Source organism: Gluconobacter kondonii, assembly GCF_002723995.1.
Lineage (GTDB): Bacteria > Pseudomonadota > Alphaproteobacteria > Acetobacterales > Acetobacteraceae > Gluconobacter > Gluconobacter kondonii.
The window spans coordinates 342,598-457,940 of the sequence record NZ_BEWP01000001.1; the positions used below are offsets into that span (position 1 = coordinate 342,598).

A 115,343-nucleotide genomic window follows, 5' to 3' on the forward strand; every position below is an offset into this window, starting at 1 on the left:
CAATCTCAACACGGTGTTTCTGGTAGACGGTCCGGTTGGAGCTCTCTGCTGCAAGCAGGCTCTGCCTCATGTCCGCGTGGCGCCGGACTGGCCCATGCCGCTGGAGCGGGCGCTATATGAATCGCGCTATATGCAGACTGTGGCGCCCGCCGCTCCGGGGTTGATGCCGGAATTTTTGGCTTATGATGCAGATCTGTTTCTGATCGTCATGGAATGTCTGACGGCGCATGAAGTCCTGCGATCGGCGCTGATCGCAGATCGTGCGCTTCCGGGATTTTCCGCCGTGATCGGGACCTATATTGCCAGAAGCGTGCAGGCGACAGGATGGGTAAATCAACCGTTTGAGACCGGCGCGCGCCTGCTGGAGCAGTTTTCCGGCAATACCGCCCTCACCCGCATTACGGTCGATCTGATCCTGACAGACCCGTACCGCGTCTGTGATCGCAACCCGGAACCGGAGGCCGGTCTGCGTGAGGATGTAACAGCACTTCAGAACGACCAGAATTTGCATCAGGCTGTCGGTCGGCTTCAGGAGCGTTTCCTGACGGTAAGGCAGGCGCTACTTCATGGCGATTTGCACACCGGCTCCATCATGCTGGACGGTTCGGATGTCCGCGTCATTGACGGCGAGTTCGCCACGATGGGGCCGGTCGGGTTCGACTGCGGGCTTTATCTGGGCAACCTGGCGCTACATCTCTGCGCCGTCCCCCACAAGGCTACGTTCCTTAGAGACGAAATGCTGGCCTTCTGGCAGAGCTTCTCGACGGAACTACGCTCCAGCCTCTCAAAGGAGGGTGGCGATCAGTGGGCTCTGTCCGGACCTGCCTCCCGTCAGGATCTGATCGAGACGTTCCTGAACGGTATTCTGCGTGATACGGCAGGGTTCTGTGGGCTGGAAATGGTCCGGCGTACAGTTGGGTTTGCACAGGTGGCTGATTACGGAGTGTGCAGCACCGAAAAGGACCGGCTTCTGGCACGACAAAAAGCGCTCCAGATCGGACAAACACTGGTTGTGCAGGGCGCGTCGCTACGGAGTTTTTCCGATATTCTGTCCCTGATGGGACTGTAAGAAAAAACCCCGCTCCTTGCAGAGCGGGGTTTTGATTTTCAGGCGGCTGACATGCCGATCTGTTTGATGTCATGAAACGCCAGATCGGGATTCATCTCGATGGTCCGGCGCATCATAAAGGACGACGTCGCGAGGAAAACAGGATCTCCGTCCAGATCGTCGGCCATGGCGGAGCGGTTCATGTCCTGGAACATCTCGATCTTGGCGCGATCACCCGTGATCCAGCGGGCCAGCGAGTAAGGCGTGCTCTCGAAACCGATGGTCACGCCATATTCACCCAGCAGACGCGACTGAAGCACGTCGAGCTGAAGTGTTCCGACCACGCCCACGATCGGCGAAAGGCCATCCTGCGGGCGGAAAAGCTGAACCACGCCTTCCTCGGCCAGTTCCACGAGAGCCTGACGCAGCTTCTTGGCTTTCATGGCGTCATCGAGACGGACACGACGCAGAATTTCAGGCGCGAAGTGCGGCACGCCGGTGAAACGCAGGTCTTCGCTCTCGCTCAGCGTATCGCCGATCCGCAAGGTGCCGTGATTGGGAATGCCTACGACGTCACCGCCAAAAGCTTCTTCGGCAAGCTGGCGGTCGCGGGCGAAGAAGAACTGCGGCGTGTGCAGGGCGAACTGCTTGCCGGTCCGAACATGCTTCAGCCGCATCCCGCGGGTCAGACGACCAGAACAGACGCGGGCGAAGGCCATACGGTCGCGATGGTTCGGGTCCATATTGGCCTGAATCTTGAAAATCAGCGCCGTGACCTGATCTTCGGAAGCCTTGACCTCGCGGGTTTCGGTCTGCTGCGCGCGGGGTGCCGGACCATAAGCCACAAGCGCGTCGAGCAGATCCGTGACGCCGATTTCCTTCATAGCCGAGCCGAAGAAGACCGGAGACAGATGGCCCGCATCGAAGGACTCCCGATCAAACAGGGGCAGTGCGGCCTCGGCAAGCTCGACTTCCTCGCGCATCTGGATGATGCGGGGGTCGTCTTCGCCAACGGGCTCTTTCGTATGCACTGTCTGCGTCCGCAGATCGTATGTGCCGATGAACTTGGCAGCACGTCCGATCGGCCATGTGGCCGGAGACGTGTCCAGCGCAAGCGTGTTGGCAATTTCGTCGAGCAGCGCAAAGCAGTCCTGTGCCTCACGGTCCATCTTGTTGATGAAGGTGACGATGGGAATGTCGCGCAGGCGGCAGATTTCGAAGAGTTTGCGGGTCCGGTCTTCGATGCCTTTGGCGGCGTCGATGACCATGACCGCGCAATCCACGGCCGTCAGGGTCCGGTAGGTGTCTTCGGAGAAGTCTTCATGACCCGGAGTGTCGAGCAGGTTGAAAACGCAGTCGCCGTACTCGAACGTCATGACCGAAGTCACGACGGAAATGCCACGGTCGCGCTCGATGCCCATCCAGTCGGACTTCGTGCGGCGGCGTTCGCCCTTGGCGCGGACATTGCCCGCCATCTGGATCGCGCCACCTGCCCGCAGGATACGTTCGGTCAGGGTCGTCTTACCGGCGTCAGGATGGGAAATGATTGCGAACGTACGCCGGCGAGCGATCTCGCGGCTGATTTCAGCGCTCTGCGCCTCTGACATGATGCCTCCGATGACAACAGCAAATCCGGGAGAAGTCCGGGACCGGCTCCCTCGCAGTGTCCGGGGGTCAGATAGCACGTCTGACGACAGCAGAGGACACCCGGAAAATGTGCTTTTCCGTTGGGAGGCGCAATGTGGAGAAAGCGGCTTTTTCCGTCAAGGGAGAAAGGGTTCGTTCCCGCGCTAACTTACCAGCGAAACCCCAGCGTATGCCCTGTGAGGCTGCGTACGACATTGCGTACGGAATCTACTGTCTTTCCTGCCGTCGTACGCTCCATGACAGGAGGAATGATCCGACAGCGTCTGGGTGTCCAGACAATGCTTCCATCCTTACAATGAATGGGATGCGGCCCCGGCGGGGGTGGGTGATAATGCATGTCGGGTGCAATGAATGTATTGATGCCCCGAGCCTGAGCGAAAGCACAGAGACCCGCGAAAATCAGAATGATCCAAAGCCCAGCCCGCATGTACCTCTGCCCCCTATGTGACACAGATCGCATCAATTGGTAACAGAACGATACATCAACACACCTCTAAGCAGCCAGAACAAAAAAAACGCCGGATGGGAAATCCCATCCGGCGTTTTCCGGTCGCATTCCGATCCGGGCCGCAAAACCCGGTTCAGGATCAGCGGGAGTAGAACTCGACGACCAGGTTCGGTTCCATCTGCACCGGATACGGCACGTCCGAGAGAACCGGAACACGCAGGAACGTGCCCTTCATCTGGCGGTGATCGACTTCGACGTATTCCGGCGTGTCGCGCTCACCCGTCTGGACAGCGTCAAGCACGATGGCGAGCTGCTTGGAGGAGGAACGGACTTCGATGACGTCGCCTTCCTTCACGAGGTAGGACGGGATGTTCACCTTCTTGCCGTTGACCGTGACATGGCCGTGGCTGATGAACTGACGCGATGCGAACGGCGTGATCGCGAACTTCAGACGGTACACAACGGCGTCCAGACGACGCTCGAGCAGACCGATCAGGTTCTCGGACGTATCGCCCTTGCGACGAACGGCTTCGTCATAATACTTGCGGAACTGCTTCTCGCTGATGTTGCCGTAGTAGCCCTTGAGCTTCTGTTTGGCCATCAGCTGGATGGAGAAGTCGGACGGCTTCTGCTTGCGGCGCTGACCGTGCTGGCCGGGGCCGTATTCGCGACGGTTGACCGGGGACTTGGCACGGCCCCACAGGTTGACGCCGAGGCGGCGATTGATCTTGTACTTGCTCTCAAGACGCTTTGACATGGGTTGACCCCTGTACTCATCAGAACCACCCCATGCTGCATGGCGGTCCGTTTTGTTGTGCCGGTAGGCCCTCTCCCGGATTGGAAAGAGCGGGCGCGCACCCAGATGCCGGGCCGACGGGATTGCAGACTCCCGCGCTATTGGACCGGCCGGTACGTCCACGTTTCCGGCTGTGCCGTCGCGCCTACAGGAGTCCCCGATCGCGGTCAATCAAAACCTGCTTGCAAGCCATGTCATTTTCTTGCAGTGGGGGCGCGGAAAGTACGCAACCACATCAACTCCGGCTGCGCTAACTGTCCGGAACTCCCCTTCGCTTTTTCCCGAGCACTCCTGAAGGGGAGCAACACGTTTTTTCGAGTTTCCGTATGAAAACCTACCGCTTCAATCCCAAAGCCGGCCGTATCGGCGAAGGTTCCCTCGAAGGACTGGTGCAGTCCCTTGATGCGCCTCTGCCCCCCAAGCCCGGGGAGAGCGTCATCAAGCGTGCCTTCAAAAGATTCGGCCTCGCCCAGATGCACATGTCCCATCTGGTGATCGACGATCGCACGATCTATCTGCGCGGCAAGGCTGACAACGCCAAGGACCGCGACCAGATGATCCTTGCGGCAGGCAATGTTGCAGGCGTCTCGGCTGTTGAAGCCGAAATTGCCGTGCCGGCCGGAACGCCGGAGCCGGAGTTTCTGGAAATCAAGACCAGCAAGACGCTGGACGAAGTGGCGGACAAGCTGCCGCAGGACATCACCGGCGATGAACTGCTTGATGCCAATCAACCGCTTGTCACGGCCAAGGATGACATTTATCCGGGTCAGACCATCCGACTGCCGACCGAGAACTGATCTGTTCGTCGTGGCTCCTCCGAGATGGGGAGCCACGACTGCGTTTCACGATCCGGCACTGGCAGGACGGTCCTGACCTCCATTCCCGGAATTCTCCTTATGGACTCCATCGAACCTCTCGACGTCGAACGGGTGCGCCCACCCCACGGTGTCGAACCGGCCATGCTGTCCCTCATGCTGGCGACATTCACCATCGGCACCGGCGAATTCGCCATGATGGGTCTGCTGCCGGAATTTTCCCACTCCCTGGACATCACCATTCCGCAGGCGAGCTGGGCCATTTCGGCTTATGCGATGGGGGTTGTCGTCGGAGCGCCGCTGATTGCGATCACGGGCGCGCGTCTGCCGCGTCGCACGCTTCTGCTCTGCCTGCTGTGCCTATTTATTGCTGGCAATATTGGTAGCATTCTCATGCCGAACCTTGCCGGCATCGAACTCATGCGGTTCATGACCGGACTGCCTCATGGCGCGTTTTTCGGCGTTTCGGCCCTGATCGGCGCGTCGATGGTCGAGCGCGCCCGACGCGGACGGGCGGTCGGACGTGTGCTGTCCGGCATCATGATCTCGACCGTTATCGGATCGCCACTATCAACATATGCTGCAAGTCATGTCGGCTGGCGCGTCACTTACGGAGTCATCGCGGTACTGGGCGTCGTATGTTTTGTAGGGATCTGGTTCTTCGCCCCGCGTGACAGACCGCATCCGGGCGCAACCGCACTGACCGAACTCGGCGCATTCAAACGGCCTCAGGTTTTGCTGACACTCCTGACCAGCGCGATCGGGTTTGGCGGACTGTTCGGCATTTACACCTTTCTGACCACCGGACTAACGGACATCACGCAGCTTCCGGGCTGGCTCGTGGCTGTCTATCAGGTCGTATGGGGGCTGGGCATGGTGGCGGGCAATGCGTTCGGCGGAGCCATGGCAGACCGGAGTATCGACCGGACGGTAATCGTCTCCCTGACGGTCAGCGTCGTCTTCATGCTGGGGTTCTGGCTGCTGCTGCCCTCACCTTACGCCATGCTGCCCATCACGTTTCTGGTTCCGGCAGGGATCATCATGCTCTCCCCGGCCCTTCAGACACGGCTGATGGAAGTTGCCGGGGATGCACAGACGCTGGCGGCCTCGCTCAACCACTCGGCCTTCAATATGGCCAATGCCTTTGGGGCCTGGTTCGGGGCAGTGCTGGTCAGTTCAGGGTTCGGGTTGGGGGCCGTTGGCTGGGGTGGCGCCATCTTCTCCGCGCTGGGGCTGGTGATTTACGGCCTTACGATGTGGCAGGCACGGGCCTCCGCATCACGCGAAGCAGCCTGATCCCAAAGGCCACGCAGGTCGTGGCCAGCGCCAGCGCCATACCGATCCAGAGACCTTCAACACCGAAATGCTGATGGAAAGCCAGCCAGCCGCCAAACACCAGACCGACCAGACCATAGCTTACCATGGCGATCAGCATGGGCGTCACGGCGTCTCCGCAGCCCCGAAGCGCACCATTGAAGACGCATTGTAGACCATCCGCGATCTGGTAGAGCCCGGCGATCTTGAGAAGAGTCACGACCAGCGCCGTGGTTTCGGGGTCCGGCGCGCGATTCGAGAAATAGAGCGGCAGGATCTTTTCGGGCCAGATCAGCAGCAGCGAGGATGTGGCAAGGCTCCACATCAGAACGATGCCCATTCCGGTCAGAGCCGCGCGACGGCCCTGTTCCACACGCCCCGCACCGCGCCAGTACGCCACGCGGACATTCGTCGCCTGACCGATCGCCAGACACACCATGAACAGCAGCGAACTGACATTAACCGCAACCTGATGCGCCGCAAGACTGGGCGTTCCGAGTTCACCGGCACGCAGACTGGTAATCTGGAACATCAGGATTTCCGCCGCTGCCCCCATCATCATCGGGCCGCCGAGCTTCAGCAGATCCTTCATGACGGCCCATTGCACGGGCGCGGGCTTCAGGACTGCCCTGACGCGCTCATGGGTCAGACAAAGTCCGAACAGGGCAAAGCTTACGACCCAGCCCGTCAGGGTCGTGGCCGTTGCCGAACCATAAAGCCCCATAGCGGGAAGCCCCGCCCAGCCATGAATCAGCGCTGCATTGGTCAGCCCGTTACAGACCGCCATGGCCGGCATGATCCAGAGCAGCAGCGTCTCGGCGCCGAGCGCTGGCAGCGCGACACGCAGAACGCCAATGACAGCCAGATCAGGCAGAAGTGACAGCAGCAGAATATCAATGAAGCGGCTGCCATGTGTGATGACTTCCGCCGGTTCACCGATGGCCGTGAAGATGGTTTTCGAAAAAGCCAGCAGCAAAGCGCACGGAACGAAAACTGCAATGGCGAGCATCAGCGTCGCGCTCATCACACTGCGCCCATCATGAGATTTGCGACCATGATCTTCCGCGCCGCGTCCATGCGACAGAAGCACCCCTGCCCCACCGAGAATGGCCTGAAACGTCACCATTGTCGTGAAGAAGAACGTGCTGGACAGACCACCAATGGCCAGTTCCGTCACACCGAGCCCACCAAGCAGGACCGTATCCGTGACACCCATCGCCATTTCGGAGAGCTGTGACAGGGCCAGCGGCAGCGCAATTCGCACCAGCGTCAGGGCATGATTGCGTGGCGTTGTCGGGTCAGACGGCGGATGACTGGAAAAGGTGCTGCTCATGCTCCCCTAATACAGGCGTCAAACCTGCCGACAAGAGTAACAAGCCTGTTGCACCCGAACCAAGGCTGGCGCATTGATCGGCATATGGCCGATCCTGCTGCACACGTGCTCCGCCTGCACGATACCCATCTTCGCGAAAAGCGACCCTTCACGCCCCTAGATCCTGAGAATGTGCGCGTCTATTTCTGCGGACCGACCGTCTATGACCGCGCGCATCTGGGCAACCTGCGCGCCATGATGTGCGCGGATATCCTCATTCGCCTGCTGCGGACGCTGTATCCGCGCATCACTTACGTCCGCAACGTCACCGACGTGGACGATAAGATCAACGCGCGCGCAAAAGAGAACGGCGAGGACATTTCCGCCCTGACCGAACGCACGACGCAGGCCTTTCATGAAGATCTCGCGTCACTCTTCATTCTGCCGCCCGATATCGAGCCCCGCGCGACCCATCATATCGACGATATGCTGGAGATGATCGCGCAGTTGATCGAGACCGGACATGCCTATGAAGCCGAAGGGCATGTGCTGTTCGCAGTCCGCAGCTTCCCGTCCTATGGTGCGCTGTCAGGCCGCTCGCTCGATGACATGATCGCGGGCGCCCGTGTTGAAGTCGCACCCTATAAGCGTGATCCGGGCGATTTCGTGCTGTGGAAGCCGTCCGAGCCGGACCTGCCGGGCTGGGACAGCCCCTATGGGCGTGGACGACCGGGCTGGCATATCGAATGCTCGGCCATGTCGCACCGTTATCTGGGTGAGAGCTTCGACATTCATGGCGGCGGCGACGACCTGCTGTTTCCGCATCATGAAAACGAACGCGCGCAGTCCATGTGCTGCCATCCGCATGGCAAGTTCGCCACGCACTGGGTCCATAACGGGATGCTGCTGTCGAACGGCGAGAAAATGTCGAAATCGCTCGGCAATTTCTTCACGATCCGCGAAGTGCTGGACCGCTCGCCCGCCGAACCGCTGCGCCTGCTGTATCTGGGGGCGCAGTATCGCTCCACGCTGGATTTCAGCTGGGACAAGCTGGAGGAAGCCCGTCGGGTTCTGGACCGGCTGTACCGGGCACTTGAACGCGGCGATGCACAACTAGGTGCCGCTGTTCCGACAGCGGTCATGGACGCGCTGTGCGACGATCTGAACACGCCGCTGGCCATCGCCGCCCTTCACCCGCTGGCGGATGCCGCCATGCAGGGTGATCAGGACGCGGCCTCCAGCCTGCTGGCTGCTGGAAAGATGCTGGGTCTGTTCAATGTGATGCCCGCCGAGTGGTTCCAATCTGGCGTGGATGCGGGTGCCATCGAAGCCTTGATTGAAGAGCGTCTTGCGGCCCGCAAATCCCGCGATTTCGCCCGAGCTGATGCCATCCGCGCGCAGCTTGCCGCCGATGGCATCACCCTTGAAGACGGCCCCGGTGGCACAACATGGCGGAAGGCGTAACCATGACCGGACGTGACGGCGGGGCGGATATCGGCCCCCTTGGAGATTTTGATCCGGTTGTGATCCTTGTGCGCCCGCAATTGGCCGAAAATATCGGCACGACGGCGCGCGCCATGGCGAATGGCGGCCTGTTCCATCTGCGGATCGTGGCCCCGCGCGACGGCTGGCCGCAGGAACGCGCCTGGTATGCGTCTTCGGGTGCAGACCGGATTCTGGACGCGGCTCAGGTGTTCGAGACGGTGGACGATGCGGTGGCGGACCTGCACCGCATTTTCGCGACCTGCCCGCGCCCGCGGCATGTGGTCAAGCCGGTCATGACGGCTCGCGGAGCCGCTGCCGAACTGCGCGTCGCCTCCACCCGCGGCCTGCGCACCGGCATCCTGTTCGGCCCGGAACGCGCAGGGCTGGACAATGAAGATATGGCCCGCGCCGATACGCTGGTCCGTTATCCGCTCAACCCGAAATTCATGTCCCTCAACCTCGCACAGGCCGTGCTGATCATGGCCTATGAGTGGTTCCTGACCGAGGACATGACGCCACCGCGCGAACTCATGACCAATGAGACACATGTGGCGACGAAGGGGGAGATGGAGAATTTTATGTCCCATCTTATCCGCGATCTGGACGAGACGAATTTCCTTCGAAACGAGCAGAAACGCCCCGGCATGGTGCGGAATCTGCGTCATTTCTTCACCAGAGGCGAAGTCACGGAACAGGAGCTTCGCACCCTTCACGGCGTTGTCAGCGAACTGAGCAGCGCCCGCAGGAACAGGAGCTGACCCCATGATCCACTGGCGCCACCGGAAACGGATGCAAGCCCGACCTGATCCAGGGGCGCCAGAATCACAGCACGGACATCCCACCGTCGTCGAGACGGTCAACAGGATCCGGGCGCATGTTCTCGAAGAGAACGGCCGCAGCGACATCATCCGCACAGGTCTAGATTCCGGCGCTCTTGGAGACCTCTATCATACCCTGATGACCATGAGCTGGTTCATGTTCTTCTGGGCTTCGATCGGACTGTATCTGGTCATCAATATCGGCTTTGCGCTGATGTATTACGTCATCCCGCACAGCGTCAGCGGCGTTCCGGACGGCGATTTTCTCGACGATATTTTCTTTAGCGTTCAAACGATTTCGACCGTCGGTTACGGCACTATGTCGCCTGTCGGACGTCTGACGAACACCATCGTCTCGTTCGAAGTTCTGGCGGGCATGATGCTGAACGCACTCGCCACCGGGCTGGTCTTCGCCCGCTTTTCACGCCCCCGCGCCCGCGTATTGTTCAGTCATGTCGCGGTCGTCTCCTATGACGACGTGATCCCCACGCTCACGATCCGCATCGCCAACCAGCGCCGGACCCTGATCCTGTCCGCCAATATCGAGATGACACTCACCCGCCTGATGCCGGACGAGCGCGGGCGTCTGGTCCGGCGTTTCGACCGCCTGACACTGGTGCAGTCCCACATGCCGATCTTTCGCATCAGCCTGAACGCAACGCATCTGATCGACGGCCAGAGCCCGCTTTATGGCCTCTCAGCCGAGACGCTGATCGATCAGAACGCGGAAATTATCATTACGATGGACGGCACGGACGAAATTTCGTCCCAGACCGTTTTCGCCCGTCATGCCTACGAAATCGGACATGTGAAACACGGCTACCGTTTTTCGGATATGATCGCCAATCGTCCGGACGGGCGCGTGGAGGTCGATTTCCATCGCTTCCATACGACCGAACCGGGCGATACGCCGCAAACGCCTGATCCTACCCCCTGACAGGAGACATCCCATGACGGATATCGTGACGGACGACAGACATGATTTCGGAACCGGGCTGCTGAAGGCCTCGGTCAGAAGCCATGGCGCCGAACTGGTTGCCTTACACAACGGGACGGACGATCTGCTCTGGAACGCAGGACCGGCATGGCCGAGACAGTCGCCGGTCCTGTTTCCGATTATTGGCCGACTCCCAGAATACGAGATCACGCTCGATGGCACGCCCGTCCGGCTGAAACAGCACGGCTTAGCGCGGGACCGGGTCTTCCGCTGGATCGCACGGACACCCGAAGGCTGCACGCTGGAACTGGTGGACGATGCCGAAAGCCGCGCGCTCTTCCCATCCGCATTCAGGCTGCGACTGGTCTATCTGATCGAGAACAACACCCTGCGCGTCTCGTATCATCTGCATAATCCGGACAGCACCAGCACGCTCCATGCCTCACTCGGCGCGCATCCGGCGTTCCGCTGGCCGCTGAAAGAGGGCGTAACAAAAGACAGCTACAGGCTGGTTTTTGAATATGACGAGCCCCTGCCCGTCCGACGCATTGACGCTGACGGACTGCTTTTGCCGGAAAAACAACATACGCCGGTCCGGGACAACGTCCTTGCGCTGACGAATGCGCTTTTTGAAAAAGACGCGCTCATCCTTGAGAAACCTGAAAGCCGGTCCGTCGACATGGTCGGGCCGGACGGAGCGGGCATCCGGTTCGTCTGGGGCGGCTTCAAAGAGCTTGGCCTGTGGACGAAGCCAGGCGCGGACTTTCTGTGCATTGAGCCCTGGTATGGCTATGCGACGCCAGCGGGCTTCAAGGGCGATTTTTCACAGAAACCCGGCCTGTTACATCTGAAGCCGGGCGAAAGCTGGACGGCGTTCTGGTCCGTCAAGGCAATCTGCAAAACAGACCCGTCGCGCTTTTCAACAAGCGCGACGGGGTAACAAGGTCAGGCCTGAATAGCGTCCCGCAGACGGGAAACCGTGCGCTCGCGCCCCATCAGGCCAAGCAGAACATGCAGTTCTGGACCGGCATCCTCACCCGTCAGGGCCAGACGCAGCGGCATGAAAAGGGTGCGCCCCTTGCGGCCCGAAGCTTCTTTGAGCGTGTTGGTCCAGTCCTTCCAGGTGTCCTCGCCCCACGGCTCGGCGGGAAGGGTGTCGAGGGCCTGCTGAAGGAACTCACGGTCTTCAGGCTGTGAGGGCGGGACGATCGTGCCATGCACGACATCCCACCAGTGCGGGATCTCGGCAGACAGATCCACGTTTCCGCGCACGGCGTTCCAGAACGTCTCGTCGGCTTCCGGCGGCAGATGCGCCTTTGCGGCCTCGAACGGCAGGCTGTGCAACGCGCGACGGTTCAGGGCGAGAAGCTGCGTCATGTCGAACCGCGCGGCCGACTTGGAAACATGCGAGATGTCATAGGCCGCGATGGCCTCGTCCATCGTCATGACCTGCGGATCGTCTGACGATCCCACGCGGGCGAGATAGGAGACGATCGACATCGGCTCCAGCCCGTCCTGACGCAGGGATTTCAGCGCAAGCGAGTCGAACCGCTTCGACAGCTTGCCACCATCGGAATCCAGCAACAGCGGCAGATGCGCGAAGGTGAAGCGGTTGGGCTTCGCACCCAGCGCCTCGGCGATATCGATCTGCACGCCGGTGTTCGTCACATGGTCTTCGCCGCGAACAATATGGGTGATGCCCATGTCCAGATCGTCGATCACGGAAGCCAGCGTGTAGAGGATTGTGCCGTCCCCACGCACCAGAACCGGATCGGAAATGGCCGTCAGCTTGACCGAGCACTCGTCCATGACGAGGTCGTTCCACTTGCGGCTGCCATCGCTCAGGCGGAAGCGCCAGTGCGGGGTCTTGCCGTTGGCTTCGGCGCGGGCGCGCTGGTCAGCCGTGAGCTTGAGCATGGCGCGGTCATAGATCGGCGCCTTGCCCGCGCGGATGCGGGCTTCGCGCTTGGCGTTCAGTTCGTATTCCGTCTCGAAGCACGGATAGAGACGACCAGACGCCTTCAGCTTTTCAATGACTTCGGCATAGCGATCCAGCCGTTCGGACTGGCGGACATATTCGTCCCATTTCAGCCCCAGCCAGGACAGATCCTTGCCGATTGCCTCTTCATATTCGGGCTTACCCCGGCTGGTATCGGTATCGTCGATCCGCAGCAGGAATTTTGCGCCGTTATGGCGTGCGAAGAGGAAGTTGGCGACGGCAAGGCGCGCATTGCCAACATGCAGGTAACCGGTCGGGGACGGAGCGAAGCGCAGTTTCATGACGCCTTAATGCCGCATGATGCGCCGCGTTGCCAGAGCGGGTTTTTATGAAGGGCCATGCGAAGGAAGGGGAGAGGCCCCTTCCCTGCATCCGGTGTTCAGTGACGGATCACTTCGTGGCGGTTTTCGTCGTCCTCGTCATCATCATCATCCGGCGGACCGGCAATTTCCTCGTCATCGACGAGGCGACGCGGATCAATGGCGCGCCAGTCACGCTCCATCGGGGTCGCACGGCTAGCCGCGAAGTCTTCGAGTTCCGTGGAGGACTTCCAGCCATCCTCGCCAGCGTCCACGACTTCGGCGTTTTCACCGAAAGCGAACCAGTTCTCGATCACTTCCTTGCTGCTCGCACCCGGAGTGCGGCAGCGCTCGATGCTGTCGCGGACGTAAGCGCGGGCATAGGCGTTGGCGTGCATCAGGTCGATGAAGTCTTTGACCACCTCGACCGTATCATCCTCGCCTTCCGAAGCGCCGGACAGGTCGATGATGCGTACGCTCCACGTTCCCGTCTGCGGGTCGTTTTCCGGGGCGCCTTCGACAGGGTCAATCGTATCGTCGGTCATGAAATGTCCTTGGATGTCTCGTGGCTGTCACGGACCTTCTGGAGCAGGAACTCGCGTCCGAGTTTGACGCGGGGCTGCCCGTCATAGGCCACGATATCAGCCGTTGCATAGGTTTCGGACCAGCGGTCGGGAATGAAAGACCCGCTGCCGATCACGTCGATCGGGGCATGAGCGTCCCGCATCGTCGAACATTTGGCGACGTTGAAGCCGGAAGAGGCAACGATCCTGACATGATGGAACCCTGCATGGTCCAGGGCCTCCCTCATCCGCCAGATCGCCGCCGCCGACACGCCCGTTCCCACCAGATCGCGCAGTTCCTGATCGGAACGATAGCGGCGGATGGTGCCCGGCGTGTGACGCTCAAGCACACCATATGAGGTCTGGGGGTCCAGTCCTTCAAGGAAGCGACCGCCATGCGTGTCCAGACGGACACTCAGATGCCCCTTCGCAGCACGCTCGGGGAAGCGGCGGCAGACGGCGAGCGCGTCCGTGATTTCCTGCCCGAAGTAATCCACCAGCACCGTCAGCGGATCGTTCGGATAGACCTCGTCATACATCTCCGCCGCACGCAGCGTGGAGCCCGCATAGCCGATCAAGGCATGGGGCATGGTGCCCAGACCAGCATCAAGACCGAAGAAACCGGCCGTGGCGTCATTGGCATTGCCGATGAAGCCACGTGCCCCTTCCTTGCGGGCCGCGCGGGAGCCGACGCCCGCCGCATAGGCCATCTGTTCCTGCATCTCGAAGCCCGCGCAGTGGCGGGCGTCCATGGCGAGGAACGGAATGGAGGGGAGCGCCATGGCCATCTGATAGGCGTTATGGGCTGCCACGCAGGTCGAACCGATCCGCTGGAGCACCAGCGTTTCCAGCGGCGCCAGACGACTGAAACTGCCGGTTAGGTACAGCAGTGGCTCGCCCGCCCCGACCCACTCGCCCTCGGCGTACATTTCCCGGCATTGAAGATCGAAGCCCTGCGCTTCCGCCACGTTCTTCAGCCACTGCGAGACCAGACCGCAGGCCGCAATCACCGGACGGCGGATGAACACCGCATAGGTGACGCGGGAATCCCCGAAATGCTCCACGATATGCCGCGTTCGCCCGAAATAGGCGTCCGTCCGCGCTTCGATGGTTGTCTCGTCCAACGGGCCGAGAGTACCAAGCGCGCGCCGGAGCGCGGCTTGTGGAGTGTTCTGGGGATCGGAAACGGTCATTATTTCTTTCCTGCTCGTCCCGTCAATTCCTGAGCAAGAAGGAAGGCCATTTCAAGAGACTGTTCCGCATTAAGGCGCGGATCACAGAATGTTTCATAGCGACCGGCCAGATCGTCTTCGGTGAGACACTGTGCACCACCGATGCATTCCGTGACGTCCTGACCGGTCATTTCAAGATGGATCCCGCCCGGACGACGGCCCGCTGCCTCAAACACGTCGAAGAAGCCGAGCACCTCGCCAAGAATATTGTCGAAAGAGCGCGTCTTGATCTTGCTGGCCGTGGTCGTGGTGTTGCCGTGCATCGGATCGCACAGCCAGGTCACGGTGCGGCCCGTGCGGTTCACGGCATCGAGCAGCGGCGGCAGATGCTCACGCACCTTGTCCTTGCCCATGCGGGAGATCAGCGTAATGCGACCGGCCTCGTCCTGCGGGTTGAGGATTTCGAGCAGCTTTTCGAGATCCGCAACCGTGGTGGTCGGGCCGACCTTGATGCCGATCGGGTTCTGCACGCCGCGCAGGAACTCGACATGCGCGCCGTCGGGCTGACGGGTGCGATCGCCGATCCACAGGAAATGCGCCGAGCAGTCGTAATAGGCACCGCTCGTGCTGTCCACGCGGGTCAGGGCCTGTTCGTACGGCAGGAGCAGGGCTTCGTGAGACGTGTAGAACTCCGTCTCGTCGATCTGCGACGCCGAACCGTCAAAGCCGCAGGCCCGCAGGAAGGACAACGTCTCGTCGATACGGTGGGCCAGATCCTGATAGCGCGCAGCGAGCGGCGAGCGCTCCACGAAGCCCAGATTCCAGCTATGGACCTGATGCAGGTTCGCATAGCCGCCATGCGCGAAAGCCCGGAGCAGGTTCATCACGCCGGCGGACTGGAAATATCCGGTCTCCATGCGGCGCGGATCGGGAATACGGGCTTCGGGTGTGAATTCGGGGCCGTTGATGATGTCACCGCGATAGCACGGCAGCGTCACGCCATTGATCGTCTCGGTATTGGACGAGCGCGGCTTGGCGTACTGTCCGGCCATGCGCCCGATCTTCACGACCGGCACCTTGGCAGCGAATGTCAGGACCACAGCCATCTGGAGCAGGACGCGGAACGTGTCGCGCACGATGTCGGCCGTGAACTCGTCGAAGCTTTCGGCACAGGCGCCGCCCTGAAGGACGAAAGCCTCACCGCGCGAGGCTGCGGCCAGACGGGTCTTGAGGCGACGGGCTTCCCCCGCAAAGACCAGCGGTGGATATCGATGCAGACGAGCTTCGACAGCAGCAAGCGCCGCTTCATCCGCATAGGATGGAGCCTGGACGATGGGGCGGGAACGCCAGCTTGCAGGAGACCATGACATCGTGTTGGTGGACGTCGGGGTCTGGCTCGAGGGGTGCATCAAATGCCCTCCGGAAGGATGTGAATGCAGGAGTTGCGGGGGGCTGGTTATGGCCGAAAAAGCGCGACGTTGATAGCGCGAAACGTCAGATTGTATCGCATGGCACCTGTCTGCGGATGGAATGTTTCGCGAATGCGGGAGACCCCGTGCCATGCAAAGCGAGATGCTCCACCCCAGACCACGACATCCCCATCCAGAAGTTCGATGATGCGCTTGGGCTCATTTCGTGTAAGGCCACCAAACGAAAAGCGCGCCGGGACGCCAAGGGAAACTGACACGATCGGCGCTTCAGGCCTCCCCTCGTCACGGTCCTGATGCAGCCCCATGCCCGCTCCCGGTGCATAGCGATTGATGAGGCAGGACGAGGGATCGAAGCCGTCATATCCCGCTTCCGCTGCTGCCCGGACAGCCAGATGACGAAGTGCGTCCGGCATGGCTGGCCAGAACAGGCCGGTCTGTGGATCAGTTCGGGTGTAGCGATATCCCGATGGATCGGCAGTCCAGCCACAGGCTCCGCAGGAGGTCATGGCGGCGGACATCGGTCCCATGCGCGTGTGAAAATGCCGGAAGGGTGCGATGACGCTCACATCCGTAATGGCCTGATGGAGCGCAGAAGCATCCGGCAACGCAAAGCCGGGCAACCACACCGCGCCTTCCGTCAGAACGGTTCTGGGACGCAGAGACGCGAAAAGATCCTCCATCAACCCCTCTCCGAACGGCGATAAAATTTCCCGAATTTCGGCATGACCCTGCATATGGAAACGTTGCACAGGAAAAGAACTCTTGAACCCGGCTCAAAGCAGGCCGATTATAGAACGATATGCCGCCTTGCCGATGAATGTCAGACCATGACGTTATCAGAACTCTGCAAGGCAGTTTTGTTGTCATGATCGGCCAAGGACTGGATCACATGTTGTCCTCTTCCCGTTTCTTCTGCCACGCCCTGCTGGCGACTGCCCTGGTGGCAGGGGCGGCACAGGCCCAGACCGCGACGTTCGGTCAGCCTTATGCCTCCGGCACGACCCTTCCCGTGCAGCCGAATCAGGGGCAGACGGACGCCAAGCAGCAGGCCACGACAGGCGGCGAGCATTTCCGGGCACGCGGCCATCGCAAACCGCCTCCGGGCTATTCCGATACGCCGTCCAACGATTTCGAGCATGGCCCGGACCCGGATCATGAGGCGGGTGTGGAACGTGATTCCGTAACGGGCGCAAACCTCTCCAAGTTCGGATCGTCCTATCAGGGTAGCAACAACACTCAGTCCGGCCAGCTCGGCGACGCCACTGGCAACGGCTATGTCGCGCCGCGCGGAAACGGCTGGTAAGACACGCAACCAAAACCCCGGCAGCAAGTTCTGATCCCCGTATGACTTCCTTCGAGGATCAGAACCATGCCGTATATCACCGCCACTGATGGAACGAGCCTTCACGTCAAGGATATGGGGGCAGGCAAGCCTGTCGTCCTGATTCATGGCTGGCCCCTCACCGGGGACATGTGGGAAAAACAGACGCTTGCACTGGTGGAGGCGGGTTATCGCGTCATCACCTATGACCGGCGCGGCTTTGGCCAGTCCGGTCACCCGATCGACTGCTACGATTACGATACATTCGCCGACGATCTGGCGGTCATTCTCGAACAGCTCGATCTGTGGGATGCGACGCTGGTCGGCTTCTCCATGGGCGGCGGCGAAGTCGCCCGCTATCTGAGCCGACATGGTCGTTCACGCATTTCCAAAACCGTCCTGCTCTCGTCCGTCGTGCCGTTCCTGCTCAAAACGTCCGATAATCCTAAAGGCGTGGACATTGCCGTGCTCGACGGGATCAAGCAGAAAATCCGTCAGGACCGTTTTGGCTTCCTGAAAGATTTCATTCCAGACTTCTACGGCGTCAGCATGATCCATCACCCCGTCAGTCAGGGCGTGCTGGACTGGTCCTTCCTGCTGGCCAGCATGGCTAGCCCGATGGCCACGCTGGACTGCGTGGATGCTTGGGGCACGACCGATTTCCGTCCGGATCTTCAGGCCTTTACCGTTCCGACGCTGGTGATCCATGGAACAGGTGATTCAACCGTTCCGGCGGAAATTTCTGGCGAGAAGGCCGCGGCGGCCATTCCGGGTTCGACCTGGATTTCCTATGAAGGCGCGCCGCACGGGCTGTTCATGACCCATGCCGAGCGGGTGAACGAGGATCTACTCCGCTTTCTCGCCACACCCTGAGGGCGCTTCAGAACGCGCCTTTGAGAAACGCCCTGCTGACCGGCATTTCAGTCCGCACGATCAGCAGGGACCCGATGGCCAGAACCAGATCATGGCGGATCGACGGGTCCTGTGACTGTCGCTCCAGCGCATAGAGTTCGTCGAGGGTCGGGTCGATGGTCGCGGTTGTGTGCGTCAGAGGCAGCTTACGGCGGGACAGGTTGCGGACCAGCCCGTCCACCGCAGCCACCGCAGTGTCCGGCAGGCTTCCATGCTGCGCGAGCTTACGCAGCATCAGAACGTTTCGCCCGACCGTCAGAACCGAGAGCGTTCCGCGCAGCATGGCCTCTGCCCGGTCGCTGGACAGAGAGCCCGCAAAGCGCACGGCGCGCTCCATGCTCTGCGTGCCTTCGTTGATCCAGACATATTCGTCCATCACGACACCCGGCAGCGCAAGACGCCGCAGACTACGCTTGAGCTGATAACGCAGAACCTCGCCCGCACGAGCGGGCGTAAACGGCAGGATAGCACGGAAGATCACCACACCAGCTCCAAGGCCCAGCAGCAGGGCGATGGTGGTGTTGAACCAGCCGATTTCGTTGATACGTCCCTGATTGTCCATCCCCAGCAGGAATGGAAAAAAGGTCCCATATGACGCCGCCATGACCGCCGTAGAAGGATTGCGAGCGGCCAGGCCGCCGATCATCATGAAGAACCCGACCACGAGGCAGAAGAACGGATAATTTGCCGTAACCGGCATAACGATAAAGACCGGGATGATGCTTCCCAGAGCCGCGAAAACCGCACCGTAGAAAAATGCGGAACTCAGCAGCACGGTGTTTTCGAAGGTTGCAAAACGCGCGCAAACCACGGCGATAAAGGTCAGGAACACGCTGCCCTGCGGCCATGCCGTAACTTCCCAGACATAGGCCCCGAACAGCAGCGCCACGGTCGTGCGGATGCCGTTGCGCATGGACGCGCGCCAGTCCGGATTGCGGGTCAGGCGATGGCGCTCCGACACAGGGGCCCCATCCACGCTGGCCCGATAGGAGCGCAGGGTTTCGCACAGATCGGACAGCATGACTTCCACGCCCGTAAGAATAATGCCTTCGTTGAGGGAATCCTCGTCGTCGCGAGGCAGGACCGTCTGCATGCGCCCGCGACATTCCGCCAGAAGGGCCTCGGCCTGCACCAGAGCACCGATTCCGCGCCGATCCGTCACCAGACGCTCCGGCAAGCCGTCCAGCGCATTGGCCATATTTTCCAGAAACGGCCGCAGGGCTTCGGGCTGGTGCGTCACAGACGTCATACGGGTCCGCAGGCCCAGTCCACGCGACAGAACGCGCGCAACCAGTCCGAGCGTGACATAGGCGTGTTCGACCTCGTTGCCTTCGCTACGGATCTCGATACGGCTGAATTCGATCTGATCGCTGGAGGCCTGAAGAGACCCCAGCAGCGCGGACAGATCATCCGTCGCGCCCGTTTTCTGGCGCAGGACAGCCGTCAGCGCCGGGATGGCGCGGGTCAGAATAGCCTGAAGACGGTTCCGCAGTTCTTCACGTGCACGTCCGGCGACATTGGGAAGCGCCATCATGCCCATCGCCGTCTCGCAGATCACGCCGAGGAAAATATAGGTTCCCCGCGCCATCGCGATGTTGAAGACGTGATCCGGTTCCTTCACCGCGCCCAGCGCGATGATGGTGCAGGTATAGCCCGCAAGCACGAGCGCATATCCGCGGAAATTATGCGTCAGCGTGGCAAGGCCCGCGCACAGCCCGACCCAGATGGCAAGGGCGGGCAGAAACAGCCACGGCGATTGCGGGAAAGCCGCCATGAGCACAATCGCCATCACCATCCCGATGACGGTGCCGACCAGACGCCAGCGCCCTTTGGAAATACTCTCGCCGCGCGAATTTTGGGCGACGATCCAGACGGTCATGGCAGCCCATTGCGGCTCACCGAGTTCCATCCACAGCGCGATCGCCAGCGCCAGAAGCGAGGCGACCGTAGTGCGGAGGGCGAACATGACGGACGTGATGGACGGGGCAAACAGCCAGCCAAACTTCATGCCCGGTCTTGCCCTTCAGAAATTCTGTGACGGCCCGACTGCCGGGCCTCCGTGAGACCAGTACGCGCCGTCATGATGGATCAGCCTGCTTTTCGGGGAACGTGACGTGTGAGGCTTCGCATGGTCACGAATTCCTCCGCGCTGGTGGGGTGCAGGCCGATCGTGCGATCGAAATCCCGCTTCGTCAGCTTTGCCGTAATCGCAATGGCAAGGCCCTGAATGATTTCCGGCGCATCCGGGCCGATCATGTGGGCACCAAGCACGATCTGGCTCTTTGCGTCCACGACGAGCTTCATCAGGGTCTTGCCCTTGCGGCCTGAAAGCGTCTGGCGCATCGGCGTGAAGCTGGATGTGTAGATATCCACGTCATGGCTCTGTACGGCGTCTTCTTCGCTCAGACCCACCGTGGCAAGCGGCTGGGAGAAGAACACAGCCTTGGGCGTCGTGGCGAAAGACCACTCCCGGCCCGGTTCGCCAAACAGCCGCTCGGCGAGGATATGACCTTCGGCAATGGCGGTCGGCGTGAGGTTGTAGGTGTCCGTCACGTCGCCGATGGCATAGATGCCCGGCACATTGGTCGTCGCATCGTCAGGCTGCTTGGCCGGAATACGGCCGTCCCAGGTCGCCACGCCCGCATTGTCGAGCTTCAGCGGGGCCAGATTGGGATGACGGCCGGTCGCCATGAACACGCAGTCGGTCTCAATGACCTCCCCGCCTTCAAGATGCAGACGGAAAATTTCGCCGGCCTTCTCGATCCGCTCCGGCGAGCGGCCGGGATGCGCCTTGATACCGTTCAGCGGCAGCAGTTCGGAGAGATGGGCGCGCAGTTCGTTGTCAAAGCCGCGCAAAGGATTTTGCTGGCGGAAGACCAGATCCACCTTCGAGCCGAGCCCTGCAAAAATCCCGGCAAATTCTAGGCCAATATAGCCGCTGCCGATCACGGCGACGCGCTCGGGGCGGTCCGCCAGATGGAAGGCATCGTCCGAGACAATGGCATGTTCCGCGCCGGGAATGTTCAGGCGCGTGGGCGTAGAGCCCGTAGCGATGACGATATTCTTCGCCCGGACCCTCTGGACGGATGCATCCGGTACGAGTTCAGACGGGCCGATTTCGACCGTATGGGCGTCCACGAAACTGGCATCGCCCGTAAACAGCGTCACGCCCGCCTTTTCCAGCATCGAAACATAGATGCGGTTGAGGCGCTCGATCTCGCGGTCCTTGGCGCTGATCAGTGTGGACCAGTCATGGGCGACCGGCGCGACGTCCCATCCATAGGAGGGGGCATCGGCGATCTCGCGGCCATAATCGGCCGCGTAGACCATCAGTTTCTTGGGCACGCAGCCCAGATTGACGCAGGTTCCACCCCAGTGACGGCGCTCCGCAATCGCGACGCGCGCTCCGTTCTGGGCGGCAATGCGCGCACAGCGCACTCCGCCCGATCCGGCACCAATAACGAACAGATCAAAATCCTGCATCATTCCGGCCTTTCGTACCCTGTTTGAAACCTCAGCGCTCGGCGAAGGCCTTCTCGACGACATACGAGCCCTGATGGCTCATATTGCCTTCCTCAAAGCCCATACGCTCCAGCAGGGCTTCGGTGTCGGCCAGCATTTCCGGCGAACCGCAGATCATGACGCGGTCATGCTCGGGGTCCAGCTTGTCGATGCCCAAATCTTCGAAAATCTTGCCCGTCTCGATCAGCTTGGTGATGCGATCGGTCACGGCGTAATCTTCGCGGGTCACAGCCGGGTAGTAGCGCAGCTTGCCGGCAACGAACTCACCGAGGAACTCATGCTGCGGCAGTTCGTGGCGGATGTGGTTCTCGTAGGCCAGCTCGCCCGAAATGCGGACGGTGTGGCTGAGGATCACGTTCTCATAGCGCTCATAGGCCTCGGGGTCCTTGATGAGGCTCATGAACGGTGCCAGACCCGTGCCCGTGGACAGGAAATACAGGTTGCGGCCCGGCTTGAGGTTGTCGAGCAGCAGCGTGCCAACCGGCTTGCGACCGATCAGAACCGTATCACCGACCTTCACATGGCGCAGACGCGAGGTCAGCGGGCCATCGGGAACGGCAATGGAGAGGAACTCCATGTTGTCTTCGTAATTGGCGGACGCGATCGAATAGGCGCGCAGGAGCGGCTTGCCCTCGACTTCAATGCCGATCATCGCGAACTGGCCGTTCTCGAAGCGCAGACCGGGATCGCGCGTCGTGGTGAAGCTGAACAGGCGGTCCGTCCAGTGATGGACCGTCAGTACCTTGGCCGGATACAGATGCGCATATTCCTTGCTCGGCTCGGCAAGGCGATACTGCTTCGGATGGCCTTCGAACGGCACAAGGCCGGTCAGGGGCTCGTCGATCTCGGGCGTGGGGGCGGCAAAAGTCGGGTTAGACATGTCTGGTTCTGTCTCCGATGCGGAACGGATAACAGGTCTCGGACCTGATAAGGGTCGGGTCTTTTAGCCCAATCGTCACCGCTCGGGAAACCCATGTGCGTTGAAGCGCATGCCGGAATGACGCACAAGACTCTTATGACAGACGACTCCATGCCGGACGCCCCTCTTTCCGACACACTCTCTCCGGCCGAACGCGCCCTTGCGCAGGCCGAGGCTGACTTCGGAAGCCCGCTCGAGATTACATCGCGCGAACGCCCTGCCCTGCTGCGTCAGGTCGCGCGCAGGCTTGAAGGCCCGGAGGCAAGCCTGTCCCATGACGGGTTGATCGAGGCGCTGTGCGTCGTGCGCCGCAAGACATGGGCCTCCCAGCTCATGAATCTGTGCCGCAGGGCCGGTGAAGTCTGGGTCAGTAAAGCCGACACGCAGGACGCGGCGGCCCGCACCCATGACCCGCGCGCCGACATGCCTGCCCTGCGCCGGATACTGGACGATGTCCTGATGACGCGCTGGCAGGAGATGGGCGATTCTCCACGCAGCGTCCTGGAAGATGTTCGAGCCGATCTGGCGGATACCGGGCTGATTCTGTCGAGCGGTCAGCTTGAAAAGCTCTCACAGAGCATTGCCAGCGCCTTCGGCAGCGTCGATCTGGGCTTTGAGGACGATCTGCGGATTGCCGAAGAACGCCGCGCCCGTGAACAGGCCGATATTCAGGCCCGCGCCGAAGAACGCAGGGCACGCGAACTGGAACGCCTGCGGCAATGGGAAGAGGGACTCGTCAGCTTCGACGACCTGCCCGGCGTTCTGCACTGCTCCCGCCGCGAGGCGCTGCGCTGGGTTGCCGAAAACCGGATTCCCGTTGCGCGCCGCGAAACGCGCCCGGACGGAATCGAGCTGTTCTTTTTCGATCCCATTGAACTCAAACGGCTTCGGACCTTCCTCCCGCAGTGGCGCAGCGGAACGAAAGACCGGCCGGAAGTTCTGGATCTGGGCAACAAGGCGGGCAATGCGGCCATTGCCCGTGTCGCGGCACTGGACCGGTTCGCGGCCCATTTCCGCACCGCGCGTGCGCTGAAACGGCGCATCACGCTCGTGACCGGACCGACGAACTCCGGCAAGTCCTATACCGCTCTCAATGCGCTGGCGAATGCCGAAAGCGGGCTGGCACTCGCGCCCCTGCGCCTGCTCGCCCATGAATTCCGCGAGTCCCTGCTTTCGCGCGGCGTTCCGGCATCCCTGTCCACGGGCGAGGAGCGGATCGAAATGCCGGGTGCGCGCCATCTGGCCGCGACGGTCGAGATGTGCCCATTCCACAATCCGGTGGATGTGGCGATCATTGATGAAGCCCAGATGCTCGCCGATCCGGACCGTGGGGCCGCCTGGACGGCTGCCATCATGGGTGTTCCGGCACGGCATGTCTTCATCCTTGGCGCGCCGGACTGCATTCCTCTGGTCAAGCGCATCGCCGAGCTTTGCGATGACCCGGTGGATGAGATCCATCTCGAACGCAAAAGCCCGCTCAAAGCGGGTGAGACGCTGCATCTCGATGAACTCAAGCCCAGCGACGCTGTCATCGCCTTTTCGCGCCGCGAAGTGCTGGATCTGCGCGCCGAACTCATGGCGCGCGGGCGTCGCGTAGCCGTGGTGTATGGCGCTCTCAGCCCGGAAGTCCGTCGTGCCGAAGCCGCCCGGTTCAACAATGGCGAGGCCGATATTCTCATTGCGACGGATGCGATCGGTATGGGGCTGAATCTGTCCATCCGCCGGGTCGTGTTCAGTGCGCTGCGCAAGTTCGACGGACGCCAGACGCGCGATCTGGTCTCGCAGGAAGTCAAACAGATCGGCGGTCGCGCCGGGCGTTACGGCAAGCATGAAAACGGGCTGGTCTGCGTGTTGGCCGGTGCGGGCAGCCCGACCTTCGTCAAGAAGATGCTCAGCGCACCACCTGAAGTCGTGACGGAACTCCGCCCCCTAGTGCAGCCGGATTCGGATATCGTCCGGGCCGTTGCCGAAGAAATTGCCAGCGACAGTCTTTATGGCGTTCTGACACGCATCAAACATGCCGTTCTGCGTGCGGATGACCCGAACTATCGTCTCGCCGACATGGAGCAGGCTCTCGAAATTGCGGCCGCTCTGGAGGGCGTGGAAAACCTCGATCTCTCGACCCGCTGGACCTACGCCATGTGCCCGATCGATGAGCGGGACAACGGTATCCAGCGTCTTGTCCAGTGGGCTGCCGACCATGCAGCCGGACGCCCGGTTCCACCGCCGGGTACGGGGCGGCTGCCGCATCCGGAGCAGGCGGGACGCGAGGAACTGGAGCGGGCCGAGAAGCGGCACAAACGGCTGGTGGCCTGGCGCTGGCTCGCTTTGCGCTTCCCGGACGCTTATCCCGCCCGTCAGGACGCGGAAATCAACACGTCCATTCTCAATGACTGGATCGAACAGGTTCTGCGGACCCAAAGCCGCATGCGCGAAAGCCAGAAGCAGCAGCGTATCGGCGGACGCCCGGGGCGCGGCGGAGAGAGAGCCGGGGGGAGATCGGGAGAGAGGAACTCTTTTTCGGGATCTAAAAAACCGGGGGGACACTCGGGAGGCCGGACGTTCCCTGCGAAAGGCGGAAAGCGCTCAGGGGGACCACGCAGGCGACCGTCGTAATCCGTATAATCAGCTCAGTCGCGGATCAGACTGGTTTGGGTGTGTGGGGCGTTTTTGCATTCTGCCCCTCATTTTCCTTGTGGCGCACACGCCGCTCAATCCATTTCTGGGCCTGAAGTTTAATGAGCGGATCAAGCTGTCGGTAAAGAGCGAGCATCGTACTTTCGTCTGGAGTCAGGGTCGCCTGAATAGCCTTGTAGGCCATTCCCGTCAGCAGGACTTCCGGTTCTACTCCCAGAACTGCGGCGAGTCCTCCCAGATGCTTTCCGACATGGCCTGAACGACCGGTTTCCCAGAATGCCACTGCCGAACGCGAAATTCCTACTTTTTCGGCAAGCTGCTGCTGACTCAGACCTGCCATCTCCCGCAACAGCCGGATACGGCGACCAAGCTCAAGCCCCGGAGAAAGTTGCGCATATGGAAGGGAATCTGTGGTCAACACGGCCTCCGTCTCTCTGATCCAGGCCCTGTACGCCACTTCAGAAACCTCCGTCGGAACGGAGGGCTCCCCTTCGACGCGAAAACCGACGCTCCCTTTGGAAAGCGTTATGATCTCCCTCACTGACCCTGCAGCCTGATCGGGAGCAGCAACAAAGGACGTCCATTTCTGCCCGAGTCCGAGCTGGAGTGTCTTTTTCATGCTTAAACCTCCGACCTAATAAACGCAGTGCATCTCGTCCTGCGACAAACACGCTCCACCCATCAAAGTTCTCTCACCGTAATGGAAGAAATTTTGCCTGCTTGATCTATTCATAACGAGAGCGGTAGCTGGATCAGATTAGTCCTATTTCTCTTTTCAGGGAAAGAGGGATGATACCCCCCCTACCCTTTTAAAAAATATGCAGAACGAAATTTTTACTGGAAATCAGTCTCTTAAAGACTCTGGAAATGATTATTGAGCATCCTGCGGCACCAGCACCATCGTGCCGGACGCCGCATTTCCGTGCAGGATAAGGTGGTTTTCGCCTTCCCGGGACCATGAGGTCACGGTCGACAGAAAGGCTCCGATCTTCTGTTCCTGAGCCATCAGCGGCGGAAGGCAGGCTTTGCGTGTCGTGGCCATTGGCTGGAACTGAAGCGTCTGAGCCTCAAGCCGGAAATGGCCCATAAGACGGTTGCAGCCATCCGTCCCGTAGACCGTGCCATCCTGTTGCAGGGTCAGGCCCGGCGCTTCGGGCGTATTGTCGAAGTTCAGGTTGCCGACACTCTGGATTCGCCATGTTCCGTACGGTGCGCGGACAGTCGTTTCCGCGACACGCCGCAGCAAAAGCTGCGGGTGATCGAGCAGCGTGCCTCCGTCCGGTGTGGCGAACAGTCGCTGCCCCTCGACCGTAATTTCCGCATTCAGCACATAATGACCGCCCGGCGGCAGCGTGGGGTAAGTCAGGGTATAGGGAATTGGCACGCCATGATGGATCTCCGTGCGCTGCTCAGCCATGACAAGAGGGGCGCCATGCGTGGCTCCCGTATCCTCGATCCAGACGCTCAAAACGGCACCCGGTGGCAGGGCCATTCGCTCACGATACAGAGCATGACCCTGCAACGTGTGCATGGTGGCCGCCTGACTCGCTATTTGGCTGGCCGCATAAACCGGTGCAGTGGACAGGATTGAGCCTGCCACCAGCAGGTTCAGAACAAAACAGCGGAGCGTGATCATCATGCGTCAGAGTCCTCAGCCGATGCGGTTCAGCCCGCCCATGTAAGGACGCAGAACCTCGGGGATATCGATGCTGCCGTCTTCGTTCTGATAGGTCTCCATGACCGCGATCATCGTCCGGCCGACAGCAAGACCGGAGCCGTTAAGCGTATTGACGAAGGCCGGTCCATTTTCTGCACGATAGCGCGCATTCATGCGGCGTGCCTGAAAATCGCGCGTGTTGGAGCACGAGGAAATTTCACGCCATGCCTTCTGGCCCGGCAGCCACGCTTCCAGATCGAACGTCTTGGCCGCGCCAAACCCCGTATCGCCCGCACAAAGCAGCATCCGACGGAAGGTGATGCCCAGGCGCTCCAGAACCGTCTCGGCGGCCTGAGTCATGCGCTCGTGCTCGGCCTCGCTGTCTTCGGGACGCACGACGGAGACCAGTTCGCATTTGGTGAACTGGTGCTGACGCAGCATCCCGCGCACGTCGCGCCCGGCGGAACCGGCTTCGGAGCGGAAGCATTGCGAGAGTGCGGTCATGCGGATCGGCAGGGCATCGGCGGAGAGGATGTCCCCCATGACGGACGCTGTGAGCGGGACTTCGGCGGTCGGGATCAGCCAGCGGCCATCTTCCGTCCGAAACGAATCCTCGGCGAATTTGGGCAGCTTGTCGGTACCATACATGGCGTCGTCATTGACCAGAAGCGGCACGCTGGTTTCGCTGTAACCGAACTCGGACGTGTGGATATCGAGCATGAACTGGCCCAGAGCGCGCTCCAGACGGGCGAGTGCGCCACGCAGAACCACAAAACGCGTGCCGGACAGTTTGGCAGCGGTTGGGAAATCCATCAGGCCCAGCGCTTCGCCGAGTTCGAAATGCTGTTTCGGCTCGAAGGTCAGGTCGCGCTTTTCGCCACGGACATGAACGACGACATTGTCATCTTCGCTCCTGCCCTCGGGAACGGACGCATCGAGACAGTTCGGCAGGGCTTTCAGCACATCGTCGATGCGGGTCTGGATCGTGTTTGCGCGCTCTTCCAGCCCGGCGATCTGGTCACGCAGGGCAATGGCCTTTGCCTCGATCTCGGCGGTGTCGAGGTTCTGGCGCTTGAGCAGGCCGATTTCCTTGGCAATCGTTTTGCGGGCGGCCTGTGCGTCCTGAAGCGCGACCAGAGCAGCCCGGCGCTCTTCGTCTTCGCTGACAAGCTGCTGTCCCACGGGTGACAGGCCCCGACGTGCGAGAGCAGCGTCAAAAGCGGCCGGGTCGGCGCGCAGGGCTTTCAGGTCATGCATGGTTCAGGGCTCCGGCAGGTGTCATCAGTCTTCGTCGGCGGCCATCGGTTTCGGTTCCACGAACCGGGCCGTCAGAATGGATATCTCGTACAGTGCGACGAGGGGAATGGCGAGGCTCAGCATCGTAATCGCATCCGGCGGTGCAATGACAGCCGCAACCGCAAACGACGCGACAACGGCATAGCGACGGAAACGCTTGAGTTGCGCCACACTCAGCAGCCCCACACGGACCAGCAGCGTCAGGATGACGGGCAGTTCGAAACAGACCCCAAACGCCAGGATCATTTTCGTCACCAGCGTCAGATATTCCGACACCTTGGCCTGAAGTTCGATCTGCATGCCGCCATCAGTGTTCTGCGGCGTCTGGAAGGACAGGAAGAACTGCCACGCGTAAGGAAACACGACGTAATAGGCCAGTGCCGCGCCGATCAGGAACATGATGGGCGTGGCGATCAGGAACGGGGCAAAGGCCCGTTTCTCGCTGCGGTAAAGGCCAGGTGCGATGAAGATCCACGCCTGAATGGCAATCATGGGAAAGGACAGGCAGGTCGCGCCGAACACGGCCACGCGGATATAGGTAAAAAAGGCCTCATACAGCGCGGTGTAGATCAGGTGCGGCTGTTCGCCGTTTTTGCGCATGATGTTGCCGAGCGGGGCCGCCAGAAAACGGTAAATCTCGCCCGAAAAATGATAGCAGATGGCAAAGGCGATCACGAAGGTCACGATCGACCAGATCAGCCGTTTGCGCAGTTCCACTAGATGTTCGAGGAGCGGCATCGGCGTGTCGTTGATGCTGTCGGTGTCGGTCATTCGCCGTCCTTTCCGCTCGCGATGGGGATGCGCCGACCGGCATGGATGGCCCGGACAGGCGGCAGAATATCAGGCGCGCGCCAGCGGGAGCGCTCATGCTGGAGCCGCCGTGCCGTGCTGGGCGGAAGAATGGACGGAGCGCCAACGACATCTTCGTTGACGTCCGGTTCCTCCTGCGCGGGCAGGTCCACGGCTGGCTCGAACTGCGGACGGGCGTTGTAGGGCACCGTTTCCAGATCGGTCAGGGAAGGCGGCGGCGGAAGCGGCGGGGCGGGCGGAACCTTTGGCAGCGCGGCGGCAGACGCTTTCGTCGGCGCATCCAGTTCCAGACTGCGGCGGATGGAATTGTCGCCGTCGATCGCTTTCGTCACGCGGTCGCGCAGGTTGAAACTTTTCAGATCCCGGAACTGGTCACGCGCCTCGGACAGATCGGCCTCACGGACCATCTCATCCACATGGGACTGGAACTCCGAGGCCATGCGCCGCATCGCCTTCAGCCCGTTGGACAGGGTGCGGATGGCAACCGGCAGGTCCTTCGGGCGGATGAACACCATCGCCACCACCACGAACAGCGCGATTTCCGAGAAACTGAAGTCAAACATGCGACATTCCTAGCCTGTCTGCTCCGTTCCGCCTACGGCAGAACCGTCGGCGGCATCGTCTTCCGCTTCCGTGGAGGCCCGATCCAGCAGGAAATCTTCCCTCCGCGGCAGAGCGGCGAGATCCGGGAGGGCAAAGCTTTCTAGAAAATGGGCCGTAGTGCCCCACAGAACAGGGCGACCGGGCACCTCCTTACGGCCTTTCGGTGCGATCAGGCTGTCTTCCAGCAGGGCGTCAAGAATGGCCTGTCCGAGCGAAACGCCTCGAATAGCTTCGATTTCTGCGCGAGTGCAGGGTTGGTGATAGGCCACGATCGCCAGCGTTTCCATTGCCCCCCGGCTCAGGCGGCGCGGCTTTTCCACGACTTTTGTCAGAGCCGAAGCATATTCGGGGCGGGTGCGGAACTGCCAGCCACCCGCGACCAGCACCATTTCGATGGCATGATCGGCATAGAGTGCGCGGACGGCTTCAATCGCTTCCTCCGTTGCGATGGCAACGGACTGGGCTTTGAGAAGCTCTGCGAGTGCAGACGGTTTGACGGGTTCTGGGCTGGCGAAAACTAGTGCCTCCACAAGGTGGCAGGCCCGATCGAGCATTTCGGAGGCGGTCATGATGCGGGGCGCCATTCGATGATACCGAAAGCCTCGGGCTGACGCAGTTCCAACGCCCCGCCCTTCGCCATTTCCAGCCCTGCGAGCAGCGTCCCGGCCAAAGCTGCGTTGCGTCCATAAGGCCCCTCCTCTCCATCCAGTTCGTTCGGGTCGGGCAAAAGGGAGGTCAGGGTGTGCCAGCCGACCACGCTGTCGGTTCCGAGAAGGCGTTTGAAGCGGGAGAGCGCGTCCTGCACGCTCCAGTAGCGGCGGGCACGGGGAGCATAGACCGTCCGGCGGCCTGTTCTGCGCCGGGCGGACAGATAGGCCGTAATGAGCGCGGGCATCTCCACACGCAGGCCCGAGCGGTCGATTTCGGTATGGTCCTCGCCCTGCCCGCGCCGGAATACGTCCAGACCCAGACGAGGCTGTGCGGCCAGCCACTGGGCGGCGGCACGCATCCGTTCAAGTTCGATCAGGCGTTCCTGAAGAAGCTCAATCGCATCTTCAGCATCCGGGTCTTCATTTTCGGCGGGAAGCAGCAGTTTGGATTTCAGCCATGCGAGCCATGCCGCCATGACGAGCCAGTCGGCCGCCAGTTCCAGCCGCAGGCTCCGCGCTTCCGCACGAGCCTTGTCCACAACGGCCAGATACTGCTCCACCAGTTGCAGGATGGAGATTTTCGCCAGATCCACCTTCTGTTTGCGGGCAAGATCGAGGAGCAGGTCCAGCGGCCCCTCGAACCCGTCAAGCGTCAGATGCAGTGTCTCGCTCAAACGCCAGCGCTCAGAACTGGGCTGGCGTACAGGCGACGGACTGCGCGTGCAGCTTCACACAATAGGCCCGCGCGGCTTTCAGATCCGCAAATCCGCCGATCCGCAGACGCACGAACGTATGGTCGCCACGCGTGGTCTTCTCAAACAGCGGCGTATGCCCGGCGAGCAGGGCCGGAGCCTGATGGCGCAGACTGTCCCACTCCTTGCGGGCTGCGGCCTCACTGTCGAGCGCGCCGAGCTGCACTTCATGCGAACCGGCCGGGGCATCCGCCTTGGAGACCGTTTTTTCGGGAGTAGCGGCCTTTGGTGGCGCGACGCTCTCGGGTTCCGGCACAGGAGCGGGAAGCGGCTTTTCCACGGGGCGGGCCGCGTGATGGACGGGCGCTTCTTCTTTTTTCAGTGCCTCTTTTTGAGCTTCAGCCGGGGCATTGGCAGCAGCGCCCGTCGGGGCAGCAGGCTGAATTTGTGGCTTTTCCGCTGCCGTCGCAGGCGGTACCGCGGGCTGAGGCTGTTCGGGGGCGGCAGATGCGGTTGCGTCAGGACTGTTCGCAGGAGCGGTCGGAGCCGGAGCATTTCCCGGAGTTGCGGGAGGTACGGCTGTGTCCGACGTTGCGTCCGTCTTTGCAGGGTCCTGCGTTGGCGCGCCCGGAGGCACGCCGTACTGACGGGCCAGCGCCTTCGTATCGGGCTGCTCGGGGCCGGGCGCGAGATGTGCTTCGCCATTGCCAGTCATGTCGGTTTCCCCGCCATCACCGCTCATGATCTGCATGCCACCCGGATCGGCGGGACGGTCCTTCACGGGGCCGGGAGGCGGGCCGATAATGGGAATGCCGCCGTGATGGGTTCCCATGAGAGACCAGCCACCGACCGCCAACATCAGCACGACGCCGATACCCACCGCGCCGCCGACCAGCTTGCGCGTTGCGGGATCATTACCTAGCAGGGACGTCAGGCGCCCTGCCCCAGCAGCATTCACAGGCGTAGCCGGACGACGGCGCGGAGCGGGTTCGTCGTCGTAATCGTTGCTCATACGCTCGCGCTCGAAACGCGGCTGCGGACGCGGGCCCGGTGTCGGACCGGAGGGTTGTTTCGGAGGGCGGCCATAATCGCCGGGGTCGGCGTTTCCGCGTCCCTGATCGTTTTCCGGGCTCATCGCATTTCTTCCACTGGCACGACGCCGAGAATGGTGAGGGCACAACGCAGCGTTCCCGCAATCGCCGAGACCAGCGCCAGCTTGGCAAGGCTGGTTGCGCGGTCGTTCTCGTGCAGGAAGCGCAGGGTGGTGTCTTCGCGACCCCGGTTCCACAGGGCATGGAAGTCGGAGGCCAGATCAATGCAATAGGTCGCGATGCGGTGCGGCTCACGGGCCGTAGCTGCGGCTTCGACACTGCGCGGGAAAGCCGCCAGACGACGCAGGACGGCCAGTTCGACGTCCGAAGACAGGTTGGACAAATCGGCTTCGCACAATGCTTCCGGCGTCACAGCATCCGCGCCAAACATCGTCTCGGCCGAACGCAGAACCGAGCGACAGCGGGCATGGGCATACTGGACGTAGAACACCGGGTTATCGCGTGTCTGGGCGACGACAGCATCCAGATCGAACTCCATCTGCGCGTCGGCCTTGCGGGTCAGCATCGTGAAGCGCACGGCGTCCTTGCCCACTTCGTCGAGCAGGTCGCGCAGGGTCACGAACGTACCGGCGCGCTTGGACATCTTCACCGGTTCGCCGTTTTTCACGACGCGGACGATCTGGCACATCACGACTTCAAAGCCGGTCTTGCCATCCGTCAGGGCCGAAATCGCGGCGCGCATGCGGGAAACGTACCCGCCGTGATCGGCGCCGAGGACGTCAATCAGGACGTCAGCATTCTCGGCTTTCTGGGCGTGATAGCCAATATCGTTGGCGAAATAGGTGTTGGTGCCGTCGGATTTGCGGAGTGCGCGGTCCTGATCGTCGCCAAATTCGGTGGAGCGGAAGAGCGTCTGCGGGCGGGCTTCCCAGTCTTCCGGCATCTTGCCCTTCGGCGGCTCCAGCACGCCCTCATAGAGCAGGCCCTTGCTGTCGAGCCTGGCGATCGCGGCATCGACACGACCGCTAGCCAACGTCTCGGCTTCACTGGCGAAGACTTCGTGCGAGATACCGAGGGCTTCCAGATCCTCGCGGATGGCGGCCACCATCTGCGTCAGGGCTTCACGACGCACGGTCTCGAACCACACGGACGGATCCGCAGGACCACCTTCGGCATTGGCGAGCGAACGTCCGTGCGTTGAGGCAATGCTTTGGGCGACCGGGATCAGGTACTCGCCCTGATATTGCAGACCGTTCGGAGTCAGCGGGCCGAAATCATCTGCGGAAATGTCCGTGCCGATGGCCTGAAGGTAGCGCCAGTATGTGGCCCATGTCAGGGCGACGACCTGCGTTCCGGCATCGTTGATATAGTATTCGCGCGTCACCGGGCTGCCTGCGGCTTCGAGCAGGTTGGCCAGCGCATCACCCACCACCGCACCACGGCAATGACCGACATGCATCGGGCCGGTCGGGTTGGCGGAGACGTATTCCACGTTCACGCGCGTTCCCTGCCCCATCGTGGAGCGGCCGTAGCGGTCGCCCGCCTTGAGAACGGAGACGGCCACGCCCTGAAGGACTTCGGGCTTGAGCGTCAGGTTCACAAAGCCCGGACCGGCGGCTTCGGCCTTCGCGATCCCCGGCAGCTCGGAGAGTTTCGCGACCAGTTCGGCAGCAATATCGACGGGTTTGCGGCGCGCGGGCTTGGCGGCCAGCATCGCGGCATTCGTCGCCATATCGCCGTGAGACGGGTCGCGCGTGGGGGTCAGGTCGACGCGCTGCACCACTTCTTCCGGCAGGCCGGGGACGACCGATCGCAGAGCATCGCACACCTGAACTCGGGTGCGGGCAAAGAGACAGTCAGTCGTAAGGGTCGTGGTGTCAGCGGCCATTTCAGCTCGATTCCTGTAACGCGTCTTCAAATCAGAGGCTCTATCAGCCCAGCACGGAGAGGTCCGTCAACCGTCGATGTTCTTCCATCGCGAAACGATCGGTCATTCCGGCAATATAATCGGCCACCAGACGCCTGCGCTGCACGTCATCGGCGGCTTTCGCACGGCCCCGCAGCGGATCGGGCAGAAGACCGGGATCTTCGGACAGGATATCGAAAATTTCGCGCACGGCGATCTTGGCTTTCCGCGCCATGCGGTTGACGCGCCAGTGCCGGTACATGCGGGCATAGAGGAACTTGCGGATGGCCTTGTTGGCTTCCCGCATTTCCGGACTGAACGCCACGACGGGATATCCGGCATGGCGAATGTCGTCGGCGGACTGCGGATTGAGCGCTTCGAGGTTGCGGCGCGTCTGGTCCGTGAGGTCCGTGGCGAGCTGGTTGATGACGACGCGGATGGTTTCATGACGCACGCGCTGCGCCTGATCGGAGGCTTCGCGCCCGATCAGGCGTTCCATCTCGCGCGACCGGCGCAGGGCGTCTCCGACCAACGGCAGGTCTTCGATGTCCTCGAAGGACAGCAGCCCGGCCCGCAGACCGTCATCAAGGTCGTGGCCGTGATAGGCGATGTCGTCCGACATGGCGGCTACCTGCGCTTCTGCGGACGCATAGCTTTGCAGATCCAGATGATGTTTCGCGTCGTATTCCGCGAAATAGGGCGTCGGACGTTTGACGGGGCCATTATGCTTGGCCAGTCCCTCCAGCGCTTCCCATGTCAGGTTCAGGCCATCAAAGGCGTGGTACCGGGCTTCGAGCGCGGTTACGAGCCGCAGGGACTGGGTATTGTGATCGAAACCGCCCCAGTCCTTCATCGCGAGCGCGAGGGCGTCTTCCCCGGCATGGCCGAACGGCGTGTGACCGAGATCATGGGCAAGCGCCACGGTTTCGGTCAGATCTTCGTTAAGGTCCAGATTACGGGCGATGGAACGGGCGATCTGCGCGACTTCGAGCGAGTGCGTCAGACGCGTGCGGAAAAAATCGCCTTCGTGATTGATAAAGACCTGTGTCTTGTATTGCAGGGTGCGAAAGCCTGCGGAATGCAGCACACGGTCACGGTCACGCTGCCAGGGCGAGCGGACCGGGCTTTCCACTTCAGGGTAGAGTCGGCCTCTGAAATCCGTAGGGGAGCCGGAATCCTGTACCGCGTAGATCGCTACCATCAAGACATGTCCTGCGTGAGCCGTCGGGCCGGGAGAGCGCCGTTTCGGGCGGCTTACGGGGCCATTCTACGCCAGCATCGTGCCGGTGCAAGCGTGGCCCCTCTGCCCTTCCCCTTTGCTCTGGGGCGCGCTCTGGCCATATAATCAGGACCGCAGTTGTCTTTTCAGAAGAGTCCGGGAACCAGAACCCATGTCCGACACCGTGCCTTTCAGCGTTTCCGCCAGTGCGGCCGCTCGCATCAAGGAGATCATTGCAGCGCAACCCGAACCCGACGGGCTCGCACTGCGCGTTGCGGTGCTGGCCGGAGGCTGCAACGGATTTCAGTATCAGTTCAAACTGGAGCGCGATCAGGCCGCGGATGATGTCGTCATCGAACGGGACGGCGCGCGCGTGTTCGTGGATACGACCAGCCTCGACCTGCTGGAAAACGCGGAACTGGAATTCGTGGACAAGCTGATGGGCGCCCATTTCACGGTCACGAACCCCAATGCGGCCTCGTCCTGTGGCTGTGGCACCAGCTTTTCGCTAGCCTGAGTTCATGAGCAATACGCCGTTTACCTTCGCAAGCTGGAACATCAATTCCATCCGCGCCCGCGCCCATCATGTTCAGGACTGGCTGGAACGCCATCCGGACTGCGATCTGCTGTGCCTTCAGGAGATCAAATGCGAGGACAGCCAGTTCCCGGCCGCGTTCGCAGAAGCCGGACTGCATGTCGCGACCTCGGGGCAGAAAGCCTATAATGGCGTGGCCCTGATCGGGCGTCGGCCCTTTACAGTGACGCACCACACACTTCCGGGCTTCGAGCATCCATCTGCCCGTTATATCGAGGCGGAACTCGACGGCATCACGATCGGCAATCTGTATCTGCCCAATGGCAATTCCGGCGGCGAGGACGGTTACGCTACCAAGCTGGCGTTTTTTGATGCTCTTGCGGAGCGCGCGGGTGTTCTGCTGGAAGCTGAGAAACCGTTTGCGTTCATCGGCGATTTCAATGTCTGCCCGACGGGCGAGGATCTGGCGCCCGGCGCGCTGTCGCAGGATGATGCGCTGGTCCGTCCTGAAACCCGTGCGGCGTTCCGCAGGCTGGAATGGATGGGGCTGACGGATGCCCTCCGAGCCCTGCGCCCTGCGGGCCGGCATTACACGTTCTGGGATTATCAGGCGGCGGCCTTCCAGCGGAACTCAGGGCTGCGGATCGACCATGCGCTTCTGTCTCCCCGCCTGGCCGAGCGCCTGACAGCTTTCGTGATCGACCGGGACGAGCGGGCGAAGGAAAAGGCCTCCGATCACGTCCCGGTTCTCGTTACCATCTAAAGATGCAAGGGGAATGCGTCACTCCCCTTGTACCCCCTCATGCATGTCGCAGATTGGGTTTTCTGCTCAGATGGCCCGGCTGCCACTGATACCCGTTACCGCTCCAGCGCCAGTAGCCAGGCACCCAGTGCAGGTCTCCGCGATGGGGCGGGATCGTCTCCGGCAACGTATGCGGAGGCGGCGGCGGCTGTCGGTATGGGCCGCTGTAGGGCACAAACTGGGCATGGGCTGTTCCCGACATCGGCGCAATCGCCATCGTACCTGCAAACAGGGCGGAAACAGCCAAGATCCCTGACAGATGTTTCAGCATCAAGCTCTCCTTTCCATGACGCCTTGTCACGGAAAGATGATGACGGGAGCGTCTTGGCGCAGCTGAGGCGCATCTGTGGCGGAATCCGGGCAGATCATGATTTTGTGTTGCATGTACGATGCCTTTCCCTACGCCTGTAACGGAAAGATACAGAAGTTGATGCGTGATTTAAAAGACACAGAATCATTATGAAATTTATTTTTAGCCCTTGAATTTGATTATATTATATTGACCGTGCCTTTTAAGGCACATCATTCGATGCTCCGCCACATCTTGCACACCTCCTTCATGCGCCAGTACCGCAGACCCTCGTATCGCTTTTTTTGTTGAGGGTTTATCGATGGCTGTTGCGCGGCCTCTCTCGCTTGCATCTTTGGGCCCATCCTGCCTTCTGCGGGCCGTCCGCACAGAGTGGCGACTTGCGGTCTGTATCCTTGGCAGTGTCTGGACTGCCCCGCTTCGCGCCCAGGCCCCCGCCTATTTCATGCCCGCACATCATACCGCACGGACACCTTCTCTGAACGCCCTCAGAACCCCTGCGCTGCTGAACAGCATGACAGGTCGATCCGCATCAGGCGGATTAAGCTTTGACCAGACAGGAACGTCCCCCGTGGTGCGACGGGAATGGATGAAGCTGGATCTATCGAACCTCTCGAAGATCGGCCCTCTGGATGTCGAACGCGCGACACAGTCACCGCTGATGGAAGAAAAAGGCGTGACGACGACTTTCGCCTACCCGTTGAAATCGCTTCCGGGCGTGGACCTGACGGCGAGTTTCTTCGGAGGACATCGCGACACCATTCAGGGTGCCGCAGGCGGGAGTGCAGCCGTCACAGGGGGCATCCGAGTGCATTGGTAAGTGTACGAACACACATGGCGCAAAAAAACCGGCACCTCCCGTTAAGGAGATGCCGGTCAGCAGAAGCAGGGAACTCTGTCTCGGGCTTATTTGCTGGCAGTCGGTTTGGGCTTCGGCAGGTCGAGTGCCAGATGCAGTTCCTTCAGACGGGCAGGTTCGACCGGGGCCGGGGCTTCCATCATCAGGTCTTCGCCGCTCTGGTTGAGCGGGAAGAGAATGACTTCGCGAATGTTTGGCTCATCGGCCAGCAGCATCACGATACGGTCCACGCCCGGTGCGGCGCCACCATGCGGCGGGGCACCGTAACGGAAGGCGTTCAGCATGCCGCCGAAACGCTCTTCCACGACCTCGGGGCCGTAGCCTGCGATTTCGAAAGCACGAAGCATGACTTCCGGCAGATGGTTCCGGATCGCGCCCGAGGAGAGTTCCACGCCGTTGCAGACGATATCGTACTGGTAGGCGTTGATCGTCAGCGGGTCCTGCGTGTTCAGCGCCTCAAGCCCACCCTGCGGCATGGAGAATGGGTTGTGCGAGAAGTCGACCTTCCCGGTTTCCTCGTTCAGCTCGAACATCGGGAAGTCCACGACCCAGCAGAAACGGAACGCGTTCTTCTCGATCAGGTCCAGTTCTGTGGCAACCTTGGTGCGGACAACGCCGGAGAACTTGGCAACTTCGTCACCCTTGCCCGCAGCGAAGAACACGGCGTCTCCGGCCTTGAGGCCACAGGCTTCACGGATACTCTCGACACGCTCGGCCTCAAGGTTCTTGGCAATCGGGCCCTTGCCACCTTCTGCTTCAAAAATGATGTAGCCCAGACCGCCGGCCCCGCTTTCACGCGCCCATGTGTTGAGCTTGTCGAAGAAGCCGCGCGGACGGTCGCCCGCACCCGGAGCCGGAATGGCGCGGATCTGGCCGCCCGAGGCTGCGATCTTGGCGAACAGACCGAAACCGGAATCGCGGAACGCCTCCGTGACGTCCTTGATGATCAGCGGGTTGCGCAGATCCGGCTTGTCGGAGCCGTAATCGCGCATGGAATCGGCATACGGAATGCGCGGGAATGCGCCGTCCGTGATTTTCCAGCCTTCAGGCGTGAACTCGTTGAACACGCCCGCGAGGACGGGTTCGAGCACCGTGAAGACGTCTTCCTGCGTAACGAACGACATCTCGAAATCGAGCTGATAGAACTCGCCGGGGCTGCGGTCCGCGCGTGAGGCTTCGTCGCGAAAGCAGGGTGCAATCTGGAAGTAGCGGTCGAAACCGGCAACCATCGCAAGCTGTTTGAACTGCTGCGGCGCCTGCGGCAGAGCGTAGAACTTGCCCGGATGTAGACGGGCGGGGACGAGGAAGTCCCGCGCGCCTTCGGGGGAAGAAGCTGTCAGGATCGGCGTCTGGAACTCGGTGAAGCCCTGCGCGATCATACGCTGGCGCAAGCTCGTGATGACCTTGCTGCGGAGCAGGATGTTCTGGTGCATCTTGTCACGGCGCAGGTCGATGTAACGGTATTTCAGGCGCAGTTCTTCGGGGTAGTTCTCGTTGCCCGCGACCTGGAATGGGAGAACTTCAGCGCTGGAGCGGACGTCCAGAGCCTCGGCCAGAACTTCGACGTCCCCGGTCGGCAGGTTCGGGTTGCGCTGCGATCCATGACGCACCACGACCTTGCCGGTCACGGTGATGACGCTCTCGACACGCAGGCGCTCGACCTTTTCCAGCAGGTCCGTGCCCGAAGGAATGACGATCTGCGTGACGCCATAATGGTCGCGCAGGTCGATGAACAGCAGGCCGCCGTGATCGCGTTTGCTGTGCACCCAGCCGGAAAGGCGGACGGTCTGCCCGGCGTTCTCTTCACGCAGGGCGCTACAGTCATGGGTGCGGTATGGATGCATGGCGGGCCTCTTCAACGTCCTGTGCGGATAAGTGGGCGCAGGAAGCCGGGACGGCCCTCTGATGTCAAGTTTTCTGCGACCTCAGGGGCGCGTTCAGGCCTTTTCCTTCATGAAACCATCAAAATCGACCGCTGCCCGCGCCATGTCTGCTGCATGCCCTGCCCCGGCCAGCGCAATGGGTTTGCCATCCTTGAGATAGGTCGCGAGGAACCTGAAACCGCGAATATCGCCTTCCAGAGCCACATTGTCGAAGCTCTCGCCCCAGCCCAGAAGCTCGATTTTCTTACCGAACTGCTGCGTCCAGAACCACGGCATCGGAACGTTCGGGGTATCGTGCCCCATCATCGCAAGAGCCGCGATCCGCCCCTGTACCTCGGCATGACGCCAGTGTTCGATTCGCCGTGGCGCACCATCATGAAAGACGGCGGATGCATCGCCGGCCGCATAGACGCCGGGATAGGCTCCGACATCATCGCCCCGCGTTACGCGCATCTGGCCGTTCACAACAATCGCACCGCTTTTGTCCCGCTCCAGCCCCAGAACATAATCCGTGGCCGGGATGACGCCGACGCCGAGAAGCACAAAAGCGGCGGGCAGACGGGTTCCGTCATCCAGTTCCACGCCCGATGCCTTCTCGCCGTCGCTCTCATCGGCATAGATTTTCGTGACCCGCGCGTCCGAGACGAACGCCACACCGTTTTCTTCATGAAGCTGGCGCAGACGAATGCCGATTTCACGCCCGAACTGTTTTTCCATCGGGATTTCGTTATCGGAAACAACCGTCACCCCAACCCCACGCTGGCGCAGGGAGGACGCGGCTTCCAGACCGATGAACCCCGCACCGACGATCGTGACCGCCAGATCGGGGTCGAGAATGGCGGCAATCCGCTCGGCGTCCGCTTCGCGGTGCAGCGTATAGACGCCCTTCATGTCCACGCCCGGAATATCCGGCTTTTTAGTCACGGCGCCCGTGGCGATCAGGACGTGATCGGCTGCCAGTTTTGTCCCGTCCTGCAAGGTTGCGGTGCGGGTCTGCGGGTCGAACTGTGCCACATGGCCGCGGATGCGCGTGATGTCGCGCTCTGTATAGAACTCCTCCTCCCGGACCGGAGGCGCATGGGCCTTTTCGGATTCGCTGACGAGAACGGTTTTGCTCAGGGCCGTGCGGTCATAGGGAAGATCCTTTTCCTCGCTGACCATTGTAATCGTGCCCGCAAAACCTTCCGCCCGAAGCGTCACCGCCGCGCTGACGGCTGCGGCCCCGGCGCCGAGAAGCAGGACGCTGTCGCCTTCCTGCCGTTTCGCAGGGGCCACACGCTGCATTGGTTTCAGCCCGACCAGAACACGTCCATCGACAATCTGGGCGGGGTAACGTTGCAGGGGATCGAGGGCCAGCGGTTCGACGAGGCTTCCATCCGTCGCATCAAAAACCGCCTTGTGCCAGGGGCAGACCAGCACGCTGCCTTTTTCCGTCCGACAGAATGCCCCCTGCTCCAGTGGCGCTTCCTTGTGAGGGCATTTCCCAGCGAAGGCGTGGATTTTCTCGCCGTCGCGAATAAGGACGACCGGCGCTCCGTCCAGCGAAAACGGAGTGATCCTGCCATCTTCAAGCGCATCGAAAGCGGAAAGATCGCGGAAATCGGCATTCGGGGCGGAGTGGGACATTGGATGGAGCCTCCCGGTCGGGTCAGAGGTCAGTCATGAGAGCGAACGCAGCATAAGGCGCCGGGTTGGCAAACATCAAAAAACCCGCCCGGACATAATGGTCCGGGCGGGTTTTTGAAAATGCACTGTCTGACAGAGCCAGTTGACAGGGCCAGATCAGAACATGTCGTCGAATCCGCCGCCGTCACCGCCGCCGAAGTCTCCGCCACCGGAATCGCCACCGCCGAAATCGGAGTTGGAGAAATTGCCGGCATCGGTGCCCGAACCGCCGAAGGGATCTGCGCTCGAAGCGTCACTGCCATAATTGTTGATGATGGTGTCGCCGCCCGTGCCCCAGCCGCCAGCTGCGTCACCGCCGCCGCTGTGATGGTCGGAGAACAGGCCTTCAAGCGCGTTGGCGGCCATCATGCCGCCAGCGACGCCCGCAGCCGTGGTCAGGGCCGAGCCTAAAAAGCCTGAGCCGCCACGCTGGAACATGCCCGGTTGATAGCCCGGCGGATACCCATACTGCTGCTGCGGCATGAAGTTCGGCGGCGGTGCGGCCTGTTGTGCGCCCCAGCCCGGCGGGGGGGCGGATTGCTGCGGACGATTGCCGCCACCGAAGAAACCACCAAAGAGCCCACCCGGCTTGCCGCCGCCGGACTGCTGCGCCTGTGCGAGTTGCTGCTGAGTCTGCTGGAGCTGAAATTCGAGCTGGCGAATGCGGTTCTGCGCCTGCGCAAGCGCTGCTTCCTGCACCACGGCCATCTGGGTGACGCGGTAGCGGGCTTCCGGGTACTGCTGGAAGTTCTCGGCGATGAAGCGGTCCGCTTCGGGGTCGACGGGCGGCAGAGGGGCGGCCGGTGGCTGGCCGGGTCCCGTGACCTGCGGCCCTCCCCCGACACGGGCGACGAAACGGGCGATCAGATCGCGTTCTTCGTTGTTCATCGTCATCATCCTTCCAGATGAAGAAATTGCTGAGCCTCCATCATATGATGCAGCCACGGCCACTCTACAAGATCAACCGCAGAAGGCTCCCTTCCGGTTCCGGGCCTGTGCCTGTAAGGTGGCGCCCGATTTCTGCCAACCGGAGCCTATCGAATTGTCTGCGACCCGGCCGCTCTGTTTTCAGGACCTGATCCTGCGCCTTCATCAATTCTGGTCCGAGAAAGGCTGCGCCATTCTGCAGCCCTACGATACCGAACTCGGAGCGGGCACGCTCTCCCCTCACACCACGCTTCGCGCGCTCGGTCCCAAGCCGTGGGCTGCGGCCTATGTGCAGCCCTGCCGCCGTCCGTCGGATGGTCGTTATGGCGAGAACCCGAACCGTCTTCAGCACTATTATCAGTATCAGGTGCTACTCAAGCCGACGCCGGAAGACAGCCAGCAGCTTCTGCTCGACAGCTATCGCGCCATCGGGATCGACCCCGAACTGCACGATATCCGATTCGTCGAGGATGACTGGGAAAACCCGACCATCGGCGCTTGGGGACTGGGCTGGGAAGTCTGGTGTGACGGGATGGAAGTCTCGCAGTTCACGTATTTCCAACAGGTTGGCGGCATTCCGACCGTCATGCCGTCAACGGAGCTGACCTACGGGCTTGAGCGTCTGGCGATGTATGTCCAGGGCGTCGAGAACGTCTATGACCTCGACTTCAACGGCCGTGGCCTGACTTATGGCGACGTGTTCCTGCGTGCTGAGCAGGATTATTCGCGCCATAATTTCGAGCTTGCCGACACGCAGATGCTGCTGACTCATTTCAACGATGCCGAACGCGAGTCCATGCGTCTGTCCGAGGCTGGCGTGGCCCAGCCCGCTTACGACCAGTGTCTCAAGGCGTCGCATCTGTTCAATCTTCTGGATGCACGCGGCGTGATTTCCGTGTCCGAGCGCGCCTCCTATATCGGGCGCGTCCGTGCGCTTGCCAAAGCCGCCTGCGACGCCTGGCTCGCCGGTGAGGAGACGTCCCATGGCTGAACTCTTTCTCGAACTGTTCAGCGAGGAAATCCCCTCCGGCATGCAGGCCCGCGCGGCGGAAGATCTGGGATCGCTGCTGACCAAGGCGCTTGATGGCCTGAATCCGCGCGATCTGCGGACGTTCTTCGGGGCCCGACGCATCGCGGCGGTTCTAAACATCGATGCCGAAATTCCGGCGCGCAGCGTGTCCGAACGCGGGCCGCGCGAGGGGGCTCCGGAAAAGGCGCTGGAAGGTTTCACCCGCAAGCATGGCGTCACACCAGCGGATCTGACGCTGGAAAACGGCTTCTGGGTTCTGAACAAGTCCCTTGATCCAGTGAGCGCGGAAAGCCGCGTTTCCGAAGCCGTGCCGGATCTGCTGTGGAAGTTTCCTTGGCCCAAATCCATGCGCTGGGGTGCGGGATCGAACTTCACATGGGTGCGTCCACTGCGCCGGATTGCGTGCCTGCTGGACGGGCATGTCGTGCCGTTCCCCCTCGCCCGCGACGGGGATGACGCGCATGGGCTGAAGGCGTCCAACCTCTCCGAAGGCCATCGCTTCCTTGCACCCGGCGCGTTCGAAATCCTGTCCGCCTCGCAGTGGCAGGACGAGCTTGAGACGCGCTCGGTCATCGTGGACATGGACAGCCGCCGCGACATGGTCCGCACCGGCGTGGCGCGCCTGGCGGAGCAGCATGGCATTACGGTTGTGCAGGATGACGGGCTGGTCGATGAAGTCTGCGGGCTGGTCGAATATCCGGTCCCGCTTCTGGGCAAGATCGACGCGGCGTTCATGGATCTGCCTGCCGAAGTGATGCAGGTCTCCATGCGGATCAACCAGCGCTATTTCGCGCTGCGCAATCCGGATGGGAAAGCCGCGCCGTATTTCGCGTTCATCGGCAATCTGCCGTTCAAAGACGGCGGCAAGCTGACTACGGCGGGGAATGAGCGCGTGCTCCGCGCCCGTTTTGCCGATGCGCGGCATTTCTGGGACCTGGACCGCAAGACAAAGCTGGCTGACCGGGTTCCGGCGCTGACGGTGGTGACGTTCCATGCCAAGCTGGGCACGCAGGCCGAGCGCGCGGAGCGGATCTCGAAGCTGGCGGGCACCGTGGCGCAGGCCATGGGGCTGGACGGCGTACAAATTGCGCAAGCTGAGGGCGCGGGTCTGCTGGCCAAGGCGGATCTGACGACCGGGATGGTTGGTGAGTTTCCGGAACTTCAGGGCGTCATGGGCGGCTATTATGCAGCGCATGATGGCGAAGACGAGGCCGTCTCCCGCGCTGTGGCGGAACATTACCTGCCGCGCGGTCAGTCCGACGACACGGCAAAAGCGCCGGTTTCAGTGGCCGTTGCCCTCGCGGACCGGCTGGACCTGCTGGCCGGGTTCTTTGCCATTGGCGAACTGCCGAGCGGGTCGGGCGATCCGTATGCGCTGCGTCGTGCGGCGCTGGGCATCATCCGCACGATCCGTGACAACGGGCTGCGTCTGGACCTGACGGCACTGTTCGCACAGGCCGCCAATGGCCGGACGGGTGACGAACTGGCCAAGCTGCCGGACTTCATGGCGGAGCGTCTGCGCGTGCAACTTCGCAGCGAAGGCGAACGGCATGACGTTCTTGCTGCAATTCTGACGCACGGACTGGACGGCGATCTCGTCCGGCTTCTGGCCAGAACCTCAGCACTGTCGGACATGATCCAGACGGAAGACGGGCGCAACCTACTCGCCGCCGCCAAGCGTGCCGCCAATATTCTGCGCATCGAGGATAAAAAGGACGGCCCGCATACCGGCGCTCCCGATCCTGAACTCTATACGCAGGACGAGGAACGCGCCCTCGCCACAGGTCTGGATCAGGCCGTTCCTGCGATCGAAACAGCCCTCAAAGAAGAGCGTTTCACGGATGCAATGCAGGCGATTGCAACCCTGCGCCCGACGCTGGATCACTTCTTCGAGGCCGTGACGGTCAATGCGCCGGAGCCGGAGGTGCGGGCCAATCGCCTCAAACTGCTGTCCCGCTTCCGCGCTACAACGGCCCTGATTGCCGATTTCGGGCAGATCGAGGGCTGATCTTCAGAGACCGAAGGGCGCGGATGCCCTTCGGTCCCCCTTTCTGTCATCCCAATCCATCGCAATCGTTTTGTTCAACATTTAAGGCTGGATGGCGCATTCGAATTCTGCCATCGCAGATCCTCAGTCTTCGTCGTCTTCCTGACCCGGATCGCGTTCGTTCCGATGCACCCAGGCGGACATGAGCAGGCCAAAGCCAAACATCATCGTCAGCATGGCCGAGCCGCCGTAGGAAATCAGCGGCAGCGGTACACCGCCGACCGGAATCGCGCCCATAACCATCGACAGGTTTACGGCGCAGTACAGGAAAAAATCCATCGCAATGCCCAGACCCAGCAGCCGCCCGAACTGATTGCGGCTGCGGATCGCAATGAGCATTCCGCCCATGACGAGCGTTCCGAGCAGCGCAATGACGGCGATCCCGCCGACGAAGCCCCATTCCTCCCCGATCATGGTGAAGATGAAGTCCGTCTGTTTTTCCGGCAGGAAATTCAGCTGTCCCTGACTGCCATGCAGATATCCCTCACCCCACATGCCACCCGAGCCGAGGGCGATCTTGGACTGGATGATGTTATAACCCGCGCCGAGCGGATCATGTTCGGGGTGCAGAAAGGTGTCGATCCGGGCCTTCTGGTAGTCATGCAGATGGCTGTAGATCAGCTTTCCCATGAACGGCAGCGGCGCCACGAGCAGCAGGATCTGCCACAACCTCATTCCCGCCGCGAAGAACATCGTCGCCCCGATGACGCCGATGATGGTGGCCGTGCCGAGATTGGGTTCCTTGAGCACCAGCAGAACCGGCAGCAATGTCAGGAGCGCAGGCGGGATCAGGCGCAGCGGATTGCCCATCCGCTCGTTGCCAATCCGATGAAACCACGTCGCCAGCATCAGGACGAGGCCGATCTTGGCGAATTCGGAAGGCTGGAACTGCATGCCCGCCAGATTGATCCAGCGTTCCGCTCCCTTCCCCACATGCCCCATCCGCAACACAAGGGCGAGGAGCGTGACCGAGAGCAGATAGACCGGAACCGCCGCCATCCGTAGGATACGCGGGCTGACGAGCGAGACCGCAATCATCATGACAAGGCCGAAGCCGAACCGCACCATCTGCGGCCCGGCGAACGGCTTGGCCGAGCCTCCGCCCGCAGAATAGAGGGCAATATAGCCTACCCCCGCCAGCACACAGACCAGCAGGACATACAACCAGTTGACCTGAAGCAGGCGCGCCATGGGCCTGAAATCAGGCTCGGCACGCAGCAGGCGGCGGTCGGATTTGAGAAAGCCAAACGTGTTCAGGCCGTTGCGTTTCATTGCGTCGCTCCCCGCTCCGGCTGATCGTCTGCAACGGGGCTTTCCGTGGGAGCAGAAGCGCTGGCTTCGGCGGGTGCGGACGGCGTTTGTGCCTCCGCAGGCGGTGGTGGTGGAGCAGCAGGTCGGACATCGCTGGCCGGGTCGCGCAGCAGGGTATCGGTCATGATAAGCTTGGCAAGCGGAGCCGCTTCGTCCGCGCCTGCATTGCCATGTTCCACGATCACCGCGACAGCATATTTCGGGTTATCGTAAGGCGCGAAACAAATAAACAGCGCATGGGGACGATATTCCCACGGCAGGTTCATGGAATTGAAGTGCCCAGATTCTCGCAATGCTCGTGATACATGTCGAACCTGCGCCGAGCCTGTCTTACCGGCCATCTGGATACCCGGCAGATCCAGCCGTGCTTTAGGGGCACTGCCATGCGGTTCATTGACAACCGCAAACATCCCGCCACGCACGACATCCAGAAATTCCGCTGGAAGATCGACCTTTGGCACCGTCTCGTCCGAGGCCATGGCGGAAAGCTGGTCGTTGGTCGCCCGCAGCAGATGCGGCTGAACATTGCGGCCCGAAGCGATGCGGGAGGTATAGGTCGCAAGCTCGAGCGGCGTGACCTGTACAAACCCCTGTCCGATGCCCGCATTGACCGTATCGCCGCCATTCCAGTGAAAGCCATGCTTCTGCCGCCATTCCGGAGTCGGGATCACACCGGAACGGACATGAGGCAATTCAATGTCTGGCCTGACGCCCAGACCCATCGTGTTGCCAACCGCCTTGATCGGGTCCATGCCACAACGACGTGCCACTTCGTAGAAATAGACGTCGCAGGAGAATTTCAGACCCTCGCGCATGTTGATCATGCCGTGGCCCCAGCGGTTCCAGCAATGGAAGCGCACGCCACCCAGATCGTAATATCCGGGGCAGTTGAAACGGTCCTGTGCCGTAACGGAACCGGATTTGAGGGCTGCGAGCGCCACGGCAGGCTTGAAGGTGGAGCCGGGCGGATAAAGACCAGACACGGCCTTGTCCACAAGCGGCGTGCGCGGGTCGCTTGCCCATTCGTTCCACTGCGCGTGACTCACGCCTGAATCGAACAGGGACGGATCGAAAGACGGGGTGCTGACCATCGCCATCACTTCGCCGTTGCGACAATCCATGACGACCGCACTCGCCACACGGTCTTCGAGACGATCAAGCACCTGCTGTTGCAGGACGGAATCCAGCGTCAGGCGCACGTCCTGGCCCTGTTGCCCTTCCACGCGGTCGATCTCGCCAATGACACGGCCGACCGCGTTGACTTCCATCTCCACGGAGCCTGGCTCACCACGCAGGGAGGCTTCCTGCGTCTGCTCGATCCCGGCGCGACCGACGCGCATTCCCGGCAGGGAGAGCGTTGTGTCCTTCGCTACGTCTTCTTCGTTCGGGGGCGCGACATAGCCCACGATATGGGCGGTCAGATCCCTGAACGGATAAAGCCGCGTCGAGCCCACATCGACCAGCACACCCGGCAGAGAGGGCGCGTTGAGTTCGATCCGGGCCATATCGTCCCAGGACAGGAATTCATGCAGCGTGACAGGGACGTATTTATGGACGTGCCGCAGATCGCGCTCGATGCGCGCGCGATCATGCTCATCCAGAGGCACGATCTGGGAAAAACGCTCGATAACGGCCGGGATGTCCGTCGTCTCTTCCGGCATCAAAAGCGCGCGCCAGCTGACCTTGTTGTCTGCAAGAGCCACACCGAAACGGTCATGGACCGTGCCGCGCGCAGGCGCGAGAAGGCGTTTGCTGGTCCGGTTGCGTTCGGCAAGCTGGCGCAGATGCCCGCCATCCACGACCTGAAGATTATACAGCCGCCGCCCGAGCACACCCAGAACCCCGGCCTGCACAGCCATGACCAGCAGAGCGCGGCGCGTGAAAACGCCGCGCCCCGAACGCACAGGCTCAGCCTGACGTTTCTGGCGTATCCGCGAGCGGAAAGGAGTGTTTCGGGAAAACATCAGGGCAGGATTTCAGATCCGGAAAAGAAAACAGCCTTCGACGCGGCACGCAGAAGGACGCTGTCAGGCCTGATCGGGATTGGCAAATGTGCGGCGTCCCCAGACGAACAGCGCGGTCAGGCTGGGATAGATACCGATTGTCAGCGCCGCCTGAAAGAGGCCAGGTGCGGGAGAGAGCAGTGCCACGGCGTGCAGGCACACCAGCGCCCATTGAAAAAAGGAGGCTATTATAGCGAAAATGCTGAAAATCAGCCACCCCATGAGAAATCCCAGACGCGACAGGCCATAGCGCCAGTGATGCGCCACGCCGTAAATCACCAGAAGCGACAGCAGCACTGTTCCCGGCGGCCCGAAGCTGAAAATCTCCACCACCAGTCCACACAGGAAGACTGCCAGCGCCGGCATTGAGCGGGGACGGCTATGGGCCCAGAACCAGACCGTACACATCGCAATTCCGAACTGAAGCTGCGCCTGTCCGGGGATTCCGAACGGCGCGGACAGCAGAATGGCAGAAAACATGATGAACAGAGACGGCATCGCCGCACGGATGGACATGTCGAGCGCGCGGCGGAAAGTCTGTTTGGGTTCGACTGCGGAATGCAGATGGGGGGTCGAGTTCTCGGCAACCATGCGCTTATTGCCCTCCCCGTCCCGGCATATCCGGCAGGTTGGGCAGCCATGAAAATGGCAACGGTCCGGTAAGCGGATTCTGCGGCAGTTTCTTTACCCGCACGCGGCCCGGCGCATCCGGCGCCTGCGAATCGTCATCGCCATAATCAAACACGCGCACGATATCGAGGCGGTCCAGATCCGCATCCGGCACCACAACCGGGCGGTTCGGTGCGCTGTAATGCACCGTGCCGACCGGCAGCCCGGCGGGCATCGTGCTCTGGCCCCGCGTCTCGACGCGCTCGCCTTCAACGGGGTGATGATCCTGCGGATAGAAAATCAGGCGCGGCGCGGCGGTATCGTCACCGGCCATGATCGCATCCCCATGCGAGGAGGCCAGCGTGACGGGAATACGACTGGCATCGTCATTGATCATCAGAACACGGACCGTATGGGGCCCGACTTCCGTCACACGGCCCAGCAATCCGGCGGCATCCAGCGCAACGTCTCCGATCCGGACCTGATGACCACTGCCGACATCCAGCAGAACCGCACGCGAATAGGGACCGCCATCATCGCGGGTGACCCGCCCCGTCACGTACTGGGGAACTGTCTGCGGGATCCAGTGCAGGCTGTTTTTCAGACGACCATTTTCCGCCGCCAGCGCGACCGCGACATCGTACCAGTGTCGTAGGGCGCGGTTTTCGTCCCGAAGACGAGAGTTTTCTTTGGCCAGATCCGTCGCGCCGCGCAGATCCGTCAGCCAGACCATCGCACGTTCCTGCGGCCAGACCAGCCCGTGATAGGCCGGGGCCATGAAATCCGTCGCCATCAGTCGCACGCCGTCAACGGCCGGACGTCGGACCAGCCCCAGAAGGACAAGCCCGACCGCCAGCAGGATCAGGAGAGGCAGGATGGCCTTTGCAAGCACCTGCCGGGCATGGATGGACAGCATCCGGCGTCAGCCAGTCCTCAGTACATGCTGCTCAGAACACTACGCAGACGGCGCATTTCCTCCAGCGCCCGCCCTGTTCCGAGGGCGACGCAGGACAGAGCGTTCTCCGCAACCGTGACCGGCAGGCCCGTATAGAGGCGCAGCACCTCGTCCAGACGATACAGAAGCGCACCACCACCCGAGAGAACGATGCCCTTGTCCACGATATCGGCAGCCAGTTCGGGCGGCGTGTTTTCAAGCGCGGTCGTCACGGCATCGACGATCTGCATCACGGGTTCGGCCAGACTCTCGGCGATCTGGGCCTGACTGACGACCACTTCGCGCGGCACGCCATTAATAAGGTCGCGGCCCTTGATCTCCGTCAGAGGGCCATCAGGGTTGGCAGGATCGTCCGGCATCATGGCGGAGCCGAGTTCGATCTTGATCCGCTCGGCCGAGCTTTCGCCGACCAGAAGGTTATAGGTCTTGCGGATATAGGAGATGATGGCTTCGTCCATCTTATCTCCGCCCACGCGCGCAGAACGAGCATAAACAATGCCGCCGAGGGAAATGACCGCAACTTCGGTCGTGCCACCGCCGATATCCACGATCATGCTGCCCGAAGGCTCCGTGACCGGCAGGCCCGCGCCAATGGCTGCCGCCATGGGCTCCTCGATCAGCATGACCTTGCGTGCGCCCGCGCTCTCCGCACTTTCCTGAATCGCCCGACGCTCGACCGCCGTGGCGCCGGAAGGCACACAGATGATGATCTGCGGGCTGGCGAAAGCGCGGCGGTTGTGAACTTTGCGGATGAAATGCTTGATCATTTCTTCCGCGACTTCAAAGTCCGCAATCACACCATCGCGCAACGGGCGGATGGCCGTGATGTTTCCGGGGGTCCGGCCGACCATCTGCTTGGCTTCATTGCCAACCGCAAGAACCTGTTTCTTGCCACGCACTTCGGCGATCGCCACAACGGAGGGTTCGTCGAGGACAATGCCGCGACCCTTGACATAAACGAGCGTGTTGGCAGTGCCGAGGTCGATGGCCATGTCGGCAGACATGAGACCCAGCAGACGAGAAAACATCCAAAACTCCTGGAGCGGCTCTGTGCGGGTGACAGATAACGGATCGTGATTGCGGGGCGCTTTCCCCGCGGGTGGACTTAACCAGACGCGGCAGGTTCAGCAAGGCCCGGAGAGTCAATATAATGCGCGCGGCGGGACCAGGGCGTCCAGATCCCATTTTTCAGATCCCGTCCGGGGCCATGGAAAAAAATAATCATCCGCCCTGATCCTGCCACCCTTCTGTCACGTTATACGTGTCTAGAAGCACAAAACCGTTCCTTTCGAGCCGATCATCGGATTGAGGACTGGAACGTCAGAACAGGATAATTTGTCATGAAGACCCTCGCAAAACCCCGTTTTCTGGCAGCTTTGGCCCTTTGCGGCGTTGCTCTTACGGGATGTGGCGATCCCTATAACAGCGGCTCCCGTGCCGGGTCCGGCGCCCTGATCGGCGCAGGTGGTGGTGCGGCAATCGGCGCTCTGGCGGGTGGTGGCCGTGGTGCGCTCATCGGTGCGCTGGCTGGCGGCGGCACGGGGGCCGCAGTTGGGGCCGCGACAACGCCCAACCGCCCGCGCAACGGATATTGAGCTATAAGCAACGCTCACTCCGTGAGAGACGATCAAGGATTCGGACTATGAGGACCGCTTTTTCCCATACTGGCCTGCGCTACACGGCGCTGGTCGGAGCATTTGCCACGATCATGGCTCTGGGTGGATGTGAGGGGAACTACAACCCTGGCTCCCGCGCACTGGGAGGCGGCCTTTTAGGCGGCGGAACAGGTGCGGCGATCGGCGCGCTGGCTGGCGGCGGTCGCGGCGCGGCGATCGGCGCTCTGGCAGGCGGTGTTCTGGGTGCCGGTGCAGGTGCGATCACCACACCCAACCGCCCCAGTTCCCAAAGCGGCTATGGCCAGCAACAGGGCTATTACAACAATCAGCAGGGCGCTTACCCGCAACAGCAGGGTCAGTACATGCAGCCGCAGTATCAGTGCCCGCCAAACACGAACTGCCAGCAGCCGCAATATCCTAATGGATATCCGAACAATACCTACCCGCCCAATAGCGGATATTCCCAGCAGGGTGGCTACCAGCAGCAACCCACATCCCAGAGCTATCCGGGCAATTACGGCTACTAAGCCGTAACTCCTCGCCCCATCGGCCTTAGATCATTCTCAGGCCGATAATGGCCAGAAGGATGCCCAGAAACCATCTCTGTGCATCCTCTGGCAGCCGTCCTGCCAGAAGCGTTCCCAGCAGAATGCCGGGAATGGACCCCATCAGCAGTTCCACGAGCACAACGGAATCGACCGCGCCCTGAAGCCAGTGTCCGCCACCGGCCAAAAGCGCCAGCGGGACGGCATGTGCGATGTCCGTCGCCACAAGTTCGCGCGTACTGACACGTGGATAAAGCACCGTCAGCGCGGCCATGCCGATTGCCCCTGCCCCGACGGATGACAGCGTGACCAGCGTTCCGAGAACGACACCCAGAACGATCGTCAGCACATCAACCGTCTGCGGACGCAGCGTACCGGCATTGGCAGACCATTTCTGAAGCCACGGCTTGAACAGAATGGCAGGCACCGTCAGCAGGAGTGCTACGCCCAGCACTTCGGTGATGAGTTTCGAGATGAACGGGCTCGGACCGTAGTGACGCAGGAAGATAAGACACAGCAGACCGGCCGGAAGACTTCCCGCCATCTGAAGAAGAACGATCCTCCATCGTACAACACCGTGATGGCGATTGAGCGCCGTCCCGAAGATCTTGGTGATGGCCGCATAAAGCAGATCGGTGCCGACCGCCGATTGCGGTTTGACGCCGAAAAGCAGGATCAGCAGAGGGGTCATCAGGGACCCACCACCCACGCCGGTCATTCCAACCAGAAAGCCTACCAGCAGTCCTGAAAGCGTATAGAGCCATGAATGCGGCATGAGGGTTCCTTGTCCGGCCAGATAAGAAAACCATACCGATCGTGTTATATTTGTCCACTGCTTATATAAACTATATTATATAGTTGATACGTGTAACAGACAAAAAAACGGGCATGCAGAGATCCTCTGCATGCCCGGTGACTGAAGCCGAACCGTTTCGGTTGGATCAGGACAGAGCTTCCGGCTCCCGACGCTCGCGCTTGGTCAGGAGCTTGTTCAGTGCATGAATATAAGCACGGACAGCGGACACCACCGTATCGGCATCAGCCCCCTGTCCGTCCACGAGCTTGCCGTTTTCCTGCAAACGCACGGTCGTGCGCGCCTGAGCATCCGTGCCTTCCGTGACGTTCGCCACCGAGAACAGAGCCAATTCAGCCGTATGCGGGAACGCTTCACCAATGGCGCGGAAAGCGGCATCAACCGGACCGTTGCCGCTGACCGCAGCATACTGAATGGCGCCATCAACGCTGATTTCGAGCTTGGCCTGAGACTTCTGCTTCGTCCCAGAAGCCAGTTCCAGCGAGATCAGATGGACCCGCTCATGATCGCGGCTCTCATCATCGACAAGGGCGCGGATATCGTCGTCGAACACGACTTTCTTGCTGTCAGCCAGCCCCTTGAAACGCGCAAAAGCAGCGTTCAGAGCCTCGTCTTCCAGCGGCGGGTAGCCGAGCTGCGCCAGCTTGTCACGGAACGCCGCGCGGCCGGAATGCTTGCCCATGACCAGCGAGGTCTTGTTCCAACCCACGCTCTCCGGCGTCATGATTTCGTAGGTCGCGGCGTTTTTCAGGATTCCGTCCTGATGGATGCCGCTTTCATGCGCGAACGCATTGCGCCCGACGATGGCCTTGTTCGGCTGCACGTCAAAGCCCGTGATCGTCGCCAGCATACGCGACATGCCCAGCAGCTTCGTCGTCTCGATGCCGGTCACCTTGCCATACTGATCGTGACGGGTCCGCAGGGCCATGACGATTTCTTCAAGCGCGGCATTGCCTGCGCGTTCGCCGATGCCGTTGATCGTGCATTCGATCTGACGCGCCCCGCCCTCGACGGAGGCCAGCGTGTTGGCAACGCCGAGGCCCAGATCGTTATGGTTATGGGCGGAGAAAATCACCTGATCCGCACCCGGCACACGCTCGCGCAGCATGGTGAAGATCGCGCGCATTTCTTCCGGCGTGGCGAAGCCGACCGTATCGGGAATATTGATCGTGTTCGCGCCATTGCGGATCGCCATTTCTACACAGCGACACAGGAAGTCGGGATCGGTCCGCGAACCATCCTCGGCAGACCATTCTACGTCATCCGTGTACTGGCGCGCCTTCTGGTTGCCGGACGCGATGATGTCCAGAACAGTTTCCGGCTCCATCCGCAGCTTATATTTCATGTGCAGCGGAGACGTGGAAATGAAGTTATGAATACGCGGACGCTCGGCCTTCTTCAGCGCCTCGCCACAGGATTCAATATCCCGCTTGCCACCACTGCGGGCCAGACCGCAGATCACCGAACCACGAACGTCCTCGGCAATCCGGCGCACGCTCTCGAAATCGCCTTCGGACGCCACGGGGAACCCGGCCTCGATCACGTCAACGCCCAGAGCGCTGAGCGCATGAGCCATGCGGAGCTTCTCTTCGAGGTTCATCGAAAAGCCGGGGGACTGTTCGCCGTCGCGCAGCGTGGTGTCGAAAATGATGACGCGGTCGTCGGCGATGGTGCCGAAGGACGGGTGATGGAAAGTCATGATTGTGATCGTCTCGTCTGGTTCAGGGTGGCTTTCGGTCTGTTATCCCCTGAACGCAACGGAGCGCTGTCCGCCTAGGATAAGGCGTTCAGGGGCCGATAAGTCGAAGCGAGAGGATCGAAAGAAACGTCATGGCTGCGTTAAATGACCGATTCTTGCGCCATGCGCAACCCGCATGATCATAAAGTCTCCCCCGCGCACAAAGCGGGTCAGCCCGTCATGACGCCGGAATGCGTTGCGAAATAACGGTCTATGGCGGTTTTCATGGCACTGGCGACCTGTGTGCGATGCACCGCCTGACGCAGGGCGGCCTCATCCAACCGGTTGGACATGAACCCCATCTCGACCAGAACCGATGGAATCTCGGAAGATTTCAAAACCACGAACGCCGCATGACGTGACGGATGGGTCAGCAGTCCGATCCTGTTCCGGAACGAATTAACCACACTGGCCGCCATATGCGCCGACCCCCGCCGCGTTTCTTCCGAGACGAGGCTCGCGAGAATCTGCTGCACATCGGGCGACATCCCATGAAAGGCCGGTCCGGCAAAGCGATCGGCACTGTTCTCCGTCCGTGCAAGGGATGCTGTCTGCGCGTCCGACGCCCCGCCTGAAAGTGTATAGACGCTCGCGCCCCGCACATCCCTGTCATGCAGGGCATCGGCATGCATGGAAATAAAGAGATGCGCCTGATGCCGTTGCGCCAGTTCGACACGTCCTTCAAGCGGAATGAACCGGTCTTCGGAACGTGTCATGGCAACACGGTACTGACCCGAAGCCAGAAGCTGGCGGCTCAGTTCGGAAGCTGCGGCTTCGGCAATATGCTTTTCATAGGTACCGGAAACCCCGATGGCGCCAGGGTCTTTGCCGCCATGTCCGGGGTCTAGCATCACGAGAGGTTTCGGGGGCGGAGCCCCACGATGCACAGCGGGAGCGTGCAGCTTTGCGTGATCCGGGTGACGTCCGAAGGCTGTCAGAGGCGTCAGCAGAGACACTCCCGAAAGACCGCCGAAAGCCAATATGCGTCGCGTCAGCATCCCTTGTTTCCCGGTTGCAGCGGTGAATGACGAAACAACCATACAGCACGAAACCCTGTCAGGAACATGGCAGAAGACTTCTGCCGACATCGCCGCCCGCAGAAATGAAAAATGCTGCCTCTACCCCGGACTTGCCACAGACAGCAGTTTCGGTCATCCTGCACGACAGGGACCTGTAAAGCGCGGTCCGACCGGATACGGGCCTTAACCTTTCCCGTTCCGCTCCCGCCTTTTCCTGTCCCCGCCACGACGTCCCGTCGTTTGACAGATGCGCGACTAGCCTTCCGCACCCTGTCCTGACCGGATCGAACTGGTGATATGTCACTCCGGTACAGGCCAGACGCCCGTCCGGATCAGGTTTTTCATCCGGCTCCAGATTTCTGGACCGGCCGTCTGTTCAGGGGACGAATGTCACTCAACGTGCTCGCAGCCAGCAACCTCAGCGAAACGGGACCCAACATGTCCCGTCGCTGTGCGTTCGGACTGCGCCGTTCCCCCCACCCCACACAATCTGACGCTCCCCCCGGCCCAGGCAGCCATTGCGGAGCGTCGTGGAGTTCAGTGTTCCATGACCAAGCGTATGCTCATCGACACCACGCACGCGGAAGAAACGCGTGTTGTGGTCATGGATGGTGACCGCGTCGAAGATTACGACGTCGAGACATCGACCAAGAAGCAGCTCAAGGGCAATATCTATCTTGCCAAGGTCATTCGCGTAGAGCCGAGCCTTCAGGCCGCTTTCGTCGAATATGGCGGCAACCGCCACGGCTTCCTTGCCTTCAGCGAAATCCACCCGGACTATTTCCAGATTCCTGTCGCAGATCGCGAAAAGCTCATTGCGCTTCAGGAAGAGGAAATTGCCGAACGCGGTGATGCCGAAGATGGAGCCGACAACGAAACGGTTTCCGAAGACGCTTCCGAAAGCGAAGACGGTGACAACCACGACCGTCGTGCCCCCGAAACTGTTGGTGGCGAGCATGATACGGGCGAGGAAAGCGCATCATCACGTCGCACGGCCCGCTTCCTGCGTAACTACAAGATTCAGGAAGTCATCCGTCGCCGTCAGGTGCTGCTGGTGCAGGTCGTCAAGGAAGAACGTGGCAACAAGGGCGCGGCCCTGACGACATACATCTCCCTTGCCGGTCGCTATTGTGTCCTGATGCCAAACGCCCTGCGTGGTGGTGGCGTCTCGCGTAAAATCACATCCGATGCAGACCGCCGCCGTCTGCGCGACGTGATTGCAGAGCTGGACCTGCCGAAGTCCATGGCGATGATCGTCCGCACGGCTGGTGCCGGACGCCCGGCGCAGGAAGTGACGCGCGACTGCGAATATCTGCTCCAACTCTGGGATGATATCCGCTCCCACGCCCTGTCCTCGGTCGCGCCGACGCTGGTTTATGAGGAAGCAAGCCTCATCAAGCGCGTGATCCGCGATCTGTTTTCCAAGGACATCGAAGACATCCTCGTGGATGGCGAAGCGGCTTGGAAGAGCGCGCGTGAGTTCATGCGCCTGCTGATGCCGAGCAACGCCAACAAGGTGAAGCTGTGGCAGAACCGCGGCCAGAGCCTGTTTGCGCGCTATAATGTCGAACACCATCTGGACGCGATGTTCTCGCCGACCGCTCGCCTGCCTTCGGGCGGCTATCTGGTCATCAACCAGACCGAAGCGCTCGTCGCCATCGACGTGAACTCCGGCAAGTCCACCTCGCAGCGCAACATCGAGGAAACGGCCCTGCGTACGAACCTCGAAGCCGCCGAGGAAGTGGGCCGCCAGCTGCGTCTGCGCGATCTGGCTGGTCTGGTCGTGATCGACTTCATCGACATGGAAAGCCGCCGCCACAACGCACAGGTGGAAAAGCGCCTCAAGGAAGCGCTGCGCTCCGATCGTGCGCGCATTCAGGTCGGGCATATTTCCCATTTCGGTCTGCTGGAGATGTCTCGCCAGCGCCTGCGTCCGTCCATTGCGGAATCCGTCCTCACACCCTGCCCGCACTGTCAGGGCACCGGCTTCATCCGCGGGACGGAAAGCTCGGCCCTGCACGTGTTGCGCGCCATTGACGAAGAGGGCGCACGCCAGCGTTCAGCCGAAATCGAAGTTTATATCGGCTCCGAGATCGCGCTTTATATTCTCAACCACAAGCGCTCGTGGCTCGCGGATATCGAACGCCATCATCGCATGCACGTCGTCTTCCGCACGGAAGAAAACCTTGCAGCGGCAGATATGCGGATCGAACGTCTGAAAGCCCAGATCCCGGCTCCGGCACAGGCCCGTGCTCCGGAACGGACGGAACGCACCATCGAGCGTGCGCCAGAAAGCGTGCGCACGATCGAAATCATCGAAGAACAGGCTCCGATCGCCCTGCGGACGGAAACCCCGGTCGTCGATGCAGAAATCATCGAAGATGTTGTGTCGTCGGAAGGTCACGAAGACAGCAACGATGGCCGTCGCCGCCGTCGCCGTCGCCGTCGTGGCGGTCGTCGCGAGCATAACGGAGACATCGCAGCGGAGGCACCGCAGGACCATATCGTCCATGCGCCCGAAGAACGTGAGACCCCGGTTGCGGACAGTGCCGACGAAAACGGCATCATTCCGGGCCGCCGTCGCACCCGCTTCAAGCGCGTCGTCAAGGAGACCGAAGGCTCTGAGGCCCCGCATGCCGAGCCGGTAGCCGAAGCCCGCGACGTGGCACCCCGGCGTCCTGCTCCCGCAGCGCGTCCTGCCGCACCGGCGCCCGTCGTCCGCAACCCGCGCCGCTGGGAAGAGCGCGAGGAGCGTCCCGTCCCGCATCGCTATACAGGCCCCACGCCTGCCGATCCGTTCGGCGGCAGCTTCGACATCTTCGACGTGATCGAACAGGCCGAATTTGAAGGGACGACACAGGCCCTTCAGACCGGGATCAGCCTCCCTGCGGATGTTGTGATCGAGCATACTCCGGCTGTCGAAACGGTCGTTGTCGTGGAAGAGCCCGCAGCCGAAGCTCCAGTAGCGGAAGCGCCGGCCACGGAAGACGCTCCGAAGCCCCGCCGTGGTCGCGGACGTCGCCCGGCCCGTGCCAAGGCGGTGGATGCCGCTCCTGCCGAGACGGTTGTGGAAGCCCCTGCGGCAGACGTCGCTCCAACTCCGGTGGTTGCGGAAGAACCCGCAGCCGAAGAGGCTCCCAAGCCCCGCCGGACCCGTGCCCGTCGCGCTCCGAAGGCTATTGCCGCTGAAGAACAGGCTGAGCCCGCTGCGGAAATCGTGGCAGCTCCGGTAGACGTCGCAGCGGAAGAGCCTGCCAAGCCGAAGCGTGGCCGGCCCCGTCGCACGCCGAAGGCCGCTGCTGTTGAGGCGCCTGCCGAGGATGGAAACATTTTTCAGCCGGTGAATATTGATGAAGTCGCTCCGGCGAAGCGTCGTGCAGGATGGTGGAAGCGCTGACACGTCAGCACTTTCCACGCCCATGAAAAAGGCCGGTCAGGATTTCCTGACCGGCCTTTTTCTTTGATACTGAATGAAGGGGTGACCTGCTTCAGCGGCAGACGCTCTGCGCCCCGGTTGCCGCGATGTAAGTGCCGGTCAGCGGCTGGAAACAGGCATTGCGCGGACAGGAACTCGTGCTGGCCAGACTTTGCGGATACAGCGCCGCGCCAGCCTGCGCCTGTTCCTGAAGCGCTGATCCGCAGAGCGGCGTGTTCAGCGGCGCGGAGGGGTCATTGAACAGCTTCTTCTTGCCGTCTTCAGGCGCTTCTTCCACCAGACCCGGCGCAAAATCCTGCGGTGGGATCCGGGCCTGCGTCGCCGGGGCGGCAGGGCGCGCGGGGGCCGTGGGCTGCTCGGCGCAGGCTGCAAGCAGTGGCAGGGCAACGAGACTCAACCAGAACGAACGCATGCAGACTCCGGATCGCAGATCAGATGGATGAAAAAATCAAAGCCCAAGATCGCCCTGCGGCGACAGGCTGTCCAGTCTTGCGCCACGATCTCCATCCACGAAAGACAGAACGACGCGATCGGCAACAGGTCGGGCTTCCGCACTCGTAACAGGCTGTCCGTTCATATCCTGCACGAGCACATAGCCGCGACTGAGAATGGCGCGGGGCGAGACGGCTTCCAGATGGCTACCCACCCCCTGAAGGCGGGCTTGTTGAAGCCGGATGGCGCTTCTGAGAACGTCCGGCGACAGGCGCTGACGTTCGGTGCGCAAATGGAAGGTCTGGAGCGACCGCTGCCATGAGGCGTCCAGACCGCCGGACACCATCTGCAAGGCGGCACGCCGACGTTCGATCAGTAACTCGGGGTTCGGCAGATGGGTAGTGGGGGCGTTCAGGCGAGCTCGGGCACGGCTGACGAGAAGTTCTGGCGCGGGCAGACGCAGGGCCTGCAAACGCGCTTGGCTACGTCCGATCAGAAGCTCCGGCGACGGCAGATGCATGCCCGGCGCATCAAGCCGATGCCGGACGCGCATGACGAAGGACGGCAATGCCAGATCGAGCCGCTGGCCGCGATCCTCCAGACGCATTCGAGCGGAATCCAGCAACCCAGGCAGGTCGGGCAGACGGGCGGCGGCCTGATCCAACCGCGCTCGGGCCGTCTGGATGATGCGGGTCAGCGCACCTGTCAGACGCGCATTCCGGTGCGCCATGTCCGCGACCATTTCCGAGCGCAGCGGCACGGCCATCTCGGCGGCGGCGGTCGGTGTCGGCGCGCGACGATCCGAAACAAGGTCAATCAGTGTCGTGTCGGTTTCATGCCCGACTGCGGAAATGATAGGAACGGGACAGACCGCAACGGCGCGAAGGACGCGCTCGTCGTTGAACGCCATCAGGTCTTCAAGAGAGCCACCGCCGCGCGCAACGATCAGCACATCCGGAGTGCGCGGACGGCGGACGGACATGCCCTCGATGGCGGCGGCAATCTGAGCCGCTGCGCCTTCGCCCTGTACCGGAACCGGCCAGAGCAGAACATCGCGTGGAAAGCGGCGGCTGATCGTCGTGATGATATCGTGCAACACCGCACCGGAGCGCGATGTAACGACGCCTACGAGAGACGGCAGGAACGGTATGGCCTTCTTGCGCTCGGGGTCGAACAGTCCTTCTTCGAGCAGTTTGCGGCGCAGGCGCTCGATATTGGCGAGAAGCGCCCCCTCGCCCGCAAACTCCATGCGGTCGATGACGAGCTGATAGCTAGAGCGCTCGCCATAGGCCGAGACGCGCCCGGTCGCGATGACCTCGTTGCCGTTCTCGGGAGCCATGCCGAGGCGCGAGACACTCCCCCGCCAGATCACACCCGCGATCTTGCCGCCTTCATCTTTAAGCGACAGGTAGATATGCCCGGACGGATAGCGCTTGAGTTCCGTGATCTCGCCACGTACGCGGACACGTCCGAATCCGCTCTCCAGAGTGCGTTTGATCGCCCCGGAAATCTCAGAAACCGAATATTGCGGTACATTCCCGCGGATCGACGCGCCATCACTCTCCATCATGGCGTCAGTCTATGCTACGCACGCCCTCAAACGAAGCCCATGAGTGCAGAATAAAGGATAAGCGGAATGCGCGTTTTGCTGGTCGGTTCCGGAGGGCGCGAACATGCCCTGGCTACATGTCTTGCGCGCTCGCCGAGCCTGACCGCTCTTTATGCGGCGCCGGGCAATCCCGGCATGGCGTCCGTTGCAACGCTCGTTCCGCTGAAAGCCGATGACGTTCCGGGGCTGGTCCGGTTCGCGCAGGAACAGAAGATCGACCTGATTGTCCCCGGCCCGGAAGCACCGCTGGTGGCGGGACTGGCGGATGCCTGTGCCGAAGCGGGCATTCCCTGTGCTGGCCCGACGAAAGCCGCGGCCCTGCTGGAGGGCAGCAAAGCGTTCACGAAGGACGTGGCCGATGCGGCTGGTATTCCGACCGCGCGCTGGGAGCGCTTTGAAGACGAGGCTCCGGCCATCGAGTTCGTGCGTCGTCGCGGAGCGCCCATCGTCATCAAGGCGGATGGTCTGGCCGGGGGTAAGGGCGTCGTCGTAGCACAGAGCGTGGACGAGGCTGAAAACGCCATCCGCACGCTCGGCATGCCTCTCGTGATCGAGGAATGTCTGGTGGGCGAAGAAGTCTCGCTTTTCGCATTCTGCTCGGACGACAAGGCGGTTCTGATCGGTGCGGCCCGCGATCACAAGCGCCTCGGCGATGGTGATACCGGCCCGAACACGGGCGGCATGGGGGCGATTTCGCCTCCTCCGGCTTTCGGACGCGAGATGCAGGAAAAGGCGCTCGACATCATGGTGCGCCCGATGCTGGCCGAGATGGTCCGTCGTGGTACGCCATTCCGGGGAGTGATCTTTGCCGGGTTGATGCTGACGACCGAAGGGCCGAAGCTGATCGAATATAACGTCCGTTTTGGCGACCCCGAAGCACAGGCCCTGCTGATCCGCCTGCAATCAGACCTGCTGCCGATCCTTGCCGCATTGGCGCAGGGCAATCTGGAACATGCCGCCGCCGAGTTCTCGGACGAACATTCGATCTCTCTGGTTCTGGCCGCCAACGGCTATCCGGATGCCCCGAAAAAGGGTGGTCGGATCAGCGGAATCGAGCGCGCAGAAGCCGTTCCGGGCGTTTCGGTTTTCCATGCTGGGACGAAGCTGGCGGATGGCGTTCTGGTTGCGGATGGCGGCCGTGTCCTGACGGTCTGCGCGAAGGCCGAAACCCCGGAAGACGCCCGCAAGCTGGCCTATGAAGGGGCATCCGCAATCCAGTGGGACGACAAGATTTTCCGCAACGATATCGGGCTGTAACCCATAGACTGTTCCAGAAGATCTATTGCGAAACCGACGCCATTTACTCAAAGCTCGCACCTGAAATGGATCAGCAGGCGCTCGGTTCTCGCATTCTCTACGGTCTGCCCCTTCCCTGTCCCAATATCCTTTTCATCGGCTTCCAGCAGGGCGTCCGCAGGATGCGTTAGAAGGCCTCTGAAAATCGATCCCTCACTGCACCCAGACATGCGAAAACAGCATGTGGTTCAGGAGGGTCGAATAATAATTCCCCAGCCGTTTTGAAACAAAATCGACCGTTTTCATCTGGATCATCGGAGCACCGGGCATCTGCTGCATGATGGCATGGCCTGCGTCCTGCCAGATCGGAGCAGCTTTTGACGGGTCTGTCTGGATTTTTGCCTGATCGAACAAAGACTGGATGTGCTGGTCACAGAAGCCGGTAAAATTCGGGGAGATGGCTGAGTTCGGGTGGTAATTATCGCAGCCGAACAGGTCATCAAGGAAGGTTGAAGCGGAGGGATAGTCCGCGAACCAGTAAGACAGCGCGATCTGAACGTGATTGGCGGTATTCTGTTCGTAGGATTCCGCAAGGCCCGCCGTGATAGGACGAAGCTGTGCGTTCAGGCCCACGGCCTGCAGGGCGTTGCGCAGATAGGTGCCCATCCCGAGTTCCATGGCACGGTTGGGAACAACCAGTGTCACCGAAGCCCCCTCCGCCCCTGCTTCACGAATCAGGCGGCGTGCGCGTTCCACATCCTGCGGGCAGTCCAGCCCCAGATCCGCGCCGGGAATGCCGTGCGGCACCATCTGGCACAGGGGAACGGAGATCGCGCTACCACCGAACAGGATCGTCATGGCATGGCGGTTGACAGCCATGCTGACGGCCTGCCGCACCCGCACGTCGGTGAAGGGTTTTTCGTGCGTGTTCATCGCCAGATAATACAGACCCAGCAGCGGCTCGATATGGACCTGCGCCGTATATTGCGCGCCGAGTTCGCCCAGACGGTCTCCGGGCTTGGCGTCCAGCATCCAGTCATACCGGCCCTGCTCGACCGCCGTAACCTGCGCTTCATCCGACAGGCCGAAATCATATTCAATACGATCCACAAATCCGTCCGTCTGGGCCTGCGGATTCCAGACGTGGAAATACGGATTGCGCTCCAGAACCATGCCGTGTCCGGGATCGTACTGCGTGATGCGGTACGGCCCGGTTCCAGGAACCGTGGTCCCCCCCATGTCATGAGCTGGGGTGGTAGCAGGCACAATCACGGCGTGCGGAAATGCGAGTTTGTAGAGAAATTCGCCGTCGGGTTTTGTCAGATGAAAGACGATCTCGCCCGTCTCCGGGTGTCCTTCGACGCCGGGAAGCGTGCAGCGGTCAGGCTTGGCCAGACACTCCGCAGCCCCCTCGATACCGCCATAGAAAGATCCAGCAGTCGGGCCACCGGCACGATAGATCCGGCGGAAAGACGCCACCACGTCTTCGACGCGCACGGGAGACCCATCTGAAAAATGCAGGCCGGAGCGGAGATGCAGCCGCCATGTCAGGCCATCGGGGCTGATGACCGGCATGGCATCGGCAAGGTCCGGCACCACCTCCAGCCCGGCGGCTCCGCGCGCCAGACGGAACGTCAGGAGCGGGTCGTACATGTTGACGAACACCTGCATGTACTGCGTGCCGTAATTGATCTGCGGGTCCAGCGTGCCACCCGGACCATCAGCCGTCAGATGCAGTGTGCCGCCACGATGGGGACTTCCGAGCGTGATGCCGTTCCAGTCCGGCGGGGTCTCGTCCTGTGCACGGGCCTGAAAAGCCCCCAGCCCCAGAAACAGACCAGCCGCAAGAAGCGTAGCCCCCCGCCGTATCATTCAGCGCTTCGCAAGCTCACGCAGACGCGCGATCAGGGCATCCGCGTTGCCATCTGCCGGGATGGTGCCGGCATAGCGGGCGTTCGGGTCCATGATGACGATCTGTGGCGCGGGAACGAAATGGTCTCCCTCCTTCTGGAGCGGCGCATGATATTCTTCCGTCATGGCCTTGATCATGTTCGGAGTGCCGGTGAAAGGCATGACATGGGGCGCGACCGGCAGAACGTATTCCCGAAGCGGATCAGCCTCGTCGAACGGATTGAGGGACACCGCAAGTGGCGAGACACGGATGCCGTCTTTGCGGAGCGCCACCAGCGCCTGCTCCATGCTCTTTAGGACCGGCTGACACTTATCTTCAGGGCAGTTGGCGTCGAAGAACCAGACCAGCATCCAAGTATTATGGAAATCGCCTTCGGTGACGGTACTTTCACCCAGCGAGTCCAGACGGAAACTGCCGCCGACCTCATTGCCGTTGGATTGGACCAGAAGGCCCGGCCCACCATTGGACGCAAAGTGGAAGCCGACATATCCCAGAACGGCCGCCACGGCGAGAACGCCCCAGATGATGCGATTGCCGACCCGCTTGCGGCGTTCGTGATTGGTCTGCATGACCTTCCTGTCTTTAATGTGCGTCAGCCCAGCTTGGGCCGATACCGGTTTCTACCTCAAGAGCCACATCGAGTGTCGCGGCCCCTTCCATTTCCGTACGAACGAATTCCGCCAAGGCCTTTGCGTCCTGCTCTTGGACTTCGAAGAGCAGTTCATCATGCACCTGAAGGACCATTTTCGCCTTCAGCCCCGTTTCGGGCAGGCGTCGCGCCAGATGGACCATGGCGCGCTTGATGATGTCCGCAGCCCCGCCCTGAAGCGGGGCGTTAATAGCCTGACGTTCCGCATACGCACGGCGAGCACCATTCTTCTCGGCAATGCCCGGCACATAGCAGCGACGTCCGAATGGCGTCGTGACATAGCCGTGCTTTTTCGCCTCTTCCTTGGTCCGCTCCATATAGGCGCGGATGCCGGGATAGCGGGCGAAATAGGCGTCGATATAGGACCGCGCCTCGCCCGGCGAAATCTGGAGCTGCTGCGCCAGACCGAAGGCCGAAATGCCGTAGATAATGCCGAAATTGATGGCCTTGGCACGACGACGGGTCAGCGGGTCCATGCCTTCGAGCGGAATACCGAACACTTCGGACGCCGTGCGGGCATGAATGTCCTGCCCCAGACGGAATGCTTCCAGCAGCGGTTCGATCTGTGCCACATGGGCCAGAAGGCGCAGCTCGATCTGACTGTAATCTGCTGACAGCAGAACACATCCGGGTGCGGCAACGAACGCTTTGCGGATGCGCGCGCCTTCTTCGGTGCGGATGGGAATATTCTGAAGGTTCGGCTCGTTGGAAGACAGACGGCCCGTCGTGGTGATGGCCATCTGAAAAGACGTGTGAACCCGCTGCGTGTCCTGATCCATCTGCTGGACCAGCGCATCGGCATAGGTCGATTTCAGCTTGGCCAGTTGGCGCCAGTCCAGAATTTTCCGCGGCAGGTCATGCCCCTGCTCGGCCAACGCCTCCAGAACGCCGGAATCCGTGCCCCAGCTTCCACTTTTCGTCCGTTTGCCGCCGGGCAGGCCCATTTCATCAAAGAGAATCTCGCCAAGCTGTTTGGGAGAGCCGACATTGAAGCTCCGCCCCACCTGCTCGTGGATTTCCTGCTCGATGGTGCCCATGCGCTCGGCGAAATCTACGGACATGCGACGCAGTTCGGTGGCGTCGACCTTGATGCCGACATCTTCCATATCCGTGAGAATCTGGATCAGCGGACGTTCGATTTCTTCATACAGCGCCAGTGCCTGACGGGTCCGTAATTGCGGACGCAACACCTGCCACAGACGTAGCGTCACATCCGCGTCTTCGGCGGCGTAATTGGTGGCTGCCTCGATCGCGACCTGCGCGAACGGAATGCGCTTGCGCCCCGTTCCCGTTACGGAGTCATAAGTGACAGGCGTATGCCCCAGATGCAGTTCGGAAAGTTCGTCCATCCCCTGCCCATGTTCACCAGCGGACTGGGCATAGGAAATCAACATCGTGTCGTCGATCGGCGTGATCCCAGGAATGCCCGCACCACGAAAGACGGTCAGATCGTATTTCGCGTTCTGGAACACCTTGAGGACGGACGCATCCTCTAACAGCGGCTTCAGCCGTTCCAGTGCCTCGGTACGGTCCAACTGACGGACGGCCGCTTCCCCGGTCGAATCTTCTTCCAGAAGGTCGCGGACGGTTTCGTGCAGGAATGGCACATAACAGGCCTTCCCCGGCGCAACTGACAATGACAGCCCGACCATATTGGCCTGACGCGCGTTGAGACTGTCCGTTTCGGTATCGACGGCCACCACACCTGCGGCCCGCGCATCCGCAATCCAGCGGTCCAGCGCGCCCAGATCCGTGACGGTTTCGTAGGGGCCATAAGGCGCGTCAGGGATCGTGGCGGCCGCAGCGTCTTCCCGTTCCGCAGCCTTGTCCTCGGGTCGAACGATCTGGCGCGTGAACGGACGCGGCTTTGCGGCCAGACCCAGCCCCATGCGCTGGATGGTGGAATGGAAACCCATCTCCTCCAGCCAGTCCCGCAGCGTTTCGCGAACCGGCTCGCGGCATCCCAGCTCGCTGATCGGCTGCGGCATCGGGGCATTGTCGTCCAGCAGCACCAGCTTGCGGGACATGCGCGCGGCCTCGGCATGTTCGATCAGATTGTCGCGCCGCTTGGAGGCCTTCATGCCGGGAGCTGCCGCGAGGATCTGCTCCAGTGTGCCATATTCGTTGACGAGTTGCGCCGCACCCTTCGGACCAATACCTGGAACGCCGGGCACGTTATCCGTCGAATCTCCCATCAGCGCCTGCACATCCACGACCTGATCGGGGCGGACGCCGAACTTGGCTTCGACCTCGGCTTCGCGGATCGGCTTCTGCTTCATGGGGTCCATCAGTTCGACGCCGGGACGCACAAGCTGCATCAGGTCCTTGTCGGACGAGATGATGGTGCAGCACCCGCCTTCCTCCACGACCGCCTTGGCATAGGCGGCGAGCAGGTCATCCGCCTCCCAGCCCTCAAGCTCGATCGACGGCACATTGAAGGCAGCCGTGGCATCGCGAATCAGACCGAACTGCGGGCGCAGGTCTTCCGGGGCTTCCGGACGGTGCGCCTTGTACTGCGGATAAATCTCGTTGCGGAACGTCACGCGACCAGCGTCGAAAATCACGGCCAGATGCGTGCCAACATGATCCCGCAGCAGGCGCGTCAGCATGTTCGTAAAGCCATAGACCGCATTGACCGGAACGCCCTGCGGGCTGCTCATCGGCGGCAGGGCGTGGAAGGCGCGGAAGATGAAACCAGATCCATCGATCAGGACCAGATGGGGCTTTCCCGAATCAGGCTTTTCCAGATCAGGTTTTTCTAACGGCACGAATGTCTCCCTTCTCGCCCCGAAGGAGCGGACGTTCTAAAATCTGTGCGATGATAGGCCCATTCCCTTCCGTTTCAAACCGCCTCACACGTCTTTCCTGCGGGCTGTTTGGCCTACTGGCGTTACAGGCCTGCACAACGCCACCTATGCCGGACCTGCATCCGACGACGCGGGAAACGGCCCTGATCCCCCCGACACTGATGCTCGACATGTCCGACGGCGCCCGTATTCCGCTGCGCCTCTACCCTGCCACCACATCAGAGCCACGCGGAATTATCCTCGCACTGCATGGATATGGCGACAGCCGGGACGCATGGGAATTCGCAGCGCCAACCTTCACATCCGCAGGCTTCGCGCTCGCCGCCCCGGACATCCGCGGCTTCGGACAGACCCCGAACCGTGGCGGATGGAGCAGTACGGCGAGACTGGTGCAGGACGCCCGCGAACAGGTGCTCTGGCTGCACGCCCGTTATCCACACGTCCCCATTCACGTCATGGGGGAAAGCATGGGGGGTGCCATCGCCCTGCTGCTGGCGACCACCGACACACCACAGATCAGCAGTACAGTTCTGCTCGCCCCAGCCGCCCTGAATATTGGCCAGCCTTGGGAAACACTTCTCGGCGGTATGGATTTTCTTGCCCCACACTGGAAGCTGGACGGCTCGGCAGTGCCGGGTCATCGCGTCGCCAGTGACAATATCCAGGCGCTGCGCCGGATGTATTTCGATCCCCTCACCTTGCATAGTTCGACGATTCATCCGCTTTACGGTCTGACATTGCTGATGCGAAACGCCTACGAAGCCGCTCCGAAAGCACAGACCCCGCTGCTCATCATTTTTGGAGGCCGGGACCAGTTCGTCCTGCCGCCCTTCACAGCACGACTTCTTCGCAGATTGCCGGTTGGCACTCGAATGGACGAACTGCCGGGCGCGCACCATCTTCTCAGCCGTGATCGCAGAGGCGCTGCACAGGATGCGGTGTCATGGTTGACTGAACCGGACCATTTCCTGCCCTCAGGCGGTGATATCGCCGCAGCCGCATGGCAGGCCACAGCCCAGACACAAAGTTTTCCATGATCACCACCCGATCACAGGTCTGAACAACAGAACTTTAAAAAAGAGGGCTGGCAATCTTCCGCCGAAGCAGTTATCTGAACCCACATGGACCTGTAGCTCAGCTGGATAGAGCGTTGCCCTCCGAAGGCAAAGGTCACGCGTTCGAATCGCGTCAGGTCCACCACGCTCCCCAGATTTTGAGGCGTTTAGGGTTTTTGGTTAACCTCAATTCCTGCTGGAAGGGGAGCCAAGACGTTATTGCGCGTCCCGGCCCTCAAAGCGACCTTCAGATGAAAAACCGCGTTGTTTTCAGATAGTTCAGGAGTTTACGGCGTCGCAGGATAACACGCCAAGGCGTCAGGATACGGGTCAGGAACCACATTCTGTTCGCATGACGGTCTATTTTGTTCAGACCGGACTGTCCTGATGAATGAAAGTATTCTCCGAGCGAATAGAAAGCCTCAAGTTGCGGGAACTGTTTTAAAAGTTCAGCATAGGATGCCATGAAACGCCCCTGCCACGGACGCGCTTTTGAAAACCATGGTTTTTCAGCACCTGTAAAATGAATAATCGACGGCTTAACAATGTTCAGAAGATTATTCTCGGCGAACATGGTGGTAAAATTGTATTTGGGCGACATGGGTAGTCTTCTGCCGACACACACAGCGTTCAAAGCACTCTGATCGTGAAACATACAATTTTCAGAATGTTTTACGAAATAATCAAATGCCTCTTTACAGAGATTGATCCACGTTTCCCGCTTTGCGGCCAGAACACCTGAATTGAAATAATCTGCCTCGTGCAGGATTCCAAGTTTTTTGAGGTATTCGCGTGTTTTTTCTCCGGATTTATCACGCTCCTTTGCTTTAAGGAATTGTTTATCAATGACACCGAGTATCTTGTCACCCGGTATATCAGCATTCGCCAGATCAAAAATTGACCCAATAACCTGCACATCCCCATCGATATAAAGGATGTTTTCATATTTGGAATCTATGCAGGATCCAGTAAAAAAACGACCCAGAGCTGAAATGGAAATATGTGTTTTTCTGAACGAAAGCGTTTCCTGCTCACTTAATACTTTATCAAGATCAAGCCTGATTGTCGTAATGCCGTGGGCTGTGACAAGATCGGTGATCGTCCGAAAATCCGTATCATCAAGATCTGTCGTGAACAGAAATAGATCCGCAACACTCATCGTATCTTTCTGGCGACTGATCTGGAGCATCGCGAGGATGCTGGGCATCAGAAAATTTCTATCCGCAACAAAGATAATTGCAGTTTTTTGGCCCAAAACAGGATCCTCTCTCGTCACAACAGCGTCAGAATTTCTATTGAGGATGCCATATTATTTTATAACTGTTTAGTTAATATTTTTCCCAACATTGACCTCTGCGACGCTTCTCTAGGCTTTATAGAAATAATATTCAGAACAATGAATTGCAGGCATAGTATTCGTGGCTGCCCCTCGGACAGCCACTGAGATCAAACCAGACTCATGGTCCGGACATCAATCATTCCGAAATCTGTGATCTTGAGGTGAGGAATGACAGGAAGCGGCAGAAAGGCCAGTTGTAGAAACGGCTCTTCCAGAACCACGCCCATCTCTTTCGCGGCCTGTCGCAACACGATCAGATCATCACGCACCTGTTCATAAGGCGCATCGCTCATCAACCCCGCGACGGGGAGACGCAGTTCCGCCAGCACCTGTCCATCACGGACGGCCACGAAACCGCCGCCAGTCTTTTCCAGATGGTTCACCGCGCAGGCCATATCGGCATCATTGGTTCCGACAACACAGATATTATGGCTGTCGTGACCGACGGATGAGGCCAGTGCACCGTTTCTGAGACCAAAACCGCGGACAAAGCCGCGTCCGATATTGTCGTTATGTCCATGCCGCGCCACGACGCAGACCTTTGCGATATCCTGCTCAGGATCAGGCAGGACGATGCCATCATCTTCAGGCAGATCCAGACGCAGGAATTCGGTGATGATCTGTCCCGGAATGATCCCCATCACCGGACGATCTGTGCCGCTACCTTCAATCCGCATATCCCGAGCGTTCACCGGGTTTGGCAGTTGCACACTCTCCAACCCAACGGGCGCTACGATTTCGCGCTCTGCAAACAGCGCATCGTTCACCAGACGCCCGGCGGAAATGACATCCGACACCTGACAACGCTCCAGATCGTCGAGCAGAACGATATCCGCGCGCTTGCCGGGCACGATCTGCCCGCGATCTTTCAGACCAAAGGCGGTGGCGGCCGAGAGCGAAGCCGCGCGGTATGCAGCCAGAGGCTCCACGCCCAGTTCAATCGCCCGGCGGATCAGGAAATCCAGATGGCCTTCATGGGCAATTTCGAGCGGATTGCGGTCATCCGTGCAGAATGCAAAGAACGGCGATGTGGCGACGTTCAACAGCGGAACCAGTGCTTCAAGATCCTTGCAGACAGAGCCTTCGCGGATCAGGACGGCCATGCCTTTCCGCACTTTCTCCAGCGCTTCTTCGGCAGTCGTCGCCTCGTGGTCGGTCGAAATCCCGGCTGACAGATAGCCATTGAGGGCCTTGCCGCGCATGAGGGGCGCATGACCGTCAATATGGCCGTCTGCAAAGGCCGCGAGCTTGTCCATGCAGCCCGGATCGCCGTTCAACACGCCCGGGATATTCATGAATTCGGCCAGGCCGATCACTTTCGGATGGTTTCGATAGGGCAGCAGATCATCGACATTCAGAACTGCTCCTGACGTCTCCATAGCCGTTGCCGGTACGCAGCTTGAGAGATTGACCCGCAAATCCATGATGGTCCGCTCGGCCGCGGCCAGAAAATAATCGAATGCGGCGCGGCCCAGCACATTGGCCATTTCGTGCGGGTCGCAGATGGCGGTCGTGACGCCATGCGGCAGGACGCAGCGGTCGAATTCAAACGGCGTGACCAGCGAGGATTCAACATGAAGATGGGTGTCGATGAAGCCGGGCACGGCAATCCGGCCCGCGCCGTCGATCGTCCGTATGCCTTCATAATCGCCATAAGTGCCGACGATCCGATCGCCACAGATAGCGATGTCGGTGGGAACAAGCTCACCCGTGACTAGATCGAACAGCCGGACATTGCGGATGACCAGATCGGCAGGCTCGCGTCCCTGCCCCTGAGCCACCCGACACATGATGGTTTTCTGCATGCCTGAAATCTCCGTCCGTCAGCAATTCATGCTTATACCGCACGAAGGAGGTGGATCTCAAAGGAGCATATTGTCGATCAGCCGGACCGCTCCTGCCTGCACGGCCAGAAGCGCCAGTGCGTTTTCGGAACAGGGGTCTTCGCGGCGGAACGTATCCGCATTTACGACCGTGGCATAGTCGATGTCCGGCAGTCCGGCTTTTATCAGGCTGACCCGTAAGGCGCCCTCTAGAACGTCCGTATTGCGTTCGCCGCTGCGGAACAGCCGCGTGGCTTCCTGCAAGGCCTGATACAGCGCCGGAGCTTTCTCGCGGTTTTCGGGCGTCAGACGTACATTGCGGCTGGACCGCGCGAGACCATCGTCTTCGCGCGCGATGTCACAGACCACGATTTCGACCGGGATATCCAGATCCGCCACAAAACGCCGGACGACCGCGCATTGCTGGGCATCTTTCTGTCCGAAATAGGCCCGCTGCGGCTGGACGATATTGAACAGCTTCGTCACGACCGTCGCCACACCAGAGAAATGTCCGGGACGGGACTGGCCTTCGAGTTCCTCCGCAACGCCGCCGACTTCAATGCGGGTCGCGAAACCTGACGGGTAGAGGATTTCCGGTGTCGGCAGGAATACGAGATCGGCTCCGGCGTCTTTCAGGAGCGCCAGATCACGGTCCGGATCGCGGGGATAGGAGGCATAATCTTCGTTCGGGCCAAACTGCGTCGGGTTCACGAAAATGCTGACGGCCACCACACCGTTTTCGGCTTTTGCCCTGCGGACGAGGCTGAGATGGCCTTCATGCAGGAAACCCATCGTCGGAACGAAGCCGAGCGTCCCATAGCCTTTGCGTGCTATACGAAACGCATCAATTGTCTCAAAAACCTGCATCTGTGTTTCCTTTCCGGCCAGAACCAGTCATGCGGAACCTGACAAACCCTGCCGCACATGGCAATCAGACGCTTATGACTGCTGCGTCCCCTTCCCCGTCCATCGGCCCATCCATTGCCATCATCGGAGCCGGTCCGGCAGGGCTGTTCGCAGCCGAAATCCTGTCTGGGCGAGGATGCAGGGTGCAGATCTTCGACCGGATGCCGAGCGTGGGGCGAAAGCTGCTCATGGCCGGGCGCAGCGGGCTGAACCTGACGCATTCGGAGCCACTGGACAGGTTTCTGAAGCGTTATGGTAACGCGCACGACTGGCTCGAACCCACTATTCGCGCCTTTCCGCCAGAGGCGCTGAGGCAATGGGCGGAAGGCCTCGGGCAGCCCTGTTTTTCCGGCTCTTCAGGGCGGGTGTTTCCCAAAGCCATGAAAGCCTCGCCGCTTCTGCGGGCATGGCTTGAGCGTCTGGCGCAGCAAGGGGTGACGATCCGGACCCGGCATCGTTTCGTCGGCTGGGAGGGTTCAGACCCTGTTTTTGATACTCCTGACGGCCAGATTTCGGTTCAGGCCGATGCGACCCTTCTGACACTGGGGGGCGCAAGCTGGTCCCGTCTGGGATCGGATGGGCACTGGGCAGACCTTCTGCCGAAAGACACCTCGCCTTTCGCCCCCGCAAACTGCGGCTTCGTGCCGGACTGGCCAGCGGATTTCGCAGCACGGCACGACGGTAGCGTCCTGCATTCCGTCGGCCTGTCTTTTGGCGGACAACAGAGCCGGGGCGACCTGACCATCACCGCCCGCGGGCTTGAAGGATCGGCGCTTTATGCGCTCTCGGCCGCATTGCGGGACGCGATCCGGCGCGCCGGGCGGGCGGTTCTCACGCTGGACCTGCGCCCGGCACTTTCGGCCGAGGACGTTCTGAAACGCCTGCTGGCCCAGCGCGAACGCGAAAGCCAGACCAACCGTCTGCGCAAGGCACTCGCACTCGATGCGCCCTCCCGCGAACTTCTCAGGCTTGCAACCCCGAAAAATGCCACCCCGCTTCAGCTTGCCCGGACCCTCAAAGCCCTTCCCCTGCCGCTGATCGGCATGGACGCGCTGGATCGCGCCATTTCGACCGCAGGCGGCGTGCGGCAGGACGTGGTAGATACACGCTTCATGCTGATATCCCGCCCCGGTGTGTTTGTGGCCGGAGAAATGCTGGACTGGGAAGCGCCGACGGGCGGCTATCTGCTTCAGGGGTGTTTTTCCACCGCTTATGCGGCGGCAAATGGCGTCCTTGGGTGGCTAGAATCGTCTAGTTCGGCTATCGCCTGACGCCATGACATCCATCGTTCTCGGACAGGGCCGCGACGGCTCCGACACCTGCATTGATCTGCCGGAACTCCTGGCCACGCGCCTGCTGGTTCAGGGCAATTCCGGCTCGGGGAAATCGCATCTTCTGCGGCGCCTGCTGGAGCAGACGGCAACCCTCGTCCAGCAGGTGATGATCGATCCGGAAGGCGATTTCGTCACCCTTGCCGACCATTACGGCCATCTGGTGATCGACGTCGAAGACCAGTCCGAAGCCAGCCTCCGCGCCGCTGGAGAGCGCGTGCGGGCGCATCGGGCCTCCGTGGTGCTGAACCTTGAGCAGGTCGAAGCCGAAATGCAGCTTCGGGCGGCTGGCGCGTTCCTGAATGGCATGTTCGAAGCTCCCCGCGCGCACTGGTATCCGGCCCTCGTGGTGGTGGATGAAGCGCAGCTTTTCGCACCCGTGGCCAGCGGCGACACATCGGACGAAGCACGCCGTCTGTCGCTTGGCGCCATGACGAACCTCATGTGCCGTGGCCGAAAACGCGGTCTGGCGGGCGTGATCGCCACTCAGCGTCTGGCAAAGCTGGCGAAAAACGTTGCGGCAGAAGCGTCCAACTTCCTGATGGGTCGGACCTTTCTTGATATTGATATGGCGCGAGCAGCCGATCTGCTGGGTATGGAGCGTCGGGCCGCAGAATCCTTCCGCGATCTGGCGCGCGGTCAGTTCATGGCGCTCGGCCCGGCCCTGAGCCGACGTCCGAAACTCGTGGCCATCGGCCCCGTGACGACCGCAAGCCATGCCACTGGTCCGGTTCTCGTGCCGCTTGAGCCGGTTTCAGCCGAAGACCTGCGGGACATCATTCTCGAACCCGTTCATGAGTTCACGCCCCGCGCGCGTCGGGAAACCCGCCCTCCTCCGCCGGATCTGCTCGCTCAACTCGATGCCTATGGTGCCGAGCGCGAGGCCGAGGAACCCGTCCCCTCAGCCGTGAGCGTCGAGGCCGATCCCGATCAGTTGTGGTCACTGGTCGCCGAAGTCGTGGCCGGAGAAGGTTCGGACTACAAACCGCTGGCGACCCTTTATCAGGACTTCCAGCTCAGGGCGCGCATTCAGGGCCTGTCGCGCAATGTGCTGGAATTGGGCTCCTTCAACCGCATGCTGGCCACGATCCGCGCCGGGATGGACCGGGAGCGCTCCGACAGCGAGGAGTGGAAGCAGGCCCAGACAGTCGCCGCGACCCTTCCGGAAGACGTGCAGGGCGTTTTCCTGCTGCTAGCCCGCACGGCGCTGGATGCGGAGGTCTGCCCGGACGATGACGCATTGGCCCGCGCCTATGGGACGCATTCTCTGGGTCGTGCGCGCCGTCAGCTCAACTATCTGGAAGAGCGGGAAGTCATCGTTCTTCAGGATACGCCGCTGGGGCGGCGGGTGGCGATCGTCGGGCTGGGCTGGCAAACGGCCTGATTGTCGGACTGACTGTCATAATTCTGTCATCGCACGTTCACAAGAGCTTCACACGCAGTTCTTTACGGAAAGATTAGGGTCCGCCGCGTCCGAACCCTTCTTGCTCCGGAAAGATCTTAGATGCCGCGCAACCTGCTGCGTTCCCGCCTACTCCTGACCGTTTTCTGCTCGCCATTTGCGCTGGCTGCCGCGCTTCCGCACTCTGCCAGTGCCGCTGCGACCGAAACCAAAAAGACCGCACCAGCCAAACATGCCGCGAAAAGCAGCGCCAAGCACAAGGCCAAGGTGGATGCCGTCGCTGGTGGTACGGAACAGCTCGTCATCACGGCACGCCGTACGCGGTCCGAACAGGGGCTGAGCCATGTGCAGATCCAGCGCATTCTTCCGGGCATCAACCCGGTCAAGGCGCTTGAGATGCTGCCGGGCGTCGTGTTCAACAATGCCGACCCCTGGGGCAACAACGAGCAGAACTCCTCGCTCTACGTTCACGGCTTCAACCAGAACCAGCTTGGCTACACGCTCGACGGCATCCCCCTCGGCGATCAGGCTTACGGCAACTATAACGGCCTCTCCCCGCAGCGCGCGGTCATCAGCGAGAATGTCGGATCGGCCTCTGTCTCGTCCGGTGCGGGTGCACTCGGCACGGCGTCGACGTCCAATCTCGGCGGTACGCTCCAGTTCACAACGCAGGACCCGCTCAACAAGCGCGGCGCGCAGATCGAACAGGTTTTCGGAAGCTGGTCCACGTTCCGCACCTTCGCCCGCCTCGATACGGGTGAGTTCGGCAACGGCAACTCGGCTTATGTCTCTTTCGTCCGTCAGGATGCGCGCGCCTGGGATTTTGCCGGTCATCAGGGCGGCTATCAGGTCAATGCGAAGTTCGTTCACAACAGCGAACATGACCATTTCTCGACATTCTTCGACTGGTCCCAGAAGGTCGAACCCAACGAAGACAGCATTACACTGCCACAGGGATACGGCATCTATGTTCGGCCGTTCACCTATCCAAATTTCAACTACGCCAAATCCTATATCAATTCAGCAACCTACAAAAATGCAGGCCTGAACTACCGCAACTATTACTCCGCGGCCCAGCGAGAGGACTTCCTCGCCTATTCGAAATGGACACATGATTTCAGTGAAAACCTGCACTGGGACAACAGCATCTATTATCACCATGATCTGGGTGAAGGTGTCGTCGCCGGTCCGATCTCGGCAGCCGGTCTACCGACACTTTTTGCCGCCTATTATCCGGGGCAGGACCTGAACAGCGTCTTCGGCGGCTCAGGCTATGCAACGCGGACAACCGAATACTGGGACAATCGCGGTGGTCTGATGTCCACGCTGCGTTACCATCTCGGCAAGCACTCGATCGAACTTGGCGGCTGGTATGAGCGCAACAACAACACGCAGGCCCGTCGCTGGTATCCGCTGAACGCCAACAACCCGACCACGCCTTACGAGCGCCAGCAGAACGCCCTGATCGACCAGTACACCAACAATTTCTATACCAACACGTTCGTGACGCATCTGCAGGACAACTGGCAGATCTCGAAGAACTTCTCGCTGATGGCGGGCTTCAAGTCCGAACTGGTCTATACCAACGGTACGCTCCCCGTAGCTGCAAAACCGGGCTCCCTCTCCCCGTCCTATGCCGTGACGGCACCGGGTGGCGAGATCGACTCTGCCAAGCCGTTCCTGCCCGCTTTCGGCGCAGTGTGGGACATCACGAAGCATGAGCAGTGGTTCGCCAACATCCAGGAGAACATGCGCTCCTTCCAGGATGCGGGCTATGGCAATGCTACCCCGTGGGGCGCGACCAGCCAGGCCGCTTTCGAAGAATTCAAGAAAAACGGCAAGCCGGAAACGTCATGGACCTACGAGGCCGGTCTGCGTGAGCACCGCCAGATCCATCTTGGTCCGCTGACGGCGATTGAAGGTCAGGTCGAATACTATCACGTTCACTTCTCGAACCGCCTTCTGGCCGTGGCAACCACGCAGACCCTGTCGTCCATCATTGGTTCGGCAACCACGCTTGCCAACGTGGGTTCGGTCACAACGGATGGTATGGATTTCTCCTTCACCACCCATTTCGGTCCGCATTTCTCGCTCTACAACGCGCTGTCCTACAACAAGTCTACCTATAACGATAACTACAGCACGGGTTCGAGCATCATCCACACCGCTGGAAAGAACGTTGTGGGCATGCCGGACTGGTCGGAAAAGTTCGTCTTCACAACCAACTGGGGCAATGCCTACGGCCAGTTCACTGGCGACGTGATCGGCAAGCGCTATGCGACCTATACCAACGATATGTGGGCCGCACCCTACGCCCAGTTCAACCTGAATGCGGGTTATACGTTCCACAACATCCCGCATCTGGCATCGCTGAAGGTTCAGGGCAACATTACCAACCTGACAAACACAAAGGGATGGTCCACGATCAACGCGACCCAGACCGCGGGTCAGTTCTCCGCCTATCCCATCGCGCCGCGCATGTTCTTCCTGAGCCTGAGCGCCTCCCTGTAAGGAACACTGCCTTATGCTGACACGTCGCCAGAGCCTCGGCCTGCTCGCGGCAGGGCTTCCCGCTCTGCACCTGCGGGCGAAAGCCGCGCCCTCACTGGCGCCGAAGCCGCTCGTGTTCGCCCATCGCGGGGCTTCGGCCCTGCGCCCCGAACACACACTGGCCTCCTATGCCCGCGCCATGATGGATGGCGCGGATTTCATCGAGCCAGATCTTGTCATGACGCGCGACGGCCATCTGGTCGTCCGCCATGAAAGCAATATTGTCGGGACGACGGATGTTTCGGAACGCCCGGAATTCGCCTCCCGCCACCGATCCCTCAAGATCGACGGACGGATTGAGACCGGCTGGTTCACCACGGACTTTACACTCGCCGAACTCAAGACCCTCCGCGCCCGTGAACGCCTCTCCACGATCCGCGTCCACAACACACGCTATGACGATCACTTCGAAATTCCGACCTTCGAGGAAGTCATCGAGCAGGTCGCGGCCCAGTCGGCGGCGACGGGCAAGGTTTTCGGTCTGGTGCCGGAAATCAAGCATTCCACATATTTCAATAGCCTCGGCCTGAATCCCGAGGCCGCGTTTCTTCAAACCATCGCCGCCCACAACTACACCCGACAGGCCCCGTTGGAACTCCAGTCCTTCGAAACCGGCAACCTCGGGCGCATTCGCGCTGATGTCTTGTCCATCAATCCGCAGGCACGGCTGATGCTGCTGATGGGTGAGCGTAAGGACGTACCGCCGGACCTTCTGGCAGCAGGCCAGACGACGACCTTTGGTGACCTTATGACGCCGGAAGGTCTGAAAGACATCCGCCGCTATGCCGACGTGATCGGCCCGTCCAATACGGACCTGATCCCGCGTGATAGCAACGGTGCCTGGCTGGAACCCTCCAGCCTCGTAACTGATGCCCATCGGGCCGGACTGCTGGTTCATTCCTATACGGCGCGACCAGAAAACCATTTTCTTCCGGCACAGCTTCGCAACAACGCAGGCGACGCCGCGCGCAATCCCGACGGTATGGTCGCGGAACTCCGCCGTTATCTGGATATGGGGATCGACGGCTTCTTCACCGACGACCCCGCTCTGGGCCGCATTGCAGTGGATGGCAGGAGCTGAGACCTGCTGGTTTTCCACAAAAAAGGAGGTTCACCCGCAAGGGGAACCTCCTTTTTTGTGAGCGTCGGGATCGCTCTCAAGAGAGTTTGAAATGCTTCAGCATGGCTTTGTTGAAGGCCGGAATATCTGCCGGGCAGCGCGAGAAGACGTAAGGCCCGTCCACCACGACATCACTGTCCACCCAGGTTGCCCCCGCATTTTCCAGATCCGTACGAATGGCCGGACAAGACGTGACGGTGCGGCCCTTGAGTTCGTTCACTTCAATCAGCGTCTGAACGCCATGACAGATGGCTGCGATGGGCTTGTTCGCCTTCACGAAAGCTCTGACGAAAGCCACCACATCCTTGTTCATGCGTAAGGCATCCGGGGATGCCAGACCGCCCGGAAGCAGAAGAGCATCGTAATCATTCGGATTTGCACCGACGATCGCCAGATCTGCCCGGATATTGTGAGAGGGATAGATATCCTTGTTCACGGCCTGGAATTCCCCGGCCCTGAGGGAAATAATCGTAACGGTCGCACCGGCTTTTTCCAATGCGGCGCGCGGTGCGGTCAATTCGATTTCTTCGAGGCCATCGGTGGCCAGCGCAGCGACTCTTACCATGATGTTGATCCCTTCAGAAAAAAACGAGCGGCCATCATCAGGCCGCGCGCCAACCCGTTACGCGTTCAGGTAGATTGTTTTGGTTTGAACATAGGCCTCCATACCATGCTGCCCGTCCTCACCTCCAAGGCCACTTTCCTTGTAGCCATGATGGAAGCCCTGCGGTGCCTCGCCACCAGGACGGTTCACATAAATCTCACCAAATTCAAGGTCGCGGGTCATACGCAGGATACGGCCCAGATCATTGGTGAAAAGATAGGCTGACAGGCCGTAGCGGCAGTCATTGGCCCAAGCGATAGCCTGATCGAAGTCCTTCACGCGGATCAACGACATGACCGGACCGAACACCTCATTATGAACGACATCCATATCCTGCGTGACATCTGTCAGCAGCGTCGGGGCATAGAAATACCCTTGGTCATACACGCCGCCCGTCAGACGTTTGCCGCCGATCGCCAGACGCGCACCCTGTCGAACCGCGTGTTCGACGATTGCATGAACCTTGTTGAGTTCATTCTCACTGACCTTGGGGCCAAGATCCGTAGTGGGATCCGTCGGCAAACCGACCCTCAGCGCCTCGATTTTTTCGCGGATTTTATGGACGAATTTGTCATAAACGGCCTCATGAATATAGGTCCGCTCATTGGAGGTGCAGACCTGACCCGCATTACCAAAACGCGCAGCTACTGCAGCGTCGGCAGCCTTCTCCAGATCAGCGTCTTCCATGACCATGAACGGAGCCTTGCCACCAAGCTCCAGCCGGACTTCCTTCAGGGTCTCGGACGCCGCCGCCATGATCTTCTTGCCTGCGGGGGTTGAGCCCGTCATCGTAATCAGCCTGATGTCCTTATGCGCCACCAGCGGCACACCGACATCCTTGCCATCCCCCGTCACGACGTTGATGACACCGTGAGGAATTTTGGCCTCCACGACGAGTTTCGCCAGATGCAGACAGGTCAGCGGCGTCAACTCGTGCGGCTTGAGAACAATGGTGTTTCCCGCGGCAACAGCCGGGCCAATCTTCCGGGCACACAACGCCAGCGGAAAGTTCCAGGCCGTAATGGCTCCAATGACGCCCAGCGGCACGCGGTCGATCAGAATTTTCTCATTCGGCGTGCTGCCCGGAATAATTTCACCCTGAAGGCGCAACACGTTTTCTGCAGCAAACCGCAGGAGGCCAACAGCGAAATCCACCTCGATACGAGCTTCTTTCAGCGGTTTACCCATTTCGGCTGTGATGAGAGCGGCCAGTTTTTCCTTGTCCCGCCTCACCAGATCCTTCAGCGCATGAATGTAGTCAGCGCGTTCAGTGGCCGTGCGGCGGCTCCAGCCGGGAAAAGCAGCTTTCGCAGCCGAGACCGCAGCCTCGACATCTGCCTGCCCACCCTTGGCGACTTCGCCAATAACCGCTTTCGTGGCTGGATTTTCAACCGTAATCCATTCACCACCCTTCGGTGCGACCCAGCTACCATTAATAAAGAGAGTGCTTTTCTCAGTCATGGAGTTTCCTGCATTCCTGTGTGACGACTTGCGTCCTGTCATGAAACAGACGCATCAGCACGACAGCAGTTCATTCGATGACTGAATGGTGGCGACATTCTTTCATAATCAAAAGCGATGATCTGTGACTCTTCAGTTCATTTTTCGTCAGCATCCACATTCGCAAAGGCATGATCCAGAAATCTCCGCCCCAGAGCGTTCAATCCCGGATCACGCCAGATGAAATAGACGTCACTTCCCTTGAGATCTTCAGGATATGTAAACGTGATCCCTTCATCACAACGACTTTGCATCTGTAAAATGATACTGTGCGGAACGCAGGAGATTCCCAACCCCGCCTGAACACAGGCCAGAATCACATCATAGGATTCGACTGTATGGATGATCGCGTTCGACACTCCGTGCCGCTCAAGCCAGGTCTCAAAATATCTTCGATAAAAACAATCGGTGTTAAACAGGAAAACATGCTGCCCATCCCGCGCACCATCCTGTCCGGCAGGCATGGCGAGCGCCAGTCTCTCATGGAAAGCAAAACGGCTTTCCATCAGGGGGTGCACAATCGGGCCATCCGTCAATGCAAGATCGATCTCCCCATCCACCAGCATCCGTTCCAGCGTATAGGACGGACGAAGGAACATCTTCAGTTCCACACCCGGACAGACCTTTAGAAATTCCGGAACAATCTGCGGCAGATACGCTTCGAGGGCCACATCCAGCGCCCCAATATTCAGAATCCCGCGCGGACTGCCCTCCGAAAACAGGTCCGTCAGGGAATGCGCTCCAGAGACGACCGGGAGTGCCTGCCGATAAAACAGGCGACCCTCCGGTGTCAGAATCAAACGGTTTTTTTCACGTAGAAACAAATCCTGCCCGACTAGAAGCTCCAGTTCCCTGAGGCGCGCCGTGACGTTGGACGCCACACAGTTCAACCGTCGCGACGCCGCGACGACCGTTCCCTCCTCCACCACGGCACAGAACATTTCAAGCTGGGCAAGGCGGAGCGGATTCATTGAAAAAATACCCTCGTCGGGCGAGGTGTTTCCCTTAAGAAGATATCCCCAGAATCAGGGAACATCTCCGGGGAAGGCCCTGTGGATTGTTTCTGAAGAACTGGGGAGCGATTGCGCCAGAGCAGCTTTCCTGCGGAGTCGCACGATGAGTGTATCGAGCGCTGATAAAAACCGGCTCCGGTCATTTTTGCTGAAAGACGGATTATAGGTCGTCACCGTCCCCGTCTCACGCAGACCCTGCATCAGATCCCGCATCGCCGAGACCATACCGACGGAGCGCTCGTCGATTTCCTCGCCGTTTGGTCGCAGAACCGAACCTTTCTTGGCAAGACACCGCACGGCCAGCGGAATATCGCTGGTAATGACGATGTCGGACGCCGTCACCTGCTCCGCAATCCAGTCATCCGCCACGTCCGGCCCTTCAGGCACCACAACGCGTTCGATGAGCGCAGACTGTGGGACGTTCATCCAGCTATTAGCGACAATGATCGTTTTCAGGCCATAGCGCGCCCCAACCCGATAGATCTCGTCCTTCACCGGACATGCATCGGCATCAACCAGAAGCCGGGTCGTATTCGACACGGATCAGCCCTCCGTCTGGAAATGACGGATCAATTCCTCCAGCACCACGTCGGGGTGCTTTTCGCCGGAAACACGGATTACAGGCTCGTCGTCACCCGGCACTTCAAGCGTCGCGAGCTGGCTTGGTAGCAGGCTGGCAGGCATGAAGTGTCCTTCCCGCCGCTCCAGCCGCGCCGCAAGCTCAGTGCCGGACGTATCGATATGAACGAACTCGATCGGCAACCCGTTGGCGCGAAGCTGTTCACGATAGGCACGTTTGAGCGCGGAACACGTCAGAACCGCACCATGGCCAGCCTCGACCTGTGCCCGCAGCCAGTCATGGCACAGCGCAAGCCAAGGCGCACGATCCACATCGGTCAGCGGCTGGCCGGTGCTCATTTTCTCGACATTCGCAGGCGGATGCAGGGCATCGCCTTCCTGAAAATGCCAGCCAAGCCGCGTCGCCAGTCCGGTTGCAATGGTTGTCTTGCCCGTCCCCGAAACGCCCATGACCACAAGAAAACGAGGCTCCAGACTCATCTTCACCTGTGCTGCCGAAGCCGTCATGGTTCCCACCGCTCCACGCCTTCTGTCGTGGCGACCAGAACATCCGAGGCCATGTTGAGGAACATGCCATGTTCCACCACACCGACGATCCGGTCGATTTTCCCTACCAGATCTTCGGGGTTTTCGATCGGCCCGAAATGGCAGTCCAGAATCATGTTGCCGGTATCCGTTACGAACAGCGATCCGGCGCGGTCCGTTCTCGGCTTCACACCACGCGCGCCACAGGCCGCAAGGCGCTCAGCCGTGCATTCCCAGCCGAAGGAAATGACTTCAACAGGCACAGGTGCGCGTTCGCCCAACAGATCGACAGGCTTGGTGCCGTCCACGATCACCACGAAACGCTTTGCGGCCTGCGCCACGATTTTCTCGCGAAGGAGCGCGCCGCCCAGACCTTTGATGAGGTTAAGCGAACCGCGCTGGACCTCGTCTGCGCCATCAATCGCAATGTCGATCCGGCGATGCGCGCTGAAATCCGTCAGGGGAATTCCAGCCTTGATCGCCTTGTCCTCACTGTCATCGGAGGTCGGAATGCCGAAAATTTCCAGCCCTTCCGCAACACGCTCGCCCAGACGTTCAATCATATAAGCGGCCGTGCTACCCGTTCCGAGCCCCACGACCATGCCGCTCTTGACCATATCAGCGGCTTCACGCGCCGCGGTGCGCTTGTGAACGTTCATGTCCCTGCCGCTCATGCGTCTTCTCCGACCGCAGCGCGATCTGCAAGAATGACGATCCGGCCTTCGCTCGTCACGCGGGCGGATGGGATGGAGCTGTCGCCTTCGACCAGACGCTCCAACATTTCGATTTTGGATGCGCCCGTCACGAGAAACACGACCAGTGCGCTGGACTGAATGGCGGGATAGGTCAGCGTGATGCGTTCATATGGTGCGGTAGACGGCGCGGCCGTTCCGACCCAAGCCTTGCGTTCCTTCAGAACGGGCTGTCCCGGAAACAGCGAGGCCGTATGACCGTCCGTGCCGAGGCCCAGCATGACCAGATCGAACAGCGGACGCTTCGGATCAAGTTCCGTAGCGCCATAAGAGGTCTGGAGGGTTTTTTCGTAAGCCTGTGCATCCGCCTCCACCGTGTCACCGGTCGGAATGGCATGGACGTTCTGCGCGGGCACCGGGACATGCGACAGCAGGACGGACTGACCGACAGTATGGTTACTGTCCGCATGGCCTTCGGGCACATGGCGCTCGTCGCCGTAGAAAATCTCGACCCGCTCCCACGGGACCAGCTTTGCCCGTGATGGTGTTGCGAGGATCTCGAACAGGCGCTTGGGCGTGGAGCCTCCGGAAAGTGCTACCCGGAACAGGCCGTCCGTCTTGGCGAGAACACCTTCGATGAAGAGGTCGGCCATCCGCAATGCAACGGCTTCCGAATCAGGGAGGGTTTCCAGAGTGGCGGTGCGAATATCGGTCGTCATGAATGGGGAACCCTCGGCAGAATGTAGCGCTCGACAGCCTTGGCCCAGCCATCGCGCTCGTTGGTGTCCGTGAAAACCTGAGCGGCGGCTTTCACGTCCTCTTCGGCCTGTCCCATGGCAATTCCCAATCCTGCGACCGAAAACATCGGCAGGTCGTTATGGGCATCGCCAAGGCAGGCCACCTCATGCGGCGCAATGCCGTGGGCAAGCGCCAGTTCGCGGATCGCCTCGCCCTTGTTGGCAAGGGCCGGCGTCACGTCGAGAAGAATGTCGGAAGAGCGGCGCACGCTCGCTTCTCCCTGAAGCAGAGCAGCAAGTTCGGTCTCAATGTCCTGAAGCAGGCCGGTATTACTACTCACGCCCATGACCTTGCCGATGCCCTCGAATTCCTCGCGCAGATCGGGAACCTGATGGGGCGTCAGACCGGTAATGCCATGTTCGTGCTGAACGAACGGCGTATGCGGATCCTGCACCATCCAGTAGGACTGCCGCAGGAACCATGTTTCGATCTCATGCAACTGCAACATATCATGGACAATAGACAGGACATTCGGCGTAAGAACGCGGCTGACACTCGTGGTGCCGTCAGGGCGGAAAATGATACCGCCATTAAAACCGGCATTCTGCCCTGTCAGACCCAGCTGCTCGATATAACGAACCATAGCGGCGGGTGGCCGCGCACTGGCGAGGCACAGCGGAATCCCCCGCTCCTGAAGTATTTTCGCCATCGCCAGCGTGGACGGCGCAATGGTCTTGTCTGGCGTCAGGAGCGTGCCATCCATGTCGGACACAACCATCCGGATGGTCTTTGGCAACGGTGGCAGATCCGCGTGGATGGCGTCGAGGTCAACGGACATAAAAGCCCCTGTAAAAACCCCCGTCAGAGTCTTTGCGGGGGCTGGCTGGTCAGCAATGGCAAAACCATACCCTGCCAGCCAGTCATTGCCCATGAGGGGCGGTAGTCTTTATTTCTTCTCGACGTGTCCGCCGAAACCGAAACGCTGCGCCGAGAGCACTTTCTCGGCAAAGTTGTTGCCGGACCGCGAACGGAAGCGCGTGAACAGCGCGGCCGTCATGACCGGAGCCGGAACGTCTTCCTCAATAGCGGCCTCGATCGTCCAGCGACCTTCACCAGAGTCCGCGACTTCGCCGGAGAACTCATTGAGGGTTTCCGAACGGGTCAGGGCCTCAGCCGTCAGATCGAGCAGCCAAGACGACACGACACTACCGCGACGCCATACTTCGGCAATATCGCCCATATTGAGTTCGAACCGGTCTTTTTCCGCAAGAACGGGGGAGTTCTTGCTTTTCATGATGTCGAAGCCTTCAGCAAAAGCCTGCATCATGCCGTATTCGATGCCGTTATGGACCATCTTCACAAAATGCCCCGAACCGGCAGGCCCACAGTGCAGATAGCCCTGCTCGGCCCGCGGATCATGGCCCTTCTCGCCACGGCCCGGCGTGCGCGGCACGTCCCCGATGCCCGGTGCCAGCGCGCTGAGGATCGGATCAATATATTCGGCGGTCTCTTTCGTGCCGCCGAACATCATGCAGTAGCCGCGTTCCAGACCCCAGACACCGCCTGAGGTGCCGACATCCACATAGGAGATGCCCTTTTCGGCCAGTTCGGCCGAACGACGGACGTCGTCCTTATAGTAAGTGTTGCCACCGTCGATGATGACATCCCCACGCCCCAGAAGGCCGCCGAGTTCCTGAACACAGGCTTCGGTGATGGCACCTGCCGGAAGCATGACCCACACCACGCGGTGTTCGTCACCTTCGAGCAGCTTCGCCATTTCAGCCACAGAACTGGCGGGGGTCGCACGCCCCGCTTCACAGCGTCCGACGACCGAAGCCGTCACTTCCGGCGTGCGGTCGTGCACGACGACATCATGTCCGTGGCGCGTCAGACGGACGGCAATATTGCCGCCCATCCGTCCCAGTCCGATGATTCCGATCCGCATAACTTATGCTCCTGCCAGTGCTTCGTGGATTGCTGTTTCCAGAGCTTTCAGCCCGTCTTCCAGCGGTCCATCGATATGAACGCGAAGGGCGCGACGGCCACGAGCCGCGAGCACTTCGAAATCGCCTCGTGCCTGCGCCGCCTTGACGACGCTGAAGCTGAAACCATGACCCGGAACCGGCACATCCGCCGCATCCGTCGCCGTGACCTGAAGGAACACGCCGCTGTCGGGTCCGCCCTTGTAGGCCTGGCCGGTCGAATGCAGGAACCGGGGGCCGAATTCGGCGGCTGTCGCCACTTTCAGCGTATCCCGCAGTTCCATACGAACGGACTGTGCCCAGTCCCGCGTCTGCTGATCGCGGCGGATATAGGCGAGCAGACCGACATAGTCGCCCGGCTTCACACGATCAAAAAGCGTCTTGAGAATGGAGACTGCATCGTTTTTGCTGCCAGCAGCTTCCGTGTTCTTCGCATCCGCATAGAAGGACAGCGGGCCATCCTTGGCGAATGGCGTTTCCGGCGGAAGCGAGCCCGTTTCAGCATAAGCCGAGGTCAGCTTGCGCGTTTCGAGCTTGCTGAACTCCACATCGGGCTGATCGAACGGATCAATCCCGAGAACCGCACCGGCTACAGCCGTCGCGAATTCGAACAAGAAGAATGCCTGTCCGATCTGGGAAGCATCGGCCAGACGGATGGTGACGACCGGCGCACCAGCGGCCCGCAAAGCGCCAAGGCGGCTGTCGGGAACGTCGTCGCCCAGCAGAAGGTCCACGAAAATGCGGTCCGTCCCATAGACATCCGGCGCGCCGAGTTCTTCCTCGTCGATGGGGATGAGGCCGAGGCCCTTCTTGCCGGTGCTTTCGGCAATGAGCTGTTCCAGCCATGCGCCCAGCGACGCAATGCCGTCAGAGGCGAGGATCGTCACCTTGTCACGGCCGAAGCAGTGCGCGGCATGACCGAGGATCAAGCCCAGAACCGCACCCGGATTGGCAGCCGGAGGCGCGCTTCCGTCACAGGATTCCACCATCAGGCGCGTGACCGTCAGCAGCTTGCGGACGTCAATGCCGCTTGCCGCCGCCGGGACGAGACCGAAGTTGGACAGGACGGAGTACCGGCCACCGATTTTCGGATCGCCGTAGAACACGCGCCAGAAACCGTTTTCCTCGGCCACTTTCTGCATGTGCGAGCCCGGATCGGTGATGGCGATGAAGCTGTCACCCGGCTTCTTGCCCAGAGCCTGACCAGCCACCTGCCAGAAATGCGCGAACAGGATGTTCGGCTCCAGCGTTCCGCCAGATTTGCTGGCCACGATGAACAGTGTGTTCTTCGGGTCGATGGCTTTCTCGAACGCCGTGACCTGCTGCGGGTCCGTACTGTCGAGAACATGCAGCTTCGGCCAGCCTTCGCGCTGTCCGAACGTCTCGGCCAGAACCTCAGGACCGAGGCTCGAACCACCCATGCCCAGAAGCAGGATATCCTTGAAGCCGCGACTACGGACGTCGCGTGCCAGAACTTCCAGTTCCTCGACGTTCCACAGGCGATCCTGCACGATCGTCAGCCAGTTCAGCCAGTCGGCTTCCGGGCCGTTCGTCCAGACCGACGGATCTTTCTGCCAGATCCGGCGCAGACCGCCGCTCAGGCTCCAATCCTTTTCCGCACCGGCGACATCGTCGCGCAGTTCCGGCGGCAGGTCGGCGCTGACACGCAGCAGACGCTTGCCGATGACGGCCTCGCGCTTGGTTGCCACAGCCGTCAGCAGAGTGTCGAACGATACGCTGAATGCTGCACAGCCTTCCTTGACGAGCTTCGTGGTCACGCCATCCAGATCCAACCCAAGACGCTCGGCCTCAGACAGAACATGCCGCGCCTGTTCGACATTCTCGGTCAGACTGGCACGCGCCTTGCCGTGATCGCGGAACGCATCGAACGTTGCAGGCGGAATGGTGTTGACCGTCTCGGGGCCGATCAGCTCTTCGACATACAGGACGTCGGAATAAGCCTTGTCCTTGGTGCCAGTGCTGGCCCAGAGCAGACGCTGCGGGTTGGCACCCTTTTCGGCCAGAGCCTTCCAGCGAGGGCTGTTACGGACTTCGAGATAGTACTGATAGGCCAGCTTGGCGTTGGCGATTGCAACCTTGCCGCGAATGGCCTTCAGAGCCTCGGCCTCCGCATCGCCAGCCGCAATACGACGGTCAATTTCCCCGTCGATCTTGGCATCGATACGGCTGACAAAGAACGACGCCACACTGGCAAGACGCGAGATGTCTTCGCCACGGGCCGCGCGATCTTCAAGACCGGCAATATAGGCTTCCAGCACCGCCTTGTAGGCATCGAGCGAGAACAGCAGCGTCACATTGACATTGATGCCGTCCGCAATGGCGTCACGAATGGCGCCCGTGCCTTCAGACGTCCCGGGGATCTTGATCATCAGGTTTTCACGCCCGACAGCCTTCCACAGGCGGCGGGCTTCCGTGATCGTCCCATGTGTGTCGAACGCCAGATAGGGCGAGACTTCGAGACTGACATAGCCATCCAGTCCCTTGGTCTTTTCGAACACCGGATACAGAACGGCGCAGGCGGACCGGATGTCGTCAATGGCGAGATGTTCGTACAGATCGCCGGGGGGCAGGCCTTCGTCTTCCAGCAGCTTGCGGATCTGCGGATCGTATTCGGTGCCGTGTCCGATGGCCTTCTCGAAGATGGCCGGGTTGGACGTGACGCCCCGCAGGCCGTCTTCGTCCACCAGCTTGCGGAGACTTCCGTCTTCCGTGAAGCTGCGCTGGATGAAATCCAGCCAGGGGGACTGGCCGTATTTCTCAAGGTCACACAAGGCGTTGCTGACGGTGTTCAGACCGGTATTGGAGATTGTGTCTGCCACAGGATCTCTCCCTTACTTGCCGCGCAGGGCCTGACGCTTCGCTGCGTCAAGAACCGCTTCAGGCGTGAAACCGAATTTCGTGAGAAGTGCGGAGGCCGGAGCCGACGCACCGAACGTGTTCATCGCGATGATCGCACCGCCGATGCCGACATACCGATCCCAGCCGAACGCTGCAGCCTGTTCGACTGCAACGCGGCCGATGACGTCCGGCGGCAGGACGGAATCGCGGTATTCCTGGCTCTGCTCTTCGAAGAGATCGAAGCTCGGCATGGAGACAACGCGGGCCTTGATGCCCTCTTCCGTCAGCTTCTCGTAAGCCGTCACCACGAGGCTGACTTCCGAACCCGAAGCGATCAGGATCACGTCGGGCTTGCCGTCACAGCTCGCCAGAACATAAGCACCCTTCGCAAGACCGGCGGCGGACGCATATTTCGTGCGGTCGATCGTCGGCAGGTTCTGACGACTCAGAGCGAGCACGGCAGGCTTGTGCGTCATCGGGATCAGCGTCCGCCACGCTTCGGACACTTCGTTCGCGTCGGACGGGCGGATCGTCATGATGCCCGGCGTTGCGCGAAGCTGTGCGAGCTGCTCGATCGGCTGATGCGTCGGCCCGTCTTCACCCACGCCGATGGAGTCATGCGTGAAGATATACAGAACCGGCAGTTCCATGATGGCCGACAGACGGATCGGCGCCTTCATGTAATCGGAGAAGATCAGGAAGCCCGAACCGTAGGAGCGAATGCCCGACAGCGCGATACCGTTGCAGATGGAGCCCATCGCATGTTCGCGCACACCGAAATGCAGGTTCCGGCCACCATAGGTGCCGTTCCATTTTTCCGGCTGGAAGGAGCCGCCGCCCTTGATGTCCGTCTTGGTGGAGGGCGTCAGGTCAGCAGAGCCGCCGATCATCCAGGGAAGGTTCTTCGCAACCGCGTTCAGCACCTGACCCGAGCTGGCACGCGAAGCAACGCCCTTCGCATCCGCTTCAAAGGTCGGGATGTCCTTGTCCCAGCCTTCCGGCAGACGGTGCTCGATAATGCAGTCAATTTCAGCCGCGAGTTCCGGATGGGCTTCGCGATAGGCCGAGAACAGCTCGCGCCATTCTGCATTGGCTTCTGCGCCACGCTTGCCGAGGCCTTCGGCGAAATGCTCCTTCACACCGTCCGGGACATAGAAGTCCGGAGCGCCTTCCGGCCAGCCATAAGCAGCCTTCGCACCCTTGATTTCTTCCGCACCCAGCGGCTCGCCATGTGCCGAAGCCGTACCAGCCTTCTTGGGCGCGCCATAACCGATGACCGTCTTGAGCACGATCATGCTCGGACGATCCGTCACTGCACGCGCAGCTTTGAGGGCTGCGAGAATGGCCTCGACATCGTTGCCGTCCGGCAGCGTCTGGACATGCCAGCCATAGGCTTCAAAACGCTTGCCCACATTTTCCGTGAAGGCCAGATCCGTCGACCCTTCGATGGAGATCTGATTGGAATCATAGATCCAGGTCAGGTTCCCAAGTGCGAGATGGCCAGCGGTGGACGCGGCTTCCGAAGCCACACCTTCCATCATGTCGCCATCACCACAGAACACCGTGACGTGATAGTCGAACAGTTTGAAGCCCGGGCGATCATAGCGCGCGGACATCCATTTCTGCGCGATCGCCATACCGACGGAATTGCCGCAACCCTGTCCGAGCGGACCGGTCGTGGTTTCTACACCAGCGGTAAAGCGGTATTCCGGATGACCCGGCGTCTTGGAGTTCAGCTGACGGAACTGCGAGAGATCCTCGACAGTGAGGGACGGCGCATCAACGACCTTGCCATCCTGAATATCCTTCACGCCTGTGAGGAACAGGGTGGAGTACAGCAGCATCGACGCGTGACCGACCGAAAGCACGAAACGGTCACGGGCAGGCCAGCACGGATCGGCCGGATCGTATTTCAGATCATGCTGCCAGACCGCATACATCGCGGGGGCGAGGGCCATGGCCGTGCCGGGATGGCCGGAATTGGCGCGCTCGACACCTTCCATCGAAAGAGTGCGGATCGTATTGATGGTGAGCTGAGGAAGCGTACTCATCGGAATGGGATCTCCGGCTTGTGACTGACAGGAAGAAACGCAACGATATCTTCCATACCTTCTGCTGCCACGGCATGACGCGAAGTCGCGACAGACGCAATGGCTGATCGGTAAACCATATTGTGAAACACGCTCTTGTGCTTGAAGACAACCTGCCACACTTCGACGGTCGTCATTACCGAAACCCCGAAGAATGGCGCCCGGACGAGGCGCGAACGGCCCGCAGTCCCTCGCAGCGGATCGGGAACATCTTCCGCTGGCAGATGGGCCTCAGGCCACGCTGGCCGGATGCCCTTCCCCCGCAGAAAACCTACGATCAGGTCGCGCCTGCTCCGGGGGAATGCTGTGTCACGTTTGTCGGTCATGCGACCGTTCTGCTCCAGTTTGGCCGTGCAGGACGCGCGCCTCTGCGGATCATCACAGATCCGGTCTTTTCCGAACGCTGCTCCCCCTTCCGCAGTTTCGGTCCCCGCCGCGTCTGCCCGTCCGGCATCGCGCTGGATGCTCTTCCCCGCATCGACATCATCCTCGTCTCGCACTGCCATTACGACCACATGGACCTTCCGAGCCTGCGGGCGCTGGCCAAACGTGACGATCCGCTCTGCATTTCCCTCCCGGGCAACCGTCGCCACCTGAAAAAGGCCGCTCTTCCGCGCATCGTCGAACTGGACTGGTGGGACGGCACGACCGATGACGGCGCTCACATCACAGCCACGCCTGCGCTGCACGGAAGCGCACGCACGCCGTTCGATTCCAACCGCGCGCTCTGGGGTGGCTTCACGATCGAAGCAGATGGCCACACGGTCTTTTTCGCGGGCGACACGGCCTGGGGCAAACATTTCGACGCGATCCACCGTCGCTGGCCGGATATCGACCTCGCCATCCTGCCCATCGGGGCCTACGAGCCGCGCAACCTGATGCGCCGCGTTCACATGTCCCCCGAAGAGGCGCTCATGGCTTTCGATACGCTCAAAGCGAAACGGGGCCTGCCGATCCATTTCGGCACGTTCCAACTCACCGACGAGGCCATTCTGGAACCACCCACCCGTCTGGAGTTCGCCTGCCGACCCGCTGGCCGTCCTTTCCGGGCGCTGGAAAACGGTGAAAGCCTCACCCTTCCGCCAGCTGACACAAAAAGCTAAACTGCCCTCCGACATCCCTTCCCCGGATTTTCTGTCATCGGGGACACCGCCATGTGGAAACCGTCATGAACGCCCAGAACGTCACTTTCACGTCAGACCAGATCACCGCCCTGTTCATCGACGCGGCCCGTGAAGGCGATACCGACCTCCTGACCCAGTTTCTGGATGCCGGCATGGCCATCGATACGCCGGACAGCCGTGGCTATACCGCCCTGATCGTCGCCACCTACAACGGCCACACGGACGCCACGCGCCTGCTGCTGGATCGCGGGGCCGACACGGAAGCCACCGATCTCAAGGGAGCCACCGCACTTTCGGGCGTCGCGTTCAAGGGCCTGACCGAGATCGCGTCACTTCTGCTCGATCATGGCGCCGAAGTGGATCACGCCAATCATGCCGGTCGCACACCGCTGATGTTTTCCATCATGTTCAACCGCGAAGACATGGCGAAAAAGCTTCTTGCCGCCGGAGCAAACCCGGACCTGAAGGATGCGGACGGCGTTTCCGCCCGTGATCTGGCCGAACGCCAGTTCATGACCGGCCTGTTCGCCGGAGCGTCCGCATGAGTCGTTTCTGGAACCGTAGGGTTCAGGATCTGCACCCCTATGTGCCGGGCGAACAGCCCAGACTCGCGGACCTGCTGAAGCTCAATACGAACGAGTCCCCCTACGGTCCGAGCCCGAAAGTGCTTGAGGCCATCCGGGACGTGGCCTCCGACGATCTGCGTCTCTATCCCGACCCGACGGCAGCAGACCTGCGGGACACAATCGCCACCCGGTTCGGCACCACCGCCGATCGCGTTTTCGTCGGCAATGGCTCCGACGAAGTTCTGGCCCATGCCTTCCGCGCGCTGTTCCACGACGATGCGCCGGTCCTGTTCTCGGATGTGACCTACGGTTTTTATCCGGTCTATTGCGGCCTGTTCGACCAGCCGTTCCGCCACATCCCGCTCAATGACGATTTCACGATCGACATCGACTCCTACACTGGCGACTGCGGCGGAATCGCCGTCGCCAACCCGAATGCCAATACGGGAATCGCCCTGTCGCTCGAGCAGATCGAAACCCTCCTCAAGCGCCATCCGGACCGGACCGTCATCATTGACGAGGCCTACGTCGATTTCGGTGCCCAGTCCGCCATTGAACTGACACATCGTCATGACAATCTTCTGGTCGTCCAGACGCTCTCAAAGTCCTACGCTCTGGCAGGACTGCGTGTGGGCTTTGCGATCGGTTCTCCGGAACTGATCGAGGGTCTTATCCGCGTCAAGGACAGTTTCAATTCCTACCCCCTCTCCCGCCCGGCACAGGCCGGGGCCATCGCCGCGATCCAGGATACCGACTGGCTCGCAGACATCACGGCCCGCCTCGTTGCAAGCCGTGACCGGCTGGTTCCGCAACTGCAAAATCTTGGCTTCCAAGTCCTGCCATCCTGTGCCAATTTCATCCTTGTGCACCACCCGGAGCACAAGGCCGGAGCCATCGCCGCAGCCCTGCGCGAGCGTGCGATCCTTGTCCGGCACCTCTCCACCCCGCGCATCCAGGACTGGCTGCGTATCTCGATCGGAACGGACGACGCCTGCACCCGCCTGACTGACGTTTTGCGGGACATCCTCTCCTCCCGATCCTGAATTAACCGGACGGTAATGCTCCGTCCCCCATAATCATGAGCCAGACAGGGCCAGACGGGCGCGTTTATGCGCGCTCGATCCCGCCACCCTCCGGGTGGGTGAACGGGAGGCCCATGAATGTTTCATGCGGAAAGACCGAATACATGCGTGCATTTCAGGGACAGATGTCCGACAACCAGCCTATTCGCCGTAATCAGGCCGAAAAGGAAAAGCAGCTTCGGGACCTCAAGGAAACGATCGCTTCCATGAAGTCCCACACGTCTCCGACGCTGAAGGAAAGCATTCAGCGCCGCATTCGTGAGCTGGAAACCGAACTGCGCACCATCGCGCGCGAAAAAGCCGCGAAGGCCGCAAACCCGGACGCCCAGTCCGACCGCCAGCGCCGTCCGCCGCGCCGCAACACGATCCGTTCCATGTAAGGGATGATCGCAGAGAGGCTGGTGTGGAAATTCCTCCGTACCAGCCTCTCTGCTTCAAGATGCCTGAACAGCGTCCCCGTGTGTCTCTGACGCCCGGTCCCATGCCGGTCCCATCAAACGTAGCCTCGTAGGGTGCAGGCCGTCCGTCTCGGTCAGAACGTAATAGGCGGTATATTGTCCGGTCGGTTTTCCCGGACGATCCATCAACGCCTTGAAAACATTGCGGTCCGCCGTCATCTGCGTTCCATCCCCGACCAAAGGCTGATTCCACATTTCCAGCGCTTCAGGCGCCCGTGTCCGGTCGATCATCAAGCAGTTTGGGTCCACGAACCCACCATAACTTGCGCGAAAAATCCCACCTCCGATCCCGACCGACTCCCACTGATCCTCACAGATTGGCTTCAGTGTCCGCGGATGCACGAACCAGCGCCCTGCCCACGCCCAGTCCTGTCCTTCAATCGCCGCCAACAGAGACGAAAGATGGCCTGGCGCCCACCAGTTATCATCGTCGAGATAAGCAATGCGCGGGGCATTCGAAAGCTGGCTGAGTACGCTGCGCAATACGCCGCCGTCTCTCGCCCGCCCGAACCCTCCATGACGCTGTGACGTGGAATAGCCGGGCCAGAGCACTTCGACGGCCCAGCCCGGTGGCCGCCCTTCGGTCGCGCGTTGAATCAGATCGTCGGCATCGTCACCCGGAGGGCGATCCAGACCAATCATGATCTGAACCCTCAGATTTCCCGTCTGCTGAAAAACAGACTGGACCGCCCGGACAATGGTAGGCCTCAGAAGGCTTGGCATGACAACCGCCACATCGAAAGGGCGCTGGTCGAGCGTGCCTGGATCAGCGAAAATATGAAGTCCGGGTTTCATGTCCGGCACGATACTGCGCCCTCAAAGCCCTGTCACCTCACGCGGTGCTCTCTTGCACTTCAACGCTACAGAGCACACCATGAGGATCAGAATGATCACTGCGAAAGAGTCCAACGTGTCCGCTTCCTCCACCTTTTCGCACGAACAGCTGCTCGACCGCTTGGGCGAGGTCGCCGTCCGCGTTGGCCTGAACATCTCGCCGGGCCAGCAGCTCCTCATTACCGCGCCACTCACCGCCGTTGCGCTTGTCCGACGCGTCACGGAACATGCTTACAAGGCCGGCGCCTCACTGGTGACGACCCTATACGCGGATGATGAAACCACGCTCGCACGTTTCATCCACGCCCCGGACGACGCCTTCGACGTCGCTCCGACATGGCTGGCCGAGGGTATGGCGCGCGCGTTCCGCGAAGGCGCAGCCCGCATGGCCATCACCGGCGCCAACCCGACGCTGCTCAAAGGACAGGACCCCGAACGCATCGCACGCGCCAACCGCGCCAGTTCCAAGGCAAACCGCCCGGCGATGGAAATCATCACCCAGTTCGCCGTGAACTGGAACATCATCGCATGCGCCACACCAGCCTGGGCCGAACAGGTCTTCCCGGACCTCCCCCCGGAAGACGCCCTCGCAGCCTTGTGGGACGGTATCTTCAAAGCATCTCGCGTGGACGTGGCCGATCCTGTCGCCGAGTGGAAAGCCCATAACGCCGCCCTGCATGCCCGGGCGAAATTCATGAACGACAGCCGCTTCGATGCCCTGCATTTCAGCGGCCCCGGGACGGATCTGACGGTCGGCCTTGCGGACGGACATCTCTGGGCAGGCGGTTCAGAAAAATCGGGAAATGGCATCGTCTGCAACCCGAATATCCCGACCGAGGAAATCTTCACGACCCCGCATCGCAGCAAGGTCAACGGGCGCGTCAGCAGCACCAAGCCGCTGTTCCATCAGGGAACTCTGATCGATGAAATCTCGGTGCGTTTTGAAAACGGCCGTATTGTCGAAGCAACCGCCAGTCAGGGCGAGGACGTGCTCAAGCGTATCCTCGATACCGATGAAGGCGCGGCACGGATTGGCGAAGTCGCCCTCGTACCGCATTCCTCGCCCATATCGGCCAGCAAGATCCTGTATCGGAACACGCTGTTCGATGAGAATGCGTCCAGCCATATCGCGCTCGGCCAAGCCTACACGAAATGCATGGTCGATATCGAAGGTCTGACGCCGGACGAACTTCTGGAACGGGGCGTCAACGACTCCCTTATTCATATCGACTGGATGATCGGTTCGGACAAAATTGATCTTGATGGCCTCAAGAACGGCAACCGCGTGCCGCTGATGCGCGCTGGAGAATGGGTGCAGGTATGACGTCTTTCCGCATGACAGGCCTTACGGGCCTTTTCGTCTCTGTCGCGATGCTGCCTCTGGCCGCACAGGCACAGTCTTATCCGCAAGCCGGCTACCCTGCTCAGGGGGGCACCACAAGCCAGACCCAAATCGACGGAAGTGTGCCGCTTCAGGGAACTCCGCAGCAGACTCCTCAGATTCCGCCGCAGGTCCGTGCCGATATGGAGCACGCCATGCAATACCCCCTGCCGCCAGACTTCATGACCCGTGCGGCAGCAACGATCGCAGAGCTTCAGGCCCGCAACATCCAGCCCCCCAACTCGCACGGCGCAGGACTGGCCGAGACAATCAGCCGCATCAGCCAGATTCCCGGACTTGCGCCTGTCCTGCAAAGCCACGGCTTTACGCCTGAAAGCTTCGTGATGGGCATGACGACCTTCGGCATGACCCTTGCCGCCAGCAACGGCCAGCTTCCAGCCGGAATGCCAAGCCCCAATCCCGCCAATGTCGCGCTTTTCAAAGCGCAACCCCAACAGGTTACGGCCCTGATGCAGGCCATGGGCAATCCACCCCATTGAATACGAAACCGCGGCCATGCTTCCAGCAGGATGGCATGGCCGCTTCAGTCTCCGAAAAAGATCCGAATGCCCATCAAACTAGACCCCGCACTCCTCCCTGCCCTGAATATCCTTGGCATGGCCCAGTCCGGCGCCCTTTTGCGTGCTGAACGGGAGACACCATCAGATGGTATTCCCGCCTTCGTCACCCTAGCAGGCTGGGATGAACTCGCAGCGACACATGCTGCAAACCACGATGCTCCTCACAATGTGCTTCTTCCGGCACTCGAAAAAGCTGTCGCCCGTATTCTAACTCACGCTGCCCAAAACGCGTCGCAGACGGGTGAAATGACGCCTGTCATCACGATTCAAAGCGATCTTTTTCCCAGCGACCCTGATCTGGTTCTGGCATTCGTCCGTGATAGCACCCATCCCGTAGCCTGCGCCCTGATTGGCACAGCCACGCAGATCGAGGCAGCACTCCGTGGGCGGGACGCTGCTCAGGACTGACTGAACTGGCGAATGGCCAGTTCATCCAGCGCATTCTGTTCTTTTTTGAGTTCCGCCTGCCGTTCTTCTTCCTGCCGCTCCTCTTTCAGAGTTTTAACGGCTTCCATAGCAGCTCTCGCGATAATCAGTGCCGAGCGCACGGTTTCTCGATCCAGCGCGGCTTCGCGGCAACGCGCCTGCGCTTCCGTAACAGCCTTGCGCCCCGCAGGAAGCCAACGGCTGAAGGCTTCCACAGCACCATCCCCCGCTGTTGGACTGGAGGCGATCCGCTGTTCACTCAGGATTTCTTCCTGAGCTGCCGACAGCTTTTCTTCAGCGGCTGCCTCACGCGCGACGGCCTCTGCGAAACTTCTTTCAACAAGATCAAGTTCCTGTGCACGCAGGGCGATGAGAGTATCGAGGGGTGACTGTTCCATCCTGAAGAATCCTTCATGCCGCATTCAAAGGAGTGGTTTGCGGAATTGTCTGCATAATTTGTGCGAGCTGTTCAAAAGCCTCTGCACGTGTGGATCGCTCGTTGCGCCCCTGAAACAGGAACTGGTTCAACCTGGGCATCAATGCGATAGCCTCGTCAACCTCACGATCCGTGCCTGACTTGTAAGCGCCAAGCCGGATCATATCCGCCATACGCTGATAGGTCGCCATTGCTGAGCGCGCGCGTTGAGTAAGGGCGTTTTCCTCAGAGGAATTGCACCCCGGAACCGCCCGGGACAGAGAGCGCAAAACATCAATCGCGGGATAACGTCCCTGTTCGCCAATCTTGCGATCCAGAATGATATGGCCATCCAGAATACCGCGCACCGCATCCGCAACCGGCTCGTTCTGATCGTCGCCCTCTACCAGAACGGTGAAGAGAGCCGTAATCATCCCCTGATCGGGGTATCCCGGCCCTGCGCGCTCCAGAAGTCGAGGCAGTTCGGCAAACACGGAAGGCGGATAGCCACGCGTTGCAGGAGGCTCACCCGCAGAGAGACCGATTTCACGCAACGCCATGCAAAACCGCGTCACACTATCCATCAGAAGCAGAACCGACTTACCCTGATCCCTGAAATACTCTGCAATTGTCATGGCAGACAGGGCTGCCTCACGACGCATTAGCGGAGGTGAATCCGATGTTGCGATCACAAGAACGCTCCGGGCCAATCCTTCGGGGCCAAGATCGTCCTCAATAAACTCACGAACCTCACGTCCACGCTCCCCCACGAGCGAAATCACGGCGACATCACACTCCGCTCCTCGCGCAAGCATGGAAAGCAGTGTCGATTTCCCAACACCCGATCCGGCAAACAGTCCAAGTCTCTGGCCGCAACGAGATGTTGTGAACGCATCCAGAGCCCGTACCCCAAGATCCATCCGCTCTCCCAAGCGTGCCCGACTTGCCGCGTTAGGCGGAGAGCACTGAATCGCTTGGCGTGAAGTTGAAGGCAGCAAAGGCCCTTTTCCATCAATCGGCTGCCCTAACGGATCCACCACTCGTCCAAGCCAGCTTGAATTAATACTCAAGCCACCATCATGACGATTGAGAGGCACCCGAGCCTCACAACCCGGACCAATACCGTCCAGCGCGCCGAAAGACATTAACCGTGCAGCGTTGCCTTGAAATCCCACAACCTCAGATTGTACCACCCGACCATCACGAGCCATAACCGCGACTCGATCTCCAATCGTGATGAATCTCTCGAGTCCAACGACGGTTATGCAAAGGCCAACAACGTCCTTCACGCTTCCCCTAACCCAGTCACAACTGAGGTTTGAGAGCATTTCAAGCAGTCTGGCGTAATTGCTCATAGCAACAGTTTTTGACCGTTTTCTGCGGGTTGTTTCAACTTTCACACCCTACAACCGCATAGTTAATATGACCTTAATGTTCCCTTATGAGGGGAGAAATAATGACAATTTTACGATTTTTTATTCAGAGCTATCGACACACACAACCTTGGGTAGTAACCATTAATTCACCAAGCCGGGAGTTGAAACATGCGTATCCTTCTTGTCGATAGCGATCAGTCCGCCGCCACCACGTTATCCCAGACCCTGCGTAATGCATCTTTTACTGTCGATCATACGCCATCTGGTGAAGAGGCCATCGAGATGCTGCGTCATTACGACTATGACGTGGTTGTGCTGGAACTGATGCTGAACGATCTGGAAGGATACGAAGTCATCCGACGTGTCCGGGCAGCCCGTATCACAACACCGATCCTCGTCCTCTCGGCCCTGCTCCGTTCTCAGGCCAAAATTCGTGCCTTTTCGATGGGGGCCGATGATTACATGACAAAGCCATACGATGCAGGCGAACTGGTCGCACGCCTTCAGGCTGTCATGCGACGCTCCCGTGGATTTGCGGAGCCGAAGCTGCGAGTGGGGAATCTGGAACTGGATCTGAACGGCAAAAATGTTACCGTCGATGGCGCGCCACTGCATTTGACAGGCAAAGAGTATGCCATTCTGGAATTGCTCGTAATCCGTAAAGGATCCGTCCTGACCAAAGACGCGTTTCTTAACCACCTTTATGGTGGCATTGATGAGCCAGAAATGAAGATCATTGACGTCTTCATCTGCAAATTACGTCGAAAATTACAGAATGTTGGTGCAGGCAACCTGATCGCGACCGTTTGGGGACGTGGTTACATCCTGCGAGAAGAGGATGTCGCAGAAACTGTTGCCCTTGCGAGCCTGCACCCTAAAACTTCTACTCATGTTCTCGAAGCGGCAGTCTGAAGCAGACTGCCACGTGAGACGCTGCTGACCGAAGACAGCAATCAAACATGAGCAATGGCGCGAATGACATCGCAGACATGATCCACCACTTCATGGACGAGCGTCTCATCCTCCGCCTCCACCATAACGCGGATCAGCGGTTCTGTTCCACTCGCACGCAGGACGAGGCGGCCACTCCCGGCCAAGCGTTCATCTGCCCAGGCCTTTGCTGCGGCGAGGTCCGGGCTCCCCATTGGACTGGTTCCTGAGTAGCGGACGTTTTTCAGGAGTTGCGGATACGGTGTGAAAAACCGGCAGATTTCACTGGCCGACCGTTTAGTTTCCACAGACACGGCCAAAACCTGTAAGGCGGCGATCAGACCGTCTCCTGTCGTGGCATAATCCGACAAAACCATATGTCCGGATTGCTCACCCCCGAGATTGGCCCCAATCTCGCGCATCCGCTCTACAACATAACGATCGCCAACCGATGTCCGCTGAAGCTCAAGCCCCTTTTCCGCCAGAGCTTTTTCCAGCCCCATATTGGACATCACGGTCGTAACCACCGTGTTGCCGCGCAACCGGTCATGCTGCTTCCAGAAGGAAGCAATCAGACCGATGATCTGGTCTCCATCAACGAGATCGCCATTTTCATCCGCAATCAGGACACGGTCCGCATCGCCATCCAGAGCAATGCCGAAATCCGCACCATGTTCTCGCACCGCGGCACATAGGGTTTCCGGATGGGTCGATCCCACGCCGTCATTGATGTTCAGGCCATCCGGCTCACAACCGATCTTGATGACCTCTGCCCCCAGTTCCCACAATGCTTTGGGAGCCACGCGGTAAGCAGAGCCATTGGCGCAATCAATGACAATTTTCAGGCCATCCAGACGCAACCCACGTGGGAAAGACGCCTTTGCATTCTCGATATAACGCCCCGCCGCGTCCGTCAGACGGGAAGCGCGTCCAATCCGTTCGGGAGAGGCCAGTCGGGCGGAAAGATCCTGAGCCATCAGGCCTTCGATTTCGCCTTCAACTTCGTCCGAAAGTTTGAAACCATCCGGCCCGAACAGCTTGATCCCATTATCCGTAAAAGGATTGTGGGACGCTGAGACCATGACCCCAAGATCGGCCCGGAGAGAACGGGTCAGCATGGCGATCGCAGGCGTGGGTAGCGGACCAACCAGAATGACGTCCATCCCTGCTGACAGAAAACCAGCAACCAGAGCACATTCCAGCATATAACCCGAAAGGCGCGTATCCTTGCCCAGAACGACGCTGTGCCGGCGGTTCTGGCTCCGCATGAAGTACAGACCGGCCGCCTGCCCCAGTCTCTGCGCGATTTCAACCGTCATGGGCGCAGTATTGGCCGTTCCCCGGATGCCATCAGTACCGAACAGAGACCTCTTGGTGGCCATAATGAAAAATCCTGCCTGTCTGCCAGAAATAAAAAAGGCGCGGCACCGGGGATAGTCTCCTCGATGACGCGCCCGTTGGTGCGATTGGTTGCCTGATTAACCCGCCTGAGGCGCCGGATCAAACGCACCGGGACGTGTGGTCGGAACGGATGCACGACGGTTGTCAGGCACCTGCTCGTCATCCGCAGTCCGCTCGATAGCCTCACCGCGCATGATACGACCGACATCGTCACCCGTTAGCGTTTCATATTCCAGCAACGCTGCGGTCAGACGATGCAGATCATCAAGACGGGTCGTCAGCAAATCATGGGCCTGCTTGTAGGCCGTATCGATCAGAGCTTTGACTTCCTTGTCGATCTCGCGCGCGGTTTCTTCAGAAATGTTCTTGTTCTGCGTCACAGAATGACCAAGGAACACTTCCTGACCGTTATCGCCATAAGCAATCATGCCCAGCGTGTCGCTCATGCCCCATTCGGTCACCATCCGCCGTGCGAGATCTGTCGCACTCTTGATGTCGCCCGATGCACCGGCGCTGACTTCCTCACGTCCGAAGATGATTTCTTCGGCAACGCGGCCACCCATGGCGATGACCAGACGAGCCAAGCACCATTTACGGCTGTAGGAAATGTTATCCTTCTCCGGCAGGGTCATAACCAGACCCAGCGCACGACCACGCGGCACGATCGTCGCCTTGTGGATCGGATCGCTGCCAGGGGTGAAGATCGCGCAGATGGCATGACCCGCTTCGTGATATGCTGTCGAGCGCTTTTCGTCTTCGGTCATGACCATGGAACGGCGCTCCGCCCCCATCATGACCTTGTCTTTGGCTTCCTCGAACTGTGCCATACCCACGGTCCGGCGTCCCTGACGGGCAGCCATCAGGGCCCCTTCGTTCACGAGATTGGACAGATCCGCACCCGAGAAGCCCGGCGTTCCCCGAGCAATCACCTTCGGGTCCACGTCCGAAGACAGGGGCACTTTCTTCATGTGAACGCGCAGGATCTTTTCACGACCAGCCACATCGGGGTTCGGCACCACGACCTGACGGTCGAAACGACCCGGACGCAGCAGAGCGGGGTCCAGAACATCCGGACGGTTCGTCGCAGCAATCAGGATCACGCCTTCGTTGCTCTCGAAACCGTCCATCTCGACCAGCATCTGGTTGAGAGTCTGCTCGCGTTCGTCGTTACCGCCCCCAAGTCCAGCACCACGATGACGGCCCACGGCGTCGATTTCGTCGATAAAGATGATGCAGGGCGCGGACTTCTTGCCCTGCTCGAACATGTCACGCACACGCGACGCGCCGACACCGACGAACATTTCCACAAAATCCGAGCCGGAAATCGTGAAGAACGGAACATTGGCCTCGCCCGCAATGGCGCGCGCCAGCAGCGTCTTACCCGTACCCGGAGGTCCGACCAGCAGCGCCCCCTTGGGGATCTTGCCGCCCAGACGGGTGAATTTCTGCGGGTCGCGCAGGAACTCGACGATTTCCTGAAGCTCGGATTTCGCTTCGTCGATGCCCGCAACGTCTTCAAACGTCACACGACCGGTCTTCTCCGTCAGCAGCTTGGCGCGGGACTTGCCAAAACCCATGGCCCGGCCACCACCGCCCTGCATCTGGCGGAAAACCATGAAGCACAGACCCACCAGCAGCAGAACCGGCAGGTAAGCGCTGGCATAACGCAGAATCGGGCTTTCTCCGCTGTCCATCGGCTTGGCGGTCACTTCGACGCCGGCAGAAGTCAGACGGCCCGGAAGGCTCGGATCAAGTGGGGCATAGGTCTCGAAAGACGTGCCGTTCGTCAGGGTTCCGGAGACATTCTGCTCCTGAATCACGACCGAACGGACCTGATGCTGGTCCACATCATGAATGAAATCGGAATAGGCGATCTGCTGGGCTGCATGCTGTCCGCCACCGGGCTGGAAGGCTGTCAGCACTGCCATTCCGACCACGATGATGACCGCCCAGATCGCGACGTTACGGCCTAAATTGTTCATCTCGCTCTCTGTCGTCCTTCAGACTGTTCCGTCAGATGCAGTACGGGATCACCCCTCACAACTGGCCGACCGGTCACATTCTGCGTTGACTCCATAACATAAGCCTCCGCGTCCACGATCCTACCCCATCAAGGGCAGGAAAACGCATTTCTTGCGATTTTGAGGATCTTTTTATGCTGTGAGATGATTTTCTCCCGTTACGGGAACCGCGACAGCCCAGACAAAATCGGCCTCACCGGGCATTTGCCCTATCCGTGGCCACAGGATCAGTCGACCCTGATGCCACACACCCGGAAGACAACGGGCAGCGGCATAGGGAATACCCAGCCTGCGCAGATCCAGTCCGTGCACGGCGTCACCCAAAGGTCCGATCACACTGTCTGCCGGAATATCATGCGTCAGCAGACGCCAGCGCCCGTCCCAGACACACCCCTCCCTTGCCGCAAGCGGGGCAGCAAGAGCGCGCTCCTCTCGCACGAGGATCACGCCGTTGCCAAAACGCCCGGCCGATTGAAGCTGAACTCCAGACAGCGTGCCGCATCCTTTTTCCAGCAACAACCGTACGGCCTCTCTCGCGGGACGGTACACATGTCCTGAAACAAGCCGGATCAGAGCGGACAGGGTCTCTTCGTTCATCCCGGCCTGCTCCAGAAAAGCCCATCCTTCGGGATGCCAGATGGCATAGGATGCAAGATTTTCGGCCAGTACCGCCTCACGACTCCGGTTTTCCTGCTTGGCCGTCAGATGAAGCGTCTGGATATCGCGCCTTTGCTCGGGCGTCAGATCCTGCCGCCACCGCACCCGCTCGAACCGCCTGTTGGCGTTCGATGGATCTTCAATCCATGGCAGATTCGCGGTTTTCAAAGTCAGTCTCAGGCGCGATGGATCGAGCGTTAAAAGCGGACGTAACACCCGGATACGCCCTCTCACGGCGCTGATCTGAATGCCGCCCAGCCCCAGAGGTCCGCTCGCGCGCAGGCTGCGCATCCACACGGTTTCATCCTGATCGCCCGCATGATGCGCCACAAGAAGATCCAGACATCCTGCTGCAACGCAGGCCGCCTCCAGCGCCTCGAACCGTGCCTCGCGCGCCCGTTCCTGCAACCGCCCTTTCGGAAACGGCGCGAGCGTCAGGAGGCGGGCGGGTACGTCCATGGCGGCAAGCCGTTCAACCGTCAGCCGTGCTTCGGCAGCCGATTCAGGCCGCAGGGCATGATCCACTACGAAGGCCACAATATTGCGGCGCCAGCGACGAGCCAGAAACGCGAGCGCCATGGAGTCGGCGCCCCCCGAAACGGCAAGGGCGACTGGCGCGTCCGGGATATTAGGTGGCCAAGGACCGAGACCTGACATCAGGTCCTGAAATTCGCATTCCCCGACCGGATGATCGGGTCCTGTTTCCAACAACGCAGGTTTCAGTGACAGGCCGCACGGCTCCGGAATGTCGTCTCGGCGCTCTTCACCCGCGGCGCAGGCGTTGGAAATTCCGATTTCAGCTTATCAAGAGCCTGACACGCCGAGTTCTTGTCCCCCAGCGCCAGCATCGAAGCAGCCACACCCAACAGAGAGTCCTGTGCCTTCTGGGACTTCGGAGCCTTCGTATAGGCGTCATAATAAGCGACCGCAGACTGGCGATACTGCTTCTGCCCCGCCAGAGACTGCGCCAGAAGGAACTGGGCATCCACCTTGCCGGACACGCTATGAGCCGTTTTCACGGCAAAACGCGCATTGCTCTCCGCATCCGTATAGTTCCCGGATCTAAGAGACGCATTCCCAACCTTCAACGCATCCAGAGCGGTTTTCGGCTGCTCGGCGGCGTCCGGAGTAGCAACGGAGCCTTTGTCTTCGACTGCCGCCGGAGTTTTAGCTGGAGCAGGTGTCGAAGCCCCGCCTCCGCCATTTTGGGAAGCAAACTGCATGTCCGAAATCTGTTTGGACACATTGGCCTGATTGTCGCGGACGGAATTGCTGAGCTGATCCAGTTCGCCACGCATCTGGCGGTTCTGTTCTTCCAGAGCCGAAACGCGTTCCAGAAGCTGGGCCGTCAGGTTGCCGTCACCCGCCGAAACCGGAGCCGCTGCCGTCGCACTGGGAGCACTCAGGCCGCCGCCATTCTGAACCTGTGAGAGCTGCTGGCGCAGGGAGGCAATCTGATCCTGCAAAGCAATCGCTTCGCGTGAGGAAATTTCCCCGCTATCCGGCGCATCCTGTGCCACGGCCGGGAGGACAGGCGAAAGGACGGAAAAAGCCGTGCCCAGAAAGACGGCACGCAGGGAACGGGACAGCACCATAACGGATCTCCTGAGACAAACTCGCACTCACGGGCACGCAGGAAGGTCATACGTGCAACATGCGCCCAGTCATAAAACAGAAACGGCCGGGGGATAATCCCCCGGCCGCTCATCATCTCAGTCCGTTAGGCCTGAAACGTCAGTTCAGCGAACAGACGTGATGGCGTTACGGTTCTGTGCCCAGGCCTGCTCGTCGTCGCCATCGGCGGTCGGACGGTCCTTGCCGTAGGAGATCGTGGTGATGCGCGAAGCGCTCACGCCCTTGGCGACCAGATAGTCACGAGCTGCGTTTGCACGACGCTGGCCGAGAGCAATGTTGTACTCTTCCGTGCCACGGTCATCGCAGTTACCAGCAACCTGGATGCTGACCTGCGGGTACTTGGCGAGCCATGCAGCCTGCTTGTCCAGCGTAGCGCGGGCTTCTTCAGAAAGCTGGGACTGGTTCAGCTCGAAGAAAACGCGATCGCCGACATTGGCGACCAGATCGGCTTCGCTGCCGGGCGTCGGGCCAGCTTCCTGAGCGACGGCGCCTGCGCCGTTGCTGTCACCCTTGTTGGTGTTGCCGTTGGAACAGGCTGCGAGAACAAGCGCCAGACCAAGCGCGCCAAATACCTTGAACTTCATGTGTCTCAATCCTGAGAACGGCCCCACAGCGGGAACCGAATGCGGAAAATGCCGCGTTATTCCGGACCACCTCTTTCCTGTTTGGAACAGACAGGAATCGGTTCCGATCCCTGCATGCCAACCTTGAAAATCAGTGGCCATAAGCGCCCATACTCATGACTCGAATCACCGGTCAAGTGCAGTGTTAACGCCGGTTAAATGTGAAAAGTTCGATTCATAATCGGAACCAGAAATTTCGGCATAAATGTCACAGCTATTCTGAAGAATGTGGCAGAATTCTGCCACATCATCGAAACCAGCGTGCTTTCACGCTCCTGAAACATGCGCTGCCTGCGTGGCTGCCCAGCGTTACAGTCGTAGCACGCGGAGGAGGAAAGATCACCTCCGTCATCCTGACGAGTCCGTCAGCCGCGAAAATCTCAACCGAACTCCGGTCCACAATAACCCTCAGACGAACAACCCCATCCTGTGGAGAAAGGGGTGCCACATGCCGCGTCGTAAAGGTCGCGCCCGGTACCGGAACCCCTGACCGGCTGCGGTCCACGACCAGTTCCCGACGCGCGGGATCGTAGAGGATCTCCGTTCCAAACCTGCCATCCTCCGTCGCCGCCACGGTCAGCACCACCACGTCCTCTGCGGGATCAACAACCAACTGGAGATCAAGAACCGCATCCGCGAAATCTGCACAGTCCGCAACGCTATCGGGCAGCTTCCAAGCCACTTCCGCTTCCGGACGGATGTCACTGGCGACAAAAACCTCGACCGGAGCGCCAAGACTGACGGGGTTTTGCTTCATCAAAAGTGTGCCGTCTTCCTGCCGCGTCAGAGACAGATGCGCGGGAAGCGTCATCTGGCCGCGCCACGGAGACGTCGGGGTCTGATTGGCGTAGTTCCAGTTGCCCATCCAGCCGATACTGACGGGCGTGGGCGTTCCGGCAAAACAGACAATCGCATAATTGTCCGGCCCGTAATCCATCCAACGATACTGCCAGGGATCATCTGTGGCCGTTGACTGCTCTGCGGGCGTGAAGATCGTGCCGTCGAAATCTCCGACGTAATAGAACGTCCCAGATCCACCGGTCAGACCACCGGGATTGACGCTGACGATCATCACCCAGCCAGAAGCCTCGGCCTCACCTTCAATCGGCAGGCGCGCCAGAACCGGTACTTCCCACAGCATGTCCTGCGTATGGTAGCCGGGCGGACGAAAGTCACTGAGGAACTCCCAGTGCAGAAAATCTGTGGAACGGAAGAGCTTGACTACCTGCTGTTCGGCCTCGACCGCCGTCAGCACCCAGTATCCACCCCCTTCATACCAGCACAATGCCGGGTCCCGAAAATTCCGGGATACCGGATCAAGCGTCAGAACCGGATTGTGAGCGTAGCGCGTCCAGGTCGCGCCACGATCCAGACTGACCGCAACCGAAACCGCCTGTGTGCCGTCTTCCTGCTCACCCGGCATGTCGCGAAATACGCTGGTGTAAAGCGCCAGAAGTGGAGGATTTTCGTCTGTTCCCAGACCGCTACGATTGTCCCGGTCATAAATCACCGTACCGGAATAGATCTGCTCCTGCGGTGTGGACGGCAGTGCAATCGGTTGCTCTTCCCAATGCAGCAGATCCCGACTGATCGCATGGCCCCAGGAAATATAGCCCATGACGGGCTCGACCGGATTGTGCTGGTAAAAGAGGTGATACACACCATCAATCAGGATCGGCCCGTTTGGATCATTCATCCAGTTCCGGGCCGGGGCATAATGCAGCAGCGGACGCCACTGCCGTGTCTCCTGAAGGGACATGGGGAATTCTCCTGTTCAAGCAGTCTTTGCGACGCCTTACAGGAAAAAGGGTTCCCTACCCTCTTGCAAATCCGCGCCCCCGAACCGGAAGCGCGGAACACAGGCTCAACCGTTGCGAGGTGACCAGGCCGGGTCGGAAGCCCCCGTCGAAGTCCGGATCGGACGCTCGTTAAAGCCCGTAATGTCGATCGTACCGATCCCCGATGCAAAGCCCGCGCCGCCTGCACCGGCTGCACTCTGGCGGCAGAACGCCAGCACACGGCCATTGGGGCAGAACGTCGCGCTATCAACAGTAAAGCCCTGAGTCAGGATACGTTCACCGCTACCATCCGGGTTCATCACACCGAGCGAGAAGCCACCGCCGCCAATGCGGGTAAAGGCGATCAGGTCTCCACGCGGGGACCAGACCGGCGAACCATACTGGCCAGTGCCATAGGAAATCCGCTTGGCCGGACCACCCGACGCACTCATGATATAGAGTTGCGGGCTGCCACCGCGATCCGAGTTGAACACGATCTGGCTGCCATCCGGGCTGAAGCACGGGCTGGTGTCGATTGCGCCATTAGAATTGGTGATCTGCCTTTTCGCACGCGAGGCCAGATCGACAATGAAAATATCCGACCCGCTGCCACGCGTTGCGGACAGCACGACGGAACCGCCGGTCGGCGAAAAGCGCGGCGCGAAAGAAATGCCCGCGAACTCACCCAGAATCTGCTGACGACCGGATGCCAGATCGAACAGATACACGCGCGGACGGTTGTTGGCGTAAGACATAAACGCAATCTGGTCGCGCACCGGATTGAAGCGCGGCGTCAGCGTCAGCCACTCGCCGTTCGTCAGCATCCGTTCGTTGGCACCGTCCTGATCCATCAGGGCCAGACGCGTGATCTGATGATGACGCGGGCCGGTGCGGGCGATATAGGCGATACGGGTATCGAAATAGCCCTTCTCGCCCAACATCCGCTCATAAATCACATCTGCGATGATATGCGCGATGCGACGCCAGTTGGATGTCGAGGCCGTGTAGGCCGTACCCTGAAGCTGCTGGCCGGAGAGCACGTTCCACAGACGCATCTCAACGCGCACACTGCCCGAACCGATCGCCTGTCCAGACACAGCCGCACGGGCACCCTGTGCCTTGAGCGCGCTGAAGTCGGGTGTGGAGCCGGGCGGCACGTCGCCGCTCATGACCTTGAACAGGCCGGTGCCATTCAGATCGGACGTGATGACACTGGAAATCTGCTCACCCAGACCCGCCCCGAAATTCGGGATGACAATGGGGATCGGCTCCTGCCGGGCCTGATCGACGGTGATTTCAGCCTCACCGGGGCCAGAGGCGGCTGCGGACTGGGCAAAAGCGGCCAGAGGCGTTGCCAGAAGACCACCAGCAGCGGTGGCTCCCAGAACGGAGCGGCGCGAAAACAGCGCGCTCAGGGCCTCGGCGTCAGTATCGGGAATGAAGGACATGAGACTTCCTCGTGGATTACGGCCTGAAGACAAAACGCAGCTCATGCGTCTGACCAAGCATCTTGGAGGGAATGGGAAGATGGGCACAGGTGGGGCTCAGCACCGCATCCCGCGCCCGCTCCGCCAGAACGCGGTAAGACGGGTCGGAGGCCATTTTCGCAGCCGTATCGGGCGCAAATTTGACAATCCGCGCCTCACCGGTCGCATCGACGGTCACGACCATATGCGCGACAAAGCTCGCATAGTTTCGTGCTTCGGTATCTTCAGTATAGCAACGGCGCACGGAGCCGCCGATGGCTTTCTGATCCGCCATGGACAGCGACTTCGTAATGTCGCCATTCGGCACACCACCCCCGTTCGGCGCACCACCCTGCGGCGGATTGGCTTTCGCGGTCGGCGCATGGGTCTGCTTCTGATCGGCGCGGAAATTATCCAGCGTTGCCAGCAGCGAATGACTGTCAGCTTCTGTTTTCTTCGCCGCGTTCGGCTGCGTCATATGCGAGAATTTCGGCATATCTGGCAGCTTGTCGGCTTTCTGTGTCTGCGGGCTCGGCGGCGCGACCATCGTCGATTTCGACGGCGGTGACGGCGTGGGCGGCGACGCTGGCACAGGCTGCGGGGACTCATCCGTCATTTTCGGCGGAAGCTTGATATCCGGCAGCTTCTGCGGCGGCGTCTCCGGCGGAGGCGGCACAGGCTGGGGCGGCGGAGGCGGTGGAGGCGGCTCTTCCGTCGGCGCCTTCAGAGGGGGCGTCGGAGACGGAGGGGCCTCGTTCTTCACGGGTGCGGGAGCCGGAGCGGGCGCAGGGGCCGGATGATCGGCCTTGACCGGGTGGGTCGGCGGCCCAGCCTGCTCGAACTCCATCTGCACCGTGGGTGGTTCAGGCGGTTCAGGCGGTTTTTCCGGCGGGATTTGAACAATCAGATACGCGATCAGCCCCAGATGAATGGCGACTGATCCGTAAAGCGCATGACGAAAGCGCCTGTTGTCAGAGCGGCGTGGACGGACCACGGCAGGCGCCTCTTACTGGCCGCTCTGGGGCTGCTGCGCGAGAAGCGCAACATGCGTGAAACCGCCCGACGTGATCTGGCCCATGACCTGCATCACCTGTCCGTAGTCGATATGAGCATCAGCACGAACAAAGATGCGATGGGTCGGATCGTTCTGCGACTGCGCCTTGAGCTGCTCGATCAACTGGTCGGACGTCACCGGCTGGTCTCCCAGATACAGCGAGCCATCCGTTTTCAGAGAGACCGTGATCGGCTTGGAATCCGAATTGACCGGGCTGGCATCCGTCTTCGGCAGATCCACATTGACACCACTGGTCAGCATCGGCGCCGTCACCATGAAAATGATGAGCAACACCAGCATGACGTCCACCAGTGGCGTGACGTTGATTTCCGAGGCGGGCCGACGCTTGCGGCGTCCGCCTCCTCCAACCCGTCCTCCCGCAGACATCCCCATGGTTCAGGCCTTCCCGCCGGTCGTATCGTCCGCACGTTCCTCGGACTGACGCGACAGAATAGCCGCGAACTCGGTGCCGAAGGCTTCCATGCGATCCGTGAACTTCTCGAACGAGTTGCTCAGACCGTTATAGGCAATATAGGCCGGAATCGCCGTCACAAGACCAATGGCCGTTGCGAACAGGGCTTCGGAAATACCCGGTGCCACAACGGAAAGATTTGTGTTGTGCATCTGCGCGATGGACGCAAACGAATGCATGATGCCCCAGACCGTTCCGAAAAGACCGACAAACGGTGCCACTGGGCCGATCGTCGCGAGAAAGATCAGGCGACGCGTCAGGCGGTCGTTCTCACGCATGATGGTGATGTCGATGGCGCGGTCCACGCGCTCACGCGCACCACCACGCGACAGATCGATGCCACCAATCCGGGCAGAACGGCGCCACTCGCCCATGGCTGCGCCGAACACGGCCGCCATCGGATGGGTCGGACGCGCACCGTCGGATTCGTAGAGATCGTCGAGCGATCCGCCCGACCAGAAACGGTCCTCGAATTCCGTAGCCTCGCGGTTGACGCGACGGATGAGAATGATTTTTTCCGCAATGATCGCCCATACGCCGACGCTGCACAGCAGCAGACCCAGCATCACCAGCTTTACAACGATGGAGGCGTGCAGGAACAGGTCCAGAGGCGAAAGACCGGTCGCACCGACCGCCCCAAGCGCACTCGAACTTACCTCATGATCCACTGTTCTCTCCTGTACAGATCCTGTCCCTTGCGGGTCAGGACTCTCCATTGCACTTCACGCGGAAACAGGAAAGTGGGTCAGACCTCTCCTGCCTCCAGTTTTCTTACTGCATCACGCCAGCGAGGCGGAATTTTGGCAGGTTTCATGTCAACGGCACTCAGACAGGCCAGTTCCGCGTCGATAACCGTAGCGGTTTCGCCACCCCCAGAATAATTCCGGACGGTCTGACAAAGTTTGAGCCGCGTCGGGGTCATGGCGTCCAGCGCCGTCTCGATTTCCATTTCATCATCGAGTCGGAGCGGAGAACGATACCGGATCGCCGCCTGACGTACGACGAAGACCAGTCCAAAATCGTTCAGAAGCTCCGTAACCGACGCATCTGCATCCCGCATGGCCTCGCTCCGCGCCCGCTCGGCAAAACCGAGATAGCGCGCGTGATAGACGATGCCGCCCGCATCGGTGTCTTCGTAATAAACCCGGAACCTGATCTTGTGCGTGGCCATACTGTGTCTCCAGTCATGGTGCGCCCATCCCCCGAACCGCGTTCAGGATCATTCAGGGCGCGGAATCGTCCTGCTCCAACGAGGAGAGCAGGTCCACCTGGCTCGCTGGCGGCGTAAGACCGAGATGACGCCATCCCGCCTCACCCAGCATCCGCCCGCGCGCCGTTCTCAGAACGAGCCCTTCCTGAATGAGATAAGGCTCGATCACGTCTTCCAGCGTATCGCGTGCTTCGGCAAGTCCCGCCGCCAGTGTTTCCACACCGACCGGGCCACCATGATGATGCTCGGCAATCCGCTTCAGATAGCGCCGGTCCATCGCATCCAGCCCGCGCCCGTCAACCTCAAGCCGCCCCAGAGCCGCATCCGCCAGCGCCCGGTCCACAACGGCCTGTTTTGAGACGAGCGCGAAATCCCGCACCCGGCGCAGCAGACGCCCGGCAATCCGGGGCGTACCGCGCGAACGACGGGCAATTTCTTCGGCACCATCGTCCGTCAGGCGCATCCCGAGCTTTACGGCACCACGCGAGACGATCGCCCGCAGTTCTTCCGGCGTATAAAATACCAGCCGCAGCGGAATCCCGAACCGGTCCCGCAGAGGCGTTGCCAACAACCCCGCCCGCGTGGTGGCGGCCACGAGCGTGAACGGCGCCAGATCAATCCGCACGGAGCGCGCGGCAGGCCCCTCGCCAATAATCAGATCGAGCTGAAAATCTTCCATCGCCGGATAGAGGACTTCCTCGATCGCAGGCTGAAGACGGTGGATTTCATCAATGAACAGCACATCGCGCGGCTGGAGATTCGTCAAAATCGCGGCCAGATCGCCCGCCCGCTGGATCACCGGCCCGGATGTTGCCCGGAATCCCACACCCAGTTCCCGTGCCACGATCTGCGCCAGCGTCGTCTTGCCCAGACCCGGTGGTCCGTGCAGCAAAACATGATCCAGCGCCTCACCACGAGCCCGTGCCGCCTCAATGAAAATGGCGAGGTTTTCCCGGCTGGCTTTCTGACCCGTAAAATCCGCAAGCGTCTCAGGACGCAAACCACCCTCGCCCGTATCCTCAGGCTGACGGGCCGGATCGGTTTCGCGATAGGCATCACTCACCGCGCAAGATCCTTCAGGCTCAGACGGATCGCCAGATCAAGCGTCGCATTTTCGTTCTCGGCCAGAACCTTGCTCAGAACCGGCCACGCTTCGGTCCGTCGGAAGCCAAGCCCTGCAAGCGCCAGGAGCGCATCGTTCTCAACACTCGGCCCGGAGACGATCCCCGGCGCAGACACAGTCCCGCCGCCACCCGGCATTTTCGCAACCTTGTTGCGAAGCTCACTCAAAATCCGATCCGCCAGACGCGGCCCCACACCCGCAGCCCGCGTCAGCGAGCCTTTGTCCCCGGCATTGATGGCCAGCAGAAGCTCGCCCGGACTGTTGGCCGACAGGATCGCCAGCGCCACTTTCGCGCCCACGCCCTGCACGGTCGTCAGCAGACGGAACCAGTCCCGCTCATCCGTCGTTGCAAAGCCGAAGAGCTGGATCGCATCCTCGCGCACGATCGTCTCGATCAACACGCGCGCCACAGAAGGCGGCTGCGGCAATGTCGCCAGCGTGCGGGTCGAGGCCGAAACCACATAGCCCACGCCATTGACATCCACGATGCAACGCTCGCCCTCAATCTGCCCGACAAGCCCGGTCAGTTGCCCGATCATGCCATGCGCTTCCCGGCCACGACATGCGCGGCACTGGCCCGGTGATGCGCATGAC

General features: G+C 60.6%; 102 protein-coding genes and 1 tRNA gene (2 of these 103 only partly in view). 34 read left to right on the forward strand and 69 right to left on the reverse strand.

Going from position 1 to position 115,343, the window contains the following annotated elements; translation table 11 throughout:
• Window positions 1–1,069: the 3' portion of an S-methyl-5-thioribose kinase gene (gene mtnK / locus GKO01_RS01580; RefSeq protein ID WP_099285385.1), read on the forward strand. 119 nt of this gene lie to the left of the window's left edge; the window shows 1,069 of its 1,188 coding nt (coding positions 120–1,188); its start codon lies off the left edge, out of view; it ends in the stop codon at window positions 1,067–1,069.
• A 38-nt stretch (window positions 1,070–1,107) separates the two neighbouring features.
• Here mtnK and GKO01_RS01585 read toward each other — a convergent pair whose 3' ends face one another.
• Together GKO01_RS01585 and rpsD are read right to left on the reverse strand one after the other, a co-directional pair.
• The gene (locus GKO01_RS01585; RefSeq protein WP_099285386.1) at window positions 1,108–2,655 is read right to left on the reverse strand and encodes a peptide chain release factor 3; all 1,548 of its coding nucleotides are present in this window, start codon (window positions 2,653–2,655) and stop codon (window positions 1,108–1,110) included.
• A 627-nt stretch (window positions 2,656–3,282) separates the two neighbouring features.
• Complete coding sequence (gene rpsD, locus GKO01_RS01595; RefSeq protein ID WP_099285388.1) at window positions 3,283–3,900, reverse strand: 30S ribosomal protein S4; 618 nt, start codon at window positions 3,898–3,900, stop codon at window positions 3,283–3,285.
• 365 nt (window positions 3,901–4,265) lie between these two features.
• Here rpsD and GKO01_RS01600 point away from each other — a divergent pair, with 365 nt between their 5' ends.
• Window positions 4,266–4,736, forward strand: a complete 471-nt coding sequence (locus tag GKO01_RS01600; protein WP_062033644.1) for a BON domain-containing protein — start codon at window positions 4,266–4,268, stop codon at window positions 4,734–4,736.
• Window positions 4,737–4,835: 99 nt separating this feature from the next.
• A complete protein-coding gene (locus GKO01_RS01605) occupies window positions 4,836–6,050 on the forward strand; it encodes an MFS transporter (protein WP_099285389.1) in 1,215 nt (404 codons plus the stop codon).
• Here GKO01_RS01605 and GKO01_RS01610 read toward each other — a convergent pair.
• A complete protein-coding gene (locus GKO01_RS01610; RefSeq protein WP_099285390.1) occupies window positions 6,004–7,401 on the reverse strand; it encodes an MATE family efflux transporter in 1,398 nt (465 codons plus the stop codon). The two genes, GKO01_RS01605 and GKO01_RS01610, sit on opposite strands and share 47 nt — an antisense overlap.
• Before the next feature lie 84 nt (window positions 7,402–7,485).
• On the opposite strand from GKO01_RS01610, the gene cysS reads away from it, so the two are divergent.
• From cysS to GKO01_RS01630, 4 genes are read left to right on the forward strand one after another with little or no spacing between them, the layout of a single operon-like run.
• Complete coding sequence (cysS, locus tag GKO01_RS01615) at window positions 7,486–8,844, forward strand: cysteine--tRNA ligase (RefSeq protein ID WP_099285568.1); 1,359 nt, start codon at window positions 7,486–7,488, stop codon at window positions 8,842–8,844.
• 2 nt (window positions 8,845–8,846) lie between these two features.
• Window positions 8,847–9,623, forward strand: coding sequence for an RNA methyltransferase (locus tag GKO01_RS01620; protein WP_099285569.1), 777 nt, complete (start codon window positions 8,847–8,849; stop codon window positions 9,621–9,623).
• A 4-nt stretch (window positions 9,624–9,627) separates the two neighbouring features.
• On the forward strand, window positions 9,628–10,620 hold the full coding sequence (locus GKO01_RS01625) for an ion channel (protein ID WP_099285391.1): 993 nt from the start codon (window positions 9,628–9,630) through the stop codon (window positions 10,618–10,620).
• A 13-nt stretch (window positions 10,621–10,633) separates the two neighbouring features.
• Window positions 10,634–11,560, forward strand: coding sequence for an aldose 1-epimerase family protein (locus GKO01_RS01630; RefSeq protein ID WP_099285392.1), 927 nt, complete (start codon window positions 10,634–10,636; stop codon window positions 11,558–11,560).
• Window positions 11,561–11,565: 5 nt separating this feature from the next.
• Here GKO01_RS01630 and gltX read toward each other — a convergent pair whose 3' ends face one another.
• From gltX to alkB, 5 genes are all read right to left on the reverse strand, one after another.
• Window positions 11,566–12,900, reverse strand: a complete 1,335-nt coding sequence (gltX, locus tag GKO01_RS01635) for a glutamate--tRNA ligase (RefSeq protein ID WP_099285393.1) — start codon at window positions 12,898–12,900, stop codon at window positions 11,566–11,568.
• A gap of 98 nt (window positions 12,901–12,998) precedes the next feature.
• The gene (locus GKO01_RS01640) at window positions 12,999–13,463 is read right to left on the reverse strand and encodes a hypothetical protein (protein ID WP_099285394.1); all 465 of its coding nucleotides are present in this window, start codon (window positions 13,461–13,463) and stop codon (window positions 12,999–13,001) included.
• Window positions 13,460–14,674 (reverse strand): nicotinate phosphoribosyltransferase, encoded by a 1,215-nt coding sequence (locus GKO01_RS01645; protein WP_099285395.1) that lies wholly within the window; start codon window positions 14,672–14,674, stop codon window positions 13,460–13,462. The genes GKO01_RS01640 and GKO01_RS01645 overlap by 4 nt, the downstream gene beginning before the upstream one ends.
• The gene (locus GKO01_RS01650) at window positions 14,674–16,062 is read right to left on the reverse strand and encodes a class II 3-deoxy-7-phosphoheptulonate synthase (RefSeq protein WP_099285396.1); all 1,389 of its coding nucleotides are present in this window, start codon (window positions 16,060–16,062) and stop codon (window positions 14,674–14,676) included. The genes GKO01_RS01645 and GKO01_RS01650 overlap by 1 nt, the downstream gene beginning before the upstream one ends.
• A gap of 47 nt (window positions 16,063–16,109) precedes the next feature.
• Window positions 16,110–16,763 carry a DNA oxidative demethylase AlkB gene (gene alkB, locus GKO01_RS01655; RefSeq protein WP_099285570.1) on the reverse strand — a complete coding sequence of 218 codons (654 nt, stop codon included), beginning with the start codon at window positions 16,761–16,763 and terminating at the stop codon, window positions 16,110–16,112.
• Between the two features lie 209 nt (window positions 16,764–16,972).
• Here alkB and GKO01_RS01660 point away from each other — a divergent pair, with 209 nt between their 5' ends.
• Both GKO01_RS01660 and GKO01_RS01665 read left to right on the forward strand, forming a co-directional pair.
• Window positions 16,973–17,386, forward strand: coding sequence for a hypothetical protein (locus tag GKO01_RS01660; protein WP_174694200.1), 414 nt, complete (start codon window positions 16,973–16,975; stop codon window positions 17,384–17,386).
• Window positions 17,387–17,452: 66 nt separating this feature from the next.
• On the forward strand, window positions 17,453–18,277 hold the full coding sequence (locus GKO01_RS01665) for an alpha/beta fold hydrolase (RefSeq protein WP_099285398.1): 825 nt from the start codon (window positions 17,453–17,455) through the stop codon (window positions 18,275–18,277).
• Window positions 18,278–18,284: 7 nt separating this feature from the next.
• Here GKO01_RS01665 and GKO01_RS01670 read toward each other — a convergent pair whose 3' ends face one another.
• The 3 genes from GKO01_RS01670 to GKO01_RS01680 all read right to left on the reverse strand — a co-directional run bounded on the left by GKO01_RS01670 (window position 18,285) and on the right by GKO01_RS01680 (window position 22,718).
• Complete coding sequence (locus GKO01_RS01670; RefSeq protein WP_099285399.1) at window positions 18,285–20,324, reverse strand: FUSC family protein; 2,040 nt, start codon at window positions 20,322–20,324, stop codon at window positions 18,285–18,287.
• An 80-nt stretch (window positions 20,325–20,404) separates the two neighbouring features.
• On the reverse strand, window positions 20,405–21,802 hold the full coding sequence (gene gorA, locus GKO01_RS01675; RefSeq protein WP_174694201.1) for a glutathione-disulfide reductase: 1,398 nt from the start codon (window positions 21,800–21,802) through the stop codon (window positions 20,405–20,407).
• A 28-nt stretch (window positions 21,803–21,830) separates the two neighbouring features.
• On the reverse strand, window positions 21,831–22,718 hold the full coding sequence (locus tag GKO01_RS01680) for a ferredoxin--NADP reductase (RefSeq protein ID WP_099285400.1): 888 nt from the start codon (window positions 22,716–22,718) through the stop codon (window positions 21,831–21,833).
• A gap of 135 nt (window positions 22,719–22,853) precedes the next feature.
• Between GKO01_RS01680 and GKO01_RS01685 the strand changes: the two genes are divergently transcribed.
• Window positions 22,854–25,373: a helicase-related protein gene (locus tag GKO01_RS01685; protein WP_099285572.1), complete on the forward strand. Its 2,520-nt coding sequence runs from the start codon at window positions 22,854–22,856 to the stop codon at window positions 25,371–25,373.
• Between the two features lie 25 nt (window positions 25,374–25,398).
• On the opposite strand, the gene GKO01_RS01690 is transcribed toward GKO01_RS01685, so the two are convergent.
• From GKO01_RS01690 to GKO01_RS01735, 10 genes are all read right to left on the reverse strand, one after another.
• A complete protein-coding gene (locus tag GKO01_RS01690; protein WP_099285401.1) occupies window positions 25,399–26,013 on the reverse strand; it encodes a helix-turn-helix domain-containing protein in 615 nt (204 codons plus the stop codon).
• Window positions 26,014–26,265: 252 nt separating this feature from the next.
• Window positions 26,266–27,033: an META domain-containing protein gene (locus GKO01_RS01695; RefSeq protein ID WP_099285402.1), complete on the reverse strand. Its 768-nt coding sequence runs from the start codon at window positions 27,031–27,033 to the stop codon at window positions 26,266–26,268.
• 12 nt (window positions 27,034–27,045) lie between these two features.
• Window positions 27,046–28,308 carry a serine--tRNA ligase gene (serS, locus tag GKO01_RS01700; RefSeq protein ID WP_099285403.1) on the reverse strand — a complete coding sequence of 421 codons (1,263 nt, stop codon included), beginning with the start codon at window positions 28,306–28,308 and terminating at the stop codon, window positions 27,046–27,048.
• 24 nt (window positions 28,309–28,332) lie between these two features.
• On the reverse strand, window positions 28,333–29,118 hold the full coding sequence (tatC, locus tag GKO01_RS01705; RefSeq protein WP_099285404.1) for a twin-arginine translocase subunit TatC: 786 nt from the start codon (window positions 29,116–29,118) through the stop codon (window positions 28,333–28,335).
• Window positions 29,115–29,720 (reverse strand): Sec-independent protein translocase protein TatB, encoded by a 606-nt coding sequence (gene tatB / locus GKO01_RS01710; RefSeq protein WP_099285405.1) that lies wholly within the window; start codon window positions 29,718–29,720, stop codon window positions 29,115–29,117. Before tatB ends, tatC begins: the two co-directional genes overlap by 4 nt.
• Before the next feature lie 9 nt (window positions 29,721–29,729).
• Window positions 29,730–30,344, reverse strand: a complete 615-nt coding sequence (scpB, locus tag GKO01_RS01715) for an SMC-Scp complex subunit ScpB (protein WP_099285406.1) — start codon at window positions 30,342–30,344, stop codon at window positions 29,730–29,732.
• Complete coding sequence (locus tag GKO01_RS01720; protein WP_099285407.1) at window positions 30,326–31,084, reverse strand: segregation and condensation protein A; 759 nt, start codon at window positions 31,082–31,084, stop codon at window positions 30,326–30,328. The genes scpB and GKO01_RS01720 overlap by 19 nt, the downstream gene beginning before the upstream one ends.
• A 10-nt stretch (window positions 31,085–31,094) precedes the next feature.
• Complete coding sequence (locus GKO01_RS01725) at window positions 31,095–32,237, reverse strand: SPOR domain-containing protein (protein ID WP_099285408.1); 1,143 nt, start codon at window positions 32,235–32,237, stop codon at window positions 31,095–31,097.
• Complete coding sequence (gene argS / locus GKO01_RS01730) at window positions 32,234–34,042, reverse strand: arginine--tRNA ligase (protein ID WP_099285409.1); 1,809 nt, start codon at window positions 34,040–34,042, stop codon at window positions 32,234–32,236. Before argS ends, GKO01_RS01725 begins: the two co-directional genes overlap by 4 nt.
• 43 nt (window positions 34,043–34,085) lie before the next feature.
• Window positions 34,086–35,261, reverse strand: coding sequence for a deoxyguanosinetriphosphate triphosphohydrolase (locus GKO01_RS01735; protein ID WP_099285410.1), 1,176 nt, complete (start codon window positions 35,259–35,261; stop codon window positions 34,086–34,088).
• Window positions 35,262–35,276: 15 nt separating this feature from the next.
• Here GKO01_RS01735 and GKO01_RS16450 point away from each other — a divergent pair, with 15 nt between their 5' ends.
• Genes GKO01_RS16450 through xth form a run of 3 tightly spaced genes read left to right on the forward strand, consistent with a single transcriptional unit; the run spans window position 35,277 to window position 36,577 of the window.
• A complete protein-coding gene (locus GKO01_RS16450) occupies window positions 35,277–35,405 on the forward strand; it encodes a hypothetical protein (RefSeq protein WP_264815907.1) in 129 nt (42 codons plus the stop codon).
• A 46-nt stretch (window positions 35,406–35,451) separates the two neighbouring features.
• Window positions 35,452–35,796: a HesB/IscA family protein gene (locus GKO01_RS01740; protein ID WP_099285411.1), complete on the forward strand. Its 345-nt coding sequence runs from the start codon at window positions 35,452–35,454 to the stop codon at window positions 35,794–35,796.
• A 4-nt stretch (window positions 35,797–35,800) separates the two neighbouring features.
• Window positions 35,801–36,577 carry an exodeoxyribonuclease III gene (gene xth / locus GKO01_RS01745; protein WP_099285412.1) on the forward strand — a complete coding sequence of 259 codons (777 nt, stop codon included), beginning with the start codon at window positions 35,801–35,803 and terminating at the stop codon, window positions 36,575–36,577.
• Between the two features lie 37 nt (window positions 36,578–36,614).
• Here the strand turns inward: xth and GKO01_RS01750 are convergent, their stop codons facing one another.
• Entirely contained in the window at window positions 36,615–36,887 is a 273-nt protein-coding gene (locus GKO01_RS01750) for a YXWGXW repeat-containing protein (RefSeq protein ID WP_099285413.1), read from the reverse strand.
• Between the two features lie 340 nt (window positions 36,888–37,227).
• Between GKO01_RS01750 and GKO01_RS16245 the strand changes: the two genes are divergently transcribed.
• Window positions 37,228–37,746, forward strand: coding sequence for a hypothetical protein (locus GKO01_RS16245; protein ID WP_099285414.1), 519 nt, complete (start codon window positions 37,228–37,230; stop codon window positions 37,744–37,746).
• Window positions 37,747–37,832: 86 nt separating this feature from the next.
• Here GKO01_RS16245 and aspS read toward each other — a convergent pair whose 3' ends face one another.
• The 3 genes from aspS to GKO01_RS01770 form a co-directional block, all read right to left on the reverse strand.
• The gene (gene aspS, locus GKO01_RS01760) at window positions 37,833–39,629 is read right to left on the reverse strand and encodes an aspartate--tRNA ligase (protein WP_099285415.1); all 1,797 of its coding nucleotides are present in this window, start codon (window positions 39,627–39,629) and stop codon (window positions 37,833–37,835) included.
• A 93-nt stretch (window positions 39,630–39,722) separates the two neighbouring features.
• Complete coding sequence (locus GKO01_RS01765) at window positions 39,723–41,294, reverse strand: FAD-dependent oxidoreductase (RefSeq protein ID WP_099285416.1); 1,572 nt, start codon at window positions 41,292–41,294, stop codon at window positions 39,723–39,725.
• Between the two features lie 156 nt (window positions 41,295–41,450).
• Window positions 41,451–42,221 (reverse strand): DUF2076 domain-containing protein, encoded by a 771-nt coding sequence (locus GKO01_RS01770; protein WP_099285573.1) that lies wholly within the window; start codon window positions 42,219–42,221, stop codon window positions 41,451–41,453.
• Between the two features lie 154 nt (window positions 42,222–42,375).
• On the opposite strand from GKO01_RS01770, the gene GKO01_RS01775 reads away from it, so the two are divergent.
• Together GKO01_RS01775 and glyS are read left to right on the forward strand one after the other, a co-directional pair.
• Complete coding sequence (locus tag GKO01_RS01775; protein WP_099285417.1) at window positions 42,376–43,251, forward strand: glycine--tRNA ligase subunit alpha; 876 nt, start codon at window positions 42,376–42,378, stop codon at window positions 43,249–43,251.
• A complete protein-coding gene (gene glyS, locus GKO01_RS01780) occupies window positions 43,244–45,298 on the forward strand; it encodes a glycine--tRNA ligase subunit beta (protein WP_099285418.1) in 2,055 nt (684 codons plus the stop codon). The genes GKO01_RS01775 and glyS overlap by 8 nt, the downstream gene beginning before the upstream one ends.
• Before the next feature lie 123 nt (window positions 45,299–45,421).
• Here glyS and rodA read toward each other — a convergent pair whose 3' ends face one another.
• From rodA to GKO01_RS01805, 5 genes are all read right to left on the reverse strand, one after another.
• Window positions 45,422–46,609 carry a rod shape-determining protein RodA gene (rodA, locus tag GKO01_RS01785; RefSeq protein ID WP_099285419.1) on the reverse strand — a complete coding sequence of 396 codons (1,188 nt, stop codon included), beginning with the start codon at window positions 46,607–46,609 and terminating at the stop codon, window positions 45,422–45,424.
• On the reverse strand, window positions 46,606–48,612 hold the full coding sequence (gene mrdA, locus GKO01_RS01790) for a penicillin-binding protein 2 (RefSeq protein ID WP_099285420.1): 2,007 nt from the start codon (window positions 48,610–48,612) through the stop codon (window positions 46,606–46,608). Before mrdA ends, rodA begins: the two co-directional genes overlap by 4 nt.
• A 63-nt stretch (window positions 48,613–48,675) precedes the next feature.
• Window positions 48,676–49,242, reverse strand: a complete 567-nt coding sequence (locus GKO01_RS01795) for a hypothetical protein (protein ID WP_099285421.1) — start codon at window positions 49,240–49,242, stop codon at window positions 48,676–48,678.
• A gap of 4 nt (window positions 49,243–49,246) precedes the next feature.
• Window positions 49,247–50,176 carry a rod shape-determining protein MreC gene (mreC, locus tag GKO01_RS01800; RefSeq protein ID WP_099285422.1) on the reverse strand — a complete coding sequence of 310 codons (930 nt, stop codon included), beginning with the start codon at window positions 50,174–50,176 and terminating at the stop codon, window positions 49,247–49,249.
• A 17-nt stretch (window positions 50,177–50,193) separates the two neighbouring features.
• A complete protein-coding gene (locus tag GKO01_RS01805) occupies window positions 50,194–51,243 on the reverse strand; it encodes a rod shape-determining protein (protein ID WP_062033912.1) in 1,050 nt (349 codons plus the stop codon).
• Between the two features lie 312 nt (window positions 51,244–51,555).
• Between GKO01_RS01805 and GKO01_RS01810 the strand changes: the two genes are divergently transcribed.
• Both GKO01_RS01810 and GKO01_RS01815 read left to right on the forward strand, forming a co-directional pair.
• Window positions 51,556–51,810: a YMGG-like glycine zipper-containing protein gene (locus GKO01_RS01810; RefSeq protein WP_099285423.1), complete on the forward strand. Its 255-nt coding sequence runs from the start codon at window positions 51,556–51,558 to the stop codon at window positions 51,808–51,810.
• Between the two features lie 47 nt (window positions 51,811–51,857).
• Complete coding sequence (locus tag GKO01_RS01815; protein ID WP_099285424.1) at window positions 51,858–52,358, forward strand: hypothetical protein; 501 nt, start codon at window positions 51,858–51,860, stop codon at window positions 52,356–52,358.
• A gap of 25 nt (window positions 52,359–52,383) precedes the next feature.
• On the opposite strand, the gene GKO01_RS01820 is transcribed toward GKO01_RS01815, so the two are convergent.
• The 3 genes from GKO01_RS01820 to GKO01_RS01830 form a co-directional block, all read right to left on the reverse strand.
• Window positions 52,384–53,151 (reverse strand): sulfite exporter TauE/SafE family protein, encoded by a 768-nt coding sequence (locus GKO01_RS01820; RefSeq protein WP_099285425.1) that lies wholly within the window; start codon window positions 53,149–53,151, stop codon window positions 52,384–52,386.
• Window positions 53,152–53,317: 166 nt separating this feature from the next.
• On the reverse strand, window positions 53,318–54,889 hold the full coding sequence (locus tag GKO01_RS01825) for a 2-isopropylmalate synthase (protein ID WP_099285426.1): 1,572 nt from the start codon (window positions 54,887–54,889) through the stop codon (window positions 53,318–53,320).
• A 209-nt stretch (window positions 54,890–55,098) separates the two neighbouring features.
• Window positions 55,099–55,926, reverse strand: a complete 828-nt coding sequence (locus GKO01_RS01830) for an N-acetylmuramoyl-L-alanine amidase family protein (protein WP_099285574.1) — start codon at window positions 55,924–55,926, stop codon at window positions 55,099–55,101.
• Window positions 55,927–56,494: 568 nt separating this feature from the next.
• On the opposite strand from GKO01_RS01830, the gene GKO01_RS01835 reads away from it, so the two are divergent.
• Window positions 56,495–59,344, forward strand: coding sequence for an Rne/Rng family ribonuclease (locus GKO01_RS01835; RefSeq protein WP_099285427.1), 2,850 nt, complete (start codon window positions 56,495–56,497; stop codon window positions 59,342–59,344).
• A 91-nt stretch (window positions 59,345–59,435) separates the two neighbouring features.
• Here the strand turns inward: GKO01_RS01835 and GKO01_RS01840 are convergent, their stop codons facing one another.
• Together GKO01_RS01840 and xseA are read right to left on the reverse strand one after the other, a co-directional pair.
• Window positions 59,436–59,795 (reverse strand): hypothetical protein, encoded by a 360-nt coding sequence (locus GKO01_RS01840; RefSeq protein ID WP_099285428.1) that lies wholly within the window; start codon window positions 59,793–59,795, stop codon window positions 59,436–59,438.
• 36 nt (window positions 59,796–59,831) lie between these two features.
• Window positions 59,832–61,385, reverse strand: a complete 1,554-nt coding sequence (gene xseA, locus GKO01_RS01845) for an exodeoxyribonuclease VII large subunit (RefSeq protein WP_099285429.1) — start codon at window positions 61,383–61,385, stop codon at window positions 59,832–59,834.
• Between the two features lie 66 nt (window positions 61,386–61,451).
• Between xseA and purD the strand changes: the two genes are divergently transcribed.
• Window positions 61,452–62,681 (forward strand): phosphoribosylamine--glycine ligase, encoded by a 1,230-nt coding sequence (gene purD, locus GKO01_RS01850; protein ID WP_099285430.1) that lies wholly within the window; start codon window positions 61,452–61,454, stop codon window positions 62,679–62,681.
• 192 nt (window positions 62,682–62,873) lie between these two features.
• On the opposite strand, the gene GKO01_RS01855 is transcribed toward purD, so the two are convergent.
• From GKO01_RS01855 to polA, 3 genes are read right to left on the reverse strand one after another with little or no spacing between them, the layout of a single operon-like run.
• Window positions 62,874–64,532, reverse strand: coding sequence for an ABC transporter substrate-binding protein (locus GKO01_RS01855; RefSeq protein ID WP_241009262.1), 1,659 nt, complete (start codon window positions 64,530–64,532; stop codon window positions 62,874–62,876).
• Window positions 64,533–65,141, reverse strand: coding sequence for an SCO family protein (locus tag GKO01_RS01860; protein WP_099285431.1), 609 nt, complete (start codon window positions 65,139–65,141; stop codon window positions 64,533–64,535).
• Window positions 65,142–65,154: 13 nt separating this feature from the next.
• On the reverse strand, window positions 65,155–67,989 hold the full coding sequence (gene polA, locus GKO01_RS01865) for a DNA polymerase I (RefSeq protein ID WP_174694202.1): 2,835 nt from the start codon (window positions 67,987–67,989) through the stop codon (window positions 65,155–65,157).
• Between the two features lie 50 nt (window positions 67,990–68,039).
• On the opposite strand from polA, the gene GKO01_RS01870 reads away from it, so the two are divergent.
• Together GKO01_RS01870 and GKO01_RS01875 are read left to right on the forward strand one after the other, a co-directional pair.
• Window positions 68,040–69,065 (forward strand): alpha/beta hydrolase, encoded by a 1,026-nt coding sequence (locus tag GKO01_RS01870; protein ID WP_174694203.1) that lies wholly within the window; start codon window positions 68,040–68,042, stop codon window positions 69,063–69,065.
• 86 nt (window positions 69,066–69,151) lie between these two features.
• Window positions 69,152–69,228: transfer RNA gene (locus tag GKO01_RS01875), tRNA-Arg, on the forward strand.
• Window positions 69,229–69,330: 102 nt separating this feature from the next.
• On the opposite strand, the gene GKO01_RS01880 is transcribed toward GKO01_RS01875, so the two are convergent.
• From GKO01_RS01880 to panC, 3 genes are all read right to left on the reverse strand, one after another.
• Window positions 69,331–70,359 carry a glycosyltransferase family 8 protein gene (locus tag GKO01_RS01880; RefSeq protein ID WP_264815909.1) on the reverse strand — a complete coding sequence of 343 codons (1,029 nt, stop codon included), beginning with the start codon at window positions 70,357–70,359 and terminating at the stop codon, window positions 69,331–69,333.
• Between the two features lie 170 nt (window positions 70,360–70,529).
• Window positions 70,530–72,227 (reverse strand): adenine deaminase, encoded by a 1,698-nt coding sequence (gene ade / locus GKO01_RS01885; protein ID WP_099285434.1) that lies wholly within the window; start codon window positions 72,225–72,227, stop codon window positions 70,530–70,532.
• Between the two features lie 57 nt (window positions 72,228–72,284).
• A complete protein-coding gene (gene panC, locus GKO01_RS01890) occupies window positions 72,285–73,112 on the reverse strand; it encodes a pantoate--beta-alanine ligase (protein WP_099285435.1) in 828 nt (275 codons plus the stop codon).
• Window positions 73,113–73,186: 74 nt separating this feature from the next.
• Here panC and GKO01_RS01895 point away from each other — a divergent pair, with 74 nt between their 5' ends.
• The 4 genes from GKO01_RS01895 (at window position 73,187) to GKO01_RS01910 (ending at window position 79,515) form a co-directional block, all read left to right on the forward strand.
• Window positions 73,187–74,422, forward strand: a complete 1,236-nt coding sequence (locus tag GKO01_RS01895; RefSeq protein WP_174694211.1) for a TIGR03862 family flavoprotein — start codon at window positions 73,187–73,189, stop codon at window positions 74,420–74,422.
• Between the two features lie 4 nt (window positions 74,423–74,426).
• Window positions 74,427–75,866 carry an ATP-binding protein gene (locus GKO01_RS01900; protein WP_099285436.1) on the forward strand — a complete coding sequence of 480 codons (1,440 nt, stop codon included), beginning with the start codon at window positions 74,427–74,429 and terminating at the stop codon, window positions 75,864–75,866.
• 120 nt (window positions 75,867–75,986) lie between these two features.
• The gene (locus tag GKO01_RS01905) at window positions 75,987–78,395 is read left to right on the forward strand and encodes a TonB-dependent receptor (RefSeq protein ID WP_099285437.1); all 2,409 of its coding nucleotides are present in this window, start codon (window positions 75,987–75,989) and stop codon (window positions 78,393–78,395) included.
• Between the two features lie 13 nt (window positions 78,396–78,408).
• Window positions 78,409–79,515: a glycerophosphodiester phosphodiesterase family protein gene (locus tag GKO01_RS01910; RefSeq protein ID WP_099285438.1), complete on the forward strand. Its 1,107-nt coding sequence runs from the start codon at window positions 78,409–78,411 to the stop codon at window positions 79,513–79,515.
• A gap of 76 nt (window positions 79,516–79,591) precedes the next feature.
• Here GKO01_RS01910 and GKO01_RS01915 read toward each other — a convergent pair whose 3' ends face one another.
• The 11 genes from GKO01_RS01915 to tkt form a co-directional block, all read right to left on the reverse strand.
• Entirely contained in the window at window positions 79,592–80,119 is a 528-nt protein-coding gene (locus GKO01_RS01915; RefSeq protein WP_099285439.1) for a type 1 glutamine amidotransferase domain-containing protein, read from the reverse strand.
• 57 nt (window positions 80,120–80,176) lie between these two features.
• Complete coding sequence (gene aldA / locus GKO01_RS01920) at window positions 80,177–81,619, reverse strand: aldehyde dehydrogenase (protein ID WP_099285440.1); 1,443 nt, start codon at window positions 81,617–81,619, stop codon at window positions 80,177–80,179.
• A gap of 137 nt (window positions 81,620–81,756) precedes the next feature.
• Entirely contained in the window at window positions 81,757–82,629 is an 873-nt protein-coding gene (locus GKO01_RS01925; RefSeq protein WP_099285441.1) for a LysR family transcriptional regulator, read from the reverse strand.
• A gap of 54 nt (window positions 82,630–82,683) precedes the next feature.
• Window positions 82,684–83,211, reverse strand: a complete 528-nt coding sequence (locus GKO01_RS01930; protein WP_099285442.1) for a YaiI/YqxD family protein — start codon at window positions 83,209–83,211, stop codon at window positions 82,684–82,686.
• Between the two features lie 3 nt (window positions 83,212–83,214).
• Complete coding sequence (locus GKO01_RS01935; protein ID WP_099285443.1) at window positions 83,215–83,757, reverse strand: gluconokinase; 543 nt, start codon at window positions 83,755–83,757, stop codon at window positions 83,215–83,217.
• Window positions 83,754–84,449, reverse strand: coding sequence for a ribose-5-phosphate isomerase RpiA (rpiA, locus tag GKO01_RS01940; RefSeq protein ID WP_174694204.1), 696 nt, complete (start codon window positions 84,447–84,449; stop codon window positions 83,754–83,756). The genes GKO01_RS01935 and rpiA overlap by 4 nt, the downstream gene beginning before the upstream one ends.
• The gene (gene pgl, locus GKO01_RS01945; RefSeq protein WP_099285445.1) at window positions 84,446–85,186 is read right to left on the reverse strand and encodes a 6-phosphogluconolactonase; all 741 of its coding nucleotides are present in this window, start codon (window positions 85,184–85,186) and stop codon (window positions 84,446–84,448) included. The genes rpiA and pgl overlap by 4 nt, the downstream gene beginning before the upstream one ends.
• Entirely contained in the window at window positions 85,183–86,043 is an 861-nt protein-coding gene (locus GKO01_RS01950) for a Cof-type HAD-IIB family hydrolase (RefSeq protein WP_174694205.1), read from the reverse strand. Before GKO01_RS01950 ends, pgl begins: the two co-directional genes overlap by 4 nt.
• Before the next feature lie 108 nt (window positions 86,044–86,151).
• Complete coding sequence (gene gnd / locus GKO01_RS01955; RefSeq protein ID WP_099285446.1) at window positions 86,152–87,150, reverse strand: phosphogluconate dehydrogenase (NAD(+)-dependent, decarboxylating); 999 nt, start codon at window positions 87,148–87,150, stop codon at window positions 86,152–86,154.
• A 3-nt stretch (window positions 87,151–87,153) separates the two neighbouring features.
• The gene (locus GKO01_RS01960) at window positions 87,154–90,027 is read right to left on the reverse strand and encodes a bifunctional transaldolase/phosoglucose isomerase (RefSeq protein WP_099285447.1); all 2,874 of its coding nucleotides are present in this window, start codon (window positions 90,025–90,027) and stop codon (window positions 87,154–87,156) included.
• A 12-nt stretch (window positions 90,028–90,039) separates the two neighbouring features.
• Window positions 90,040–92,097, reverse strand: coding sequence for a transketolase (gene tkt / locus GKO01_RS01965; RefSeq protein WP_099285448.1), 2,058 nt, complete (start codon window positions 92,095–92,097; stop codon window positions 90,040–90,042).
• Window positions 92,098–92,234: 137 nt separating this feature from the next.
• Here tkt and GKO01_RS01970 point away from each other — a divergent pair, with 137 nt between their 5' ends.
• From GKO01_RS01970 to GKO01_RS01985, 4 genes are all read left to right on the forward strand, one after another.
• Window positions 92,235–93,239 (forward strand): MBL fold metallo-hydrolase, encoded by a 1,005-nt coding sequence (locus GKO01_RS01970; RefSeq protein WP_099285579.1) that lies wholly within the window; start codon window positions 92,235–92,237, stop codon window positions 93,237–93,239.
• A gap of 65 nt (window positions 93,240–93,304) precedes the next feature.
• Window positions 93,305–93,805, forward strand: coding sequence for an ankyrin repeat domain-containing protein (locus tag GKO01_RS01975; RefSeq protein WP_174694206.1), 501 nt, complete (start codon window positions 93,305–93,307; stop codon window positions 93,803–93,805).
• Entirely contained in the window at window positions 93,802–94,869 is a 1,068-nt protein-coding gene (gene hisC / locus GKO01_RS01980; RefSeq protein ID WP_099285450.1) for a histidinol-phosphate transaminase, read from the forward strand. Before GKO01_RS01975 ends, hisC begins: the two co-directional genes overlap by 4 nt.
• Before the next feature lie 143 nt (window positions 94,870–95,012).
• On the forward strand, window positions 95,013–95,288 hold the full coding sequence (locus tag GKO01_RS01985) for a hypothetical protein (protein WP_062029124.1): 276 nt from the start codon (window positions 95,013–95,015) through the stop codon (window positions 95,286–95,288).
• Between the two features lie 54 nt (window positions 95,289–95,342).
• Here the strand turns inward: GKO01_RS01985 and GKO01_RS01990 are convergent, their stop codons facing one another.
• The gene (locus GKO01_RS01990; protein ID WP_099285451.1) at window positions 95,343–96,161 is read right to left on the reverse strand and encodes a glycosyltransferase family A protein; all 819 of its coding nucleotides are present in this window, start codon (window positions 96,159–96,161) and stop codon (window positions 95,343–95,345) included.
• Between the two features lie 91 nt (window positions 96,162–96,252).
• Here GKO01_RS01990 and GKO01_RS01995 point away from each other — a divergent pair, with 91 nt between their 5' ends.
• The 3 genes from GKO01_RS01995 (at window position 96,253) to GKO01_RS02005 (ending at window position 98,570) form a co-directional block, all read left to right on the forward strand.
• Complete coding sequence (locus GKO01_RS01995) at window positions 96,253–97,524, forward strand: aminopeptidase (RefSeq protein WP_244901280.1); 1,272 nt, start codon at window positions 96,253–96,255, stop codon at window positions 97,522–97,524.
• Window positions 97,521–98,081: a hypothetical protein gene (locus tag GKO01_RS02000; RefSeq protein WP_099285580.1), complete on the forward strand. Its 561-nt coding sequence runs from the start codon at window positions 97,521–97,523 to the stop codon at window positions 98,079–98,081. The genes GKO01_RS01995 and GKO01_RS02000 overlap by 4 nt, the downstream gene beginning before the upstream one ends.
• A gap of 66 nt (window positions 98,082–98,147) precedes the next feature.
• Entirely contained in the window at window positions 98,148–98,570 is a 423-nt protein-coding gene (locus tag GKO01_RS02005) for a hypothetical protein (protein WP_099285581.1), read from the forward strand.
• Here the strand turns inward: GKO01_RS02005 and fliJ are convergent.
• On the reverse strand, window positions 98,561–98,986 hold the full coding sequence (gene fliJ / locus GKO01_RS02010) for a flagellar export protein FliJ (RefSeq protein WP_099285453.1): 426 nt from the start codon (window positions 98,984–98,986) through the stop codon (window positions 98,561–98,563). The two genes, GKO01_RS02005 and fliJ, sit on opposite strands and share 10 nt — an antisense overlap.
• 13 nt (window positions 98,987–98,999) lie before the next feature.
• The gene (fliI, locus tag GKO01_RS02015; RefSeq protein ID WP_099285454.1) at window positions 99,000–100,358 is read right to left on the reverse strand and encodes a flagellar protein export ATPase FliI; all 1,359 of its coding nucleotides are present in this window, start codon (window positions 100,356–100,358) and stop codon (window positions 99,000–99,002) included.
• A 189-nt stretch (window positions 100,359–100,547) separates the two neighbouring features.
• Here fliI and GKO01_RS02020 point away from each other — a divergent pair, with 189 nt between their 5' ends.
• On the forward strand, window positions 100,548–101,291 hold the full coding sequence (locus GKO01_RS02020) for a response regulator transcription factor (RefSeq protein WP_099285455.1): 744 nt from the start codon (window positions 100,548–100,550) through the stop codon (window positions 101,289–101,291).
• 41 nt (window positions 101,292–101,332) lie between these two features.
• Here GKO01_RS02020 and glmM read toward each other — a convergent pair whose 3' ends face one another.
• From glmM to ruvC, 14 genes are all read right to left on the reverse strand, one after another.
• Window positions 101,333–102,691, reverse strand: coding sequence for a phosphoglucosamine mutase (gene glmM, locus GKO01_RS02025; protein WP_099285456.1), 1,359 nt, complete (start codon window positions 102,689–102,691; stop codon window positions 101,333–101,335).
• Window positions 102,692–102,787: 96 nt separating this feature from the next.
• Window positions 102,788–104,692 carry an ATP-dependent zinc metalloprotease FtsH gene (ftsH, locus tag GKO01_RS02030; RefSeq protein WP_099285457.1) on the reverse strand — a complete coding sequence of 635 codons (1,905 nt, stop codon included), beginning with the start codon at window positions 104,690–104,692 and terminating at the stop codon, window positions 102,788–102,790.
• A gap of 171 nt (window positions 104,693–104,863) precedes the next feature.
• Entirely contained in the window at window positions 104,864–106,045 is a 1,182-nt protein-coding gene (gene tilS, locus GKO01_RS02035) for a tRNA lysidine(34) synthetase TilS (RefSeq protein WP_099285582.1), read from the reverse strand.
• Window positions 106,046–106,107: 62 nt separating this feature from the next.
• Window positions 106,108–106,983 (reverse strand): tetratricopeptide repeat protein, encoded by an 876-nt coding sequence (locus tag GKO01_RS02040; protein WP_099285458.1) that lies wholly within the window; start codon window positions 106,981–106,983, stop codon window positions 106,108–106,110.
• Between the two features lie 144 nt (window positions 106,984–107,127).
• Window positions 107,128–107,607 carry a peptidoglycan-associated lipoprotein Pal gene (pal, locus tag GKO01_RS02045; RefSeq protein ID WP_099285459.1) on the reverse strand — a complete coding sequence of 160 codons (480 nt, stop codon included), beginning with the start codon at window positions 107,605–107,607 and terminating at the stop codon, window positions 107,128–107,130.
• 286 nt (window positions 107,608–107,893) lie between these two features.
• Window positions 107,894–109,405, reverse strand: a complete 1,512-nt coding sequence (locus GKO01_RS02050; RefSeq protein WP_099285460.1) for a glycoside hydrolase family 32 protein — start codon at window positions 109,403–109,405, stop codon at window positions 107,894–107,896.
• Window positions 109,406–109,510: 105 nt separating this feature from the next.
• The gene (gene tolB, locus GKO01_RS02055) at window positions 109,511–110,872 is read right to left on the reverse strand and encodes a Tol-Pal system beta propeller repeat protein TolB (protein ID WP_099285461.1); all 1,362 of its coding nucleotides are present in this window, start codon (window positions 110,870–110,872) and stop codon (window positions 109,511–109,513) included.
• Between the two features lie 16 nt (window positions 110,873–110,888).
• Window positions 110,889–111,884 carry an energy transducer TonB gene (locus GKO01_RS02060; protein ID WP_099285462.1) on the reverse strand — a complete coding sequence of 332 codons (996 nt, stop codon included), beginning with the start codon at window positions 111,882–111,884 and terminating at the stop codon, window positions 110,889–110,891.
• 12 nt (window positions 111,885–111,896) lie between these two features.
• Window positions 111,897–112,337: a protein TolR gene (gene tolR / locus GKO01_RS02065; protein ID WP_099285463.1), complete on the reverse strand. Its 441-nt coding sequence runs from the start codon at window positions 112,335–112,337 to the stop codon at window positions 111,897–111,899.
• A gap of 3 nt (window positions 112,338–112,340) precedes the next feature.
• Window positions 112,341–113,132, reverse strand: coding sequence for a protein TolQ (gene tolQ / locus GKO01_RS02070; RefSeq protein WP_174694207.1), 792 nt, complete (start codon window positions 113,130–113,132; stop codon window positions 112,341–112,343).
• Between the two features lie 29 nt (window positions 113,133–113,161).
• On the reverse strand, window positions 113,162–113,587 hold the full coding sequence (ybgC, locus tag GKO01_RS02075) for a tol-pal system-associated acyl-CoA thioesterase (protein ID WP_099285465.1): 426 nt from the start codon (window positions 113,585–113,587) through the stop codon (window positions 113,162–113,164).
• Between the two features lie 52 nt (window positions 113,588–113,639).
• A complete protein-coding gene (gene ruvB / locus GKO01_RS02080; RefSeq protein ID WP_099285466.1) occupies window positions 113,640–114,689 on the reverse strand; it encodes a Holliday junction branch migration DNA helicase RuvB in 1,050 nt (349 codons plus the stop codon).
• Entirely contained in the window at window positions 114,686–115,288 is a 603-nt protein-coding gene (gene ruvA / locus GKO01_RS02085) for a Holliday junction branch migration protein RuvA (protein ID WP_099285467.1), read from the reverse strand. Before ruvA ends, ruvB begins: the two co-directional genes overlap by 4 nt.
• Window positions 115,285–115,343 carry the 3' end of a crossover junction endodeoxyribonuclease RuvC gene (ruvC, locus tag GKO01_RS02090; protein WP_041111979.1) on the reverse strand. Its footprint extends 448 nt past the window's final position, so only the last 59 of its 507 coding nucleotides appear in the window; the start codon falls outside the window, past its right edge; the stop codon is at window positions 115,285–115,287. Before ruvC ends, ruvA begins: the two co-directional genes overlap by 4 nt.

Coding starts and splice junctions, on each gene's coding strand:
- GKO01_RS01585 (WP_099285386.1), bottom strand. CDS start 2,655: ATGTCAGAGGCGCAGAGCGCTGAAATCAGCCGCGAGATCGCTCGCCGG.
- rpsD (WP_099285388.1), bottom strand. CDS start 3,900: ATGTCAAAGCGTCTTGAGAGCAAGTACAAGATCAATCGCCGCCTCGGC.
- GKO01_RS01600 (WP_062033644.1), top strand. CDS start 4,266: ATGAAAACCTACCGCTTCAATCCCAAAGCCGGCCGTATCGGCGAAGGT.
- GKO01_RS01605 (WP_099285389.1), top strand. CDS start 4,836: ATGGACTCCATCGAACCTCTCGACGTCGAACGGGTGCGCCCACCCCAC.
- GKO01_RS01610 (WP_099285390.1), bottom strand. CDS start 7,401: ATGAGCAGCACCTTTTCCAGTCATCCGCCGTCTGACCCGACAACGCCA.
- cysS (WP_099285568.1), top strand. CDS start 7,486: ATGGCCGATCCTGCTGCACACGTGCTCCGCCTGCACGATACCCATCTT.
- GKO01_RS01620 (WP_099285569.1), top strand. CDS start 8,847: ATGACCGGACGTGACGGCGGGGCGGATATCGGCCCCCTTGGAGATTTT.
- GKO01_RS01625 (WP_099285391.1), top strand. CDS start 9,628: ATGATCCACTGGCGCCACCGGAAACGGATGCAAGCCCGACCTGATCCA.
- GKO01_RS01630 (WP_099285392.1), top strand. CDS start 10,634: ATGACGGATATCGTGACGGACGACAGACATGATTTCGGAACCGGGCTG.
- gltX (WP_099285393.1), bottom strand. CDS start 12,900: ATGAAACTGCGCTTCGCTCCGTCCCCGACCGGTTACCTGCATGTTGGC.
- GKO01_RS01640 (WP_099285394.1), bottom strand. CDS start 13,463: ATGACCGACGATACGATTGACCCTGTCGAAGGCGCCCCGGAAAACGAC.
- GKO01_RS01645 (WP_099285395.1), bottom strand. CDS start 14,674: ATGACCGTTTCCGATCCCCAGAACACTCCACAAGCCGCGCTCCGGCGC.
- GKO01_RS01650 (WP_099285396.1), bottom strand. CDS start 16,062: ATGCACCCCTCGAGCCAGACCCCGACGTCCACCAACACGATGTCATGG.
- alkB (WP_099285570.1), bottom strand. CDS start 16,763: ATGGAGGATCTTTTCGCGTCTCTGCGTCCCAGAACCGTTCTGACGGAA.
- GKO01_RS01660 (WP_174694200.1), top strand. CDS start 16,973: ATGTTGTCCTCTTCCCGTTTCTTCTGCCACGCCCTGCTGGCGACTGCC.
- GKO01_RS01665 (WP_099285398.1), top strand. CDS start 17,453: ATGCCGTATATCACCGCCACTGATGGAACGAGCCTTCACGTCAAGGAT.
- GKO01_RS01670 (WP_099285399.1), bottom strand. CDS start 20,324: ATGAAGTTTGGCTGGCTGTTTGCCCCGTCCATCACGTCCGTCATGTTC.
- gorA (WP_174694201.1), bottom strand. CDS start 21,802: ATGATGCAGGATTTTGATCTGTTCGTTATTGGTGCCGGATCGGGCGGA.
- GKO01_RS01680 (WP_099285400.1), bottom strand. CDS start 22,718: ATGTCTAACCCGACTTTTGCCGCCCCCACGCCCGAGATCGACGAGCCC.
- GKO01_RS01685 (WP_099285572.1), top strand. CDS start 22,854: ATGACAGACGACTCCATGCCGGACGCCCCTCTTTCCGACACACTCTCT.
- GKO01_RS01690 (WP_099285401.1), bottom strand. CDS start 26,013: ATGAAAAAGACACTCCAGCTCGGACTCGGGCAGAAATGGACGTCCTTT.
- GKO01_RS01695 (WP_099285402.1), bottom strand. CDS start 27,033: ATGATGATCACGCTCCGCTGTTTTGTTCTGAACCTGCTGGTGGCAGGC.
- serS (WP_099285403.1), bottom strand. CDS start 28,308: ATGCATGACCTGAAAGCCCTGCGCGCCGACCCGGCCGCTTTTGACGCT.
- tatC (WP_099285404.1), bottom strand. CDS start 29,118: ATGACCGACACCGACAGCATCAACGACACGCCGATGCCGCTCCTCGAA.
- tatB (WP_099285405.1), bottom strand. CDS start 29,720: ATGTTTGACTTCAGTTTCTCGGAAATCGCGCTGTTCGTGGTGGTGGCG.
- scpB (WP_099285406.1), bottom strand. CDS start 30,344: ATGGCGCCCCGCATCATGACCGCCTCCGAAATGCTCGATCGGGCCTGC.
- GKO01_RS01725 (WP_099285408.1), bottom strand. CDS start 32,237: ATGAGCCCGGAAAACGATCAGGGACGCGGAAACGCCGACCCCGGCGAT.
- argS (WP_099285409.1), bottom strand. CDS start 34,042: ATGGCCGCTGACACCACGACCCTTACGACTGACTGTCTCTTTGCCCGC.
- GKO01_RS01735 (WP_099285410.1), bottom strand. CDS start 35,261: ATGGTAGCGATCTACGCGGTACAGGATTCCGGCTCCCCTACGGATTTC.
- GKO01_RS01740 (WP_099285411.1), top strand. CDS start 35,452: ATGTCCGACACCGTGCCTTTCAGCGTTTCCGCCAGTGCGGCCGCTCGC.
- xth (WP_099285412.1), top strand. CDS start 35,801: ATGAGCAATACGCCGTTTACCTTCGCAAGCTGGAACATCAATTCCATC.
- GKO01_RS01750 (WP_099285413.1), bottom strand. CDS start 36,887: ATGCTGAAACATCTGTCAGGGATCTTGGCTGTTTCCGCCCTGTTTGCA.
- GKO01_RS16245 (WP_099285414.1), top strand. CDS start 37,228: ATGGCTGTTGCGCGGCCTCTCTCGCTTGCATCTTTGGGCCCATCCTGC.
- aspS (WP_099285415.1), bottom strand. CDS start 39,629: ATGCATCCATACCGCACCCATGACTGTAGCGCCCTGCGTGAAGAGAAC.
- GKO01_RS01765 (WP_099285416.1), bottom strand. CDS start 41,294: ATGTCCCACTCCGCCCCGAATGCCGATTTCCGCGATCTTTCCGCTTTC.
- GKO01_RS01770 (WP_099285573.1), bottom strand. CDS start 42,221: ATGAACAACGAAGAACGCGATCTGATCGCCCGTTTCGTCGCCCGTGTC.
- glyS (WP_099285418.1), top strand. CDS start 43,244: ATGGCTGAACTCTTTCTCGAACTGTTCAGCGAGGAAATCCCCTCCGGC.
- rodA (WP_099285419.1), bottom strand. CDS start 46,609: ATGAAACGCAACGGCCTGAACACGTTTGGCTTTCTCAAATCCGACCGC.
- mrdA (WP_099285420.1), bottom strand. CDS start 48,612: ATGTTTTCCCGAAACACTCCTTTCCGCTCGCGGATACGCCAGAAACGT.
- GKO01_RS01795 (WP_099285421.1), bottom strand. CDS start 49,242: ATGGTTGCCGAGAACTCGACCCCCCATCTGCATTCCGCAGTCGAACCC.
- mreC (WP_099285422.1), bottom strand. CDS start 50,176: ATGCTGTCCATCCATGCCCGGCAGGTGCTTGCAAAGGCCATCCTGCCT.
- GKO01_RS01805 (WP_062033912.1), bottom strand. CDS start 51,243: ATGTTTTCTCGTCTGCTGGGTCTCATGTCTGCCGACATGGCCATCGAC.
- GKO01_RS01810 (WP_099285423.1), top strand. CDS start 51,556: ATGAAGACCCTCGCAAAACCCCGTTTTCTGGCAGCTTTGGCCCTTTGC.
- GKO01_RS01815 (WP_099285424.1), top strand. CDS start 51,858: ATGAGGACCGCTTTTTCCCATACTGGCCTGCGCTACACGGCGCTGGTC.
- GKO01_RS01820 (WP_099285425.1), bottom strand. CDS start 53,151: ATGCCGCATTCATGGCTCTATACGCTTTCAGGACTGCTGGTAGGCTTT.
- GKO01_RS01825 (WP_099285426.1), bottom strand. CDS start 54,889: ATGACTTTCCATCACCCGTCCTTCGGCACCATCGCCGACGACCGCGTC.
- GKO01_RS01830 (WP_099285574.1), bottom strand. CDS start 55,926: ATGCTGACGCGACGCATATTGGCTTTCGGCGGTCTTTCGGGAGTGTCT.
- GKO01_RS01835 (WP_099285427.1), top strand. CDS start 56,495: ATGACCAAGCGTATGCTCATCGACACCACGCACGCGGAAGAAACGCGT.
- GKO01_RS01840 (WP_099285428.1), bottom strand. CDS start 59,795: ATGCGTTCGTTCTGGTTGAGTCTCGTTGCCCTGCCACTGCTTGCAGCC.
- xseA (WP_099285429.1), bottom strand. CDS start 61,385: ATGATGGAGAGTGATGGCGCGTCGATCCGCGGGAATGTACCGCAATAT.
- purD (WP_099285430.1), top strand. CDS start 61,452: ATGCGCGTTTTGCTGGTCGGTTCCGGAGGGCGCGAACATGCCCTGGCT.
- GKO01_RS01855 (WP_241009262.1), bottom strand. CDS start 64,532: ATGATACGGCGGGGGGCTACGCTTCTTGCGGCTGGTCTGTTTCTGGGG.
- GKO01_RS01860 (WP_099285431.1), bottom strand. CDS start 65,141: ATGCAGACCAATCACGAACGCCGCAAGCGGGTCGGCAATCGCATCATC.
- GKO01_RS01870 (WP_174694203.1), top strand. CDS start 68,040: ATGATAGGCCCATTCCCTTCCGTTTCAAACCGCCTCACACGTCTTTCC.
- ade (WP_099285434.1), bottom strand. CDS start 72,227: ATGCAGAAAACCATCATGTGTCGGGTGGCTCAGGGGCAGGGACGCGAG.
- panC (WP_099285435.1), bottom strand. CDS start 73,112: ATGCAGGTTTTTGAGACAATTGATGCGTTTCGTATAGCACGCAAAGGC.
- GKO01_RS01895 (WP_174694211.1), top strand. CDS start 73,187: ATGACTGCTGCGTCCCCTTCCCCGTCCATCGGCCCATCCATTGCCATC.
- GKO01_RS01900 (WP_099285436.1), top strand. CDS start 74,427: ATGACATCCATCGTTCTCGGACAGGGCCGCGACGGCTCCGACACCTGC.
- GKO01_RS01905 (WP_099285437.1), top strand. CDS start 75,987: ATGCCGCGCAACCTGCTGCGTTCCCGCCTACTCCTGACCGTTTTCTGC.
- GKO01_RS01910 (WP_099285438.1), top strand. CDS start 78,409: ATGCTGACACGTCGCCAGAGCCTCGGCCTGCTCGCGGCAGGGCTTCCC.
- GKO01_RS01915 (WP_099285439.1), bottom strand. CDS start 80,119: ATGGTAAGAGTCGCTGCGCTGGCCACCGATGGCCTCGAAGAAATCGAA.
- aldA (WP_099285440.1), bottom strand. CDS start 81,619: ATGACTGAGAAAAGCACTCTCTTTATTAATGGTAGCTGGGTCGCACCG.
- GKO01_RS01925 (WP_099285441.1), bottom strand. CDS start 82,629: ATGAATCCGCTCCGCCTTGCCCAGCTTGAAATGTTCTGTGCCGTGGTG.
- GKO01_RS01935 (WP_099285443.1), bottom strand. CDS start 83,757: ATGACGGCTTCGGCAGCACAGGTGAAGATGAGTCTGGAGCCTCGTTTT.
- rpiA (WP_174694204.1), bottom strand. CDS start 84,449: ATGAGCGGCAGGGACATGAACGTTCACAAGCGCACCGCGGCGCGTGAA.
- pgl (WP_099285445.1), bottom strand. CDS start 85,186: ATGACGACCGATATTCGCACCGCCACTCTGGAAACCCTCCCTGATTCG.
- GKO01_RS01950 (WP_174694205.1), bottom strand. CDS start 86,043: ATGTCCGTTGACCTCGACGCCATCCACGCGGATCTGCCACCGTTGCCA.
- gnd (WP_099285446.1), bottom strand. CDS start 87,150: ATGCGGATCGGAATCATCGGACTGGGACGGATGGGCGGCAATATTGCC.
- tkt (WP_099285448.1), bottom strand. CDS start 92,097: ATGAGTACGCTTCCTCAGCTCACCATCAATACGATCCGCACTCTTTCG.
- GKO01_RS01975 (WP_174694206.1), top strand. CDS start 93,305: ATGAACGCCCAGAACGTCACTTTCACGTCAGACCAGATCACCGCCCTG.
- hisC (WP_099285450.1), top strand. CDS start 93,802: ATGAGTCGTTTCTGGAACCGTAGGGTTCAGGATCTGCACCCCTATGTG.
- GKO01_RS01985 (WP_062029124.1), top strand. CDS start 95,013: ATGCGTGCATTTCAGGGACAGATGTCCGACAACCAGCCTATTCGCCGT.
- GKO01_RS01990 (WP_099285451.1), bottom strand. CDS start 96,161: ATGAAACCCGGACTTCATATTTTCGCTGATCCAGGCACGCTCGACCAG.
- GKO01_RS01995 (WP_244901280.1), top strand. CDS start 96,253: ATGATCACTGCGAAAGAGTCCAACGTGTCCGCTTCCTCCACCTTTTCG.
- GKO01_RS02000 (WP_099285580.1), top strand. CDS start 97,521: ATGACGTCTTTCCGCATGACAGGCCTTACGGGCCTTTTCGTCTCTGTC.
- GKO01_RS02005 (WP_099285581.1), top strand. CDS start 98,148: ATGCCCATCAAACTAGACCCCGCACTCCTCCCTGCCCTGAATATCCTT.
- fliJ (WP_099285453.1), bottom strand. CDS start 98,986: ATGGAACAGTCACCCCTCGATACTCTCATCGCCCTGCGTGCACAGGAA.
- fliI (WP_099285454.1), bottom strand. CDS start 100,358: ATGAGCAATTACGCCAGACTGCTTGAAATGCTCTCAAACCTCAGTTGT.
- GKO01_RS02020 (WP_099285455.1), top strand. CDS start 100,548: ATGCGTATCCTTCTTGTCGATAGCGATCAGTCCGCCGCCACCACGTTA.
- glmM (WP_099285456.1), bottom strand. CDS start 102,691: ATGGCCACCAAGAGGTCTCTGTTCGGTACTGATGGCATCCGGGGAACG.
- ftsH (WP_099285457.1), bottom strand. CDS start 104,692: ATGAACAATTTAGGCCGTAACGTCGCGATCTGGGCGGTCATCATCGTG.
- tilS (WP_099285582.1), bottom strand. CDS start 106,045: ATGTCAGGTCTCGGTCCTTGGCCACCTAATATCCCGGACGCGCCAGTC.
- GKO01_RS02040 (WP_099285458.1), bottom strand. CDS start 106,983: ATGGTGCTGTCCCGTTCCCTGCGTGCCGTCTTTCTGGGCACGGCTTTT.
- pal (WP_099285459.1), bottom strand. CDS start 107,607: ATGAAGTTCAAGGTATTTGGCGCGCTTGGTCTGGCGCTTGTTCTCGCA.
- GKO01_RS02050 (WP_099285460.1), bottom strand. CDS start 109,405: ATGTCCCTTCAGGAGACACGGCAGTGGCGTCCGCTGCTGCATTATGCC.
- tolB (WP_099285461.1), bottom strand. CDS start 110,872: ATGTCCTTCATTCCCGATACTGACGCCGAGGCCCTGAGCGCGCTGTTT.
- tolR (WP_099285463.1), bottom strand. CDS start 112,337: ATGGGGATGTCTGCGGGAGGACGGGTTGGAGGAGGCGGACGCCGCAAG.
- tolQ (WP_174694207.1), bottom strand. CDS start 113,132: ATGGAGAGTCCTGACCCGCAAGGGACAGGATCTGTACAGGAGAGAACA.
- ybgC (WP_099285465.1), bottom strand. CDS start 113,587: ATGGCCACGCACAAGATCAGGTTCCGGGTTTATTACGAAGACACCGAT.
- ruvA (WP_099285467.1), bottom strand. CDS start 115,288: ATGATCGGGCAACTGACCGGGCTTGTCGGGCAGATTGAGGGCGAGCGT.